Source organism: Palleronia pelagia (assembly GCF_900110115.1).
Taxonomy (GTDB): Bacteria; Pseudomonadota; Alphaproteobacteria; order Rhodobacterales; family Rhodobacteraceae; genus Palleronia; species Palleronia pelagia.
On record NZ_FOCM01000007.1, the window covers coordinates 1 to 111,047 of the forward strand.

Sequence of the window (111,047 nt, forward strand, 5' to 3'; positions counted from 1 at the left end):
GCGTGGTTGGTCTGGTAGAGCGGCGCGTCGAGGAAGCGATCCGCCAGCGCAGCGGGCGCGATGTCGCCCGAGATCAGCAGCTCGACGTGATCGCGACGCTCGATGGTCCGCGTAAAGGCCGGGCGATCCGCCGGATCGGTCCCGTGCTGGTGGTTGGTGGCGATAGCGGGCCCCATCTCGCGCAGACCGCCGCCGGGGTAAAGCTCCACCGACGATACCCGCCCCGAGGCGTCCGCCAGAACGAGGTTGTAGGCCATGTGCGAGGGCAGCCTCTCCAATCGCCGCAGGGCCTCGCCCACCGTATCGCAGGTTTCGAGCAGGTACCGAACGATATGCGTGATCCCGAAGCCGCGCCCGGTGGTGCCGCGGCCGCCATAGGCTAGCGCGATGCACAGCCCCGCATCGTTGATTCCGTCCGACAGGCCCCACAGGAATTCGACCATGCCGACCACGGGCCGGCACCAGTCGCTGCGCAGCATCAACCCTTCGTTCAGGTCGGGCGACAGATCGTAGTTGCGCACCAGGCGCACCTCGCCCGCCCGCGACTGCGCCGCCAGCGTGCACCCGCCCAGATAGGCAGGCGGGCACCAGCCCGACAGGAACCGCGCCGCCCGGTCGCCGCCGCCGGCCAAGTCGGCAAGCCGCGCGTGGGTCTCGACCAACTCGGGCATGTACCGCCCGAGCGCCGCCTCGCAGGCCGCGCGGTCGGGGCCGTCATCGCCACCCCGGCCGGTGAACCAGGCCTCGTAGGCCGGCCACGACCAGTCCCAGCGTTCTTTCCACTTCGCGCCCGGCGTGGCCTCGGCCACTGCTTCGAAGGTCAGTGAACCGCTCATGCCCGCTCCTCCGGGTCCAGCGACAGGAAAAAGCGCACCATTTCCGCCGAGGCATCTGGTCCGGACGGCGCGGTGTGGCTGCCCTCGGCAGATCCGCCCGACCAGGCGTGGCCGAGCCCGGGGATGGTCCACTGCTCGGCCAGCAGCCGTCCCGAAGGATCGCGATGGACCGTCACTTCGGCGCCGTCATGGGGCGCATCGCTCTGGATGCTGGCCGCGCGACCGAGGGCCGAGGCCATCACCGCGTCGCCGTTCGCGGGCGCGACGGTCGTGTCGGACAGCCCGTGGAACACGATGGTCCGCGCCGGGATCTCGGCCAGGGGGACGGCGGGCGTCGGCTGGCCCTGCATCGCGGCGAAGGCACCGGCGACATCGGACGCCGATCCCGGCGCCAGGCCGGAATGCACACCGACGGCTGCGAAGACCTCGGGGAAGGCACGGCCCAGGATCGCCGCCATCGCGCCCCCCGCCGACAGACCGGTGGCGAAGATCCGACCCGCCGGCACGTTCAGCTCGGCCGCGATCTGGCCGGCCATCTCGGCCAGCAGGGCCGGCTCGCCCCCGGCGCGGGTCTGGTCCTCGGACCGGAACCAGTTCCAGCAGGCCATCTGGTTCGCGGCCCGCGTCTGCTCGGGATAGACGACGACCAGGTTGTGCCGCTCGGCCAGCAGGTTCATGCGCGTGCCGGACGCGAAATCCTCGGCGGTCTGGGTGCAGCCATGCAGCATCATCACCAGGCCTTGCACCGGCTCGTCGCGCGGCGACGGCACAAACAGGCGATAGTCGCGGGCCCCGTGGGCCCCGGCGTGGTGCCGCGTCTCCCACGAAGCGCCGGTGGGCACCTCCGGCGCGCGGACGGGGGCCTGCCCGAAGGACCGCGCGACCCGCTTGCCGTTGAAGAGCGAGTCGATGGTCTGTCCCAGCGGGCGACGCACCCTGGGCGAAGGTTGAGGGGCCGCACCGCCCAGGGCCGCCTGGATCGTGGCGGTGGCCCCGGCGGGGTTTCCGGCGCGCGTCTGCTCGAGCGCCCGGCCCATGGCCGTCGCGAATTGATCGTTCATGTTGTTGGTCCTTGGTCGTCTGTCAGGTGATGCGGTCCGCGAGGGCCGCCTTGATATCACGGGACGCTTGCAGCGCGCCCAGCACGTGGATCGAGCCGATGGTGGCCCGGGCAAGCTCGACCGGCACGTCGTCGGCAATCCGCGCCAGCCCCACCACCCGGATATCGAGCATCTCACCCCGGTCCCGCGCCGCCTCCAGGTCGGCCCGCGTCAGATCCAGCAGGCCCAGCTCCAGCGTATTGCGCCGGATGGACTGGCTGACCTGCTCCTGCTCGGTGGACAGCTGGTTGCGGATCGCGGTGCGAATGAAATCGGTCCGGTTCGAGTAGAACCCGTCGCGCACGAGCAGATCGATGCGCCCCAGGTCCACGTGGCTGAGGTTGATCGTGATTTTTTCGCTGTCGGCCGGCTTGAGCTGGTGAACCTTGGGCATTTGAATCTCCATCCACTTGGATGGTATTTAGATGGCTACGGGCTGGTTAACAAGGGGTGCCTCGCCGACACCCGCGGATTGGCACCACGAAAGAAACGCGAACGGCATCGCGCCGCCGGCTCCAAGATGAAATCGGGGAGCCGAAGCTAAGCGTTTGCAGAAGATCGTTGACGCACCCTCGGCATCCACGGCTTCTCAAAGGTGTCTCGCGCCGGGATGCGGGAGTATGGGTGCTAAAGGCCGTGCCTCTGGGATCACATCAAAGCAAGAAATCCGCCGGGCTGAACGCGTATTGGCCCGCCTCGATGACCAGATCAGCTGTACCGTCACCGTCAACATCGCCGTAGATCGTCCCGGCCGCGACCCACAAGCGCCCGGCTCCGGCTCCCTGCCATGTGAAAGCCTGGTTCCCGTCGCGCGTGATGTCCGCATCGATCCGGGACAGATCGAACAGGTCGCCGGTCTCGAAATCCGTGACCGAATCGACGCCCCAGGCGCCGCTTTCTTCGACGCGGTTGTATTGGAACACGTCGTCCCCGCCCTGCCCGCTCAGTCGGTCCGATCCGCCGCCGCCGTGGATCCTGTCCGCGCCCGGTCCCCCGTCGATTCCATCGTCTCCGGAGCCGCCGAAGATCGCGTCACTCCCACCGCGCCCGAATATGCGATCGTCCCCACCGTTTCCGTAGATTGAATTCGCGGCATCGTTGCTCAGGATCAGGTCCGCATCGTTCGAACCTATCGCATCGATGGACGCATCGCCGATCAGCTCCAACTTCTCGAGCTCGGCCGTCATCGTGAACGACACCGTCGATGTCGCGCTGTCCCAGTCGGCGCCAGCATAGACCGTCGTATTCGACTCGGTGATCGTGAATTGGTCCTTGCCGGCGGTGCCCAACAGCACCGGGCCGTCGGAGCCGGAGTCGCCGGATGCGCCGCCCTCCGTCGACACGTGGAAACCGATGCCATCAACCATGACCGTGGCATTGCTGAAGATCAGCGTCTCGACGCCCTCGACGATGTCATTGCCCAAGGTGCCAGTGATGTCGCGAATGGAAATTCGGCCGTCGAGACGCGCTTCGAGACGAAAGTTCTCGTACACTGCGTCGTAGCGCGCGACGTCGTCGCCGCCCGCACCGATCATCAGATCATCGCCCTCGCCACCCCGCAGCGTATCGTTGCCGGCGCCGCCCCGAAGGATGTCGTCGCCGCCTCTGCCGTCGAGATCCCCGCCGGTCTCGAATGCCGTGACATCGTCCGCCAGACGCGTTCCGACGAGGGTCCCGAAACGGATCGAATTGACCCCTTCTGCGGTTGGTGCCCCATAGCTGGCCCCCTCGAGATTCACGAAACTGCTGGACTCGATCACGTCCGAGTCCGCATCGCGCAATGACCGCTCCACCAGAACGCTGTTGTTGTGGTCGCGCCCGCCGTGAAAGTTGATATCGCGGTCGGTCTGAAGGACATGAACCTCGTTTCCAGCCGCTGAACGCCAGGACGCGAAAGTGATCGAATGGCGCATATCCTGGTCGCCGTGGTTTAGGAAGCGGCTGTCATAGACGTCACGGATCTGAAGGGCATATCCATTCCCGCCCTTCCCCTTGTTATGCGCGGCCGAAACGAAGGTGCCATCGGTGACCAGCTCGCGCGACAGCCCGGTATTAAAGCCGAGCGAGGGAACGTTCCTGGCGACCACATCGTGCAATCGAGCGCCGGAAGTGCCGTGTAGTTCGACAGCCGCGACACGCTCGTGCTGTGGCATCGTGTTGCTGAAATCTGACGGATCCGGGACATCGAGGCCGTAATCGATGGTGAAGCCGCCCAGACTGACATCCTCCAGCAGATCGATTTCCTGAACGGTTGTCTCGACGGTGTCGAACTCGAAGTGCACTCCCGAGGTCAGGACGAGGGTCTGGCCTCGAACCTCGGCCACCTCGACGATCGAGGTGCGCAGCGGCACGCTTTCGCGCCACGCGGTGTCACCGATCTCGGCGAAGAAGTCATCCGTGTTCGCGCGCTCGAGATACACGAAGTCCCCGGCCTCGAAGCTGTGTTCGCCGCTGATTGCAAGCTCGGTCGCCCCTTGGGCTACCGCTTGCGACAGCTTGAATGCGTCGGTCCTATCGCCCCCGTCGACGCGAAATGCCTCTTGCGAGCACCCGTCAGCCATGCGGATCGTGACTGCCTCGGACCCCACGCCCTCCAATGCGATGTTCTCGCGCGACAAGATGATCGTTCGGTCGAAGTGGTAGGTTCCCGCCTGCAGCTCGATGCGCGTTCCCGTGGCGACCGTGTCGATCATGCCCTGCAATTCGGACGCGGTTATCTGCGGGCCGACCTGCAGGTCGAAATCGGTCTGTGGCGCGGGAACGCTCTGATCGGCGATGGCAATGGCTGCGTCTTGGGATGTCGCGATGAAGCCCCCCGCGACGCTTTCGCCCGGCGCTACATCGGCGGCCGCGATGCGATAAGTGTCCTGGGAAAGTCGTTCGAGAGTCCCTGCGCCCCAGAACTTCTCGACCTCGCCAATGAACCGGACGTCTATGGAAACCGCACCGGGAACATTTGAGCTGTTCGTGAGTTCGTAGTCGGACCTGAAGCCCCCAATCCACTGGCTGGTGAGGTTGAGTGTGCTCATCGAATGGTAGCTCGCCGTTGACTGTGATTGACCTCGCCGCGTAAGGCGGAGCTCCACAGCTCTCGCGCGAATGTGTCATTTTCGGGTCCCGTTTGCGTAGAATTTCCAAACCACGCATAACACTTGCTAACCGTGACTTTCGCGACGGCGGCGGGATCGCTTCGACCACCTCGTCGCGCGGGCGTCGACCGCACTCAGGCCCGGTTCCCCACGTGGGTTTCGAAGCAATTCCCGCCCTGACGGCGCAGGCCGGTTTGGCTGCCGCCCCCCATCCGCGCTGTTAAATTTAGACCTATGGTTTCAGTCGGAACGCGCGTGAATGCTGTCGTGAATTGACGGCGTGGAAGGCCGGTTCCCGCAGTGGTCCGTCGCCGGTGCATATCCATGACGGGTTACGCTGGTCTGGACCGAGATGGCTGTCTGATCCTTCCTCGACGCCCGAAGCAGGGAACCGACCGGGGCTCGATGTTGACCTGGCACTGTGGTCTGAATGGTGCCCCCAGCAGGAGTCGAACCCGCGACCTACTGATTACAAATCAGTTGCTCTACCAACTGAGCTATAGAGGCACGCGGCCCGTATAAGACCACGGGCCGGTCTTTGTCCATGGCCGGTGCGCGCGTCAGCGGTTGGTTCGCGCCAAGATCGCCACGGCGCCGAGCCCCACCAGCATGACCAGAAGGGCGGCCGGTGCGGCTTCGCCGATGCGCTCGAGCGACGCCTGTTCGTAGACCCGCGTGGCCAGCGTGTTGTAGTTGAAGGGCCGCAGCAGCAGGGTTGCGGGAAGCTCCTTCACGCAGTCGACGAAGACCAGCAGCAGCGCCGTGCCCACCGACCCGCGGATCAGTGGCAGGTAGATCGCCCGCAATGTGGCGCCCGGGCTGCGGCCCAGCGCGCGCGCGGCCATGGGCAGGCTGGGGGCCACGCGCCCCATGGCCGCGTCGGCGGCCCCCTGGGCGATGGCGAAGAAGCGCACCATGTAGGCCAGCACGATGGCTGCAGCGGAGCCTGTGAGGATCAGGCCTGGATCAGTTCCGGTGATGGCCAGCCAGGTATCGGCCAGCGCGTGGTCGAAGGCCGCCAGCGGCAACAGGATCCCCACGCCCAGAACCGCGCCCGGCGCCGCGTAGCCGATGGTGGTCACGGGCAGCAGCAACCGCGGCAGGGTCGCGCGGGCCAGCCGAACGCCGTAGACCAGCACCAGCGCCCCCAGCACTGTCAGCACCGCCGCGGCCCCGCCGGTGGCCAAGGTGTGCCACAGCGCGCGGCCGAGGTCCGGGTCGATCCAGGCATGGGCATTGACCCAGGCATGGTGCGACAGCACCCCCACCGGCAGCACGAAGCCGAAAGCGAAGGGCAGCAGGCAGGCGAGGCTTGCAAGGGCCGCCTGTCCGCCCGAAAGCCGCGTGCGCGTCAATGGCACGTCGCTGCGCGACAGCCTGAAGAAGCGCGAGCGGCGGCGCGACAGCTTTTCCAGCGTCATCAGCGCCAGGACCAGCGCCAGGATCACGCAGGCGATCTGCGCCGCGCCGCCGGCGTTACGCATCTCCAGCCAGACAGTGAAGATCCCGGTGGTCAGGGTCTGCACTCCGAAATATTCTACGACGCCAAAATCGTTGATCGTCTCCATCATCACGATGGCGGTGCCGGCCGCTATGGCGGGACGCGCCATGGGCAAGCCCACGCGCCAGAACCGGGCAACCGGCCCCGCGCCCAGCGCCCGCGCCACCTCGAGCGTGCGGCCCGATTGTTCGCGGAAGGCCGCGCGGGCCATGAGGTAAACGTAGGGGAACAGCGATGCGGACAGCACCAGAAGTGCCGCGCCCCGCGACCGGACCTCGGGGAAGGCGTAGTCGCGCGCACTCTCCCACCCCATCACCGCGCGCAGACCGGTCTGCACGGGCCCCGCGTATTCCAGGAAATCCGTCAGCGCATATGCACCCACATAGGCCGGCACGGCCAGCGGCAGCAAAAGCCCCCATTCCAGCCAGCGCCGGCCGGGGAAGTCGTACATCACCACCAGCCACGCGGTGACGGTGCCCACCGTCGCGGCCAGCGCGCCGACGCCGGCCATGAGCACCAATGAGTTACTCATGTAGCGCGGCAGCGTGGTCGAGAGCAGGTGGCCCCAGATCGGCTCGGTCGGGAACAAGGCCATCCACACCACGGCGGCAATGGGCAGCAACACCAGGCCGGCGATCAGGGCGGCCCCGATCGACCAGCCGTCGATGGCCGATGAAACGCGGCGCGCGGGCGGTGAAATCTGACTCATTTTATCGGCCATGGCCGTGTCTTAGCCCAGCCCGCGGCGGTGGAAAACCGTCAATGCGGCGTCCATGCCGCGTCCGGCGGGCTTGCGCGATTATGCCTCAATTCGTGGACAGCACCATGCTAGGACCGGGGACGATGACCGATCAGCCCATGCGAATCAGCTTCCATATCGGCGCCCACATGACCGAGGGTGAGCGACTGATCAAATCGCTCCTGCGCAACCGCGATGCGCTGGATCACGCGGGCGTCTGCGTGCCCGGCCCGTCGCGCTATCGTCCGGTGCTGCGCGACGTGCTGAACACTTTGGGAGGCATGCCAGCCGATCCCGACACCCAGGACGCGGTGCTGGAAACCATTCTGGAGGGCGCCGACCCCGACCACCTGGTGCTGAGCAATTCCAGCTTCATATCGGTCCCCGCCATGGCCGTGGGCGAGGACCAGCTTTACCCGCGGATGTACAAGGCCGGGTGGCTGCGCAACATCTTCCCCGACCACCCCGTGGATTTCCACCTGTGCGTTCGGGACATGACGACGTTCCTGCCAGCGGTCGTGTCCGCCGCCGGCGACGACGTGGGCTACGACAGGCTGATGGGCGGGACCGATCCGCGCCAACTGCGCTGGTCGGTGCCGGTGCGCCAGCTGCTCGAGGCCTGCCCGGACGCAACGCTGACGCTGTGGTGCTACGAGGACATGCCGCTTCTGTGGGAAGAGCTCATGCGCACGATGGCGGGCGTGGGTCCCGATCTGCATTTGACGGGCCGTTTCGACCTGACACGCCACCTCATGTGCGACGAGGGCATGCCGCGCCTCCGGGCCTATCTGGCCGCCCACCCGCCCAAGTCACGGACCATCGAGCGGCAGATCACCGCGGCCTTTCTCGACAAGTTCGCGGATCCCGATGCGATCCTGGCCCAGCCGGATCTGCCCGGCTGGGACCAGGACCTGCTGGACGACCTGACGACCATCTACGAGGCCGATCTCGGCGATATCGCGCGGATGGACCGGGTGCGCATCCTGTCGCGATAAAACCCGCGCGAACCGCGACCCATCGGCGCAGATCGCGTTCCGCAGGGTGAAATTTCCGGCGGCGATATCACTTCTGGCTCAGTCGCGCGCCCCGGTGCGCCATCTGGACAGGAGGACATCATGCTGCGCGCCGTTGCCTTCGTTTCGGCCGTTTTCATCGGATTGATCGGGACGCCTGCGGCGCCCCACGTGCGATGGTTCGTGGATGGCGAGACGACGCCGCCCGAAAGTTACGCTCTGACGGACCCCATGTTCCTGCTAGCGGGCGCCCTGGCCCTGACGCTTGTCGCCGCGTCGGTCTGGCTGGACCCACGCCTGCCCGCGCCGCCGATACCCCGGTCGAAATGGCGCCACGACGTGATGGAGTTGCTGCGGGTCTTCACCGGTATGAGTTTCCTGCTGACGGCCTATGAGGGGGCCCTGGTCGCCCCGCATCACGCGGTCGGCGGGCCGATGGGCATTGTCCTGCTGATCCTGCAGACGGGCATCGGCATCCTGCTGATCGCCAATCGCTGGATCTTCGCCGCCGCCGCGCTGATGCTGGTGCTGCTGGCCGGCGTCGGACTGAAATTCGGCATCCTGGCGGCGCTGGAATACGCGATGATCGCCGGTATCGCCATGTTCCTGATGCTCAACTTCAACAGGATCGAGGACCGGCGCATCTCGGAGGAACTCAAGGCCTATTCCGTCGACGCGCTGCGGATCTGGACCGGCGTCTCGCTGGTCTCCCTGGCGGTGGGCGAAAAGCTGGCGCCTTCAGCGTTGGGCCAGGCCTTCGTTCAGCAGTACGAGTGGAACTTCATGACGCTGATGGGGATCGGCTTTTTCGATGACAAGCTGTTCGTCCTGTCCGCGGGCATGGTCGAGGCCGCGATCGGGATCGTGCTGATCCTCGGAACCACCACGCGGCTCGCCGTCCTGGCACTGTCCGTGATGATGGCGCTGTCGAACGTGGTGTTCATCCTGCAGGACAATAACGAGGCCGCGATGGTCGAATTCATCGGTCACATGCCGATCATCGGCACGGCGATGGTCCTGCTGGTGCTGGGCTACGGCCGGCGACTGACGATCAGCAGGCTGTTCGAGCGCACGCCTCCGAAAGAAATGCCCCAACCCGCCGAATGAGACCTTCCCGGCCCGCCGCCAGGGCGGGCCAATCGGCTCAGCTCATCCCCAGCGCTTCCTTGTACATCTCCAGCACTGCCTCTTCCTCGGCGATGTCGTCCTTGTCGCGCTTGCGAAGTGCGATGACCTTGCGCATCACCTTCGTGTCGTAGCCGCGCGCCTTGGCCTCGGCCATGACCTCTTTCTGCGCCTCGGCGATGTCCTTCTTTTCCTGTTCCAGCCGCTCGAACCGCTCGATGAACTGGCGCAGCTCGTCTGCGGTGACGCGGTAGTTGGAGTCGAGAACGCTGTCGGCGGTGTCGGTCATGGCGGGGCTCCTTCGGGATGCGCGCGTTGGAAGGCTCGGGATAGCCTCCCGGACGGGCATGGGCAAGACCGCCCGGGGCTTGCGATGCGGCAGACGATGGCCTAGCCCTCCCACGCCCGCGTGGCGGGACGTCAATAGGGGAAACGCCGGATGCAATCACTGATTATAGGCGGTGCGATCGTCGCGCTTCTGGGGCTTCTGGGCCTGGTCTATTGCATTGTCGCCGCGCTCAAGGCCCGCCGCGCGGGCCTGTCAGACGATGCCCTGCGCGCAAGGCTGCAACGGCTGGTGGCGTGGAACTTGGGGTCGCTGATGCTGTCGATGATCGGGCTGGGCATGGTGGTCGCCGGGATTTTCCTGGGCTGATCCGTCCGCTCAGATCGACGCGAAGCCCTTGCCGTTGCGGATCAGGACGTCGATCAGCTTGTGCGGCGTTTCACCCATGTCACGCAGCGCGTTGGCGATCCTGAGCAAGCCCATCCGATCGGCCAGGTGCAGGATGCCGCCGGTGTTGCGCGGCAGACCGAGGGCATGCAGACTTGCCACGTCCAAATCGCCCGTGCGCCGCACGCCGCCGGCGGCGAGGATCTCGACCGCTTCGGCCACCACGAGGGCGGTCCAGGCGGTTCGGATTGCCTCGGCTCCCATGGCCGCGCTTCCGTTGCCGGCCGCGCTACGGATTTCGGCCGCGACGCTGTCGAGATCCTCGAGCCCGTCGCCGCCCGCCCGAAGCAGGATGTCGATCGGCCCGCCTGCGCCCCGGTTCCACGCCCGCCGCTCTGCCTGAACCTCGGAAAAGCCCCGGCGCGCGGCGCGGGCGAGTGGCGTCTTGGCCAGCCCCAGCCCGGCGAGTGCCTGTTCCAGCGCCGGGACGTCGGCCCCCCGGACCAGAAGGCTTTCGCAAGCGGAGAGCCCCGCCTCCTCAAGCCGCGCAAGGACCCGGCCCGGCGTCGGACGCACGACCAGCGGGCGCCGCGCCATGGCCCGCACCAAGGCCGCTGCCGCGTCCCGCGCCTTCTCCGATCCATCTTTCGCCACGGCGATCTCGGCCAGCGCGGCAGACTGGCGCGGCAGGTGAAATCCCACGGCATCCGCCGCCCGTGCCGTCCCTACCAGCGACACGGGATCACTGTCGCTGCCACCCAGCAGGACCGGCACGCCAGGCCGCGTCAGGACGGCTATCGCCTGTGCAAGCTCAGAGCGCAATTCGCGGGCCGAGGTGGCGGCCTCGACCACCATGTCGGCCTCGCTCAGCACCTCGATCTCGGTGCGGGGCGCAAATCGCGCGAGCATGGCATCGCGGCCCGCCTCCGACAGACGCCCGTCAGAGGTCAACGTATCGATCCGGCCCAGTACGGTTTCCGCCGCCCGCGCCAGCCCCTCGTCGTCCAATCCCACGAGGTCGACGCGCACGCCGCGCCGCAACGCGGCCACCGCGATTGCGCCCGCCACCTGCGTGCCGCCGACGATGGCAATACGGCCCGGCAAACCTGCAGCCGGGGGGGTGAGATCCATCTCCTGCTCGACCTGCGCCAGATGGATCAGCGCCCGCGCCCGATCATTATCCAACGCCTCGGTCCGGGCGGTTTCGGCCATTTCAGACGCAACGCCAGACGGAACGGTCAGTGTCGCCTCAACGCCATCGATGATCCGCAAGGCCAGATCGTCGCCACGGGCACGGACGCGCGCGGCGGCGGTGGCGTCGAACAGGGAACCCGGGTCGGAGAGGCCATCGCGCTCGGGCGCGGGCGTGCCCTCATGCGCCAACGCGACGGCGGCGCCTACGGGGTCCGGGTCGACCAGATCGACCAATCCGGCGGGCGCTTTGCCCAGCGCCACGGCGCGACCGCCCAGGAGCATGGCCAGGCTCGGACCACCGCCGACCAGCGATGGCAGGGTCGCCGTGGCCAGTGCGGCTGGCGGCAGACCCAATGATATGTCGTTCAGGCGCAGGACCGCGCCCGGATGCGCCACACGCATGCCCGCCGCGAGCGCCAATTCGGCGCCCTGCGCCGCGGCGAGGCCCGCCAGCGCAGCGATCACCGGCTTTTCGGCCGCACGCAATCGTTCGGCCAGGCGGCGCGGCGCGGGATCGTCAAGGCGGTCCAGCGGCAGACCCCGGCAGAACACGCCCGGCCGCGCGGCTTCGAGCACGACACCACGCACGTTCGCGTCGCCCAGCGCCTGGTCCAATTCCAGGCCCAGCGCAGACAAACCTTGCTCGTCCAGCCAAGCCGGCAGGGTGATGACGGCCACGTCCCGGTCCATGCGGATGCTCATGCCGCGTCCTCGTCCTTGGTAAGATCCACCGCCATGCGGGCCAGCAACGGAATTGCGCGCCCATAGGCACGCGCCTTTTCGGGGTTCGACGCATTGCCCGCCTCGGCCCGCGCGACGACCCCCTGCAGGATCGCGGCCAGACGGAAGAAGGAAAACGCCAGGTAGAAGGGCCAGTTGTCGATGGGCCCGATGCCCCGGCGGTCGCAATAGGCGGCGACATACTCGGCCTCGGACGGAAGTCCCAGGGCCGCACGATCCAGCCCGCCGAGCCCCCGCATCCCCGCGTCATGGGGCAGCCGCCACTGCATGCACTGGTAGGCCAGGTCGGCCAGCGGATGGCCAAGGGTCGACAGCTCCCAATCAAGAAGTGCAATCACATCAGCGGATTGCGGCGCAAACATCATGTTGTCCATGCGGTAATCGCCGTGGACCAGCGCCACCGTCCCGTCATCGGCGGGCCTGTTTCGCTCGAGCCACGCCATGAGATGCGCCATATCGTCTGTGGGTTGGTCGACGCTGTCACGATACTGCCGCGACCAGCGATCGACCTGCCGCGCGAAATAGTCGCCTGGTTTGCCGAAATCGGAAAGCCCCGCCGCCGCGACATCCACATCGTGCAGCGCGGCCAGGGTTTTGTTCATGCCGTCATAGATCGCGGCCCGCGCGTCGCGGTCCAATTCGGGCAGGCTCGGATCCCAGAAGATGCGCCCGTCCAGGTATTCCATCACGAAGAAGGCCCGCCCGATGGGCGACGTGTCGTCGGGCGCAAGCGCCAGCATCGCGGGCACCGGCACGTCCGTGCCTCCCAGAGCAGCCATGACACGGTATTCGCGATCCACGGCGTGGGCCGATTTCAGCAGCTTTCCCGGAGGCTTGGCACGCAGAACGTATGTGCCGCTTTCGGCGTCCAGCCGAAAGGTCGGGTTCGACTGGCCATCGCCGAATTTCTCGACCCTCCGCAGCCCTGCGAAGCCCGGCACGTGATCCGAAAGCCAGGCGTCCAGATCCGCCTGCGTGATGTCCAACCCCTTGATCATGGGGGCACCTTATTGGCCACGCCGGGGGGCGCAACGGTTTTGCAACCGGCGCGATTGACTTTGCCAAGGGCGATGCCATCCTGCGCCACCAAACGCATCGGGGGGACGATATGGCGGCCATGGATCTTGGAATAACCGACAGGCTTGCGCCGCTGCTGAAGGACGTGCGCGCCATGGTCCGGGACGAGATCGCGCCGCTCGACGCCGAGTACCTGGCCGAAGTGCCCAAAGGCGACCGCTGGGAATTCACGCCGCGCCAGACCGAGATCCTCGAAGGTTTAAAGTCGAAGGCCAAGTCACGGGGATTGTGGAATTTCTGGCTGACAGACAGTGATCGCGGCCGCGGCCTGACCACGGTGGAGTACGCCTACCTGGCCGAGGAAATGGGCCGGTCGCACCTGGCCGCCGAGGTCTTCAACTGCAACGCGCCCGACACCGGCAACATGGAGGTGTTCGAGCGCTACGGCACCGATGCTATGAAGGCGCGCTGGCTCGAGCCGATGCTGAACGGCGAAATCCGCTCGGCCTACCTGATGACCGAGCCGGACGTGGCCAGCTCGGACGCCACCAACATCTCGCTGTCCTGCGTGCGCGACGGCGACGACTACGTGCTGAACGGCGAGAAATGGTGGGCCACGGGCTCGGGCGACCCGCGCTGCGCCGTCTACATCGTGATGGTGAAGACCGGCGGCGACGACCAGCCCAAGCACAAGCGCCACTCGATGATCGTGGTCCCCGCCGACGCGCCCGGCATCGAGAAGCTGCGCCCGATGACCGTCTACGGCCACGACGACGCGCCCCACGGGCATTATCACATCCGCTTCACCGACGTGCGCGTCCCGGCCGAGAACATGCTTCTGGGCGAGGGCCGCGGCTTCGAGATCGCCCAGGGCCGCCTGGGCCCCGGCCGCATCCACCACTGCATGCGCGCGCTCGGCCAGGCCGAGCTGGCGCTGGAACTGCTGGTGGACCGCGCCGAGGCGCGCGAGGCCTTCGGCAAGCCGCTGAGCCAGCTGGGCGACATGTACGACCAGATCGCCAACAGCCGGATGGAGATCGAGCAGGCCCGCCTGCTGTGCCTGAAGGCCGCGTGGATGATGGACCAGGGCGATGCCCGCGCCGCCGCGCCGTGGATCAGCCAGGTGAAGGTCGTGGCGCCGCTGGTCGCACTCGAGGTCACCGACCGCGCGGTGCAGGTGCATGGCGCCGCGGGCATCAGCCAGGACACGCCCCTGGCGCGGCAGTGGACGAACCTGCGCACCCTGCGGCTGGCCGACGGCCCCGACGCGGTGCACCGCCGGCAGGTGGCCCGGGCCGAGCTGAAGAAGCGTGGGCGCAACACCGCGTGATCGGCACGCCCCTTGGCCCGGCCGTGGCGGGGCGCTAGGGTCGCGCGCGAACCAGATCTGAGAACCTGAAAGGCCCGCCATGGACATTCGCCGCCTCACCGACCGCTATGCCGTAGCGCCGCAGCTCGACCCGCAGGACATGGCGGCGCTGGCCGAGCAAGGCTTCACCACCGTGATCTGCAACCGCCCCGATGACGAGATCGGGCCGGAGCACGCAAGCGACGCCATGGCCGAAGCCGCGCGTGCGGCGGGCCTCGACTTCGTGCTGAACCCGGTGTCGAACGGCGGCATGGGCCCCGCGCAGATCACCGCGCAGGCCGAGGCGCTGGCCAAGGCCGACGGCCCGACGCTGGCCTATTGCCGGTCGGGCACGCGGTCGACCTTCGTCTGGGCCTTCGGAGCCGCGCCCGTGATGCCGGTCGAGGATATCGTCGCCCGGGCGGGCGAGGCCGGCTATGACCTGTCGCCCGTCGTGCCGCAGCTGCGCGCGCTGGCGGGCCAGGGCGGGGCACAGGGCTGACGCCCCTGCCCTGACCCGGCCCGACGGGCCGGGCGGGCTTAGCCAATCAGCGTTGCAGCACCGTTGGTTGCACGCCTTGGCGGAACGCGTCCCGCACCGCCGCGCGGAACACCAGCACGGCGGCAAAGGCGCAGACCAGCGCCACCAGATCCGCCGCGACCGAGATCGTCGACGCCGCCGAGATCACGCCGGTGACGATCTCCCAAACGCCGATGAGCGGCGTGATCAGCGCCATGGGGAACAGCCCCACCAGCATCGCGAGCAGGATCGAGAACAGGATCTCGCCCCGCAGCCAGCCGGAATGGCGAAGCGGATGGGTCCTGGCATAGATGGCAAAGGCCAGCACGAGCGCCGCGACGCTCGAAAACAACGCGGCCATGTGGATCACGGACGTGTCCTCGCAAGGGGACGCACGGCGCCGAGGCCGTGCGTCGGGATCAGGATGGGGGGATATCGGGGCGCGATACGCGCGCAATCTTGCCGGCGCGACGGACCACGGGGATCGCATCGCGCTGGATCTGTGTCACGCTTTTCGCTGAAAGGTATCCGGCCCGGCCGAATTGGCGGGAACCGAAGGTAGGCTGCGAAACACCGCGAAGGCTGTTTCACTTGTCGGGACTCCAGGCCCGGAATCGCCGGGCGCGTCCGACCCGGCCCGGCGATGCGACTCGCGCATCGGGATCCGGGTGGTCGCGCCGATATTGTCCCGAAACCGGCGCCGCGCAAGATCCCGCGTGGGGAACTTTATCCCTATTTCGAGGGCGCGCGCGACGGGGTCAGGTCGGTCCGGTGGCGCGCTCAGCCGTTGCGCGACGCTTCGCGCGCGATGCGGCCGATCTCGCTGCGGTGATATCCTAGTTCGGCCAGGTCCCGGTCGCTGTAGGCGTGCAGTTCGTCGACCATCTTGCGATAGGCCGTGCGGGTCCGGGCGTGGCGTTCGTAGGCCGCGCGCAGGCTGTCGAACTGGGCGCGCAGACCGGTGCGGCCGCGCTGGATGAAATCGGTGGATGCGTGTGCCATGTCAGGCCTCTTTCCTTGGTGTCTCTTCGCCGCTTGGCGTTGACCACCAACCTATGGCGATGCTGCACATGCACAATCGCCGCATCGGAATTGCCGCTATGCAGCATAATCATGGCGAACGCTGGGGCAGGCGACCGAAAACACCTTCGCCTTCTCTGACTCAAGAGTATCGCGCAGGATGCTGATTTCGCTTTATTTCCAAAATCGATTTTGCGCTTGGATCAATGGTCTTCGGTTTCCGGCAGCGCGAAGGTCAGGCCGGGCTGCGCCTGCGGCGCCGCGACCTCGGCGAAATCGCGCGACGCTGCGCCGAGGCGAATGGCCTTCTGCCCCCCGCTCTGACCCAGCCTCCCGGTGCCCAGAACATGGCCGCCTGGTCCGACCAGCGCGACGGCGCCCAGCGCGCCCTGCGGCAGGGCAACAGTGTCTCCGGGCGCGAGCGCCTGGAGCTCGGCGGCCGTCATCCGCGTCTGGGCGAGCGTGGCGCGTAACGCAACTTCGGCCCCCAGAAGGCGCTGTTCCAGTCCATGCGACCATGCACTGGATACCGGGCTGTCCGATGATGCGGCAGCCATGTCCCGACGCGGCAGGACGATGTCCAGCCGCGCCTGCCGCGGCCCGCCCGGCCCCGCGGCAAAGTTGATCGCCACCCGGTCATGCGGCGCGTCGTCCAGGCTCAACGCGATTTCGCGCAGGTTCTCGATCCGCATCGCGAAGCGATAGCCCGACACCATCCGGCCCGCGCCCAGTTCGGCCGCCAGCGTTTCCTGCACGGCCAGGACCCGGTCCAGCGCATCGGCCACCATGGACGCATCCAGCGCGGTGACCGGCCGCTCGCCCAGGCCACGCGACTGCACCCGGCCCATGGTCTGCACCTCGATCATGGCGGCCAGCCCGCCGGGATCGAGGATGGCGAGGCCATAGCCCGCCGGCCCGTCCAGCAGTGCGACCAATGAGCCGGACGCTATCGTCTCGCGCAGGTCTTCGGGCGTGACGGTGGACTGCGCGATGTCGCCGACTGTCGCCTCGAGCGCGATGGACCGCACCAATCCATGGCTGACCGACCGCCGCCACATCCGTTCGGGCGTCAGCAGGTGCGGCGCCACGTCAGGGGGCGAATCCCTGATCTTGCGGCGCAGGGGGGACGGGTTGGACATGGGCAAACGCCATCCTGGCTGTTTGGGTCACCGCCAAAATGGCCGATGGACCTTACCAAAGCTTGAAGACCGTCCCTATTGCGCCGCCAATCCGGCCGACAGGTTCTGGCGCAGCGGCACGTGGACCCGGAACGCGGCGCCGTCCTGGCCCGGCAGGTACGAGATCGTGCCGCCCAGCCGGTGCACGATCTCGCGGCAGATGGCCAGGCCCAGCCCGGCACCCCCCGCCGCGTCCGGATCGCCCACGCGGGCGAATTTCTCGAAGATCACGTCCTGGCTTTCACGCGGGATGCCGGCGCCGTTGTCGACGAAGTCGATATCCAGCCCGGCGCCCGCGTGGCGCACGCGGATATCGAGCCGGGGATCGGGCGCCTGGCAGTATTTCACCGCGTTGCCGATGAGGTTGATGAAAACCTGGCTCAGCCGGTCGGGATCGGTCTCGATGAAGACCTGCTCGCGCGCGGGATCGCGCGCCACCGCCATGCGCGTCACCGCGCCCGAGGCCGACAGCGACCGGTCGATGATGCCCGACAGCGGCACGGTCTCCAGTCGCAGCGACACCTGACCGTTCTCCAGAACGCCCAGGTCCAGCAGGTCGTCCAGCAGCCGCGTCAGGCGCTGCGCCTCGTCGTGGATCACGCCCGAGAACCGGCTGCGCTGCTCGGGCGTCATATCGCCGCCGTCGCGCAGGATTTCCGAGAACGACCGGATCGAGGTCATGGGCGTGCGCAGCTCGTGGCTGATCTGGCTGAGAAAGGCGTCCTTCTGGATCGACAGAGCCGTCAGTTTCTCGTTCGCCTCGCGCAGCTGCGCGGCGGTGCGGCTCAGCTCCTCGGACTGCGCCTCGAGCCTGGCGGAATACTCCATGATCTGCGCCGTCTCGTCGGCCACGCGCATGAGCTCCTCGACCGACACGACCAGGCCGCCGGTGATCTGGCCCACCATGGCATGCGCCGTGGCCGCGCCCACTGATCCGGCCAACTGGCGCTCCAGGTGGGTCAGGAAATCGGGCGTGACATCGGGCAGGAAGCCACGCTTGCCCTGCGCCACCGCCTCGGCGCGGAACAGCCTTTGCGCCTCGCGGCCGCCCAGGATGCGTTGTGCCATCATCAGAAGGTCCTCGGCCTCGACCGTGGCGGGCGTCCAGCCCCGCGCGCCCGAGCCGAAGCGGAACACGTTGACCATGGCCGCGCCCTGCACCCGCTCGATCGCCGTAGCCTTCGACAGAAGCGACCCGGCGATGAAGGCCAGGGTGTTCAGGCTCATGGACCAGAAGAAGGCGTGCAGAAGCGGATCCAGCCCGCTGATCCCGAAAAGCGCGTGGGGCCGCAGCCAGTCGAAGCCCATGGGTCCCTCGGCCATGGTCGCCGCCGATACGGCGACACCGCCGCCGAAACTGGGCAGGAACAGCGTCCAGGTCCAGACGGCGAAGCCCAGGATCAGCCCGGCCCCTGCCCCCGCCCGCGTGGCGCCGCGCCAGAAGATGCCCCCCAGGAGCGCCGGCAGGATCTGCGCCACCCCGCAGAACGAGATCAGCCCGATCGAGGCCAGGAACGCGCCGCCGCCGGTAAACCGGTAGTAGACGTAGCCCAGCGCGAGCAGGCCCACGATACTGGCTCGCCGCGCGCCGATCACCACGTGGCGCACGTCGCCCGACACCGTCGCCCCCTGTTCGCGCATGGCCAGCCACAAAGGCACGATCACGTGGTTCGACATCATCGTGGCCAGCGCGATGCAGGCGACGATCACCATCGACGTGGCCGAGGAGAAGCCGCCGAGGAAGGCCAGCATGGCGAGGGCGTCCTGCTCCTGCGCGAGCGGTATGGTCAGCACGAACAGATCGGGGTTCGAACCGGCCGGCATGACCTGCAAGCCCACTGCCGCGATGGGCACGACGAAAAGGCTCAGCGCGAACAGGTAGCTCGGGAAGGCCCAGGACGCGGTGGCGAGGTGCCGCTCGTCGCTGTTCTCGACCACCATGACCTGAAACATCCGCGGCAGGCACAGGAAGGCCGCGGCCGACAGCATCGTCAGGCCCAGCCAGCGGCCCGGCTGCAGCTCCCACGTGGCGATGGGCGCGGCCTCGATCAGTTCAAAAGTCTGCGACGGGCCGCCCGCGATGCCCCAGACGACGAACGCCCCCACCGCCATCAGCGCCACCAGCTTCACCACCGCCTCGAGCGCGATGGCCGTGACGATGCCGTTGTGCCGTTCGTTCACATCGAGGTTGCGGGTGCCGAAGAGGATCGTGAAGACGGCCAACCCGATGGCGACGATCAGCGCGGTGTCGTTCAGGCTGGCCTGCGCGGGTCCGGCCAGCGCAGCGAAGCTCAGCGTCACCGACTGCAGTTGCAGCGCGATATAGGGCGCGGTGCCGACCACGGCCATCGCGGTCACCAACCCGCCCAGCGCCGTGGACTTCCCGTAGCGCGACGAGATCATGTCGGCGATCGAGGTGATCCGCTGCACCTGCCCGATGCGGACGATCTTGCGCAGAAGCGCCCACCACCCCACCATCACCAGCGTGGGGCCGAGATAGATCGTCACGAATTCCAGCCCCGTGCGCGCCGCCGTGCCCACGGCGCCGTAGAAGGTCCAGGCGGTGCAGTAGATCGACAGCGACAGGGTATAGATCAGCGGGCCGCGCAGCCACCGCGCCCGGCCACGCCGCGCCGCGCCCTCGGCCCAGAAGGCCACGGCGAACAGAAGCGCGACATAGGCGATGGCCGACACGACCACCAGGTTCAGCGGCACGGGCTCAGTCCCCCTGGACGGGCGCGCTCACGCACCCGGCCCGTCCGCCGAGCGCGCCAGCGCCATGGACAGGAGCCGCGCCGCCCCGATCAGCAGCGCCCAGACCCCGAACAGGTAGAGCCCGCCGCGCGCCGTCGAAGCGGCGGCGCCACCGTCGCCCTGTCCGGCCCATAGGATGGGCAGAAAGAACAGCACGGCCGCCAGAACCGGCAGCAGACGCGCCGCGTCGGTCAGGCGGCGCCGCTCGTAGCCGTCGCGCCCGCTGAAGGGCGCGGGATCGGGGACCGGCACGGCGCTCGCAGGGTCGACCGGCGGCCGCTCGGCCGGGATAGTCTCCGGGTCCGACGGGCCTGGGCCGGCATCCCGGGTGCTCATTGCGGAGCCTCGGTCGAGGGCGCCGCGATCAGGCGAACGGCTTCCAGAAGGGCCTGGTTCGAGAAGGGCTTCACCATGAACTCGGTCGCGCCCAGCCGCAGGGCAAGATCGCGATCCTTCTGCTGGCCGCGCGCAGTCAGAACCAGCACCGGCAGCTCTCTCATGGACTCGTCGGCGCGAAGGTCGGCAAGGATGTCGTATCCCGACCGGTCGGGCAGCATGACGTCGAGGATCACGAGATCGGGCGCGCGGGCGCGAACGGCGTCCACCGCGTCGGCCCCGTCGGCATGGGTCGACACGCGCCATCCGTCCCGCGACAGGATGAAACGCACCGCTTCGATGATATTGGGCTCGTCCTCGATCAGCAGGACGCGCTTGCCGTCGCTCAACACACAGCCTCCCCTCTGTGGTCCGGCGATGGTGTCCCACCGGCTCGGCACAGTATGGCGGGGTGCCGGGGCCGAGTCAAAATCAACTCCTCCCTTTCATTCCTCGGCGCCGGGCAGGATCGACGGCTCGCGCCGCGCGGGGCATCCTTCGCGCGGGCACAGGCGACAGGACTGGCCCACCGGACGCGGACGATCGGGGGGGTGCGCGCTGGCCTCGGCGGGCAAGACCAGCATGGTGGCCCGCAGCACGACCGGCTCGGACGGGTCGCGCGGCTGAGTCCTTTCGGCGGCGGCGAAGGCCTGCACGGGGCGCGTGGCGCGGCCGGGCTGGATCAGCGCGCAGGCAACGGGCCGCGGCGACCACAGCGCCTCGAACAGTGGCCAGAGCGGGCAGCCCGCCCCGAAGCGCGGGATCTCGAACCCGGTCAAAGGCCGCCGCAGCGTCAAGGCGCCCGCCCCGTCGCAAACCGCAAGGCCCAGCGGTGTGCCGACCACATCCTCGGGCGCCGAGGCAAGCCGCCGCATGGCCAGCGGCACTGTCACGTCGGCCGCCACGGCGACGCGGAAGGGATCAAGCGCACCCGTGCGCTGCAACACGTCGCGCAGCGTGTCGAGCGGCAACTGCGCCGCATCGCGGGCATAGTCGCGCAAATGCTGAAGCAGCACGGCGCGATCCGGCCCGTCGGGCAGGGTCCCGGCCAGGTCCTCGGGCGCGGATGCACCGGTCTCGAGTTCGGCCACGTGGAACGCCCGGTCGGTCAGCCACGCCTCCATCTCGTCCTGGGGCGTCTGCACGTCGTGCTCGGGGCCCGTCCCGGCATCGAGATAGCTGGCCAGGCGCCTCGCGCTGTTGGCCAGGCGCAGGCTGTCCTCGTGCAGGTTGCGGTGGAACCGCGCCCGCCAGTCCGCAGGCAGCGCCGCATCCTCGGCCAGGATGGCCGAGGTCGACTGGATCGCGGTCACCGTGGACAGGACGTCGTGCACCGAGGCCGACAGCAACGGGTCGTGGCTCAGCCGGTCGCCCAGCGTGGCGATGCCCCGCTCGAGCGTGGCGATGCGGTCGGCCTGCGCGGCGATCAGGGCCGACCACCCGGGATACGCGGCCGCCATCGCCTCGACCCGGCCGATCTCGGGCGCGACCGCGTCCCCGTCGCCCGCCCGGCCGGCGGCCCGGCGCATGTCCTCGATCAGCGCGACCTCGGCGCCCCGGGACAGCGCCGCCGCGTCGGCGCCCAGCGCCTCGGCCAGCCGGGCCAGCACCCGCCCCCCGATGGGCCGCCGGCCGTGTTCGATGAGGTTGAGATAGGACGGAGAGATCCCGGCCTGCCGCGCCAGGTCGGCCTGCGCGATCCCGGTCTCGAGCCGAAGGGCCCGGATGCGCGCCCCTTCCCCCGTGGTGTCGGCCATCGGCAAATTCCCCTGTGAATCCAACGGTCTTCTGCGGCACAGCGTAAAATTGTTTACAAAATGCCAATGTATATTGTTCATTAATTTACAGAAAAACCGATACTCATCAATGCCTTGTTGAGACGTTTGCGGATCTCCGTATTAATCGTGCCATCCTTGTAAAAGGGTGGGTCCGCGCGGAGGAATCACGGTCGCGGACGAAAAAACCAAACGGGAGGACTTCCATGACGTCATCTAACTTCACACGTCGCGGCCTGCTGAAGACCGGCGCCGCCTCGGGCACCGTTCTGGCGACGCCGACGATCTTCACCGGGGCCGCCTGGGCCGAAGCGCATACCGGCTTCACCAACGCACCGCAGGGCGACACCGTCACGCTGGGCTTCAACGTGCCGCAGTCGGGCCCCTATGCCGACGAGGGCGCGGACGAGCTGCGCGCGTTCGAGCTGGCCGTCGAGCACCTGAACGGCGAAGGCGACGGCGGCATGCTGAACACCTTCTCGTCCAAGACGCTGGAAGGGAACGGCATCAACGGCAAGCGCGTCGAGTACGTGACCGGTGACACCCAGACCAAGTCGGACGCCGCACGCGCCTCGGCCCGCTCGATGATCGAGAAGGACGGCGCCGTGATGGTTTCGGGCGGCTCGTCCTCGGGCGTGGCCGTGGCCGTCCAGGCGCTGTGCCAGGAAGCCGGCATCATCTTCATGGCCGGTCTGACCCACTCGAACGACACGACGGGCAAGGACCGCAAGGCCAACGGCTTCCGCCACTTCTTCAACTCGTACATGTCGGGCGCCGCGCTCGCGCCGATCCTGGCCGCGCAGTACGGCACGGACCGCAAGGCGTATCACCTGACGGCCGACTACAACTGGGGCTACACCACCGAGCAGGCGGTCCGCGAATCGACCGAGGCGCAGGGCTGGGAAACCGTGAACGCGGTGAAGACCCCGCTGACCCAGACCGACTTCTCGTCCTACATCACGCCGGTCCTGAACTCGGGCGCCGACGTGCTGGTGCTGAACCACTACGGCGGCAACATGGTCAACTCGCTGACCAACGCCGTGCAGTTCGGACTGCGTGAAGCCACCGCCAACGGCAAGCAGTTCGAGATCGTCGTGCCGCTCTACTCCGAGCTGATGGCGCAGGGCGCGGGCGAGAACATCGCCGGCATCCTCGGCAGCCAGAACTGGGACTGGAAGCTCGAGAACCAGCTGGGCGAGCGTTACATCGGCACCAACGCCTTCGTGCAATCCTTCGGCAACAAGTATGGCCGCCCGCCGAGCCAGGCCGCCCATACCTGCTACGTGCAGACGCTGCTGTATGCCGACGCGGTCAACCGCGCGGGCAGCTTCAACCCCTGCGCGGTGGTCGAGGCCCTGGAAGGCTTCGAGTTCGACGGCCTGGGCAACGGCCCGACGCTGTATCGCGCCGAAGACCACCAGTGCTTCAAGGACGTCGTCGTGGTGCGCGGCAAGGAGAACCCCGAGAACGAGTTCGACCTGGTCGAAATCGTCGAGGTCACGCCGACGGACCAGGTCACCTACCCGCCTGATCACCCCCAGTTCGGTGGCGGCGACGCCACGCTGGGCGAGTGCAACCCCGGCGCCTGAGCCGAGACCCGCGGGCGGCCCCTGGGCCGCCCGCCCTTCCCCACCCAAATTAACGGAATGGAGCCATGGACGGACTCATCCTTCAGATCCTCAATGGCCTGGACAAGGGCAGCGCCTACGCGCTGATCGCACTGGGCCTGACGCTGATCTTCGGCACCCTGGGTGTCGTCAATTTCGCCCATGGCGCATTGTTCATGATCGGCGCCTTCTGCGCCGTGACCCTGCAGCGCATCCTGAACCTCGGCTTCGTGGACGAGGGCGCGACATCGTCCAGTGTCGGCGGCTTCTCGTTCGGCGGCGCGCAGGAAACCCCGTATGTCGAGCACTGGTTCGGCGAGGCCGTGGGCGGCACGATCATCGACTGGTCCGTGCCCCTGGCCATTCTCTTCGCCATCCCCGTCATGATGCTGGTGGGCATCGCCATGGAGCGGGGTCTCATCAAGCATTTCTACAAGCGCCCGCACGCGGACCAGATCCTGGTGACCTTCGGCCTGGCCATCGTGCTGCAGGAAGTGGTGAAGTTCTACTTCGGCGCCAACCCGATCCCGACGCCCGCGCCCGACGCCTTCACCGGCTCGTTCGATTTCGGAGTGCTGATCGGCTATGACCCGTTCACCATCGTCTATCCCTACTGGCGCCTGGTCTACTTCGTCTTCGCGATGGTCATCATCGCCGCCGTCTTCGGCTTCCTGCAGTTCACCACCTTCGGGATGGTGGTCCGCGCCGGCATGGCCGACCGCGAAACCGTGGGCCTGCTGGGCATCGACATCGACAAGCGCTTCACCATCATGTTCGCCATCGCTGCCTGCGTCGCGGGTTTGGCGGGCGTCATGTACACGCCGATCAACTCGCCCAACTACCACATGGGCATGGACTTCCTCGTCCTCAGCTTCGTGGTGGTGGTCGTGGGCGGCATGGGGTCGCTTCCGGGCGCCGTGCTGGCGGGCTTCCTGCTGGGCATCCTCGAAAGCTTCGCCTCGATGGCCGAGGTCATCGATATCGTGCCCGGCATCAACCAGATCATCATCTACCTAGTCGCCATCGTCATTCTGCTCACCCGGCCGCGTGGCCTGATGGGCCGCAAGGGCGTGATGGAGGAATAAGCCATGACCGATCAAACCACCGACACCCGCATGGACGCGACCCGACCGCGCGCGTCCGCGGCTCACAAGAGCAGCGGCCTGCTGGGTCTGACCGGCAAGGACCTGGGGCTGTTCATCATCGTGGCACTGCTGACGATCCTGGCGCCGTTCATCCTGAACCCCTTCCCCGAAGGCAGCGCCCTGGCGCAGTTCAACGGCGGCTATCCCGACCTGATGCAGCGTTTCGTGATCTTCGGGATCTTCGCCATCGGCTTCAACATCCTGTTCGGCCTGACCGGCTATCTCAGCTTCGGCCACGCCGCCTTTCTGGGCGTGGGCTCCTACGCCGCGATCTGGATGATGAAGCTGCTGACGCTGAACGTCATCCCCGCGATCATCATGTCGATCGTCTTCGCCGGGATCTTCGCCCTGGTGGTCGGCTACATCTCGCTGCGGCGGTCGGGGATCTACTTCTCGATCCTGACGCTGGCCTTCGCGCAGATGAGCTACGCGCTGGCCTACTCGGTGCTGACCCCCATCACGGGCGGCGAGACCGGCTTGCAGCTGAAGGCCACCGACACCCCGCTGCTGTCGAACCTCGGCCCCACCGAGATCGGGCGCGCCAACTTCTTCGGCGTCGACATGCGCGCGAGCTACGAGATGGCGATTGGCGACTGGCTGTTCACCTTCAACGCCGGCTACTACATCGCGGCCGTCTTCATGCTGCTCAGCTTCTACCTGGCGATCCGGCTGTTCCGTTCGCCCTTCGGGATGATGCTGCGCGCCGTGAAATCGAACCAGCAGCGCATGAACTACACCGGGCTGAACTCGCGCCCCTATACCCTGGCGGCCTTCGTCATCTCGGGCATGTATGCCGGTCTCGCCGGCGGCCTGATGGTCGCGATGGACACCCAGGTGGGCCCCGAGCGGATGTTCTGGACCGCCAGCGGCGAGGTGGTGCTGATGACCATCCTCGGCGGCGCGGGCACACTGATCGGCCCGGTGCTGGGCGCGGGCATGATCAAATACATGGAAAACATCGTGTCCAAGATCAACGACGGCATCCTGCACCAGTGGTTCGCCTTCATGCCCGACGGGATCGAGGACTTCCTGGTCTTCGTCATCCATCCCTTCATCGGCAAGGGCTGGCACCTGACCCTGGGCCTTCTGTTCATGCTGGTCGTGATCTTCCTGCCCGGCGGGCTGGTCGAGGGCGGACAGCGCATCGCATCGGTGTTCCGCCGCAAGGAGACCAAGACGTCCACCGTCGAGAAATCCGCGGCCGAACAACAGCAGCACTCGGAATAAGGAGCCGGACCCATGGGAATCCTTGAAGTCAAGAACGTGGGCAAGCGCTTCGGCGGGTTGCAGGCCCTGGGGGACGTGAACCTCAGCGTGAAGGAAAACACCTGCCACGCGATCATCGGGCCCAACGGGGCGGGCAAGTCCACCCTGCTGAACTGCCTGATCGGCAAGCTGATCCCCGACACGGGCAGCGTCATGTTCGACGGCCAGTCGGTGCTGGGGCGCAAGCCGCACGAGATCAACCAGATGGGCATTTCCCGGGTGTTCCAGACACCCGAGATCTTCGGCGACCTGTCGGTGTTCGAGAACGTGATGATCCCCTGCTTCGCCAAGCGGGACGGATCGTTCCGGATGCACGCCTACGAGTCCTGCGACGCCGAGACCGACATCATCGCCAAGGCCGAGGCGATGCTGGACGAGGTCAACATGCTGGAAAAGCGCAACGTCGTGGCCTCGTCCCTGTCGCGCGGCGACAAGCGGCGGCTCGAGATGGCCATGTGCCTCAGCCAGAAGCCCAAGCTGCTGCTGCTGGACGAACCCACCGCCGGCATGGCGCGGGCCGATACCAACAACACCATCGACCTGCTGAAGACCATCAAGGCCAAGGGCGAACTGACCATGTGCATCATCGAGCACGACATGCACGTGGTCTTCTCGCTCGCCGACCGGATCACGGTGCTCGCCCAGGGCACGCCGCTGGTCGAGGACACACCCGAGAACATCAAGGGCCATCCGAAGGTCCGCGAAGCCTACCTGGGCGAGGCCGAGGTTTAGGGGCCGCCGCGGCGCGGGCCCGCCCCGCGCCGTGTTTCTTGAGCAATACGGGACGGTCTTCTTGCAAAGATCGCCGGGAGGAGACGAAAGACCATGAACGCGCCCTTCAACAAGCACGCCAACAACGCGGCCACCGCGCCGGCCTTCTTGAGCATCTCCAATATCGAGGCCTATTACGGCGAGAGCTACATCGTCCAGGACGTGAGCTTCAACGTCCACGAGGGCGAGATCCTGGCCCTGCTCGGCCGCAACGGCGCGGGCAAGACCTCGACCCTGCGCGCCATCGCGCGGCTCGACAACCCGGCGCTGCGCCACGGCGAAATCTGGCTCGACCACCAGCCCCTGCACGAAATGCGGTCCCACCAGGCCGCCGCCGCAGGCATCCAGCTGGTGCCCGAGGACCGGCGCATCATCCCTGGCCTCACGGTCGAGGAGAACCTGCAATTGGCCCAGATCGCGCCGCCCAAGGGCTGGGGGATCGAGCGGGTGTACGAGCTGTTTCCCCGCCTCAAGGAACGCCGCCGCCAGGAGGGCGTGACGCTCTCGGGCGGCGAGCAGCAGATGCTGGCCATTGCCCGGGCACTCTGCCGCGACATCAAGGTGCTGCTCCTGGACGAGCCGTACGAGGGGCTCGCCCCCGTGATCGTGCAGGAGATCGCCAAGACGCTGAACATCATCCGCGACCAGGGCATCACGACCATCCTTGTCGAGCAGAACGCGGTGGCCGCGCTCAAGCTCGCCGACCGGGCCGTGATCCTCGACACCGGGTCGGTGGTCTATGACGGCTCGGCCCAGGAGGTGCTGGACGACGAGGCGCTGCGCGCCGAGTACCTGGCCATCTAGGACGAATTTACGAGGGCCCGCCCCGCTCCGCCCGGATAGACCCGGGGGGCGACTGGCCTATGTGCCCGCACAAGTGAAGGAGGAGGAACCGATGCCAGAGACCGACGTGGAAAAACACGCGCCCAGCCCCGATTTCGTCAAGACGGCGCACGTGGATGCCGCCAAGTACGAAGAAATGTATGCCGCCTCGATCGCCGACCCGGACGCTTTCTGGGGCGAGCACGGTAAGCGCATCGACTGGATCAAGCCCTTCACCAAGGTGAAGAACACCGATTTCACCTATGGCAAGGTCGACATCCGCTGGTTCGAGGACGGCACGCTGAACGTGGCCGCCAACTGCATCGACCGCCACCTGAAGGACCGCGGCGACCAGACCGCCATCATCTGGGTCCCGGACGAGGATGACGGCAGCGACCAGCACATCACCTACCAGCAGCTGCACGCCCACGTGGGCAAGTTCGCCAACGTGCTGAAGGAAATGGGCGTCGGCAAGGGCGACCGGGTGGTGATCTACCTGCCGATGATCCCCCAGGCGGCCTATGCCATGCTGGCCTGCGCGCGCATCGGCGCCATCCACTCGGTGGTCTTCGCGGGCTTCTCGCCCGACGCGCTGGCCAGCCGCGTGAACGGCTCCGAGGCCAAGGTGGTCATCACCGCCGACGGCGGCCCCCGCGGCGGCCGCGTCACCGCGCTGAAGGACAACGCCGACAAGGCCTTCGCCAAGGTCAATCACGACGCCAAGATGCTGGTGGTCAAGCGCGCGGGCAACGACATCTCGTGGACCGAGGGCCGCGACCACTGGCTGCACGAGATGGAGGACAAGGTCTCCGACGACTGCCCGGCCGAGGAGATGAATGCAGAGGATCCGCTGTTCATCCTCTACACCTCGGGCTCGACCGGCCAGCCCAAGGGCGTGGTCCATAGCCAGGGCGGCTACATCGTCTATACCGCGATGACCCACCAGTACACGTTCGACTACCACGATGGCGACATCTACTGGTGCACCGCGGACGTGGGCTGGGTGACCGGCCACAGCTATATCGTCTACGGGCCGCTCGCCAACGGCGCGACCACCGTGATGTTCGAGGGCGTGCCCACCTATCCCGATGCGGGCCGCTGCTGGAAGGTCTGCCAGGACCACGGCGTGAACCAGTTCTACACCGCCCCCACCGCCATTCGCGCGCTCATGGGCAAGGGGACCGAGTTCGTCGAGAAATACGACCTGTCGTCGCTGAAGGTCCTGGGCACGGTGGGCGAGCCCATCAACCCCGAGGCCTGGAACTGGTACAACGACGTGGTCGGCAAGGGGAAATGCCCCATCGTCGACACCTGGTGGCAGACCGAGACGGGCGGCCACATGCTGACCCCCCTGCCCGGCGCCACGCCCACCAAGCCCGGCTCGGCCACGCGCCCGTTCTTCGGCGTGCAGCCCGTGGTGCTGGATCCCGAAAGCGGGAAGGTCAAGGAAGGCAACGGCGTCGAGGGCGTGCTGGCCATCGCCGACAGCTGGCCGTCGCAGATGCGCACGGTCTACGGCGACCACGACCGGTTCATGAACACCTACTTCCAGCAGTACAAGGGCTACTACTTCACCGAAGACGGCTGCATGCGAGACGAGGACGGGTATTACTGGATCACCGGCCGCGTAGACGACGTGCTGAACGTGTCGGGCCACCGTATGGGCACCGCCGAGATCGAGAGCGCGCTGGTCGCCCACAAGGCGGTGAACGAGGCCGCGGTGGTCGGTGTGCCCCACGACGTGAAGGGCCAGGCGATCTACTGCTACGTGTCGCTCATGGACGGCAACCAGCCCTCGGACGAGCTGAAGAAAGAGCTTCAGGACTGGGTCCGCGGCGAGATCGGGCCCATCGCCAAGCCCGACTACATCCAGTGGGCGCCCGGGCTGCCCAAGACCCGCTCGGGCAAGATCATGCGCCGCATCCTGCGCAAGGTCGCCGTGAACGAGCACGACCAGCTGGGCGATACCTCGACCCTGGCCGAGCCCGAGGTGGTCGACGACCTGATCGAGAACCGGCTGAACAAGTAGACGGGGTTTTGAACGAGTACCGGGCGCGGGGCGCAAGCTCCGCGCTTTTTTTGTGTGAAAGTGCTTGCTCAGGGAGGATCTCTGACAGCGCCAGTAGCAAGGCTGTAGAGCGGATTTTTGAACTGTGAGGGAGAACGCAGGTCGAAGATGTGGAGGCGAAAGCCCTTCCCGAACAGGCCACAGGGTTGATAGAGTCGGGTTAGCTCAGCATTGAATCCAACGGTGAATTTTGTTTCCTATCCTTATCTCAGCGCCATCTACTCTGTATTTCTTTACACGAGACGATGATGATGACTTCGACATAGACATCGAGAAGGTCAATTCGGGCACCTATAGTCCGCTGAAACTCCATCGTGTATCTTTCTTCTTAGACGCTGGATTGGAAGGTGGGAGCCCTATGGGTTTCGGCTTTGATGGATCAATGCTGCTACCCAGAACTCCCTCAGTATCTACGCCCGACGCAGCAATGGATTGTTTCAATTGCGTGAAGGCTGCGATGATGCTGGGAGGACTAGCGCTGGATGCGTCAACCCACGGGACGATGGGATTCGGTGAGTTAAAATCAACCGGCTACTTTAGATACACTCGCGCTCTGGGCTCCGAGGCCCAAATCAGTCAAGCCCTCCAAGAAGGCGGCGCTGGTGGCCAGCTAAATATTTCGTTGTTGTCTCCAAGGCGAATTACCCAGAATGAAGTTGAGGATGCTTACGTCGAGGGCCAAAAGGTCTTTAGCCATTTGACCAACCTTAACGCCGCATACCTCTCTTTAGCATATTCAAGTCTGCGCCGCTCGGAAACGCGTAATGCTCTAGTTTTTGGCTGGGTTGCCTGCGAGCAAGTCATCCAGCAAATATGGGACGAGTTTTTGATTGGGGAAATAAAATTTTACGGCACGGAAAATCGAAGAAAGCGCCTCAAAGAGACGAGAAATGTCGCGCCAAAGTTAGAGCTTTTAGCGTTGGCCAAGATAATCTCAGAAGATACCTATGAGACGCTAGCCGTCGCCCGGAAAGCTAGGAATAATTTTGCCCACAAGGGCGGGGCTGTAACCTTCAATAGTGCTCTGGAATGCGTAAAGGGTCTGATCCTACTGATACAAGAATTCGCTGACCTTAAGGGCGTGTCGACAGGCACCTCGCACCTCTTCGAGATCTACAATGCAAGCGAAAAAGAAGACGCGGAACGCTCCGGGCTAGGGGCAACCAATGCAGAAAACATCGATTGGGAGAACGTCAAGTATTGGCGAGAGATGTATAAGATTCCGGGCGATGAACGCTGGGAGGGCGACAAAAGTCTTCTGGATGGCATCGAACTCATGGATGCAACTGAGGATGAAGACGGGAAAGCTGACTGAGGGCGAAATGACTGTCCGAGCGTCAGATTGGGCGAACAGGAGCAATGATTAGCCTTTGCTTCGCCAGCGCTGTTTGAATGAGTCGTGGAACCATGCCCCCCAAAGACTACCCCGAAACCCCCGATGGCCGCTACTTCGTCTCCAAGGGGCGGCTGTGGCGGAAGACCGACCCGCGCCTCGACGACAGCGAACGGCGGGCAGCGGTGAAGGCGCTCATGCAGGCGCGGCGCGACGTGGGGCGGGCCGAGACGGAGGCACAGGAACGCGACGCCCGCGACCGGGTGGACGCCGCCAAGAAGCGGTTGGGCGAACGCGGGCCGGTCTGGTGGGACGACGGTGCGCCAGACGAGACGCGTAAGGCGCCCTGGAACTCCAGCTACGCGGAGTGGTGGGACGGGCTCGACGACGACGCAAGGGCGCGCGGCAACCCCGACTAGCGGCCGTGGCTGCCGTCGTAGCCGCTGACCCGGGTCGCCTGCCAGTTGCGAAGCACGTCGTCGGCGGGTCGCAGCACCTCCATGCGCAAGGCGTGGCAGACCGCCGTGTCCGACGAATGCTCGGCCCCGCAATCGCCGCCGGGGCATGCGCTCAGCACCGCCAGCAGGTCGATCTCGGCCAGAAGGTCCAGGTGATCGCCCGCCCGCGCCGGGCTGGCCTTCATGAAGTATCGCCCCTCATCGGCGGTGAAGCCCGTGCACATGAACACGTTCAGAACGTCGTGCACGTAGGGCTCGGCCTCGTGCAGGCTCAAGCCGGTGGCGTCGGCCAGCGCGCGGGTCAGGTTGGAATGGCAGCAGTGGTGATAGTCGCCGCCGCCCAGCAGGTGCGCGGTGTAGGGATCGCAGCGCGTGCCGATGACGTCATGCACCCGCCCGCCGAACGCGTCCGTGCCGTACCAGTCCAGGCTGTCGGCGATCACAGTCGCCATGGGCCGCAGGTAGGGAAACCCCGACCACAGCCGGTCGCCGACGTCGACATGAGTGCCGTGCAGCGCCCGCGTCTTGCCGCTGTAGAACCGTTCGGACAGGTTGCCGTCGGCGAACAGGTTCAGGTCCCCCACCTGCGCGCCGTCCGGGCAGGCGATGCGCAACACGTGGCCCGCGGGCACACGGATGGCCGCCGCGTCGCGCGGCGGGACGCGCACCTGGTCGACCGCGCGCAGATCGGACCTGACACGGGCGATACGGTCGGCATCGACCGGCGGCAGGGCATCGGTGGGATAGCAGATGACCGGCGCGACCGCGCGCCGGCGGTCGGCGTCGTCAGGTGACGGCATCGCCATCGCAGACCTGCTGGCCGGTGGCATCGCGCAGCGGGATCCCCGTGGGGGTGGCCGACGCCTCGAGCGCGAGGCCCCAGCACCCGTTCGAATCCCGGATCAGGAAGCCGGGGTTCATGCCCTGCGGCAGCGCCGCCAGCGCGGCGGCCGAGGGCTGCGCGCTCCGCCCGCCCGTTGCTTCGACACATCCCGTGAGGGCGACCAGCGCCGCGACCAGAATTAGCTGACGTCTCACCCGGCGCCCCCCTTTCAAATCCATATCGCGGCGACGCTACCATGGCCCCCCGGGGGGTCAAGCAGGCCGCTTTTGGGAAATTTGTCGGCGGTTTCGATTGTGGCATTAAGGTTCTGTTCACCTCCCGGACCCAGATTAAGAGGAAGTTAACCTCAACGCCCCGAGGCCCCGCCCCATGCTGTCCGTCGACACACCGCCCGACATCGCGATGTTCCGCCTCGCCGGGCTGCGCCAGGCCGCACGGCGCGAGGCGCGCAGGCTCGAGGCTGCGGCGGGATCGCGGTCGGAATACTACGCGGCCCCCGCCCCCGCTCCGGTGGCCGCGGGACCCGTCCGCAGGCTTGCCCTGACACGGGTGCCGTCCCTGCCGCTGCCCCCGCCGGCCCAAGGCGCGCGGACGGCGAACCATGCCCCGGTGACGGGGGCGCCGCGCGAAAGGCAACTCGACGCACTTTTCTAGGCTCCCCCCGTCCCGTGGCGCGCCGCTGGCCCCTGCTCTAGGCGCGTCCGGCCGCCCGTATTGGCCCCGAAGACCCAACCCGCTTTCCACCTGCGGCCGGCTGCCCTATATGTGGCGATTGACAGGCTCCGGAACACACGGGGCGGCAGAGGGAACGAGGAATGCATGGCCGACAACCCGCACAAGAATGACGTGAGCTTCATCAAGGCACTGGCCGAGCTGCTGCGCGAGAACGATCTGACCGAATTGCGGGTCAAGCGGGAATATGGCGAGGACGACAGCCTGGACGTGCGCGTGAGCCGCGAAAAGCACGTGGTCGCCCAGGCCACCGCCGCGCCCGCCCCGGCCCCCGCGCCCGCCGCGCAGGCCCCCGCGGCGCAACCCGCGCCCGAGCCGGTGAACGACGACCCGGCCAGCCAGCCCGGCGCCGTGACGTCGCCCATGGTGGGCACCGTCTACATGGCGCCTGAACCTGGCGCGGCCAATTTCGTGTCGACCGGCGACACCGTGAGCGAAGGCCAGACGCTGCTGATCGTCGAGGCCATGAAGACCATGAACCACATCCCGGCGCCGCGCGCGGGCAAGGTCAAGCGCATCCTGATCGAGGATGGCGCCCCGGTGGAATTCGGCGCCCCCCTGATGATCATCGAATAAGGCGCAGGCATGTTCGACAAGATCCTGATTGCCAACCGCGGCGAAATCGCCCTTCGCGTCATCCGGGCCGCCCGCGAGATGGGCGTGGCCACGGTGGCGGTGCACTCCACCGCCGACTCGGACGCGATGCACGTGCGCATGGCCGACGAATCCGTGTGCATCGGCCCGCCCTCGGCCGCGCAAAGCTACCTGAGTTTTCCGGCCATCATCTCGGCCTGCGAGATCACGGGCGCGCAGGCGATCCATCCCGGCTATGGCTTCCTGTCCGAGAACGCCAATTTCGTGCAGATCGTCGAGGATCACGAGCTGACCTTCATCGGCCCCCGGGCCGAGCATATCCGCATGATGGGCGACAAGATCACCGCCAAGGACACGATGAAGAAACTGGGCGTGCCCTGCGTGCCCGGCAGCGATGGCGGCGTCGCCGACCTGGACGAGGCCGGGAAAGTCGCCGGCCACATGGGCTACCCGGTCATCATCAAGGCCACCGCCGGCGGCGGCGGGCGCGGCATGAAGCTGGCCCGGTCCGAGGGCGAACTGGAGCAGGCCTGGTATTCCGCGCGGTCCGAGGCCAAGGCCGCGTTCGGCAACGACGAGGTCTATATCGAGAAATACCTGGGCACCCCGCGCCATATCGAGGTGCAGGTCTTCGGCGACGGCAAGGGCAACGCCGTGCACCTGGGCGAGCGGGATTGCTCGCTGCAACGTCGCCACCAGAAGGTCTTCGAAGAGGCGCCCGGCCCCGCCATCACCCCCGAACAACGCGCCGAGATCGGCCGCACCTGCGCCGAGGCCGTGGCGAACATCAATTACGCCGGCGCCGGCACCATCGAGTTCCTGTTCGAGGACGGCCAGTTCTATTTCATCGAAATGAACACCCGCCTCCAGGTCGAGCACCCGGTGACCGAGGCAGTGTTCGGCGTGGACCTCGTGCGCGAGCAGATCCGGGTCGCGGCGGGGCTGCCCATGTCCTTCGGCCAGGACGACCTGAGCATCAACGGACACGCCATCGAGGTGCGGCTGAACGCAGAAAAGCTGCCCAGCTTCAGCCCCTCGCCCGGCCGGATCTCGCAGTATCATGCGCCCGGCGGCCTGGGCGTGCGGATGGACAGCGCGCTTTACGACGGCTACCGGATCCCGCCCTACTACGACAGCCTGATCGGCAAGCTGATCGTTCACGGCCGCGACCGGCCCGAGGCGCTGTCGCGCCTCAGCCGCGCCCTGGGCGAGTTGATCATCGACGGCGTGGACACCACCGTGCCGCTGTTCCATGCCCTGCTGCGCGAGCCCGCCGTTCAAAGCGGCGACTATACCATCCACTGGCTCGAGCACTGGCTCGAAACCAACCTGCAGTAACGGCGGCGGGATGCAGCGCATCTCGCCGGATCTCCTGGTTCAGGCCTACGCCCAGGGCGTGTTCCCCATGGCCGACAGCCGCGAGTCCGCGGACGTGTTCTGGGTCGATCCGCAATTGCGCGGCGTCCTGCCCCTGGACGGCTTCCACCTGTCGCGGTCGTTGCGCAGGACCATCCGCCGGGCGCCTTTCGACATCAGCTTCGACCGCGATTTCGACGGCGTGATCGCGGGCTGCGCCGACCGGGACGAAACCTGGATCAACGACGAGATCGCGGCCTCCTACGGCCTCCTGCACCGCTCGGGGCTCGCCCATTCCATCGAGCTTTGGGACGAAGATGGCGCACTGGCCGGAGGAGTCTATGGCGTGAGCCTTGGCGCGGCGTTCTTCGGCGAATCGATGTTTTCGCGCCGCCGCGACGCGTCGAAGATCGCACTGGCCTACCTGGTGGACCGGTTGCAAAGCTGCGGCTATCGGCTGTTCGATACCCAGTTCATCACGCCGCACCTGGCCTCACTCGGCGGTGTCGAGATCTCGCGCGCCGAGTACCGCAAGCGCCTGGCCGCCGCGCTGTCCGAGCGGGCGCAGTTCCGGGCCGATCTGCCGATCCCGACGCCCGATCAGCTGGTGCAGCGCATGACCCAGACGTCGTAGCGGCGATCCTCCAGCGCGTTCAGCGCCGGGGACGAGGCGACCATCCACCCGGCGAACCGCGGCTCGGCCACGCCCGCGTCACGGATCACGAGATAGGCATAGGCGTTGCCCGACGGGTTCTCGACCGGGTAGCGACACTCGCCCAGCGTCACCTGTAGTCGCCCCACCTCCTCGGTGTCGCCCTGCGTCAGCGAAATGTCCCGCACCTGCCCCGTGGTCTTGTCGAGGCTGCGCAGCACGACGCCCGCCGCCCGGTCGGTGCGGTCCTGCGCGACGATCGTGTCGCGGAACTGCGCCGTGGCGGGCACCGCCGTCACGGCCAGCGCCAGCGCCGCCATAAGCCGGATCATTCCGGGCTCCACGCCTCGTAATCGGCGCGCGGCTTCGGTTCGGGATTGCGGATCGACCCGGCGGGCGCATAGGCCGCGGGCGTGCCGGTCAGGTTGGGAACGTGCGGTTTTTCCCACTCGCGATGGGTCAGCGGACGTTCGGTCGGCGGCTCGTTCCAAGTGTGGTGCAGCCAGCCGTGCCAGTCGGGGTCGATGCGGCTGCCCTCGACCTCGCCATTGTAGATCACCCAGCGGCGCGACCCGTCGGCGTTCTGGTAGAACACGTTGCCCTGCCCGTCTTCGCCAACCTTGGTGCCGTGGCGCCAGGACCAGATACGGGTGTTCAGCGTGGCGCCGTCCCACCATGTGATCGCGCTGAGGATCTTTTTCAGAATGCCCATGGAGCCTCCTTCGGGTTGTGCCAGATATGGCCCAGAGCGACCTCAACGTCCAGAGGGTTGGCGGGCCGTCACCTCGATCTCGATCCGCATCTCGGGGGCTTGCAGGCGCGCCGACATCATCGTCGCCGCCGGCGGCGCGTCGCCAAAGGCCGCACGCGTGACCGGCCAGCAGGCGGGCCAGTCGTCAGGGTCGGGCAGGATATAGCTCACCCGGACAACGTCGCGCAGGCTCGCGCCCAACTCGGCCAAGGCGCCATCGATGGTGGCCAGAGCGTTGCGGCATTGCTGCACCACGTCCTGCGGCATCTCCATGGTGGCGTAGTCATAGCCGGTGGTTCCGGCCACGAAAATCCAGCCATCGCAGGCCACCGCGCGAGAATATCCAATCCGCGTCTCGAACGGGGAATTTGTCGTCACGCGCCGCACAATGTCCTCGGGATGCCCAAATTTTGCCTGATCCTTCCACAACCTTGGGGGCAAGAGCCAGCAAAGAAGTCATCCCATGCGCCTGATCAAGCTTACCCTCTTCGGATGCGGTCTCATCGCCGTCGCGACCCTGTTCAGCGCGGGTGGCGCGACCGGCGTGATCCCGGTCTCGACCGCATCGCCCACCGCCGGCGCGGCCCTGAGCGCGGCCGGTGCCACCGCGCCCTCGACGGCGCCGAGCCTGCTGGAGCGGACGGTGCGACTGACCCTGCGCATGGCTCGCGAAATGGAGGAAAAGCGCGCTGGGCACGGCGCTCGGTTCCAGAACAGCTTTGCCGAACAGGACAACGCACCGCGAAGTCTGACGCTGGAGCCGATCCAAAGCGTGCCGACCGCGGACCGCAGCCTCGCACGCCTCGGCGCGGATCAGCCTGTCAGAGTACCAACGCCACGCCCCCGCCCCTGAGAGCCGGGGCGCAATGCCGCAAAGGAAAACGCCGCGCCCCGGGGGCGCGGCGTTTTGGGTCAACCGGCGCTGGCCGGCGTGCCAGTTTTCTTGCTTTCGGAATATATCATCAGCGGGGCCGCCTCCGAGGTCACGGCCTCCTCGTTGACGACGACTTCGTCCACGCTGTCCATGCCCGGCAGGTCGAACATCGTGTCGAGCAGGATGTCCTCCATGATCGACCGCAGGCCGCGTGCGCCGGTCTTGCGCTCGATCGCGCGCTTGGCGATGGCGGTCAGCGCGTCGTCGGTGAAGGTCAGCGCGGCGTCTTCCAGCTCGAACAGGCGCTGGTACTGCTTGACCAGGGCATTCTTCGGCTTGGTCAGGATGGTGACCAGCGCTTCCTCGTCCAGATCCTCGAGCGTGGCAATCACCGGAAGGCGACCGACGAATTCGGGGATCAGGCCGAATTTCAGCAGGTCTTCGGGCTCGAGCTCGGTAAACATCTCGCCCACGCCCCGCGCCTCGGCGTCCTTGACGTCGGCGCCGAACCCGATGGCGCTGCCCTTGCCGCGCTGGCTGATGATCTTCTCGAGCCCCGCGAAGGCGCCGCCGCAGATGAACAGGATATTCGTGGTGTCCACCTGCAGGAATTCCTGCTGCGGATGCTTGCGCCCGCCCTGGGGCGGCACGCTGGCCACGGTGCCTTCCATGATCTTCAGCAGCGCCTGCTGCACGCCCTCGCCCGACACGTCGCGCGTTATGGACGGGTTGTCGGACTTGCGGGTGATCTTGTCGACCTCGTCGATATAGACGATGCCGCGCTGCGCGCGCTCGACATTGTATTCGCTGGCCTGGAGAAGCTTCAGGATGATGTTCTCGACATCCTCGCCCACGTAGCCCGCCTCGGTCAGCGTCGTGGCGTCGGCCATGGTGAACGGCACATCAAGGATCCGCGCCAGCGTTTGCGCCAGCAGCGTCTTGCCGCAGCCCGTGGGGCCGATCAGCAGGATGTTCGACTTGTTGAGTTCGATGTCGGATTTACCGGCGTGGTTCAGCCGCTTGTAGTGGTTGTGCACGGCCACCGACAGCACCCGCTTGGCGTGCATCTGGCCGATCACGTAGTCGTCGAGGACTTCGCAGATTTCCTTGGGCGTGGGCACCCCGTCCGAGGCCTTCAGCCCGGCAGACTTGGTCTCCTCGCGGATGATGTCCATGCACAGCTCGACGCATTCGTCGCAGATGAACACGGTGGGACCGGCGATGAGCTTGCGCACCTCGTGCTGGGATTTCCCGCAGAAGCTGCAGTAAAGCGTGTTCTTGCTGTCGCCTGAATTCGTAGCCATCGTCTATCCTTCCGGGCCGCCGGACCCGTTGCGTCGTCTTTGGTCGGGGACAATATTCCCCGTGGCTTCTCCACCCTTTCGGGCAGACTAGGGCACCGCCCAGAGGCCCGCAATCGCAAAAACCTGCGCCGCGGGCCGCCGGAAAACGGGCCCCGTCAGTCGTCGCCCTTGGCGCGGTTTTCGACGATCTCGTCGATCAGGCCCCACTCCTTGGCCTCCTCGGGGGACATGAAATTGTCCCGCTCCAGCGCGTCGACGACCTTCTTCATGGGCTGGCCTGTATGCTTGACGTAGATCTCGTTCAGCCGGTCCTTCAGCTTCTGCGTCTCCTGCGCGTGGATCATGATGTCGGTGGCCTGGCCCTGGTAGCCGCCCGAGGGCTGGTGCACCATCACGCGGCTGTTGGGCAGCGAGAACCGCATCCCCGGCTCGCCCGCGGTCAGCAGCAGCGACCCCATCGAGGCCGCCTGCCCCACCACCAGCGTGCTGACCGGCGGCTTGATGTACTGCATGGTGTCGTAGATCGACAGGCCGCTGGTGACGACGCCACCGGGGCTGTTGATATACATGCTGATCTCTTTCTTGGGGTTCTCGGCCTCGAGATGCAGCAGCTGCGCCACGATCAGCGACGACATGCCGTCGTGGACCGGCCCCGACAGGAAGATGATCCGTTCCTTCAGAAGCCGCGAGAAGATGTCGTAAGCACGCTCGCCCCGGCTGGTCTGCTCGACGACCATGGGGACGAGATTCATCATGTGCTCGATGGGGTTTTGCATGTGCCTGCCTTCAGCTTGGGTGTGATCGCGAATAAGGTGCGTCGGGTTGAAAGAGTCTTAGTAGCGCGCCCTGCCAGCCGCAAGGGACGCCCCGTTCACCACGCCGCGCGCATGAGCTCGATCAGCGTCCCGGTCGAAAGCGTCACCGGGTTGCCCTTCATCGACGACGACCCCTGCGCCGCCGCGGCCACGTCCGACAGGTCGTCCTCCGATAGACCCATGTCGCCCAGCCCCGGCAGGCCCGCGTCGCGCGACCAGCGGGCCAGGTCCGCGCCGCCCAGCGCCGCGTCGATCCAGCCCCGCACGTCCTCGATCCGCTCCGCCAGGGCGCCATCGGCGGCCGCGGCGTTGGCCTCCAGCACATGCGGCAAAAGCGCGCCGCAGACTGCCCCGTGCGGCGCTTGCGCCACGCCGCCGATCGGCCCGGCCAGCCCGTGCACCGCGCCCAGCCCCGCGTTGGCCAGTGCCAGGCCGCCCGAGAGAGAGCAGTAGGCCAGCGCATCGCGCGCATCCGGATCGTCGCCCTCCATCAGCCGCGCCAACGCCGCCAAACCGCCCGGGATGGCGGCGCGGCAGAGCGCGTCGGTCAGCGGGTTTGCCTTGGCACTCAGGTAGGGCTCGATCACCTGCGTCACCGCGTCCAGCCCCGAGGCCAGCGTCACGCCGCGCGGCGCGCCGTCGGTCAGTTCCGGGTCCACCACGGCCAGGTCCGCCAGCATCCGGTCGTCGCGCAGGCTGACCTTGCGCCGCGCCTCGGGCACCCCGATGACCGCGTTCTTCGTGACCTCGGCCCCGGTGCCGGCGGTGGTGGGCAGCGCGACGAACGGCAGCGGCGCGGCCTCCAGCGGCAGCCCCTTCCCCACGACCTCCAGGTGATCCATCAGCGGACTGGGGCTGGGGCGCAGCCCGGCGATGGCCTTGCCGGTATCGATCACCGCGCCGCCCCCCAGGGACACGATCACCTCGGCCCCCTCGGCCGCCGCCACGCCCGCCTGGATCGTCGCGACATCTGGCTCCCCGCACACGGCGAAACGGTCCACGGTGCAGCCCTCGGCCACCAGCGCCTCGGCCAGCCAGTCCGAGCGCGCCGCCGTGCCGCCGCCCACCAGCAGGACCCGGCGGCCCAGCGCGGCGACATCGGGCGCGACCGCGCGCGCCGTGCCCCTCCCGAACCGGATTTCGGTCGCGGTGCAAAACGTGAATGGTGTCATGGTGTCCCTCCTTGCCGTGAAGATCTGGCGCGCCGCCTCCGGAACGCCACCACCCTTGGCTTCATCTTTCCATAAATACCCGGACGCGCCACCCGACCCCGGCGCGACATCCGGCCCTCTCGCCCCGCCGGGTACGCCTCCTATCTCTGCCGCCATGGAGCATGATTTCGTCCCCACCCGCCAGGCCGGCCTCGACCGGCTGCACGCCTTCGCCCCGGATGCCGGCGCGCGCTATGCCGCGCAGCGCAACTTCGACAGCCCCGAGGGGGTTAGCCAGCTCTCGCCCTACCTGCGCCACCGCCTGCTGACCGAGCCCGAGGTCATCGCCGCCGTGCGCGACATCCACGGCGAAGGCGACGCCGAGAAGTTCATCCAGGAGGTCGTCTGGCGCAGCTACTTCAAGGGCTGGCTGGAACTCAGGCCATCGGTCTGGGCCGACTACCGCCAGGGCCTGAAAGCCGCGCGCGACCGCATCGCGACCGAGGGCGGGCTGCGCAAGGGATGGGAACAGGCCTGCGCGGGCGCCACCGGTATCGACTGCTTCGACCACTGGGCGCAGCAGCTCACCGGCAGCGGCTGGCTGCACAACCACGCGCGCATGTGGTTCGCCTCGATCTGGATCTTCACCCTGCGCCTGCCGTGGGAGCTCGGCGCCGATTTCTTCCTGCGCCACCTGCTCGACGGCGACCCGGCGTCGAATACCTGTTCGTGGCGCTGGGCTGGCGGGCTGCACACGCGCGGCAAGCACTACGTGGCCCGCGCCGAGAACATCCGGCGCTATACCGGCGGCCGCTTCGACCCGAAGGGCCAGTTGAACGAGACACCCGATCCGCTGGACGGCCCGCCCCTGCCCGAGACGCGCACCCTGCCGGACACGCCCGCGCCTGATCCCGGCCTGCGCACGGGCCTTTTGCTGGTCGAGGACGACCTTTCCCCGGACCTGCCCGCGCGCGATTTCGCCGCCACCGCGACGCTCAGCGGTGCGTCCCATCGTTCGCCGCTCAAGGTCGCGCCGGGCGTGCTGGACTTCACCGACGCCGCACTGGCCGATGCGCGCGACCGGGTGGCCCCGGACGCCACGCCGCTTTTGGATGCCGACGCGCTCGCCACCTGGGCGCGGGAGAACGCGCTGGAACAGATCGTCATGCCCTATACGCCCACCGGCCCGGCGCGCGATCTGCTCGAGGGCAGCGGCCTGCCCATCGTCCCGGTGTTGCGCGACTGGGATCGCGCGGCCTGGCCCCACGCCACGGCCGGGTTTTTCAAGGTGAAAAAGCAGATCCCGAAGCTCCTCTCGGCGGTCTGACAGCGCGTGCAACTGCCGCGAAATTCAGCGGATGCCGCCGCGTTGGGCCGCAATTCCGCGCACCCCCCTGCATCTTCGCGCCAGACGCGCTATGCTAACGCCAAACAGCAATGCGCAGAACTGACCGGGGGGACCGACCATGGCCGAGACCCAAGACAGCAAGATCCACGACCTTTTCGTCATCGGTGGCGGCATCAACGGCACCGGCATCGCCCGTGACGCCCAGGGCCGCGGCCTGAGCGTGGCATTGGCGGAAATGGGCGACCTGGCCGGGGCCACGTCGTCGAAATCCACGAAGCTTTTCCACGGCGGCTTGCGGTATCTCGAATTCTTCGAAATCGGCCTGGTGAAGAAGGCGCTGGTCGAACGCGAGGTCCTGCTGGAAGCCATGCCGCATATCAGCTGGCCCATGCGTTTCGTCCTGCCCTATTCGCCCGACATGCGGTTCGAGGGCGACACTCCCACCTCGCGCCTGCTGGGCTGGACCATGCCGTGGCTGAAGGGGCGCCGGCCCTCGTGGCTGATCCGGCTGGGGCTGTTCATGTACGACAACCTGGGCGGGCGGAAATACCTGCCCGGCACCAAGACGCTGGACCTGACGACCGCGCCCGAAGGCGGCCCGATCAAGGACCGCTTCAAAAAGGCTTACGAGTACAGCGATTGCTGGGTCGAGGACTCGCGTCTCGTCACGCTGAACGCGCGCGATGCCGAGATCCGCGGCGCCCGCATCATGACACGCACCAAGGTCACCAGCGCCGAGCGGCGCGAGGGGCTGTGGCATATCACCGTCGAGGACACCGAGAGCGGCACCTCCGAGACCATTCGCGCCCGCGGGCTGGTCAACGCGGGCGGCCCCTGGGTCGAGAACGTGGTGAAGAACACCGTGCGCATGAACTCGTCCGAGGGCGTGCGCCTGGTCCGCGGCAGCCATATCGTGACGAAGAAGCTCTACGATCACGGCAAGTGCTACTTCTTCCAGGGCGAGGACGGGCGCATCATCTTCGCCATCCCCTACGAGACCGATTTCACGCTGATCGGCACCACCGACAAGGACCACGGCCACGACCCGACCGTGAAGCCCGAATGCACCCCCGAAGAGGCGCAGTATCTTTGCGACTTCGCCTCGAACTATTTCGAGCAGGACATCACCCGCGACGACGTGGTCTGGACCTATTCCGGCGTGCGCCCGCTCTACGATGACGGCGCGAAATCGGCGACGGCGGCCACGCGCGACTATGTCCTGTCGCTGGATGCCGGGCCCGCGACCGATGGCGGCCTGGGGTCCGAGCCGCCGCTGCTGAACGTCTTCGGCGGCAAGATCACGACCTACCGCAAGCTGGCCGAACAGGCGATGGCCAAGCTGCGCCCGTTCTTCCGCGACATGCCCGAGAACTGGACCGCCGGCATCCCCCTGCCCGGCGGCGATTTCCCGGTGGACGGCGTGAAGAAGCTGACCGACGACCTGAAAAAGGCCTATCCGTTCCTGGGCGACTACCAGGCCGGGCGGCTGATCCGCGCCTACGGCACCGAGGCGAAGGATATCTGCGGCGACGCCAAGTCGGCCGAGGATATGGGCCGCGATTTTGGGGGCACCCTGACCGAGGCCGAGGTGCGCTGGCAGATGGATCACGAATACGCCCGCACCGCCGAGGACGTGGTCTGGCGCCGCACGAAGCTGGGCCTTCGGATGAGCGCCGACGAGATCGCCGCGCTGGATCAATGGATGGCCGAGGCCCGCCGCCCCGCCCAGGCCGCCGAGTGACGACGGGGCTGGCCGGCTGACCGGGCTTTCAAAGAACAGTTTGTAATAGTCGGCCCGTCGGTGACGTCTCCAATCCAAGCTCTCATGCGGGTTTTTCCGTGTGAGGGCCGTCTGAGATCCGGGAGCACTCCGATTCCTCATTTCGATTTGCGCCATCTGTGGTAACATCACCGTTGACCTACGGGGCGCAGAGATGGCGGGGGATTACCGATGGCATTGCTGACCGATGACCGGATCTGGCTCTCCTGGACCGGGATGGAGACGGACCTTATCTTCAATCAGGGCGTCGACCTTCCGCATTTCGCCGCTTTTCCCATGATCGACGACGAACAAGGACGGGACAGGCTGCACGCCTACTACGTCGCGCTGATCCAGATCGGGCGCGATACGGGCGCGGGTGTCATCCTCGATACGCCCACCTGGATGGCCAATCCCGATCGGGCGGCTCTTGTCGGGTATGACCCCGATGATCTTGCGCGTGTGACGGGCGACTCTGTCGCATTCGCGCAAAACGCGGCCCGTACCGCGCCCGACGTCGCCACGCGGGTCAGCGTTCAGATCGGACCGCGCGGCGATGGCTACGCAGCGGGTATCGCGACCATAGACGGCGCGCGCGACTACCACGCGCCACAGGTTTCGGCCGCGCGGGCGGCCCAGGCGGACATGGTCAGCGCTTACACGATGGGATCGGTCGCCGAGGCCGCCGGCATCGCTTTGGCCGCCGAGGCATCGGGCATCGCGGCGCTCATCTCGTTCACGGTCGAGACCGATGGACGCCTGCCCGACGGCACGCCGCTTGCCGATGCCGTGGGCGAACTGCGGGACATCGCCGATCCCGCTGCCGTCATGGTCAATTGCGCTCATCCCGACCACATCGACAATGCGCGGGACGGTCGCCCCTGGCAGGCCGGTCTCGCCGGAATCGTCGCGAATGCCTCGCGTCAGAGCCACGAGGAACTGGACAACGCCACGGTGCTCGATGACGGAGACCCCGAAGAGCTGGGCTCGCAGGTGATCGGGATGAAGCGGGCGTTTCCCAACCTGAGGATCGTGGGCGGCTGCTGCGGCACGGACCTGCGCCATCTTCGTGAAATCGCCAGGCACGCGTCCGCGCCCTGAACCAAGGCGACACGGTACGGTTGCCGTCATGGTCCCGGACGCCCCCGGTTTTCGACCTTTCCGGATTGCCCCCTTGCCACCCTACCCGCACCGGGCCAGTTTCCTTCCTAATCAAGCGGAGGAGACGACATGACCCACATCCTGGCGATCGACCAAGGCACCACCTCGAGCCGCGCGATCCTGTTCGACAGCGATCTCAAGATCACCTCCTCGGCGCAGGAGGAATTCGAGCAGCACTATCCCGCCTCGGGCTGGGTGGAACACGACGCCTCGGACCTGTGGTCGTCCACCGCCGCCGTCTGCCGCGCCGCCATCGAGAAATCCAGCATCGGCCCCGACGCGATCAAGGGCATCGGCATCACCAACCAGCGCGAGACCGTTGTCGTCTGGGACAAGCAGACCGGCCAACCCATCCACCGCGCCATCGTCTGGCAGGACCGGCGCACGTCCGAGATCTGCCAGCAGCTGAAATCGGACGGCTACGAAGAGCAGGTGACGGCCAAGACCGGGCTGCTGCTCGACCCCTATTTTTCCGGCACCAAGCTCAAGTGGATCCTCGACCACGTGGACGGCAGCCGCGAGCGCGCGCGCAAGGGCGAGATCCTGTTCGGCACCGTCGATACCTTCCTGATCTGGAAGCTCACGGGCGGCGCCAGCCACGTCACCGATGCCACCAACGCGTCGCGCACGCTGCTTTACGACATCCACAAGGGCAAATGGTCCTCGACCATCGCCGACATGCTGGACATCCCCATGGAGATGCTGCCCGAGGTCAAGGATTGCGCCGCCGATTTCGGCATGACGCGGCCCGACCTGTTCGGGCGCGAGATCCCCATCCTGGGCGTGGCGGGCGACCAGCAGGCAGCGGCCATCGGCCAGGCCTGTTTCCAGCCCGGCATGCTCAAATCGACCTACGGCACCGGCTGCTTCGCGCTGCTGAACACCGGTGACACGCCCGTGCGGTCCGAGAACCGGCTGCTGACCACGGTGGCCTACCAGTTCGACGGCAAGCCGACCTACTGCCTCGAGGGCTCGATCTTCATCGCGGGCGCCGTGGTGCAGTGGCTGCGCGACGGGCTGAAGATCATCCGCGAGGCGAAAGAAACGCAGCCCCTGGCCGAACGCGCCGATGACGGGCAGGACGTCATCCTGGTGCCCGCCTTCACCGGGCTGGGCGCGCCCTACTGGAACGCCGATTGCCGCGGCGCAATCTTCGGCCTCACCCGCAATTCCGGCCCCGAGGAATTCGCCAAGGCGGCGCTGGAGTCGGTCGGCTACCAGACCCGCGACCTGCTGGATGCCATGCAGGCCGACTGGTCCGATGGCGAGGCGCAGACCCTGCGCGTGGACGGCGGCATGTCGGCCTCGGACTGGGCGATGCAGTTCCTCAGCGACATCATCGGCGCCTCCGTGGACAGGCCACAGGTGCTGGAGACCACGGCGCAGGGCGTCGCCTGGCTGGCGGGATGGCGCGCGGGGCTTTACCCCGACCAGGCGGGCTTTGCCGAGCGTTGGCGCGTCGACCGGACCTTCAAGCCCGACATGGACGACACCACGCGCGAGCGGAAATTCGACCGCTGGCAGCGCGCCGTCCAGGCGACGATGGGAGTGTGAGGTCTCCGGCGTGAAGGCGTGGCTGCGCCGGCTTTACGAGGGCGACGGCACCGGACCGCGCTGGTTTCGCCGGGCGCTGCTTCTTTTCGACGTGGTGACCATCGGGTATTTCCTGCTGACCGCCACGTCCGAGATCGACCTGCGCATCATCCTGATCGACCTGTGTATCGGCGTCGTACTCGTCGCGGATATCACCGCCCGGCTCTGGATCGCCGAACGGCGGCTTAAGGAGCTTTTGTCCCTGCCCACGCTGGCCGACCTGGTCGTCATCCTGTCGCTGGCGGCGCCGCTGGTGGCTGGCACCAACCTGGGCTTCTTGCGGGTTCTGCGCGTGCTCAGGTTGCTTCGGACCTTCCGGCTGGCCGAGCGTCTGGACCGGGCGACCGCGGGGCTGGACGTGAACACCCGCATCGTGCGCGCGGCCGCCAACCTCGCCGCCTTTATCTTCGTGGTCACCAGCCTCGTCTGGGTGTGGGAGCATGATCGCAACGACGCTCTGAACACCTACGTGGACGCGCTCTATTTCACGATCACCACGCTGACGACCACGGGATACGGCGACATCACCCTGACCGACCGCGTCGGTCGTCTGATGACCATCGTCATCATGCTGTTCGGGGTCGGCCTGTTCCTGCGGCTGCTGCAGGCGCTGTGGCAACCCAACAAGGTCGAACAGCCCTGCGCCACCTGCGGGCTGAAGCTGCACGACCGCGACGCGAGCCACTGCAAGCATTGCGGCGACACGATTTATATCGAGACCGAGGGCGATACCTGACCGGCGCCGCGGTGCCGCCCGCTTTGTTCACCCCGAAATGATCTGGGGTCGTCCGGCCCGGCGCCATAACCGCGCGTCGTGCACCGGGGTCTATCACCGCAAAACGAGAAAGGGCCGCGCACCGCGCGGCCCTTTCGGATTTCGGACGAATAGTCCTTACAGCTTCTGAAGGAGCGAGTTCACCGATTCCTTGGCGTCGCCATAGAACATGCGCGTGTTCTCCTTGAAGAACAGCGGGTTCTCGATGCCGGAATAGCCGGTGCCCGAGCCGCGCTTGGACACGAAGACCTGGTTGGCCTCCCAGACGTGAAGCACCGGCATCCCCGCGATGGGCGAGTTCGGGTCGTCGTTGGCCGCCGGGTTCACGATGTCGTTCGAGCCGATGACGATCACCACGTCGGTGTCTTTGAAGTCCTCGTTGATCTCGTCCATTTCCAGCACGATGTCGTAGGGCACCTTGGCCTCGGCCAGCAGCACGTTCATGTGCCCCGGCAGGCGGCCCGCCACCGGGTGGATGGCGAAGCGAACGTTCTTGCCCTGGTCGCGCAGCTTGGTGGTCAGCTCGCTCACCGCCTGCTGGGCCTGGGCCACCGCCATGCCGTAACCCGGCACGATGATGACGCTGTCGGCTTCCTTCAGGGCGTCGGCCACGCCGTCGGCCTGGATGGCCACCATCTCGCCTTCGACCTCCTGCTGGGGGCCGCCCGCGCCGCCGAAGCCGCCCAGGATGACGCTGACGAAGTTGCGGTTCATGGCCTTGCACATGATGTAGCTGAGGATCGCACCGGACGAACCCACAAGCGCGCCCACGACGATCAGCAGGTCATTGCCCAGGCTGAAGCCGATGGCTGCCGCCGCCCAGCCGGAATAGCTGTTCAGCATCGACACCACGACCGGCATGTCGGCCCCGCCGATGCCCATGATCAGGTGGTAGCCGATGAACAGCGCGGCCACGGTCAGGATCAAAAGCGGGAAGAACCCGCCGCCGCCCAGGTACCAGAACAGGCACAGCAGCGAGAGCGCGGCGGCGCCGGCGTTCAGCATGTGACCGCCGGGCAGCTTGGTCGCGGCGGTGTTCACCCGGCCCGCCAGCTTGCCGTAGGCGATGACCGAGCCGGTGAAGGTCACCGCACCGATCCAGATGCCCAGCGCCAGCTCGACCCGCAGGATGTTGACCTCGACCGCCGTTTTCTTGGCAACGATCTCGGCGAAGCCGCGGAAGCCGTCTGCCACCGCCTGCGCCGCATCGCCCAGCGGCCCGTAGGTCGGCTGCGGGAAAGCCACGCCGGCCTCGGCGAAGGCGGCCGCCACGCGGCCGATCTCGATATGGGCGTTCAGGCCCACGAAGACCGCCGCAAGACCCACCAGCGAGTGCATGGCCGCCACGAGTTCGGGCATCTGGGTCATCTGCACGCGCTTGGCCAGCACCATGCCGATGGCCGCGCCGCCCGCGATCAGGATCAGGGACAGAAGCCACAGGCCGGAGCCGGGGCCGAAGAACGTCGCCAGCACGGCGATGGCCATGCCGATGACGCCGTACCAGATGGCGCGCTTGGCGCTTTCCTGGTCCTTCAGGCCGCCCAGCGACAGGATGAACAGGACGGCTGCGACGACATAGGCCGCGGTCGTGAATCCGTATTCCATTGCGCGCGCCCCCTTAAGACTTCTGGAACATGGCAAGCATCCGGCGTGTCACCAGGAAGCCGCCGAAGATGTTGATACCGGCCATGAACACCGCCAGCGCGGCGAGGATCGTGACCAGGATCGAGCTCGACCCGATCTGGGCCAGCGCGCCCAGGATGATGATGGACGAGATCGCGTTGGTCACCGCCATGAGCGGCGTGTGCAGGCTGTGCGCGACGCCCCAGATCACCTGGAAGCCGACGAAGCACGACAGAGCGAAGACGATGAAGTGCTGCATGAAGGACGCGGGCGCGATGGTGCCCAGCAAAAGCACCAGCACGGTTCCGACGGCCAGCAGGCCGACCTGTTGCTGGGTCTGCTTGCGGAAGGCGGCAGTCTCGGCGGCGGCCTTCTCTTCCTTCGTGGGCTCTTTCTTCTTTTCCTGCTTGGGCTTGGCAGGGGACGGGTTCTCGCGCTTGGGGGGCGGCCAGGTCACCTCGCCCTTGTGGGTGATGGTGCTGTCGCGGATCACCTGGTCGTCCATGTCGTGGACGATCTGGCCGTCCTTCTCGGGCGTCAGGTCCGCCATCATGTGGCGCACGTTCGTCGCGTAAAGCGTCGAGGACTGCTTGGCCATCCGGCTGGGGAAGTCGGTGTAGCCGATGATGGTGACGCCGTTGTCGGTGACGATCTTCTCGTCCTTGACGGTCATCTTGCAGTTGCCGCCCTTCTCGGCGGCCAGGTCGACGATGACGGATCCCGGCTTCATGGCCTTGACCATGTCCTCGGTCCAAAGCTCGGGCGCCTCGCGGTTGGGGATCAGCGCCGTGGTGATGACGATGTCGATCTCGGGCGCCTGCTCGCGGAACAGGGCCAGCTGCTTCTCGCGGAACTCGGGGCTGGAGGGGGCCGCGTAGCCGCCCTCGCCCACGCCCTCGGTGTCCTCGAAATCGAGGAACAGGAACTCGGCGCCCATGGATTCGATCTGCTCGGCCGTCTCGGGCCGCACGTCGAAGGCGCGCACGATGGCGCCCAGCGACGTGGCGGTGCCCAGCGCGGCCAGGCCGGCCACACCGGCGCCGACCACCAGGATCTTCGCCGGCGGCACCTTGCCCGCCGCCGTGACCTGGCCGGTCAGGAAGCGGCCGAAGTTGTTCGCGGCCTCGATCACGGCGCGGTAGCCGGCGATATTGGCCATGGAGGACAGCGCGTCCATCTTCTGGGCGCGACTGATGCGCGGCACCATGTCCATGGCGATGAGAGTGGCGCCCTTCGCGGCGGCCTTCTTCATCAGCTCTTCGTTCTCGGCGGGGTAGAAGAAGCTGATGAGCGTCTGCCCCTCGCGCAGCATCTCGACCTCTTCTTCCGAGGGCGGGCGCACCTTGGCGACGACATCGGCGGCGTCGAACACGGCCTTGGCGCTGTCCAGCACCTCGACCCCCGCGTCGCGATAGACCTCGTCGGCGAAATCGGCCTTGGCGCCGGCGCCCGACTGGATGACGCACTCATGCCCAAGCTTTTGAAGTTGTTCGGCCGAGGCCGGCGACAGGGCGACACGCGCCTCGCTTGGCTGGTGTTCCGTAATGACACCGAATTTCATCGCGGCCCTCTCCTTCTTGTGATCGAAAAACGAACTCCGAACCTGACTATAGCGTGCGCCGGGTCAAGGCAACGCCCCGGCGGCGACGCTTTCAGATCCAGCGACGGGTGCGGGCCGCCCAGGCGTGGAAGGCATCACCGAAAGCAACGGCGAGGCGGTCTTCCTCGGCGCGGATGAACCGCCGGGTGACGATCGCCACGAAGAGGGGCACCAGGATCACCCCCCAGACCGCGCCGGTCCATGCCACCGCCCCCGTCAGAACCAGCGCATCGCCCAGGTAGATCGGGTTGCGCGACAGGCGGAACGGCCCGCCCGTCACCAGCGCGGCGGGCGCTTGGTGCGGGATGGGGGTGGTCCGGGCCGCCACCATGACCGCGACCGCCCCGGCCATCAGCAGAAGGCCCCCGGCGATCAGGGCGGTGCCCAGCACGTCCCAGACGCGGCCCGTGACCTGCGGCCCCGTATCGCGTCCCAGCCAGAGCGCGGCCAAATGTCCCGCCAGCCAGACCGGGGGAATGTCGATCCATTTCAATCCCATCTTGCGCCCTTTCCCGGCCTTCGCCACTTTGTCGGCGATTTCACGGGAGGGATCCATGACTGATCTGAACGGGCGGCACGCGGTCGTCACCGGCGGCGGCAGCGGCATCGGGCTGGCCATCGCGCGCGCGCTGGCCGAGGCGGGCGCCGCCGTCACCATCACCGGCCGCCGCGAGGCCGCGCTGCGCGACGCGGCCGCGGCGACACCGGGTCTGCACCCCCAGGTCATGGACGTCACCGACGAGGCATCGGTCGTCGACGGGTTCGCCGCCGCCGTGGCCGCCCGCGGCCCCGTCACGATCTGCGTGGCCAACGCGGGCATCGCCGAGGGACGCAACCTGGCCAAGATGGACCTGGCCTTCTGGCGCAAGATCCTGTCCACGAACCTCGACGGCGCGTTCCTGACCCTGCGCGAGGCGATGAAGTCGATGCACGACCAGGACTGGGGCCGGGTCATCGCGGTCAGCTCGATCGCGGGGGTGCGGGGCCTCAAGGGCGCGCCGGCCTACACCGCGTCCAAGCACGGCGTGATCGGCCTGATCCGGGGCCTGAGCGAGGATTACATGCGCAGCCCCATCACGTTCAACGCCATCTGTCCCGGCTATGTCGATACCGATATCGTCACCCGCAACACCGCCGAGATCTCGGCCCGCGCCGGGCTGAGCGAGGAGGAGGCGCGGCAGACCATGATCCGCGCCAACCGCCACAAGCGCCTGATCGACGCGGACGAGATCGCGGCGGCCGCCCTTTGGCTGTGCGATCCACGCTCGGGCAGCGTCAACGGCCAGTGCATCGAGATCAGCGGGGGCCAGACGTGACCACCGATTTCGCCCGGACCCGCAGTTATTTCGAGTTGCCGGAAGGTGTCGCCTATCTCGACGGCAATTCGCTGGGGCCCTTGCCCAAGGCGGTGACCGGCACGCTGGACACCACGCTGCGCAAGGAATGGGGGCGCATGGCCATCGGCGGGTGGAACCGCGCCGGGTGGATGGAGATGCCCGCGCGCCTGGGCGACCGGATCGGCGCGCTGATCGGGGCGGCACCGGGCACCGTGACACTGGGCGACACCTTGTCGATCAAGGTCTATCAGGCGCTGTCGGCCGCGATCCAGATGCGGCCCGGCCGGCGCAAGATCCTGAGCGATTCCGGCAACTTCCCCAGCGATCTTTACATGGCGCAGGGCCTGATCGACGCGCTTGACCGCGATCTGGAACTGGTGGTCGTCGATCCTGAGGACGTGCGCGATCACCTGTCCGAGGATGTCGCCACGCTGATGCTGACCGAGGTGGACTATCGCACCGGGCGGCGCCACGACATGGCGGCGCTGACCGAGGCCGCCCATGCCGACGGGATCGTCACGATCTGGGATCTCGCCCATTCGGCGGGCGCGCTGCCGGTGGACGTGGCCGGCTGCAAGACCGAGTTCGCGGTCGGTTGCACCTACAAGTACCTGAACTCGGGCCCCGGCGGCCCGGCCTTCATCTACGCCCGGCCCGACATCGCCGACGGGATCCGCCCGGCGCTGGCGGGATGGCTGGGCCACGACGCGCCCTTCGCCTTCGAGCCCGACTATCGCCCCGCGCCCGGCATCGCGCGCATGCGCGTGGGCACGCCGCCGATCCTGCAGATGGCCGCGCTGGACGCCGCGCTGGACGTGTGGGACGAGGTCGACATGGACGACCTGCGGGCCCGCGCGCTGGAACTGGGCGACCGGCTGATCGACGGGGTCGCCGCCGCCTGCCCCGAGCTGGTGCTGGCCACGCCGCGCGAGCCCGCCCGTCGCGGCAGCCAGGTCAGCTTTCGCCACCCCGAGGGCTACGCGATCATGCAGGCGCTGATCGCGCGGGGCGTCGTCGGCGATTTCCGCGCGCCCGACATTTTGCGTTTCGGGATCACGCCCCTTTACATCGGCGAGGGCGAGATCGACCGCGCGGTGGAGATCCTGTCCGACATAATGGCGCGGAAATCCTATGACCGCCCCGAGTTCCGGACCCGCAACGCGGTGACCTGACCGCGCTCAGCGCCGCAGCGTCGTGCCGCGCCGTGGGCAGGTGACCGTCCCGGCGGCCGTGTCCCACGCCATGGGCCAGGTGCGCCGGCCACCATCCGGCAAGGGCGAATAGACCTCGACATGCAGGTGCGGGGCGGCGGAATAGCCGGTGTCGCCGGACAGCGCGAGCGCGTCTCCAGCCGCCACAGGCTGCCCCACGCGCACCCGTGCGCTGTCCTGCGCAAGGTGGCCGTAAAGCGCGACGGTGCCGTCGTCGTGCAGTACCAGCACGCGGTTGTCCTGTCCCACCTGCGCACGCTCCAGACCGCCCGCGCTGCGATCCATCCGCAGGCCCACCACCCTGCCCGCGCGCGCGGCCAGCACCGGTGTGCCCTCGGGCAGCGCGAAATCCACCGCCTGCCCGGCGGCCCCGCGATGGGACACCCAACCGTCGCAGCCCTGGGCCACCTGGGAGCCGGGCAGATCGAACGGCAGGACATACAGCGCGTCGGGATCGGGCCGGGCCGACGGCGCGCCGTGAAGCCATTTGTAGTCGTAGCGCCATTCGCCAGCGCCCCCGCCGGGCCAGCTGATCCGCGCGAGATCGGCCCGCCCCCCGGGCGGCAGAACCCCGCGGCCCGGCCCGGCGACTTCCGCGTCCGGGGCCGTCACCGTCACCGCCACGGTCACGGTCACCGGCGCGTAGGCCCCCCGGTTGACGGCGGCAATGGTGATCGCGCCCGCGTTTGGCTCGACCAAAAGGCAGAGCGGGCCGTCGCACCGCTCGGCCGCGTGAACGCCCGTCGACACCGCGGCAATCGCCGCAACCTTCGCCACGGCGCGAAAAAACCCGTGAACCGAACCGGCGCGTGGTAGGTTCAAATCATGACGCCCCCGTCGAAAGGACCCCTCGGCATGAGATACGCCACGATCGCCGCGCTGTGGCTCGGCGGCGCCGCCATGGCGCAGTCCACGTCCGAGGATATCGTCGCGCTGGCCGAAGAGGCGGGCATCGGCGGGCTGGGCCTTGCCCCCTGCCGCGACGTGACCGGGCCCGAGAACGCGCCTCTTCTGGCGCAGGCGGGCGACTGGATGCTGGGCTACATGGCGGGCCGCATCGACGCGGGCGAGACGCTGGTCGAGGGCGAGCCTCTGTCGGCGGCCTCCAGCATCGACATCGTCACCTCCATCGCCACCTTCTGCGTGCAGAACCCGGACGCCACCGTGCTTGGCGCGGCACGGCGCTATGGGCAGCGCGTGTTCGGGACCGAGCCGGTGGATCGCCAGTTCGAGGACGCCCCGTCCGAGGTGCCGCGGCCCGCGGCGCGCCCCGAAAGCATCGAGGAAGAGGCGGCCGAGGAAGAGACCGCGTCGGACGCAGACGACACCGAGACGACCGAGCCGGCCGACGAGCCCGCCGCGGACTGACGCCACGGGCCGGCGGATCAGGCGATCCGGCGCAGCGGGTGCGGCCTGCGCCCTTCCGCCCAAGCGCGCACGGCGTCGCCGAACGCCTCGAACAGCGGGCGCGACACCGGGTCGGCGGCGGCGTTGTACTCGGGGTGCCACTGCACCGACAGCGTGAAACCCGGCGCGCCGTCGATATAGGCCGCCTCGCAGGTCCCGTCGGGCGCGAAGCCGTCGATGACGAAGCGCGGACCCGCGTCGATCACACCCTGTCCGTGCAGGGTATTGGTCATCACCTCGCGCGAACCCAGCAGCCGGTGGAACGGCCCGCCCTCGCTGAAGCGAACGGTGTGGCGCAAGGCGAATTTCTCTTCGATGGTGCCATCGGGCGGCATGCGGTGGTTGTCGCGGCCCGGAAGATCCCGGATCTCGGGGTGCAGGGTGCTGCCCATGGCGACCGCCACCTCCTGGAAGCCGCGGCAAATGGCGAAGAAGGGCTGGCCGGTCTCGACGCAGGCGCGCACCAGCGGCAGGGCGATGGCGTCGCGGGCCCGGTCGAAGGTGCCATGCGCCTCGGTCTCGGGATGACCGTATTCCTCGGGGTGCACGTTGGGCCGCCCGCCGGTGAACAGGAAGCCGTCGCAGGTGGCCATGAGCTCTTCGACCGACGTCAGGCGCGGATCGGCCGGCACGATCAGCGGAACGGCCCCGGTCACGTTGGCGATGGCGTCGCTGTTCATCAGCCCGCCGCCGTGGATCTCGTAGGTGTCGTTGATCAGGTGGTGATTGCCGATGATGCCGACCAGCGGACGCTTCATGGTTGGGCTCCTTTCGCGATGGCATGTTCTACCAGAGCCGCCGGAGCGATCCAAGCCGCCAGCCTATCGCGCCGCCGCGGAAACCGGCAAACGCCCGCAAATTGAGCCTAGCTGGAGAAGTTTCGGCTGTCCTTGATCTGATCCCAGGCCCAGACAACCTCGCTCAGCTGCTCCTCGTGCCCGCGGTCGCCGCCGTTCATGTCCGGGTGCAGCACCTTGATGAGCGATTTGTAGGCCTTGCGGATCTCGGTCTTGGTCCAGTGATCCTTCGCCTCGAGAATCTCGATCGCGCGACGCTCGGTGGGCGGCAAGCGGCGGGTCGTGCCGCCAGTGGTGGACTTGCCGGGATTGCGGGTGGCGTTGTCGCCCAGCACCTGGTGGGGGTCGTCCACGCCCAGCCGCGCCCAGGCGCGCTGTTCGTCGGACTTGCGGCCGAAGGGCTTGGTCTTGCGGCCCCAGACGCGATCCTGGTCGACCTGGTCCGCGAATTCGTCCTCGGTCGTGCCGTTGAAGAAGTTCCACTTCAGATTGTACTCGCGCACGTGCTCCTTGCAGAACCACAGGTACTCGTCGAGGTGATCCGGCGATTTGGGAGCGCGGTACTGGGCCGACTCTTCGCAGCCAGGGTGCTCGCAGACCCGGTTCGACGTCTCGAAGGCGCCCGACATCCCGCGCTTGCCGCGCGGGTTCTTTTTCTTCGCGGACGAAACCCTGATGTCGAAGCCGAAGGGATCGTTTTTCGCCATGACCGCTCCTTTCCAGTTCGGAGCAGAGATATTAGAGAAAGATCCGTCGAGGTGAAGAGGGGAGTGTCCCGGAAAATGGCCGTAGAAGATGAAATCCGCCTAAAACTTGAAGACGCCTTCGCGCCGCGCGCGCTGACGGTCGAGGACGACTCGGCGGCCCATGCGGGCCACTCGGGCGCGCCGGACGGGGGTCAAAGCCATTTCAACGTGGTAATCCGTGCGGACGCTTTCGCCGACATGTCGCGCATCGCGCGTCACCGGGCAATCCATGCGGCGCTTGGCCGCGACCTGGTCGGCCGTATCCATGCCCTCGCGCTGGACGTGGACGGATGACTTAGCTGCGGTCCGGCCCCGGGACGGGGTGCAGGTCACCCTCGGTCTTGCGACTGGCACTCAACCCGCGTCCGCCCTGCGGCGCGCGGCTGTAGGGGGCCTGCGAGATCTCGGTCGCCAGCTCCTCGGGCGTGTCCGGCTCGTTCCGGGCGACGGGATCGGGCCGGCGGGGCGCGGCCGTCTCGACTTCGGCTGCCGGGGCCTGTTCGGTTTCTACCCAGCGGCGGAAGACTAGCACGGTCACGGCCGAGACCGTGGGCTTGCGCAGCAGGCCGCGGCGCGCCTCGACGTTGAGGGTCTCGCTGCGCTGGAATTCCCAGCCCGCCAGCCCCTCGGCATTCAGCGACTCCTCCATCGCCAGTGCAAAGCGTGCGTCGACGCCTTTCACGCCCTTCACGCGGGGGGCATCGGTCCGCGCGGGCACGACACGGTATTCGTAGTAGGACATCGGGCGGCACCTTTCGCGATCTGCTTGGCGCGTCTCTATCCAAGAACTGGGCCGCGCTGTCCAGACCCGGGACGTATGGGCGCAGGAACCTGCCGGTCGGACGGGACTTGTCCCGGCAACAGCCGAATTGGAGAGACCCATGGCCTACAAGATCCTCGGGCTCGGGGCGCTGACCGCGCTTCTCGCCTGCCAGCCCGCACCGCCCGGATACGGCGTCGACCCGCAGAAATTGCCCTCGGAACGCGTCGCGTCGCCGTCGGACGGGTTCTACCACTCGGACGACTGAGCAGGTTTGAGGAACAATGGCCAATCGCGTTGCATTGGTAGGGTAACGACAGACGACCGAAAGGACCGATTGATGACACGACTGATCCTCGCCCCTGCCGCCCTCGTGACCCTCCTGGCCGGCTGCATGAACGACCAGGTCCCGTTGAACGACGGCGACACAGTCCCTGTCGGCGAAGAACTGGCATCGCCAAGTGACGGCATTGAGACCGAGAATAACTGATCGCCGGACTGTTCCCCTCGATCCGGAGGGAACCATTTGGAGGCTCGTTCGCTTAGGGCGAACAGGAAAGGACAGTCACATGACCCGTAGTTTGACGATTTTTGGTTTTCTCACGGCCACACTCGCCGGTTGCATGAACGATCCGGTGCCCGCGAGCAGCGTGGCCGAGCCCGCGCCTGAGGAGCTTTCTGAGCCGACCGACGGCCTGATGAACGAGAACCAGGTCGAGTGACCTGACCACGTTTTTTCACCGAGTAATTTAGAGTAACCAGTGGAGCGCGCCCGTCTCGGGCGCGCTTTTTTCACGTCAACCGTTCAGCTTTGTCGCGACGATCTGATTGACCACCTTCGGGTTCGCCGTCCCGCCCGTGGCCTTCATCACCTGCCCGACGAACCAGCCCGCCAGCTTTGGGTTCGCCTGCGCCTTTTCGACCTGCGCGGGGTTATCGGCCATGATTTTCTCGACCGCTGCCTCGATGGCGCCGGTGTCCGTGACCTGCTTGAGGCCACGTTCGTCCACGATCTTCTCGGGGTCGCCGCCGTCAGTATAGACGATCTCGAACACGTCCTTGGCAGTCTTGCCCGAAATCTCGTCTGCCTTGATCATCCGGATGATGGCGGCCAGCTGCGCGGGTGCGACCGGGCTGTCGGTAATGGCGCGATCGTCTTTCTTCAGCCGACCGAACAGCTCGTTGATGACCCAGTTCGCGGCCAGCTTGCCGTCGCCCGCATCCTTGGCCACGGCCTCGAAATAGGCGGCATCGTCGACTTCGGCGGTCAGGACCGACGCGTCGTACTCGGTCATGCCGTAATCCAGCACGAAGCGCGCGCGCTTTTCGTCCGGCAGTTCGGGCAGCGACGCGGCGATGTCATCGACCCAGGCCTGCTCGATCTCCAGAGGCAGCAGGTCGGGGCACGGGAAATAGCGGTAGTCATGCGCCTCTTCCTTCGACCGCATGGACCGCGTCTCGCCCTTGTCGGGATCGTAAAGGCGTGTCTCCTGCACGACCGCGCCGCCATCCTCGATGATGGCGATCTGCCGGCGGGCCTCGTAGTCGATGGCCTGCTGGATGAAGCGCATGGAGTTCATGTTCTTGATCTCGCACCGCGTCCCCAGATGCGAGAAATCCTGCGTTTCCTGATACTTCTCGTAATCGCCCGGCCGGCAGACCGATACGTTGACGTCGGCGCGCAGGTTGCCGTTCTGCATGTTGCCGTCACAGGTCCCGAGATAGCGCAGGATCTGGCGCAGCTTGCCGACATAGGCGGCGGCCTCTTCGGGGCCACGGATGTCGGGGCGGCTGACGATCTCCATCAGCGCGACGCCGGTCCGGTTCAGGTCCACGAATGACATGGTCGGATCCATGTCGTGGATCGACTTGCCGGCGTCCTGTTCCAGGTGAATGCGCTCGATCCGCACCAGCCGCGCCACGCCGGGCGCCATGTCGACCAGCACTTCGCCCTCGCCCACGATGGGATGGTAAAGCTGGCTGATCTGGTAGCCCTGCGGCAGGTCAGGATAAAAGTAATTCTTGCGGTCGAAGGCCGAGCGCAGGTTGATCTCGGCCTTCAGACCCAGCCCCGTTTTCACGGCAAGCGCGACGCAGCCCTCGTTGATGACCGGCAGCATGCCCGGCATGCCGGCGTCCACGAAGGCGACGTTGCTGTTGGGCTCGGCCCCGAAGGCCGTCGATGCGCCCGAGAACAGCTTCGCCTTTGATGCGACCTGGGCGTGAACCTCGAGCCCGATCACCAGTTCCCAGTCCTCCTTGGCGCCCTGGATCACCTTCGGCTTGGGGTTTTCGTATGTCAGGTCGAGCATGGGGGCCTCGTGGCATGGGTCGCGAAGTTGCGCCTGAATAGGCCCGCCGGCCCGGCGCGACAAGGGCCCGATGGGCGGGAAAGCGCCACTTGCTGCAGTGCAGCGTAGCCAGGTAATGCCGAATCGGGCTAAGGGCAGCGCGATCAACAACCCAAGGGTTCCCGAGAATGTTGCGACACCTCGCCATTGTGATGTTTTTGCTACTACCGGCCTGTGCGCAGATCAGCGGCCAGCGCAAGGCCGAGCCGACCGCCGAGTTGCCGGTCACCCGGTGGGATTTCCGCCCCGAATCCGAGATCTGGACCCAGGCGACGCTGCAGGCCCTGACCGAACACGGCGCCGCCCTGCCCGCGATGGTTCCCGCCGACTACGCCGAGTGGTGCCCGGAATACGCCGCGCAGACCCCCGAGAATCGCGCCGCTTTCTGGACCGGCCTGCTGTCGGCGCTGGCCAAGCACGAAAGCACCTGGCGGCCCGATGCCGTAGGTGGTGGCGGGCTGTGGTACGGCCTGACGCAGATCGATCCGCGCACGGCGCGGGCGTATAACTGCGACGTCACCTCGGGACAGGCGCTGAAGGACGGCGCGGCCAACCTGCGCTGCGCGGTGCGGATCGCCGCTGTTCAGGTGGCAAAGCGTGGGACCATCAACCGCGGAATGCGCGACTGGGGTCCGTTCCATTCGGCCGCGAAACGCGCCGAGATGGCCGCGTGGACCCGGTCGCAGCCATATTGCCAGGCGCCCGAGCCCAAAGACCCCTTCACCAATCTTCTCGACCGGCTCTGAGCCCGGTCGGCAACCCCTTGCCGCGCCGCCCTTTTGTGCGGCGGCGCGGCGTGGACGGCGGCACCGAATAGGTTAGCTTGCCGGTCATGCGCCTTATATTCCTCCTTCTCGTTGCCGCCCTCGCCCTGCCCGCCCGGGCCGAGACCGTCCGGCCGCTGGCCCGGCCGACATTCGACCCCATTCCCGTCACGCGCTGGGATCATCGGGACGAGGCCGGCCGCTGGAGCCGTGCCGCGTTGCAGGCGCTGCGCAACCACGGCGAGCCGCTGGTCGAGATGGAGCCCGAGGACATGGCGCGTTGGTGCCCTGGCTATGCCGGCGCCCCGCCCGACGCGCGCCGCGCCTTCTGGGTGGGCTTCCTGTCGGCGCTGGCGCACTACGAATCCACCCACAAGCCGCGTGCCGTGGGCGGCGGCGGCAAGTGGTTCGGCCTGTTGCAGATCGCGCCTGCCACCGCACGCGGCTACGAGTGCCGCGCGGGCAGCGGCGAGGCGCTGAAGGACGGGCCGGCCAACCTGAGCTGCGCGATCCGCATCATGGCCGAAACCGTGCCGCGCGACGGCGTCATCCACGCCCGCGAGCCGCGCTGGAGCGGCGTTTCGGCGGACTGGGGCCCCATGCGGTCCAGCACCAAGCGGGCCGCGATGCGCAACTGGCTGCGCGGCCAGGACTATTGCCAATTGCATGTCAGCATGCGCCCCAGACTGCGCCCGAAGCCGGATAGCCACATCATGGGGCCGATCCGTCCTGCGCTGCGCCCGGCCCCGCGACTGGCGACGGCGGTGGGGCCGACCGCCCCGCTCTGACCCTCAGGCCGAGCCGGGGCCGCTTCCGGCGCGGCTGAGTGCCAGCGGGCGGCGCGAGGCATCCAGCAGGCTGACCGACGGCGCATGCCGCCCGCCCAGCGCCAGGGTGGCGCGGCGCAGCATCTCGATCGCGGCCTCGGACTGCGCCGGCAGGGCATTGGGCGAGATCGGTTCGCCCACGGTGACGCGGAAGGGCTGGCGCGACTTGTTCAGCGTCTCGTGGAACAGGGTGATGTCCCGCAGCGACGGGTGGATCAGGTCGAACAGGTAGAACAGGGCCGAGTTGCGCGCACGGATGTTGATCGGAATGATCGGCACCTCGAACTTGCGCGCAATCATCGCCGCCGATGCCATCCAGGGCCGCTCGAACAGACGCAATCCCCGTCGCTTGGCCAGGCGGCCCGAGGGGAAGATGATGCCCAGCCGGTCTTCCTTCATGGCCCGCATCGTCCAGGCCATCGTCTCGCGCGCCTTGCCGTGGGTCCGCTTGTCGTGGCGCCATTCGACGGGCGCGATCATCGACTCGAGCTGGGGGACGACCTTCAGGATGTCCACGTTCGCGTAGAAGAAAAGGTCCGGGCGCAGGGGGCTGAGCAGATGGTGGAGAACGATGCCGTCCGCGATCCCGGTGGGGTGGTTGCACACCACCATGGCGGCACCGGCGCGGGGGATGTTGTGCTGACCGCTGATGCTGACATCGCGTGCCAGCAACCCGCCCATGCGATCCATGAGCGCGGGGCCCGACCAGGTCTCCATCTCCTCGGCAAGCGCGACGGTCTGGTCATAGCTCAGCATCCGGTTCAACGCGACGCGCGCCAGATCGACTCCGGGGCCGTCCCGGCCAAGCCAGGCCGCGCGTTCGAGGATTTGCTGGTCTATGCGCTCTTTCACGCCCATGAGATGCCACCCGACCTTAACGGTACCATGACAAATGGCCCGGCGACTTCACAAAGACAACCGCCGGGCCGATTCCGGGTGGAATTCACAGGTTTTCCGCCGATCGCGGCGAACCGGCGTCAGGCGGCGTGATCGCGGGCATCGCCAGCCTCGACCGCCTCGATGATGGCGCGGCAGAACGCGTCCAGGTCACCGGGGTTGCGCGACGTGATCAGGTTGCCGTCCTGCGCCACGGTTTCGTCAACCACCTCGGCGCCCGCGTTGCGCAGGTCGGTGCGGATGGACGGATACGCGGTCAGGCGCTTGCCCTTCACCAGGCCCGCTTCGATCAGCAGCCAGGGCGCGTGACAGATGGCCGCCAGCGGCTTGCCGGACATGCCGAAGTCGCGGATGCGCGCGACGGCATCTTCGTTGAGGCGCAGCACGTCGGGGTTGATCTGGCCACCCGGCAGGACCACGGCGTCGTAATCCGAGATGTCGGTCTCGGAGATCTTAACGTCGGCGGCGACCTTCTCGCCCCAGTCGGTCTCGTCCCAACCGGTGATGGCGTCGCCGTCGGGGGTGGCCACGTGTACCGTGGCGCCCGCCTCGGACAGTTGCTTCTTCGGCTCCATCAGCTCGGACTGCTCGAAGCCGTCCGAGGCGATGATGAGGATTTTCGCGGTGTCGATCTTGGGCATGTTTGCCTCCGTTCGCGTTCGTTTGAAACTTGTAAACAGAACGGATCGGACGGGCTGTGGTTCCAGCCGCCAAACGCCTCAATTCGAGCCCGCGCCCAGAATCCTTTCGACCATCTCGGTGCTGTCGCGCGACAGGTTCGGTACCGCGCGGATCCGCTCCAGCGCCTCACGGATCATGTCCTGCCGGTCGGCGTCGTATCGGCGCCACGTCTCGAACAGCGTTGTCATGCGCGCCGTGGTCTGCGGGTTCACCGGGTCGAGCTTGCACAACCACTGCGACACCAGCGCGTAGCCGCGACCGCTGGCGTCGTGGAAGGCGGCGTGGTTCATGCCCAGCGCGCCGATCACCGCGCGGAATCGGTTCGGGTTCTTCCAGTCGAAGGCGGGGTGATCGACCAGCGCCTCGGCCGCGTCCAGCGCCAGGTCCGCCGGTGCCGCGCTCACCTGCACGGAAAACCACTTGTCCAGCACCAGCCTGTCGCCCTGCCAGCGGTCATGGAACGCGGCAAGCGCGTCGTCCGCCGCGCCGATCTGGACCAGCGGCAGCAGCGCGCCCAGGCTGTCGGTCATGTTGTCCGCCGCGTCGAACTGCGCGCGCGCCAGCGTGCCGCCGTCCAGCCGGCTGAGCAGGCCCAAAGCGGTGTTGCGCAGTGCGCGCCGCCCGGCCTGCGCGGCATCGGGGGCATAAGGCGACAGGTTCGCCAGCCCGCCATAAAGATCGCTCAGCGGGTCTTTCAGCTCGGCTGCCCTGGCCTTCTGCATCCGGTCCCGCGCAGCGGCGATGGCGGCGGGGTCCGGCACCTGCCCGGCATCGGCCAGCCCCTGTGCCATGTCGTCATCGCTGGGCAGGCCCAGCACCATGGCGCGGAACGAATGATCCAGCGTGTCGTCGGTCAGCACCGGGGCCAGCCCGGACAGGTAGGCCGGATCGGGCGCCGCGCCGTCCGTGATCATCCGCATCAGCGCGTCCTTGGCCAGGGCGCGCCCCGCCTCCCACTTGTTGAAGGGATCGGTGTCATGGGCCAGCAGCAAGGCGCGGTCCGCGTTGTCCAGGTCGTGGCGCAGGATCACCGGCGCGGAGAATCCACGCAGGACCGACGCCACCGCGTCATCGGTGCCGATATCGAAGCTGGCGGTCTGATGCGCTTCCGTCAGCTCGACCAGGGTGGAGGGCAGCACCTCCCGCCCGTCGCGGGCGATGGCGCCCACGACCACCGGGATGACCTGCGGCGCCTTGTCTGGCTGGCCGGGCGTCGCGGGCACCTCCTGCCGAAGGTGCAGCGTCAGCGTCCCGTCGGCCACGCGGCTGTCCACGGTGACACGCGGCGTGCCTGCCTGCGAATACCACAGCTTGAACTGGGACAGGTCGCGGCCGGTCGCATCTTCGAAGACGGTCAGCCAGTCCTCGATGGTGCAGGCCTGCCCGTCGTGGCGGTCGAAGTAGAGCGTCAGCGCACGGTCATAGGCGTCCTCGCCCACCAGCCGCTTGAGAATCCCGATGACCTCGGCGCCCTTCTCGTAGATGGTGGCGGTGTAGAAGTTGTTGATCTCGATATAGCTTTCGGGCCGCACCGGGTGCGCCAGCGGGCCGGCGTCCTCGCGGAACTGGCGGGCGCGCAGCATCTGGACGTCCTCGATCCGCTTGACCGCGTGCGAGCGTTCGTCCCCCGAGAACTGCTGATCGCGGAAAACGGTCAGGCCTTCCTTCAGGCACAGCTGGAACCAGTCACGGCAGGTGATGCGGTTGCCGGTCCAGTTGTGGAAATACTCGTGTGCGATGATGGCTTCGATCCGGGCATAGTCGCCGTCGGTTGCCGTCTCGGGGCTGGCCAGGACGTAGCGGGCGTTGAAGATGTTCAGGCCCTTGTTCTCCATCGCGCCCATGTTGAAATCGTCCACGGCGACCACGTTGAACACGTCGAGGTCGTAGGCGCGGCCGTATTTCTCCTCGTCCCAGCGCATCGACCGCTTCAGCGCGTCCATGGCATAGGCGCAGCGATCCTCGTCGCCCGGACGCACCCATATGTTCAGCGCAACGTCCCGCCCCTCCATCGTTCTGAAGCAATCGGAATGGGCGACAAGATCGCCCGCGACCAGCGCGAACAGGTAGCTGGGCTTGGGGTGCGGGTCGTGCCATTCGGCCCAGTCGGCGTCGCTGTCGCCCGGGTTGCCGTTCGACAGCCGCACCGGCAGGTCCGAGTTCACCCGCACGGAAAACGGCGCCATCACGTCGGGCCGGTCGGGGTAATAGGTGATCTTGCGAAAGCCCTCGGCCTCGCACTGGGTGCAGAACATCCCGTTCGAGATGTAGAGCCCATCCAGTTCGGTATTGGCCGACGGGTCGATCTCGACCTCGCATTCCCACACGAAGGGCGCGTCGGGCGTATCGACCTCAAGCCCCGTGGGATCCATGCGCGGCGCGACCGGCGTGCCGTCGATGGCCGCCGAGATCAGCGTCAGCTTCTCGCCGTCCAGCCGCAGCGGGCCGGAGGGCCCTTCGGGGTTCGGCCGGAACGCGATGCGCGACCGGACCCGCGTGGCCGAGGGGTGCAGGTCGAACGCCAGCGTGACCGTCTCCACCACGTGGCTGAAGGGGGCGTACTCGGCCAGGCGCACGGGGCGCGGCGCAGCGTCTTTCATTGTGGGCTCCTTGGATCCGGAAACATGGGAACGACTGGGCGCGCGGGACGTTGGGCATTTTTGCCTGCATCCCATGCGGGCCGGTTACTTATGGAAGAAGTCAAAGACATGTCTGCCCCCGATACTGACGTCAAGAAACAGCAACGTCGCCACAAGTTCCCCCTGGTCGGAATGGCGTGGATGGTCGTTTGGGCCGCGGTCCTGCTGATCGGGCTGATCGTCTATCTCAGCCTGAGCGGCAACGAGCCCGGCAACGAAACCCCCATCGACGAAGAATCCGCGACCGAGTAAGACCGCGTGGCCAAGGCCCGGTCGAAAGCGGATCTTCCGCAGAAAATCTGCGCGACCTGCGGCAGGCCATTTGCCTGGCGCAAGAAGTGGCGGCGCGACTGGGAGCAGGTTAAGTACTGCTCGGACCGCTGCCGGGGAGAAGCGAAACGCGCCCGCGCGACAGATGACAACGAATAGACGGAGGATACATGACGAACCGCATCCAGCGTGCCGAGCTTTCGGTGGCCGAAGACCTGGCGACTTTCGCCGAAAAGCATGCCCTGCCCGGGACGGGCGTCTCGCCCGATGATTTCTGGAAGGGCCTGTCGGACCTCGTTCACGACCTCGGCCCCAAGAACGCCGCGCTTCTCGAAACGCGTGAGAAGATGCAGGCGACGCTGGACGAGTGGCACCGCAACAACCGCGGCAAGGTGACGGACCAGGCCGCCTACAAGGACACGCTGCACGAGATCGGCTACCTGGTCGAGGAAGGGCCCGATTTCACCATCGGCACCGACAAGACCGACCCCGAAATCGCGGATGTCCCCGGCCCGCAGCTGGTCGTGCCGATCATGAACGCGCGCTACGCCCTGAACGCCGCGAACGCGCGGTGGGGGTCACTCTACGATGCGCTTTACGGCACCGATGCCCTGGGCGACCTGCCGCAGGGCGGCGACTACGACCCCGAGCGGGGCAAGCGCGTCATCGCACGCGCCAAGCAGATCCTCGACGACGCCGCGCCGCTGGCCAGCGGCAGCCACGCGCAGCTCGAGGGCTACAAGATCGCCGAGCAGGGGCTCGAGGGCCTGTACCTGAACGACCAGGACTGGCGCGCCGCGGATGCCACGCGCAAGGATCCGAACAGCCGCCCGGCGGGCACCACCCCCGAGGTCGAGCACACGATCCCGCTGGCCGACCCGACGCAGTTCGTCGGCTACCGCGGCGACGCCGATGCGCCGACCTCGATCCTGCTGCGCAGGAATGGCCTGCATATCGAGATCGTGCTGGACCGCGACCACCAGATCGGCGCCAGCGACCCGGCCGGCGTGGCCGACATCCAGCTGGAATCGGCCATGTCCGCGATCATGGATTGCGAAGACAGCGTTGCCGCCGTGGACGCGCCCGACAAGGTGCTGGCCTACGGCAACTGGCTGGGCCTGATGAAGGGCGATCTGTCCGAGAAAGTCACCAAGGGCGGCAAGACCTTCACCCGCGTTCTCAACGACGACCGCGTCTTCACGGCGCCCCATGGCGGCGAGGTGCGGCTGAAGGGCCGCGCGCTGATGCTGGTGCGCAACGTGGGCCACCTGATGCGCAACCCCGCCATCCTCGACCGTAACGGCGACGAGGTGTTCGAGGGGCTGATGGACGCGGCCTTCACCACGCTGATCGCCATGCACGACCTGCAACGCGCGGGCGGCAATTCCGAGCACGGGTCCGTCTACGTGGTGAAACCCAAGATGCACGGTCCCGCCGAGGTCGCCTTCGCCGACGAGATCTTCACCCGGGTCGAGACGATGCTGGGCCTGCCCGCCAACACGGTGAAGCTGGGCATCATGGACGAGGAACGTCGCACCTCGACCAATCTCAAGGAATGCATCCGCGCCGCCAGCGACCGGGTGGCCTTCATCAACACCGGGTTCCTCGACCGCACCGGCGACGAGATCCACACCTCGATGGAAGCCGGCCCCATGGTGCGCAAGGGCGAGATGAAGAACTCGGCCTGGATCAAGGCCTACGAGGATCGCAATGTCGATATCGGGCTGGCCTGCGGGCTGAAGGGTCGCGCGCAGATCGGCAAGGGGATGTGGGCCATGCCCGACCTCATGGCCGACATGCTGGAACAGAAGATCGGCCACCCCAAGGCGGGCGCCACCTGCGCCTGGGTGCCCTCGCCCACCGCCGCCACCCTGCACGCGCTGCATTACCACCAGGTCGATGTCCACGCGGTGCAGGACGACCTGGCCAAGGGCGGCCCGCGCGGCAGCCTGGACGATCTGCTGACCATCCCGCTGTCGGACGCCAACTGGTCCGAGGACGACATCACTTCCGAGATCGAGAACAACGCCCAGGGGATCCTCGGCTACGTCGTGCGCTGGGTCGACCAGGGCGTCGGCTGCTCGAAGGTGCCCGACATCCACGACGTGGGCCTGATGGAAGACCGCGCCACCTGCCGGATCTCGTCGCAGGCGCTGGCCAACTGGCTGCACCACGGCGTGGTCACCGAGGAGCGCGTCATGGACACGATGAAGAAGATGGCAAAGGTCGTGGATCGCCAGAACGAAGGCGACCCGAGCTACATTCCCATGGCGCCGTCCTACGACACCATCGCGTTCAAGGCCGCGTGCGACCTTGTGTTCAAGGGACGCGAACAGCCCGCGGGCTATACCGAGCCGGTGCTGCACGCCCGGCGGCTGGAACTGAAGGAGAGCCAGGCATGAGCATCACATCCGAACAGGCCCTGAAGGCCGTGACCGAAACCCTGGCCGAGGGCGTGAGCCGCGGGCTGAAGCCGCTTTCGGCCATCGTGCTGGACGCGGGCGGGCATCCACTGGCCTTCCAGCGGGCCGATGGCGCATCGCCGGGCCGCTACGCCATCGCCCATGGCAAGGCCTACGGCGCGGTGATGCTGGGGATGACCGGGTCGGCCCAGATGAAGCGGGCCGAGGACCAGCACTATTTCATGACCGCCGCCAACGGCGTGTTCGGCGGCGCGGTGGTGCCGGTGCCGGGCGGGATCCTGATCCGCGACGATGCAGGTGCCGTGATCGGGGCGCTTGGCGTGACCGGCGACACATCGGACAACGATGCCGAGGCCGGTCTGGCCGCGCTGAAGGCCGCCGGCCTGTCGGGCGAGGCCTGAGACGATACGGTCGGGGCGGCACACAGCCGCCCCGCGCCGGGCTGTGTCAGCCCACCACCGGCGCGCCGTCACCCGCGGGCCGGAACACCATGGAAATGCCGTTGATGCAGTGCCGCTTGCCGGTCGGCGGGGGACCATCGTCGAAGATGTGGCCCAGATGCGATCCGCAGCGATCGCAATGCACCTCGGTCCGGGTGCCGAACCAGCCGGGGTCGGGTTTGGTGGCCACGGCATTGTCCATCGCCTGGTAGAATGACGGCCAGCCGGTGCCCGAGTCGAACTTCGTCTCGGACCGGTAGAGCGCCTGGTCGCAGCCCTTGCAGTGATAGACGCCCTCGGCCGTGATCTCGTTCAGGGGCGAGGTATAGGCCCGCTCGGTCCCTTCCTCCCGCATGACCTCGTACTCGCGTGCGGTGAGCAGGTCGCGCCATTCATCCGCCGAGCGGGTCACCTCGAAGGTGCCGTCGGATTGCGCGCATCCCGCGACCGGAACCAGGGCCATGGCCGCCGCCCCGCTGAGGAAATGTCGCCTGTGCATGTGTTCTCTCTCCCGCAAAACTCCTGCGGGCATAACGTATAAGGTCCGGCGGCGGTTGCCTCGGGCCCTCGCGCAGGCGTGATCGGGCGTCAGCGCGGCGTCACCTCGGCCACGGCCAGGATCTCGCCGGTGGGTCCGACCTCGTCCGTCGACCCGCCGGGCGGCTCGATGCTGACGGCGAAGCGGCCCTGCGGGATCCGCTGCCCCCAGAACGGGATCACCGGCACCGAAAGCGAGCCGTCATCGGGCAGCACGCCCACGGCGTGGGGCGGCTGGTCCTCGGTCAGAAGCCAGAGTTGCAGCACCTGCCCCTCGGGCGCCTGCCCCGCGGCACGGGTCACCGTCAGCTCGGCCGCGTCCGGGTCGTAGCTTGCCGTCACCAGCAGGTCCTCGCTTTCCGAGGTCACGTCGGCGGCGAAGCGCGGCCCCGGTTCGGGCCCCAGCAGCGGCGTCGCGACCATGAAGGCCAGCGCGACGGCGGCCGCAAGGCCCGCGCCGCCCAGCAGGCCCACGAGGAAACTGCGCCGCCGCCCGGCCGCGAACCGCGGCTCGCGCTTCGGCGCGCGGGGCGCCGTTTCGGCCGCCAGCCGCTGCCGCAGGCCGGCGGGCGGTGTCTCGGACGGGATCTCCTCGGCCATGGGCACCAGCCGCTCGGACCATTCGGCCACCAGCGCCCGGAAGGCGCCGTCGGTCCCGAGCCGCGTCTCGGCCGCGCTGCGCTCGGCCGGATCCAGCAGGTGCAGCACGTACTCGGCCGCTAGCACCTCGTCGGGGCGGTCGTTTTCCGGGCTGTCGCTGTCGTCGCGGCTCATCGGCTCAGGCACTCTCTCAGGCTTTGCAGGCTGCGGCGCAGCCAGGTTCTCATCGTGTTCAGCGGCACGTCGAAGCGCCGGGCCAGGTCGTTGTAGGACTGGCCGTCCAGGTAGGCCCCGCGCACCGCGTCGGCGCGCCGGGGATCGAGTTCACCGAGGCACTCGGCGATCCGCCGCGCCTCGCCCGCCGCGATGGCCGACGCCTCGGGGCCGGGCCCCGACGCCGCCATCCGCTCCAGCGCGCTGTCGTCGTCGGTCGACGGCTTTCGGGCGCGCAGTCGGTCGATGGCGGCGTTGCGCGCCACCGTGATCAGCCACGTCATCGGGCTGAGCCCGTTGGCCGTGTAGCGGTCTGCGTTGCGCCAGACCTTCAGAAAAACCTCCTGCAAAACGTCCTCGGCCTCGGCGCGGTCATTCAACACACGCAGGCACACACCGAAGAGTTTCGCACTGGTCGCGTCATAAAGAGACAAAAATGCCGTCCGGTCGCCCCCGGCCACCGAGAGGATCATGTCCTCGACATCTGAAATGCTGCGCGCCACGATCCGCCCTTGTTCCTCATCCGGTCATCCACCGCGGGTCCGAGTTGAACAAATGCGCGGGGCGGTGACCAGAGCCAATCCCCGCGATCCCCTTTTCCTTGCGTGGGCGCAGGATATGTTGCACCACGCGCGCAACGCCGACCGCGGCCCCCGCACGCCCCCGACGAGAAGGATTTCCCATGCCCGACGGCAGCATTGACATCGACGCCAAGCCCACGCGCGAGATCTCGGTCCGCGAGGTTTTCGGCATCGACAGCGACATGAAGGTCCAAGGGTTCGACGACGCATCGGACCGGGTGCCCGAGATCGACAGCACCTACCGCTTCGACCCCGACACGACCTTGGCCATCCTGGCCGGGTTCCAGTACAACCGCCGCGTCATGATCCAGGGCTATCACGGCACCGGCAAGTCCACCCATATCGAGCAGGTGGCGTCGCGGCTGAACTGGCCCTGCGTGCGCGTGAACCTGGACAGCCACATCAGCCGGATCGACCTGATCGGCAAGGACGCCATCAAGCTGCGCGACGGCAAGCAGGTCACCGAGTTCCAGGAAGGCATCCTGCCCTGGGCCCTGCGCAACCCCACCGCCATCGTGTTCGACGAGTACGACGCCGGCCGCGCCGACGTGATGTTCGTGATCCAGCGCGTCCTGGAAGTGGACGGCAAGCTGACGCTGCTGGACCAGAACAAGGTCCTGACGCCGCATCCCTATTTCCGCCTGTTCGCCACCGCCAACACGGTGGGCCTGGGCGACACGACCGGGCTGTACCACGGCACCCAGCAGATCAACCAGGGCCAGATGGACCGCTGGTCGCTTGTGGCGACGCTGAACTACTTGGACCACGATGCCGAGGTCGAGATCGTCCTGTCGAAGTTGCCGGGCTACGACTCCGACGACGGCCGCAGGACGGTCGGGCAAATGGTGACCGTGGCCGACCTGACCCGCACCGCGTTCATGAACGGCGACCTGTCCACGGTCATGTCGCCCCGGACGGTCATCGCCTGGGCGCAGAACGCCAACATCTTCAACGACGTGGGCTATGCCTTCCGGCTGTCCTTCCTCAACAAGTGCGACGAGCTGGAGCGCGAGACCGTGGCCGAGTTCTACCAGCGCTGCTTCGACGAGGAGTTGCCGGAAAGCGCCGCGTCGCTGAGCCTGGGCTGAGAACCGGCCCCGGGGCCAGTGCGAGAGGCGCCGCCTCTCGCGCTCTCCGAGGTATTTTTGGAAAGATGAAGGGGCGGACGCTTGGTGCCCTGCCCCGCACCTTCTAGATAAGGCGTATGAGCAAGCCACCCGACAATCCCTCCGACCCGTTCAAGAAGGCGCTGGCCGAGGCCACGCGCGTCCTGGCCGACGATCCCGAGATGGGCGTGACCTACTCGGTCGATCCGCCGGGCATGAACAATGACGGGCTGCGCCTGCCGCAGATCAGCCGCCGCATGACCCGCGACGAGGTTCTGCTGGCGCGGGGCACCGCGGACGGCTACGCGCTGCGCCGCCGGCACCACGACGCGGGGACCTTCAACCGCTACGCGCCGCAGGGCCAGATGGCGCGCGATCTCTATGAGGCGATGGAGCATGCCCGCTGCGAGGCGGTGGGCGCGCGCACCATGCCGGGCACCGCGGGCAATATCGACGCGCGCATCGCGGTCGAGGCCTCGCGCAAGGGCTATGACAACGTGGGCGAGCGCGAACAGGTGCCCCTGTCGGTCGCGGCCGGCTACCTGATACGCCAGATGGCCACCGGGCGCGACCTGCCCGAGGGCGCCGAGCAGGCCGCCGGACTGTGGCGCGAGTTCTTCCAGGGACAGGCCGGCCCCACGCTGGAGGGGTTGCAGGGCAACCTGGCCGACCAGGCCGCTTTCGCCCGCATGGCGCGCCAGATCATCGACGACCTGGGCTACGGCGACCAACTGGGCGATGACCCGGACGCCGAGGATACCGACGACGAGGCCACCCCCGAAGACGAGCCCCAGGACGGCGACGAGCCCGACAGCACCGGCGACGAGGACGAGGCCGACAGCCAGGAGGCGGACGCCGCCCAGAGCCAGGAGCAGACGCAGGACGCCGCCCAAGCCGAGATCTCGATGGACGACGAGGCCGACATGGAGTCGGGCGAGGAGCAGGAGGTGCCCGAGGGCGACGCCCCGACCGAGCCGCCGCCCCCGCCGCCCGTTTCCGAGGCCGATCCCGGCTACGAGGTATTCGACCAAGCCCACGACGAGATCATCCGCGCGGAAGAGCTAGCGGAGCCTGCCGAATTGGAGCGCCTGCGCGCTTATCTCGACAAGCAACTCGAGCCCATCAAGGGCGCAGTGGGGCGGCTGGCCAACAAGCTGCAGCGACGGCTGCAGGCCAAGCAGAACCGCAGCTGGGAGTTCGACCTCGAGGAAGGCACGCTCGACGCGGGACGCCTGGCGCGGGTCGTGGCCAACCCAACCACTCCGCTGAGCTTCAAGGTCGAGAAGGACACCGAGTTCCGCGACACGGTGGTGACCATACTGCTGGACAACTCGGGCTCCATGCGCGGGCGGCCCATCAGCATCGCCGCGATCTGCGCCGACGTGCTGTCGCAGACGCTGGAACGCTGCGACGTCAAGACCGAGGTGCTGGGCTTCACGACCCGCGCCTGGAAAGGCGGTCAGGCGCGCGAGGCATGGCTGAACGCCGGGCGGCCGCAGCGGCCCGGCCGCCTGAACGACCTGCGCCACATCATCTACAAGGGCGCGGATGCGCCGTGGCGGCGGGCGCGCACAAACCTTGGCCTGATGATGAAGGAAGGCCTGCTGAAGGAAAACATCGACGGCGAGGCGCTGGAATGGGCGCACAAGCGGCTGGTGCAGCGGCCCGAGGCGCGCAAGGTCCTGATGGTGATCTCGGACGGGGCACCTGTGGATGACAGCACGCTGTCAGTGAACCCCGCGAACTACCTCGAAAAACACCTGCGCGACGTGATCGCCATGGTCGAGCGGCGCAAGCAGGTCGAGCTGATCGCCATCGGCATCGGCCACGACGTGACCCGCTACTACAGCCGCGCGGTCACGATCACCGATGCCGAGCAGCTGGCCGGCGCCATGACCGAGCAGCTGGCCGGCCTGTTCGACAGCGACCCGCGCAAGCGGGCGCGCGTGCTGGGCATGAAGCACGCGGGGTGACGCGCCGGACGCGCGGAAAGGACTGGGATGTTTCAGGATTTCACCGTCACGGCGCGGCCCGAGCAGGGGCCGCCGAGATTGGCCGCGCTGCGGAAAACCCTTTCGGAACAGGGGCTTGACGCATTTCTCGTGCCCCGGGCGGACGCGTACCAGGGCGAATATGTCTCGGACCGTGACGTGCGGCTGCAATGGCTGACGGGCTTTACCGGCTCGGCAGGGATCTGCGTCGTGACCGCGGAACGCGCCGCGGTCTTCGCCGATGGTCGCTACACCCTTCAGGCCCGCGCGCAATGCGCCGACGACTTTGAAATCGTGGACTTTCCGGCCGAGCGGCCCGGCCCGTGGCTGGCAGATATCCTGCCCGAGTCGTCGGTCGTTGGTCTCGACCCGTGGCTGCACACCCGCGCCGAGGTCGAGGCGCTGGAAAGAGCGCTCGCCCCGCGCAACATCGCGCTGCGCCCTGTGGATAACCCTGTGGACGCGATCTGGGACGACCAGCCCGGCCCGCCTCTGGGGGCGGTTTCCGCCTATCCCGACGACCTGGCCGGGGCCACCCGCGCCGAGAAATGCGCGCGCATCGCCAAGGACCTACGCGATGCCGGGCAGGACTGGGCGGTGCTGAGCCTGCCCGACTCGATCGCGTGGCTGCTGAACATCCGCGGCAGCGACATCCCCCGCATCCCGGTCGCCCATGGCTTCGCCCTGGTCGAGGCGGCGGGCGGCGCCGTCCGGCTGTTCATGGCACACGAAAAGCTGCGCGACGTGGAGATGGACGGTGTCGACGTGCTTCCGCCCGACGGCTTGGTCGCCGCGCTGGCCGCGCTCGACGGCGTGGTGCGAGTTGACCGGGATAGCGCGCCGCATGCCGTGGGCCTGGCGCTGGAAAACGCGGGCAGCCGCGTGGACTGGGCGCCCGATCCCTGCATGCTGCCCAAGGCCTGCAAGAGCGCGGCCGAGATCGCCGCCACGACCGAGGCGCACCTGCGCGATGGCGCGGCCATGTGCGCGTTCCTCGCCTGGCTGGACGGGCGGCTCGACGGGGTTACGCAGGGCGAGATCCTCACCGAGATCGACGTGGCCGCCGAGCTGGAAGGGTTCCGACGCGCCACCAACGCGCTGCGCGATATCAGCTTCGACACCATCGCCGGCACCGGCCCGAACGGGGCGATCACGCATTATCGCGTGAATACCGAGAGCAATCGCGCGGTCGCGACGGGCGACCTGCTGCTGGTGGATTCGGGCGGGCAATACGTGGACGGCACCACCGACATCACCCGCACGGTGGCCGTGGGACCGCCCGACGCCGAGCAGGTGGCGGCGTTCACCAGGGTGCTGAAGGGCATGATCGCCGTGAGCCGGGCACGCTGGCCGCAGGGCCTTGCCGGTCGCGACCTCGACGCGCTGGCGCGTGCGCCCCTATGGATGGCGGGGCAGGATTACGGCCACGGCACGGGACATGGCGTCGGCGTCTACCTGAGCGTTCACGAGGGGCCGCAGCGCCTGAGCCGGATGAGCGAGGAGCCGCTTCGGCCCGGCATGATCCTGTCGAACGAGCCGGGCTATTACCGTGCGGGCGCCTGGGGCATCCGGATCGAAAACCTGGTCGTGGTCCGCCCTGCCCCGCCCATCGACGGCGGTGACCCGGGGCGCGACATGCTGGACTTCGACACGCTGACCTGGGTGCCCATCGACCGCCGCCTGATCGACGCCGGTGCCCTGTCGCCGGGCGAACGGGCCTGGATCGATGACTACCACGCCGGCGTCTACGAGCGGCTGGCCCAGCGGGTCGAGCCCGGTGTCGCCGATTGGCTCCGGACGGCGACCGCCCCCCTCTGATCCGCACGACGGGGCGGCGTTGTCAGACGCGACGGATCTGCTAGGGTCCGCCCCAAGGAACACGAGGCAGGGAGGCGCGGCATGGCCGGCAACATGACCATCGAGACGGCAGAAGGCACCTGGGTCGTACGTGCGGGCGGCGCCGTGCTGGGCGAATCCGCCGACGCGCTGATCTTGCGCGAGGACGGCTACGAGGATGTCGTGTATTTCCCGCGCGGTGACCTGGCCATGGCGTTTCTGGACCCCTCGGACAAGAAAACCACCTGCCCACTGAAGGGCGAGGCCACGTATTTCCACATCCAGACCAAGAGCATGACGCTGAAGGACGCGGCGTGGAGCTATGAGACGCCGACCGAGGGCGCCGAGGCGATCGCCGGGCACCTCGCCTTCAAGGACGAGGGCGTGACGGTCGAGCAGCTGTAAGGTTTCGACAGGTCAGGAATGTTCCTCGGCCGCCGTGGCGGCCAGCGCGCGGTTGTAGGCGCGCAGGGCATCCACGTGGAACAGCGCGCCCAGCACCTCGGGCGGCTCGCCCTTGGCGCCGATCCGTACCACCGGCAGGAACAGGCGGCTGGTCTCCTCGAACAGCGGCATCGCCTCTTCCAGCGTGGCATCGCCCTCGACGTGGACGCCGGCCTCGATCGCGTCCCAGATATCCTTGCGCGGGGCCGCGTGGGGGTGATCGGGCCCGCGCATGACGTTCTGCACCCGGAACATGGACAGAAGGTAGGCCTGCGGCCCCTTGCTGAGATGGATGTTCCGGTTCTCCAGCTGGGTCAGGAAGAAACTGCGATCCACCAGCCGTGACGCCAGCGCGGTCGAGGTGCTGACCGCCACCATCACCGCCAGCCCGGTCTGCCAGTCGCCCGTCAGCTCGAACACGATCAACGTGGTCGAGATCGGCGCGCCCAGCACCGCAGCCGCCAAAGCCCCCATGCCCGCGAGCGCATAAAGCGTTTCGGCCCCCGAGACGTCCGGAAAGATGTTGGTGGCCACCAGTCCGAAGCCAAGGCCCGTCAGCGCGCCCAGCATGAGCGAGGGCGAGAAGACGCCGCCCCCCATGCGTCCCCCCATGGTGATGGCGACGGCGGCGGTCTTCACCACGGCCAGCACCATGACCTCGTGCAGCAGCAACTGCCCGGTCAGCGCCAGCGACGTGGTCTCGTAGCCCACGCCGATGATGGCGGGAAACTCGATGGCCAGCAGGCCCAACAGCAGACCGGCCAGCATCGGACGGCTCCAGCGTGGCAGGCCCAGCTTCTCGCGGCCCGCGCTGGCGACCCGGTCCGTCCAGAAGATCGCGTGCATCAGGATGACGGCGACCAGTCCGCAGACCAGCCCCAGCAGTAGGAAGGCGGGAAGCTCCTGGTAGAAGGTCAGCACCCCGTCCTCGATCAGCCGGAACTCGGTAACGTCGCCGAACTCCAGCCGGTTGATGACCGTTCCGGCCGCGCTGGCGATGACGATGGGCGCGAAGGCGTGCACCGCGAAGTGCCGCAACACGACCTCGAGCGCGAAAAGCGCCCCCGCGATGGGCGCGTTGAAACTGGCCGACACGGCGGCGGCCACGGCACAGCCAAGAAGGTCGCGCGCGGTGATCCCGTTGGCCCGGATCAGGTTGTTGACCCAGGTGGCGATGACGGCAGCCAGGTGCACCACCGGCCCTTCCCGGCCCGACGACCCGCCCGACCCCAGCGTGATGAGCGAGGACGCGGCGCTGGCCAGCCCCGCCTTTACCTCGACCCGTCCGTCGTAAAGCGCGGCCCCCTCGATCACGTCGGCAACCGAGCGCACGCGCCCGTCCTTGGTGAAGCGATTGAGGATCAGCCCCACCACCAGGCCGCCGCAGACCGGGTAGGCCACGATCAGGTACCAGGGCAATTCCTGCGCGAAGCTGGTCAGCGCCGAGATGTCGTCGGTGCCGTAAAGCGTTGCCTGCAGCCAGTTGATGCCCTTGCGGAAGAACAGCGCGGCGAAGCCCGAGGCGACGCCGACGGCCAGCGCGATGAACCAGAACTGGATCTGGCCGGGACCGCGGTTGCGCAAGACCCGCCAGCCGTCACGGCAGGCGCTGAGCGTGGTCTGTGTCAACGACCAGTTCTGAGGCCCGCGGCCCGTCTCCATCTTCCCCACATCCCGGTTTGCCCCGCGGGGCCGGTGATGCATCTTTCCTAGGCGATACGCCCCCAAGGGAAAAGGCGATTTGCCCATGCAGGACCCGTCCGAGATGCCCCGTGCCTTTGCCGCCGCGTGGAACGCGCGCGACGCGGGCGCGCTGGCGGCCCTCTTCGCCGCGGATGCGGATTTCGTGAACGTGGTCGGGCTCTGGTGGCACGACCGCGAGGCGATCCGGGCGGCCCACGATTACGGGCTGCGGGGGATGTTCCGGAACTCGACTTTGAAGATTGGCCGGGTGAAGCACCGAGACCTGGGCGACGTGGCCGTGGTCCACGCGCGCTTGCACCTGGCCGGGCAGGTCGCGCCGGATGGCAGCGCGGCGGGCCGTCGGTCCACGGTCATCACCTTCGTGATGCACCGCCGGGATGGCGGGTGGCTTTGCGTCGCGGCCCAGAACACCGATATCGTCCCCGGCGCCGAAAGCCACGTGGCCGGCGACGGCGGCCTCAGCCCCGCCGAATACCGCTAGCTGGCCGCCAGAAGGGCGCGCGCGGCCTCGCGCGCCGCGTCGGTGATGCTGTCACCGGCCAGCATCCGCGCGATTTCGTCGACCCGGTCGCCGGTATCCAGTGGCACGACGCGCGAGGTCGTGATCCCATCCGAAACGTCCTTGGCCACGCGCCAGTGGTGGCGCCCAAGGGCGGCCACCTGCGGCGAGTGTGTGACGACCAGCACCTGTCCGCCACTCGCCAAGGCCGCCAGCCGGCGCCCCACCGCGTCGGCGGTCGCCCCGCCCACGCCACGGTCGATCTCGTCGAAGATCAGGGTCAGGCCGCTGTCGGTGCCGGTCAGGCAAACCTTCAGTGCCAGCAGAAAGCGCGACAGCTCGCCCCCGGACGCGATCTTGCCCAGGGGACCTGCGGGCGCGCCGGGGTTGGTGGCGACGGTGAATTCCACGGCGTCCCGCCCCAGCGGGCCCGGCGTCGCATCGGAGAACCGCGTCTCGAACTGGGCGCGCTCCATCTTGAGCGGCGCAAGCTCGGCCGCCATGGCGCCGTCCAGCGCCGCGGCCGCCGCCTGCCGCGCCTGAGAAAGCGCGGTCGCGGCGGCGTCGTAGGCCGCGTCGGCTTCGGCAAGTTCTTTCTCGAGATCGGTGATGTCGTCGGCGCCGCCGTCCAGGGCGGACAGACGCTCGCGCAGGGTGTCACCAAGCTCGGGCAGCGCGTCGGGCAGGACGTTGTGCTTGCGGGCCAGGCCGCGGATCGCGAACAGCCGCTCTTCCACGGCCTCCAGCTCGCGCGGGTCGAATTCCAGCGTGTCCAGCGCTTCGGAGACGCCCTGCTCGGCCTCGGCCAGGGCATCCAGCGCGCGTGCCAGGGACTCGAGCGGGGCATCCAGCGCGCCGTCGGCCTGGGGCGCCGCGGCTTCCAGCCAGCGTTGCGCGTCGATCATCGGCCCCTCGGCGCCATCACCGCCAAGGGCCTGCAACGCGCGCGTGATGTCGTCGCCGATGCGCTGGCCCGCTTGCATCTGGCGACGGCGCGCATCCAGCGTCGCATCCTCGCCCGCCTCGGGCGACAGCTTATCGAATTCTTCGACCGCGTGGCGCAGGAAGTCCTCTTCCGCCCTGAGCGCATCCAGCCGTTCGCGCGCGGCCGCCAGCTTGCGCGCGATATCCGCGCGGGCGCGCCACGCCGCGCGGGTGGCCTCCAGCAGATCGGGCCGGTCGGCATAGGCGTCCAGAAGCGCGCGGTGCCCCTTGGGATCCAGCAGACCCCGGTCGTCGTGCTGGCCGTGCAGCTCGACCAGCGTATCGCTCAGCCGCCGCAGCACCTCGCCCGACACGCGGCGGTCGTTGATCCAGGCGGTCTTGCGGCCGTCCTGTGCGTTCACGCGGCGCAGGACCAACTCGTCCTCGATCTCGATCCCGGCCTCGTCCAGCACGGCCCGGCCCGGGTGCCCGCTCGCCAGGTCGAACACCGCCGTGACCTCGCCCCGCTCGGCGCCCTGGCGCACCAGGTCGGCCCGGCCGCGCCAGCCCAGAACGAAGCCGAGCGAATCCAGCAGGATCGACTTGCCCGCCCCGGTTTCGCCGGTCAGCACGTTGAGACCCGGCTGGAAATCGAGTTCCAACCGGTCGATCAGAAGCATGTCGCGGATATCCAGGGCGCGCAGCATCGTCACTGTCCAGAAAGGTGAGGCGTGCGGTGGACTACAGCCACTCGCCGCGCACGACCTGGCGATAGACCGTCCGCAGCCACGAGTCGCCGCGCGGCTCGGGCGACAGGCCCTGCCCGGTCAGAAGGGAATAGGCATCGTCGTACCAGGGCGTCGACTGGTAGTTGTAGCCCAGGATCGCGCCCGCCGTCTGCGCCTCGTCTGTCAGGCCCAGCGACAGGTAGGATTCGACCAGCCGCAACAACGCCTCGGGCGTGTGGGTTGTGGTCTGGAAATCCTCGACCACGACGCGGAACCGGTTCACGGCGGCGGCGAAGTGATCGCGCTTGAGGTAGTAGCGCCCGATCTCCATTTCCTTGCCGGCCAGGTGGTCGAAGGCCAGGTCGAATTTCAGGATGGCCGAACGGGCGTATTCGCTGTCGGGATACTGTTCGATCACAACGCGCATGGCCTGGAGCGCCTGGAAGGTCAGCCCCTGGTCCCGGCCCACGTCGTCGATCTGGTCGTAGTAGCTCAGCGCCAGCAGGTATTGGGCGTAAGCCGCATCCTCACCGCCCGGGTAGAAATCCAGGTAGCGCTGCGCGGAATTGCGCGCTTCTTCGTAATCGCGGTCGCGGTGATAGGCGAAGGCCTGCATCACCAGCGCGCGCTTGGCCCATTCGGAATAGGGATAAAGCCGCTCGACCTCGCCGAAGAAGCGGGCCGCGTCCTCGGGGTCGTTATCCTCGAGCTCGAATTCGCCCCGCTTGTAGATCTCTTCGGCCGAGAAGCTTTCCAGCGGTTGATCGCGCGAGGTGAAGGCGTCGCCGCCGCAGCCCGCAAGAACCGCGCCAAGCCCCACCAAGCCAAGATATCGAGTGATCGCCATCATGCGTCGTGCAGCCCCTGCCCCCGGATGCGCGGTCGGAACGCGCCCTTTGGGCGATGGTCTAGCACAGAAAAATCCGGTGCAAAACGGGTAAGCACGGCCCCCGCCCCGGGCTGTGGCTTACGCGGCCAGCCGAACCAGGTCGCGCGGTCCCGCACCCGCCCCCGGAAGGCGCGCGGCAAGGGTGGCATCGGCCTCGACCAGCCGCGCGGCGCCGGGCCGAGCGAACAACGTGCGCAGCAGGGCATTGGTCATCGCGTGGCCCGAGCGCACGCCGGTATAGCGGCCCAGGATCGGCGCACCGGCCAGCGCCAGGTCACCCAGCGCATCCAGCATCTTGTGGCGCACCGCCTCGTCCTTGTGGCGCAGGCCGCCGGGGCTGAGCACGTCGGCGCCGTCGACGACCACCGCGTTTTCCAGCGTCCCGCCAAGGGCGAGACCGCGCGCGCGCATGGCGTCCACGTCCGCCTGGCGGCAGAAGGTGCGGCTGTCGGCCAGTTCGCGCACGAAAGCGCCGTTGGCGATGCGCAGGCACTTGTCCTGGCGGCCGATGGCGGCGTCGGTGAAATCGATGTGGAAGTCGATCTCGAAATCGTCGCTGGGCTCCAGCCGGGCCCAGGCGGGACCGTTGCGCACCTCGACCGTCTCGAGGATCCGCAGCGCCATGACGGGCGAGTCGAACCGCTCCAGCCCCGTCTCGAGGATGGCGGCGACGAAAGGCGCGGACGAGCCGTCGAGGATCGGCAGCTCGGGCCCGTCGACGTCGATCGTCAGGTTGTGGATGCCGCAACCGGCAACGGCGGCCATCACGTGCTCGACCGTCGAGACGTCGACGCGGTCGGCATTGACCAGGCGGGTGCAAAGCTCGCCCTGCTCGACCTGCGCCCAATGGGCGGGGATCAGGGCGTTGCGGCCCGACACGTCGGTGCGGCGGAACCAGATGCCGAAATTCGCGGCGGCCGGGCGCAGGGTCATGCGCACGTTGCGGCCCGAATGCAGGCCCACGCCGTCGAAGCTGATCGCTTTTTTCAAAGTTGTCTGCATCTTGCCCCACTTTCGCCGGTATACCGGTCTCCGGTCAGTCTGACTTAGGGGCGGGGGCGGCGCCGCTCAATTCAAGCTTTGCAACGTTGGTGTAACAGCGGCATCCCAGGGTCGGCAGGATTTCGCCGAGAGGCGCTTGGGGCCACCCAAATACCTGTTTTCGAACGAAAAAGGGCCGGTCTGCACCGGCCCTTCGTTCACGAAATATTAGGCTTTTCAGTTCGCCTGGCGCCGCAGGAAGGCCGGGATTTCGATCCGGTCCTGGTCGTTCGGCGTCTCGTCCTGGCGCGGCACGGCCTGCGTGCGCGGCTCGGCACGGCGGGCCGGCATGGCACCGGAGGGAGCCGAGCGCTCGGCCGTTTCGGGCTGGCCGGTCATCCGACCGATCAACGAGTTGATCCCGAAACGCGGGCGCGCCTCGCCGCTCGCCGGCTGGGGGGCGTGGCCACGCGGCGCGGCCTGGGGCTGACCACCGTGCTGCGGCGCGGGCGGCGCCTTGCGCACGGCCTGCTCCAGCCGCGCCAGCGCCTCGGAGGACGGCTGGCCGGGCACCGCGGTGCGAACGGGCGCGGCGGGCGCCTCGGCCACGGGCTCGGGGCGGTATGCCGGTGCGGGAAGATCGCCTTCGTCCTGATCGTCGAAAAGCTCGGGCGCGGGGGCCTTTTCAGCCCGGCGCTGTTCCCAGTCGGCGAAGAAGTCGGGCTCGTCCGACGACGCACGCTCGACCGGCTCGGCCACCGGACGGGGCGCGGGTGCCTCCGCGCGAACGGGCTCAGGGCGGTTCTGAGGTGCGGTGGCCGGCTCGTCGGCGCGAGGACCGGCCAGCGGCTCGGACAGGCGGCGGCGCGGCACCGGAGTGTCGGCCACCTGGGCCACGGCGTCGATGCCGGTCGCCACGACGCTGACGCGCATGCGGCCTTCCATGTGCTCGTCCAGGGTCGAACCGACGATGATATGCGCGTCCTGGTCGACCTTCTCACGGATGACGTTGGCGGCTTCGTCCAGTTCGAACAGGGTCATGTCGTAGCCACCGATCACGTTGATCAGCACGCCCTTGGCGCCATTAAGGCTGATCTCGTCCAGCAGCGGGTTTGCGATGGCCAGTTCGGCGGCCTTCAGCGCGCGATCCTCGCCCTCGGCCTCGCCGGTGCCCATCATGGCCTTGCCCATCTCGTCCATGACCGAGCGGACATCGGCGAAGTCGAGGTTGATCAGGCCCGGGCGGACCATCAGGTCGGTCACGCCCTTCACACCCTGGTAGAGCACGTCGTCGGCCAACCCGAAGGCGTCGGTGCAGGTGGTGTTCTCGTTGGCGAGACGGAACAGGTTCTGGTTGGGGATGATGATCAGTGTGTCGACCATCTTCTGCAGCGCCTCGATGCCCTCTTCGGCCTGGCGCATCCGCTTCGAGCCCTCGAACTGGAAGGGCTTCGTGACGACGCCGACGGTCAGAACGCCAAGCTCGCGCGCGGCCTGGGCGATGATCGGCGTGGCGCCGGTGCCGGTGCCGCCGCCCATGCCGGCGGTGATGAAGCACATGTGGCTGCCAGCCAGGTGATCGACGATTTCCTCGATGCTTTCTTCCGCGGCGGCGGCCCCCACGGCCGAGCGCGCGCCCGCGCCCAGGCCTTCGGTGACCTTGACGCCCATTTGCACCTTGGTGGTGGCCATGGATTGCTGCAACGCCTGGGCGTCGGTGTTCGCGACGACGAACTCGACACCGTCAAGCTGCTTTTCGATCATGTTATTGACCGCGTTGCCGCCAGCGCCACCGACACCAAATACGGTGATGCGAGGCTTCAGCTCGTCACGCTGAGGAACCGAGAGATTCAGAGTCATGTTTTTGTCCGCCTGTAGTTTCTGCCCCGGACTGCCGACCGGGATTTCGCCGTTTTGATTGATCCCGATTCTATCGCCACATTTCTGTCACGTCACCCGCTATTGTTCGAATTCTCCAACATTTTTCATGGCTTACGGGCGCCGAAACCAGTTAATCCAGTTTATGAAGAACGCGGTGTTACCAATTGTCTTTGAACCATTTTACCGCCCGGCGAAGCGATCTGGCGGGATAGCCGTCCGTAGGAATCTCGAAATCCCACCACTCGTCCTGCGGGTGAGCCGCGAAAAGGCACAACCCAACGGCGCTGGCGAACGCGGCGCCGGTGGCCTTTTCGGGCAATCCGGCGACCCGCAGCGGACGCCCGATGCGGACCTGTTGTCCGAGAATCCGGGGCGCCAGGTGGTCGAGACCGGGAATCTGGCTCGACCCGCCGGTCAGGACGATCTGCTGACTCGGCAGATGCTCGAATCCGGCGGCGTCCAGACGGGTTCGGACCTCCTCCAATATCTCCTCGACCCGGGGGCGCATGATGCCGATCAGCTCGGCCCGGCTGGCGGTGCGCTGATCGCGGTCCCAGTCGCCCGTCTCTTCCCCGCCGAGCGCGATCATCTCGCGATCGTCCATGGAGGTCGCGACCACCCCGCCATGCAGGGTCTTCAGCCGCTCGGCCGTGGAAAGCGACACCTGCAAGCCCTTGGCGATGTCGCTGGTGATGTTGTCGCCGCCCATGCGGACGCTGTCGGCGAAGATCATGTGCTTCTTCATGAAGATCGACAGGCCGGTGGCCCCGCCGCCAAGGTCGACGCAGGCGGCGCCCAGTTCCTGCTCGTCCTCGACGAGGCTGGCGATCGCGCTGACGTAGGACGACGATGCAACGCCGGCCAATTCCAGGTCGCAGCGCTTGAGGCAGTGGATCAGGCTCGCCACGACCTTGCTGTCCACCGTCAGCAGGTGCATGTCGCAGGCCAGCGTGTTGCCCATGTGTCCGCGCGGATCGCCCATGCCGCTGCGGTGATCCAGTGCGAAGTTCACGGGCTGGGCGTGAAGCACCTCGCGATCCTCGCCGAAGGGCGGCACGTCGCAGGCGGCCATGCAGCGCGCCACGTCCTGCTCGGTCACCGGCCCGCCGCCCACGTCGATCTGGCCCGCCAGCCCATAGCTGCGCGGGTCGCCCCCCGACAGCGTCGCGATGACGTGGTCGACCCGGATCTGCGCCATCTTCTGCGCGCCCTGCACGGCGGTGCGGATCGCGCGCTCGGTCTCGGGCATGGTGTCGACCTCGCCGAAGCGGACACCGCGCGAGCGGGTAGTCGCCGCGCCGACGATGCGGAAGGTGCCCTGCCCGGCCATGGGACCGACGCCGTCCGACGCGCGGAACTGGTCCGGACCGTCGATCCGCAGCACCAGGCACGCCACCTTCGAGGTGCCCACGTCCAGCACCGCGATCACGCCCCGCTGCATCGCCGCCTTGCGCATGGCGCGCATGGCGCGCTGCGACTGGTAGAGATCCGTCATGCCTAATCGTCCCCTAGTTCTATCATTTTTATCTGCCGCATCGATTGCGCGGCTTCGGGCGCCAGCCGTACGGTCGGCCGCCGCGGGTTGCGCATGTCGACCAGCCGCACCTCGCGCGCCAGAAGGTCCTGCGCCTCGTCCACGGCGATGACCTGCTCCAGCGCGCCCACGGGCGCGCGTTCGGGCAACAAAATGCGCTGACCACGGTCCAGCACGACCGTCCAGCGCCGTTCGCCCACGCGCAAAAGTCCCCGCAGCCGGGCGTTGAGCGGTTCGGCCGCGGCCACCAACTCCAAGGCCTCTGCCGCCGCACGGTCGGCACCGCGGCCGATGATCAGCGGAAGGTCCGGCCGCGCGCCCCGCTGCAGGATGGTCGACACGCGATTGCCGCCGCCATCCACAAGGTCCAGCCCGCGCGGGTTGCGCCACACCAGCGCCGGAACCCGTTGCTGGACCTGTATATGCAGCACGCCGCCCGGACGGATGCGCAGGTCGGCGCGTTCGACCGCGTCCAGCCCCGCGACCGTCGCCTGCATCTGGGCGAGGTCGAGGTCGAAAGACGACATGGGGAAGTCCAGCGGCAGGATCTCGCGAATATCTTCCGAAATATCCGGGGTCGCTCCGTCGATGGCCATCAGCTTGACCATGAACTCCTCGCGGCTCTGGATCTCGGTCTTCACCTGCTGCCACCACAGGCCCATGGCGTCGCGCCGGTCCTGGTCCGACAGGGCCAGCACGCCGATCAGAACCATGATGGAGGCCGGGAGGCCGAAGACGAAGCCGCGCCGCACGCTCGGCGTGAGCATCAGCCGCTGGAGCCGGTAGGCCAAGCGCGAGGGCGCGGGGTCGCGGGGGCCTTGGCCTACCTGAGACATGAGGCGTCCTTCACCATCCAGTCGCAAAGCGCGCCGAACGCCATGCCCGCATGCGCCGCCTGTTCGGGGGTCAGCGACGTGGGCGTCATTCCGGGCTGCGTATTCGTTTCGAGCAGGATCAGCCCGTCACGGCCGCGCGCCTCGTCCCAGCGGAAATCGGTGCGGCTGACGCCACGACACCCCAGCGCCGCGTGCGCGCGGAGCGCGTACTCGAGGCAGGCTTCGGTGATCTCGGGGGGCACCTGGGCGGGGATCACGTGGCGCGATCCACCCGCGACGTATTTCGCGTCGTAGTCGTACCAGCCGTCGGTCAGGATGTCGGTCACGCCCAGCGCCCGCGCCGGCCCCTGGGGCCCAGCCCCCAGCACGGTGGTCGTCAGCTCGCGCCCCGGGGCAAAGCGTTCGACCATCACCAGCTCGGGCATGTCGTCCGACAGGGCGGGCGGGCCGTTGGTGTCTGCCGGCACCAGGTAGACGCCCACGCTGGAGCCTTCGTTGAACGGCTTCACCACGTAGGGCGGGTCCATCACGTGGGCGCGGCGGACATCTTCGCTCCGGGCCAGCAGCGATGGCACGACCGGCAGGCCCGCGCGGCGATAGGCGTCCTTCGAGCGTTCCTTGTCCATGGCAAGCGCCGAGGCCAGCACACCGGAATGGGTATAGGGCAGGCCCATCCATTCCAGCAGGCCCTGCACGCAGCCATCCTCGCCCCAGCGACCGTGAAGCGCGTTGAAAACCACTTCTGGTGAAATTTCGGACAGGCGCAGGGCCAGGTCGGCGCCAGCGTCGACCTCGATCACCTCGTACCCCTGCCCCGACAGCGCAATCGCACATTCACGCCCCGACGACAGCGAGACTTCACGCTCGGCCGACGGACCGCCCATAAGGACTGCCACCTTGGGGTTTGCCCTGCTCGACATACCCGCTCTCTGTGCCTCTGGCCCGGCTTTGCGGGCCTTATTATTCTGCGTCGCGGCTTGTGTTTTGTCCGCGTTCACCGGCAGCCGCGGGTTCACCCACGCGCCATACTTCCCACTCTAGACGAATCGCGCTGGTTTGAAAGACCTTTTGGCGAACATGCTCGCCGAGATTTTCCAGATCTGCGGCAGTTGCGCCACCCGTGTTGATCAGGAAGTTCGGGTGCTTCTCGGACATTTGCGCCCCGCCGATCCGCGCGCCGCGCAGCCCCGCGTCGTCGATGACCTTCCAGGCCTTGAGCTCGTGGGTGTCGTCGTCGCGCCCGGTGCTGCTGTGTCCCGCCGGGTTGCGGAAGGTTGACCCGGCAGTGCGGTCCTTGGTGGGCTGGGTGGCGTCGCGCTTGGCCAGCTGGTCTTCCATCCGCGCGGTCAGCGTGTCGGGGTCGCCCGCGTCGGCCCGCAGGCGCGCATGGGTGATGACCCAGCCGTCGGGAAGCTCGGAATGGCGATAGGCCAACTGCAGCTCGGCCGCCGGGATCGTCACGACCTTGCCCGCGCGGGTGACTGCGTCGACCTCGATCAGGTGGTCGGCAATATATGTGCCGTAGCAGCCCGCATTCATCCGCACAGCGCCGCCGATGGCCCCGGGGATCGTGCGCAGGAAGGTCAGATCGCGTCCCGCCGCCGCGGCCTTGCGGGCCACGTGGGCGTCGAGTGCGGCCGCCCCCGCCGTGACCACGTCGCCCTCGATCGAGACGTCCATGAACGGCCGGCCCAGCCGGATCACCACGCCCCGCACGCCGCCGTCGCGCACGATCAGGTTGCTGCCCACACCCATGGGAAAGACCGGGATCTCGGGCGGCAGATCGCGCAGGAAATCGGCCAGGTCCGCGACATCGGCGGGCTGGAACAAGACATCGGCCGGGCCGCCCACGCGCAGCCATGTCAGCTCGCTCAGGTCGCGGTCCGGGGTCAGGCGCCCGCGCACGGCGGGAAGGGATCGGGTCAGGTCCATGCGCCCGTGCCTATGCCATGCGCGCAGCCGATTCCAGTGGTGCCGTGGCGTGGCGGGGCTGGTCCCGCGGCCCGCGTCGTGGCAATGAAGCGCCATGCTGGTTTACAAGATCTTCCGCCCCGCCGAATGGGACAAGCTGCAGCGCGACGGCGCGACCGACGGCGCGCCCATCGATGTCTCCGACGGCTATATCCACCTGTCCACGGCCGAGCAGACGCCCGAGACCCTGTCCAAGCATTTCGCGGGCGCCGAGGGGCTGATCCTCTGCGCGGTCGAGACCGATACGCTGGGCGACGCCTTGAAGTGGGAGCCGTCGCGCGGCGGCGCGCTGTTCCCGCATCTCTACCGCCGGATGAAACTGGACGACATCAGGTGGCACGCGCCCATCGGCCATGACGGCAGCCGTCATGTCCTGCCGGACCGGATGGCATGAGCCCGCTCGAGCGGCTGGGCCTGCGCGCGCTTCGGGCGTTCGACCCCGAGCGCGCCCATGGCCTTGCGCTCGCCGCCCTGCGCGCCGGGCTGGCGCCCTCCCCCGGCCCCGTGACATCGCACCGGCTGCGCGTGTCGCTGGGCGGGCTTGACCTGTCAAACCCCGTGGGGCTGGCTGCCGGGTTCGACAAGAACGCCGTTGCGCTGGCCCCGCTGGCCCGGGCCGGCTTCGGCTGGCTGGAGGTCGGGGCCGCCACCCCCCGGGCGCAGGAGGGCAACCCGCCCCCGCGCCTGTGGCGGCTGGCCGGGGACCGGGCCGTCATCAACCGCTTCGGCTTCAACAACGAAGGGGTCGACGCCATCGCCGCCCGCCTGGCGGCCGCGGCGACCGGCGTCCCGCGCGGGCTGAACCTGGGCGCCAACAAGGACAGCGCCGACCGCGCCGCCGATTTCGCCGCCGTGCTGACCCGCGCCGGGCAACATATCGATTTCGCGACCGTCAATGTCTCGTCGCCCAACACCGAGAAGCTGCGCGACCTGCAAGGGGCCGAGGCTCTGGCGGCATTGCTGGCCAAGGTGATGGAGGCGAACGCGGCCCTTGCACGGCCCCTGCCCGTCTTCGTCAAGATCGCACCGGACCTGTCGGATGCCGATCTGGCCGATATCGCCCGCGTGGCCGGGGATGCGGGTCTGTCGGGGATCGTCGCCACCAACACCACCCTGTCGCGCGACGGGATCGATCCGCGCCATGCCGACACGCCCGGCGGCTTGTCGGGCGCGCCGCTGTTCGAGCGGTCGACCAGGGTGCTGGCGAAACTGTCCACGCTCACCGACCTGCCGCTGGTGGGCGTGGGGGGCATCGGTTCGGCCGAGCAGGCCTACGCCAAGATCCGGGCCGGGGCGACGGCGGTGCAGCTATATTCCGCGATGGTGTTCCAGGGGATGTCGCTGGTGGCCGAGATCGCGCGGGGGCTGGACGACCTGCTGGTGCGCGACGGGTTCGACAGCGTCGCGCAGGCGGTGGGGACCGACCGCGACCGCTGGCGCTAGCGCGCTAGCCGACCGACCGCTCCAGGCCTGGGTATTTCCAACCCAGCGTCGCGCCCCGGAACACGAAGCTCAGCAGGAACGCCATCCACAGCCCGTGATTGCCGAAGGCCGGGACCAGCGCCACTGCCGCCACGGCATAGAGCGCCGCCGAGATCACCATCATGTTGCGCATGTCGCCCGTGCGCGTCGCGCCGATGAAGATGCCGTCCAGCATCCACGCCGCGCAACCCAGCACCGGTGCGGCGACCATATAGGGCAGATAGATGCGCGCTTCGGCCCGCACGGGGTCGGCCGTCGTCATGATGTCGATGATCAACCCGCCCGCGACCGCGAAAAGCACCGCGAGCACGATGCCGGAAACCCCGCCCCAAAGGCTTGCCACCATCGCCCCGCGCCGAAACAAGTCGCGCCGCCCGGCGCCCAGCGCGGCGCCGACGATGGCCTCGGCCGCGAAGGCGAAACCGTCCATGGCGTAGGCGGTGATCTGAAGGAATTGCAGCAGGATCTGGTTGGCCGCCAGCGGCACGTCCCCGAAGCGCGACCCGGTGAACAGGAAGCTCACGAAGATCGCCTGCAACAACAGCGACCGCAGGAGGATATCGCCGTTCACCTGCGCGAAGCGTTTCAGGCGCGCCGGGTCCGCCACCCGTGTCCAGTCACGCCAGGCGGCCGTCGCGAAGGCGTCGCGGCACAGCCACAGCCCCAGCGCGAGGCCCGACCATTCGGCGATGAAGGTGGCCCAGGCCACGCCGGTGACGCCCCAGCCGAGGCCCAGCACGAACCACAGATCCAGCCCGATGTTCAGCCCGTTTATGGCAACCTGTACCGCCAGCACGCCGCGCGTGCGTTCCGCCGCGATGAGCCATCCGGTAATCGCGTAGATCGAGATCAGCGCGGGGGCGGAGAACACGCGCACCGCCATGTAGTCGCGGGCCAGTGCCTCGACCTCGGTGCTGGCGGGCGACACTATGAAGGCCAGCCAGAAAAGCGGGATCTGCAACGCGATGATCGATACGCCCGCCATCAGGCCGATGCCCAGCGCGCGGCTGAGGATCACCGCCGCCTCGGGCCCGTCGTTCCGGCCCAGCGCCTGGCTGGCGAAGCCGGTCGTTCCCATGCGCAGGAAGCCAAAGATCCAGTAGATCGCGGTCAGGATCACGGCGCCGATGCCCACGGCTCCGATGGGCGCGGCCTCGCCCAGCTGCCCGACGACTCCGGTGTCCACGATGCCCAGGATCGGTACCGTCGCGTTCGAAAGTACGATGGGCAGCGCCACGCCCAGAACGCGCGCATGGGTGACCGGTCGGGCCGTTGCCTCGGTCATGCGCGGGAGGCGCGAAATCGGCTGCCGGTCATGGGCAGCCCGATCTCACCCATCCTCGCGCGCCTGGGGCATCAGGAAATGGCCAGTGGCCTGCGCGAACAACCGGTCGCGATTGTCCTGCCAGGCCTCGACCTGCACGCTGGCATAGCGCCGGCCCGACCGGTTGATCTTCGCCCGGGCATAGGCGTCGCGCGGCAGGCCCGAGCGCAGGTAGTCGATGGTCAGGTCGATGGTCTTGGGCATGCGCGGCAGGTTCCCCTGCTCCAGCGCCTCGGCCTCGATGCGGCCCGACTCGATCTCGTCCCACAGCCGCGACCAGGCCAGCGCGATGGTCGCCGTCGTCTCAAGGAAAGCAGCGGTCGCGCCACCGTGCAGCGCGGGAAGCATCGGGTTGCCGATCAGTTTCTCATCGTAGGGCAGGATCGCGGTCAGTTCGTCCCCGCGCCGGTCGAAGCGGATGCCGAGGTAGCGCAGGTACGGAATGCCGCCGACCAGGGCGTCCAGCGCGGCATCGCGGCGGTGCTTGACGACCTGCACCGGTTCGGGCTGCGGACGGCGGCTCATCGTTGCTTCCCCCGCTCCAGCGTGAAGGCGCCGGTGGCGGTGGCCACCGGGTTCACGTCGTCATCGTCCAGCGCCCGCGCCCGCACGAAGGCAACCGACCGGGTCACGTGATAGCATTCGGCCACCGCGCGGATCGTCTGGCCGGGCGTCGCCGCGCGCATGTAGTCGATGCGCAGGTCCAGCGTGGCGGTTCCGGCGGGCTGGCTGCCGTGCAGCATCACCGCCGCCCCGCCACAGGTATCCATCAGCGCCGAGACAGCACCGCCGTGGATGACGCCCGAGGCCGGGTCGCCGATGAGCTTTTCGTCATAGGGCATGCGGATCTCGGCCCGGCCGTCGCCCGTGGCGACGAGTTCCATTCCAAGGTCGCGGGAATGGGGAATGGCGGCGATGAACTGGCGGGCGATCCGCTCGGCGTTCTCGGACATGGTTTGAACGGGGCCTCCGTCGCTCGGGTTCGGCCCTTCATTGGCCTTTGCCCGTCCGCCCGCAAGGCAAAATCGCGGGCGGCCCACCCGGCATCGTTCCTGCCGCGCGCCGCGGCGATTGAACCGCCCGGCCACCCGCCCTAGGTTGTCCCTTGCGAAAGGGAGGTCGCGTCCGTGTCCGAAGAACGCCTGAATTTCAAGGAAATGTGCGCCAAGTTCGACGTCACCCCGCGGACCCTGCGGTACTACGAGTATATCGAACTGTTGCAGCCCATCCGCGAGGGTCGCGCGCGCTTCTACGACCAGCGCGACGTTGCCCGGATGAAGCTAATCCTGCGTGGCCGCCGCTGGGGGTTCTCGCTGGAGGAAATTCGGCAGTGGCTCCTGATCTACGACAATCAGGGGACCGAGGCGCAGATGCGCGAATGGGTGAAGCTCGCCGACCGGCAGCTCGACAGCCTGCGCACCGAGCTCGAACAGATGCAAAAGGCCATCGACGAGTTGCAGGAGAACCGCGACCAGGTGGCCGACAGCCTGAGCTGAACTCTCTGTCGCCCGGCTGAACCGTGCGGCATGTGTCACCCGCCGCCGCCGATTCTCACGACCGTCGGCGCTGCCTGTTTTCTGAAAAAGAAGCATGCCAGATCCGGTGAACTCGGCCCCGGTCTGCAGCGCTGTTGCACCTCCCGGACCAGCGCCGTCTTCGCTTCCCAAGCCGCATGGCGAAATGACGTGACGTTTGCCTTACGTGAACGTCAATGTGACTTGCGCCCGCGCGCCGAGCTTCGCAAATACTGCGCCAGTTACACGCCGACGCTGCCCGAGAGACCGATGACCAACGACGACCTGATGACCATCCGCCAGATGTGCGACACCTTCGAGGTGACCCCCCGCACGTTGCGATTCTACGAATCCAAGGAACTGCTCGCCCCCAAGCGCGAGGGGCAGAAGCGGCTCTTCACCCGCCGCGACCGCGCGCGCCTGAAGCTGATCCTGCGCGGCAAGCGCTTCGGCTTCAGCCTGGAAGAGATCCGCCAGCTTCTCGACCTTTACGAGATCGGCGACGACCAGGAGACCCAGCTGACCCAGGCCCGCGCCATCGCGCAGAACCGCCTGGAAGACCTCAAGGCCCGCCGGGTCGATCTGGAAGAGGCCATTGCAGACCTCGAGGAACAGATCGCCTGGGGCGAGGAAACCCTGCAAAAACTGCGCCGCAACCCGGCCGCCTGAGACATACGCCCGAGGAGGAACCCCCATGCCCACCTACACCGCCCCCGTCAAAGACCTGCAATTCGTCATCCACGACACTCTGAAGGCCTCCGAGGCCGCGACCCCCGGCTACGACGAGCTGGACCGCGACCTCACCAACGCCGTGCTGGAAGAGGCCGGCAAGCTTTCCGAGAACGTCCTGGCCCCGCTGAACATCGTCGGTGACGAGGAAGGCTGCAAGCTGGAGAACGGCGTCGTGCGCACGCCCAAGGGCTTCAAGGACGCCTACGACCAGCTGTGCGAGGGTGGCTGGATCGGGCTTGACTGCGACCCCGAATACGGCGGCCAGGGCATGCCCTACCTGCTGAACTCGGCCGTGGGCGAGATGTTCGTGTCCGCCAACATGGCGCTCAACATGTACCAGGGCCTGAGCCATGGCGCCTACAACGCGATCCACACCCACGGCTCGGACGCGCAGAAGCAGACCTACCTGCCCAAGATGGTCGAGGGCACCTGGTCGGGCACCATGAACCTGACCGAACCGCATTGCGGCACGGACCTGGGCCTGATCCGCACCAAGGCCGAGCCGCAGGACGACGGCACCTACAAGATCACCGGCTCGAAGATCTGGATCTCGGCCGGCGAGCACGACATGACCGACAACATCATCCACCTGGTGCTGGCCAAGATCCCCGGCGGCCCCGAGGGGGTGAAGGGCATCTCCCTCTTCATCGTGCCGAAGTTCCTGGTGAACGAAGACGGCTCGCTGGGCGAGCGCAACAGCTTGTCCTGCGGCGGGCTGGAAAAGAAGATGGGCATCCACGGCAACGCCACCTGCGTGATGAACTACGACGGCGCGACCGGCTACCTGATCGGCGAGATGCACAAGGGCATGCGCGCCATGTTCACCATGATGAACGAGGCCCGGCTGGGCGTCGGCATCCAGGGCTACGCTCAGGGTGCGGTGGCCTACCAGAACGCGCTGGGCTTCGCCCGTGATCGCCTGCAGGGCCGCGACGTGACCGGCGTGAAGAACCCCGACGGCCCCGCCGACCCGATCATCGTGCACCCCGACGTGCGCCGGAACCTGATGGACCAGAAATCCTTCGTCGAGGGCGCCCGCGCCTTCGCGCTGTGGGGCGCGTCGCTGATCGACAAGGCCCACCGCGAGAAGGACGCCGAGGCCGAGGCGCTGATCTCGCTGCTGACGCCGGTGATCAAGGGCTTCCTCACCGACAAGGGCTTCGAGACCACCGTGCTGGCGCAGCAGACCCTGGGCGGATCGGGCTTCACCCGCGAATGGGGGCTCGAGCAGTTCGTCCGCGATGCGCGCATCACCATGATCTACGAGGGCACCAACGGCATCCAGTCACTGGACCTGGTGGGCCGCAAGCTGGGCCTCAACGGCGGCAAGACGCTCATGGGCTTCTTCGAGATGATCAAGACCTTCATCAAGGAGAACGAGGGCAACGAGACGCTGAAGGCCGACTTCCTCGACCCGCTGAAGGCCGCGTCGAAGGACCTGCAGGCGGCGGGCATGTACTTCATGCAGAACGGCATGAAGAACCCCAACAACGCGCTGTCGGGCAGCTACGACTTCATGACGCTCTTCGGCCACGTGTGCCTGGGCTTCATGTGGGCCCGCATGGCCAAGGCCGCGCAGGAGGCGCTTGACGGCGGCGCGACCGACACCGAGTTTTACGAGACGAAACTCGCCACCGGCCGCTACTACATGGCCCGCCAGCTGCCCGCCACGGCGACGTACCTGGCGCGGATCAACTCGGGTGCCGCGCCGGTCATGGCGCTGGATGCCGCCAACTTCTGAGGCGCGGCCGAAAAGGAACAGGAGGCCAGATGCCCAAACGCTTTCGCCTGACCCGCCGCATACCCGTCGCCATGACCGAGGACGGGTACAGGCGGCTGCGGAAATTCGCCGCCGAGGCGGGGCTGGACGAGGGCGAGGCGCTGAGCTTCCTGTTCGAGCATTTCGACAGCGTGACCAACAAGGAAAACCTGACGGCGCGGCTGCGGCTGTTCAACTCGGAACTCGATGCGCGCAAACGTTAGGCGTCGCGCGGGCCGAGACCCGGGGCCGCCTCCGGCGGAGGTATTTGGGGAAAGATGAAGCGACTGACGGTCCACCCCGATCCCGCGGCACGACCCGGTGTCGCACGGCAGGACCGGAGCTTCACCTTTCACGGCCATCGGCTCCTCAGCCTGTACCGCGCTCCAAGGGTCGCGCGTCAACCTTAACGAAAGATGAACCCGGCCACTTCATCTTTCCGAAAATACCTTGCGGGGGGTCCGGGGGGCGTAAAGCCCCCCGGTGCCTCGCCAACCGGGAGAGAGCATGACCATAGACCTCCATTGCTTCGGCGAGTCCGGCAACGCCTACAAGGTCGCGCTGGCGCTGAACCTCGCGGGCCTCGACTGGCGGCCCGTCTTCGTCGACTTCTTCAAGGGCGAGACCCGCAGCGACGCCTGGCGCGCCGAGGTGAACCCCATGGGCGAGGTGCCGGTGCTGCGCGACGGCGAGCTGACCCTGACCCAGTCGGGCGTCATGCTCGATTACATCGCCGAGACCAGCGGAAAGCTGTCCGGCGAGCGGCACGAGATCCTGCGCTGGCTGTTCTGGGACAACCACAAGTATTCCACCGCGATCGGGATGACGCGGTTCCTGATGAACTTCCTGCCCGAGGACAAGCGCCCGCAGCCCGTGATCGATTTCCAGCTGGGCCGCCTCAGGGCCGCCCACGCCGTGCTGAACGCCCATCTGCAGGGGCGCGACTGGGTGGTCGGACGGGACGTCACCATCGCGGACCTGAGCCTCGGTGGCTATCTCTTTTATCCGGAACCCTTCGGTTTCGACCGGGCCGACTGGCCCGAGATCGACCGCTGGCTGAGCAACATCCAGTCCCTGCCGGGCTGGAAACACCCTTATGACTTGATGCCGCGTGCCTACGCGGCCTGAGGAGGACCCCATGACCGACGCCTTTATCTACGACGCCGTGCGCACCCCGCGCGGCAAGGGCCGCAAGGACGGCGCCCTGCACGAGGTGACCTCGGCGCGCCTCAGCGCGGGCGTGCTGAACGCGCTGAAGGATCGCAACGGCCTGGACGGCCACGCGGTCGAGGACGTCATCTGGGGCAACGTCACCCAGGTGGGCGAACAGGGCGGCTGCCTGGCGCGGACGGCCGTGCTGGCCTCGGAGCTGGACGAGCGCATCCCCGGCGTCGCCATCAACCGCTTCTGCGCGTCCGGCATGGAAGCCGTGAACATGGCCGCCAACCAGGTCCGCGGCGCCACCGGCCAGCGCGGCGGCGTCGGCTACATCGCCGGCGGGGTCGAGATGATGGGCCGCGTCCCCATGGGCAGCGACGGGGCGGCCATCGCCGTCGATCCGTCCATCGCCATGAACACCTACTTCGTCCCCCAGGGCATCAGCGCCGACATCATCGCGACCGAGTACGGCTTCAGCCGCGACGACGCCGATGCGCTGGCGGTGGAATCCCAGAACCGCGCCGCGGCCGCCTGGGCCGACAACCGCTTCGCCAAGTCGATCCTCGAGGTGAAGGACCGGAACGGCCTCACCATCCTCGACCGTGACGAGTACATGCGTCCCGGCACCGACATGCAGGCGCTGGGCAGCCTCAACCCGTCCTTCAAGGAAATGGGCGAGACCATGCCGGGCTTCGACAAGATCGCGCTGATGAAGTACCCGCACCTGGAGCGGATCAACCACATCCACCACGCCGGCAACAGCTCGGGCATCGTGGACGGCGCCGCGGGCGTGCTGATCGGCGACGCCGAGTTCGGCAAGGCCAACGGTCTGAAGCCCCGTGCGCGCATCCGCGCCACCGCCAAGATCGGCACCGATCCGACGATCATGCTGACCGGCCCGGTCCCGGTGACCGAGAAGATCCTGACCGATCACGGCATGAACATCGGCGACATCGACCTCTTCGAGGTGAACGAGGCCTTCGCGTCCGTGGTGCTGCGCTTCATGCAGGCGTTCGACATCGACCACGGCAAGCTGAACGTGAACGGCGGCGCCATCGCCATGGGCCACCCGCTGGGCGCCACCGGGGCGATCATCATCGGCACCCTGCTGGACGAGCTCGAGCGGTCCGACAAGGAAGTCGGGCTCGCCACCCTCTGCATCGCGTCCGGCATGGGCGCAGCCACCATCATCGAGCGCGTGTAAGGAGCCGGAACCATGACCGATTTCACCATGAAGACCGGCGACGACGGCGTCGCCATCATCACCTGGGATGTGCCCGGCAAATCCATGAACGTGCTCAGCCTCGAAGGCTGGGACGAGCTGGACGCGCTGATCGACCAGGCGCTGGCCGACGATGCCGTGAAGGGCGTGGTCATCACCTCCGGCAAGAAGGATTTCGCCGGCGGGATGGACCTGAACGTCATCGCCAAGATGAAGAAGTCGGCGGGCGACGACCCCGCCAAGGGCCTGTTCGAGGGCCTGATGCGCAGCCACGGCATCCTGCGCAAGATCGAGCGTGCGGGCATGGACCCCAAGACCAACAAGGGCGGCAAACCCATCGCCGCCGCCCTGCCCGGCACCGCTCTGGGCATCGGTCTTGAAATCCCGCTGGCCTGCCACCGGATCTTCGCCGCCGACAACCCCAAGGCCAAGATCGGCCTGCCCGAGATCATGGTCGGCATCTTCCCCGGCATGGGCGGCACCACCCGCGTCAGCCGGATGATGGGCGCCATGCAGGCGAGCCCCATCCTGCTGGAAGGCAAGCTGAACGACCCGAAGAAGGCCAAGTCGCTGGGCCTGATCCACGAGGTCGTGGACGACCCCGTCGCCGCGGCGCGCGAATGGGTGCTGAACGCCAAGGACGCCGACATCGTGAAGCCGTGGGACCAGAAGGGCTTCAAGTTCCCCGGCGGCGCCCCCTATCACCCGGCGGGCTTCATGACCTTCGTCGGCGCCAGCGCCATGGTCAACGGCAAGACGCAGGGCGTCTACCCCGCCGCAAAGGCGCTGCTGTCTGCGGTCTACGAAGGCGCGCTGGTGCCCTTCGACACCGCCATCAAGATCGAGGCGCGGTGGTTCACCTCCGTCCTGATGAACCCCAGCAGCGAGGCGATGATCCGCTCGCTCTTCATCAACAAGGAAGCGCTTGAAAAGGGTGCGAACCGCCCCGAGGCGCCCGACCAGACTGTCAAGAAGGTCGGCATCATGGGCGCCGGCATGATGGGTGCGGGCATCGCCTACGTCTCGGCCAATGCCGGGATCGAGGTCGTGCTGATCGACCAGGAACAGGCCGCCGCCGATCGCGGCAAGTCCTATTTCGAGGACATCCTGGACAAGGGCATCAAGCGCAAGAAGGTCACCGAGGAGAAGAAGACCGAGGTCCTGGGCCGCATCACGGCGACCACCGACTACGACGCGCTGATGGGCTGCGACCTGGTGGTCGAGGCGGTGTTCGAGGATCCGGGCATCAAGGCCGACGTGACGAAAAAGGTCGAAGCCGTGGTCGGCCCCGACTGCATCTTCGCCACCAACACCTCGACCCTGCCAATCGGCGAGCTCGCCAAGGCGTCCGAACGCCCCGAACAGTTCATCGGCATCCACTTCTTCAGCCCCGTGGACAAGATGATGCTGGTCGAGATCATCAAGGGTGCCCAGACCGGCGACCGCGCGGTGGCCAAGGCGCTGGATTACGTGCGCCAGATCCGCAAGACGCCGATCGTCGTCAACGACGCGCGGTTCTTCTACGCCAACCGCTGCATCATCCCCTACATCAACGAAGGGGTGCGCATGGTGAAGGAAGGCGTCGAGCCCGCGTTGATCGAGAACGCGGCCAAGATGCTGGGCTTCCCGCTGGGTCCGCTTCAGCTGGTCGACGAGACCTCGATCGACCTGGGCGTGAAGATCGCCAAGGCCACCAAAGCCGCCATGGGCGACGATTATCCGGACGAGGCCGTGGACGAGGTTCTTTTCTGGATGGCCGACCAGGGCCGCATGGGCCGCAAGTCCAAGTCGGGCTTCTACGCCTACGCCGAGGACGGCAAGCGCGTGGGCCTGTGGGAGGGGCTGGGCGACAAATATGCCGTGGCCGATGACCAGCCCGAGCTGACCCGCGTGCAGCATCGACTGATGATGGCGCAAGTTCTGGAAGCCGTCCGGGCGTTCGAACAGGGCGTGCTGGAAGACATCCGCGAGGGCGACGTGGGCGCCATCCTGGGCTGGGGCTTCGCGCCGTGGTCGGGCGGGCCGTTCAGCTGGCTGGACATCATCGGCGCCGCGAAGGCGGTCGAGATCTGCGACGCGCTGACCGCCGAGTGCGGGGCGCGGTTCACCACGCCCGAGCTGCTGCGCGACCTAGCCAAGGGGGGCGACAGCTTCTACGGCCGGTTCGGCGACGGCGTGGCGATGGAAGCCGCCTGACGCCCCGAGGCATCACCGCACCACCAAACGGAAAAGGCCGCGTCCTCGGACGCGGCCTTTTTCATCGGGACCTTGGGGGGACAATCCCGATGGGGAAAGCTCTCAGTTCTCGTCGGCGTAGGCCATGTCGCGACGGCGCGCCTCGTCCTCGGCGATGATCCGCGTCAGGTCCGTGGCCCGCTCGATCGGCAGAAGCGAGTAGGTTTCGGACGTGCCCTCGTCACCACCGGCCGCGAGCGACGTGTCGGCGGGGCACAGGAACAGCGCGCCGATATTGGCGAAGACCACCTGCTCGGTCTCGAAATACAGCGTCACGATCTCGGTGCTGGCGTCCGGCAGTTCGCGCCGGATGCCGCGGAACCCTTCCAGCGCCTCGGCGGCCATGAGGGTGAAGGGATCACCAAAGATATCCTCGGCCGCGTCCGATTCCAGCATCACGGGCTGCTCGGGCAGCAGCTGCATGGGGGTCTGGTTGCCCAGCGCCTCGACCGGGACCGACAGCGGCCACTGCTTGCGCGGGCAGGCCTTGGCCTTGGACCACAGCTTGGAATGCTCGACGCGCGCCACTTCCTGCAGGCCGCCGTCGAACGTCAGCACGCGATCGCCCGGCTTGACCTCTTCGATGGGGCGCCAGCCGATGGTCGTGGCCACGCGCGTGCCCGCGATGATCCCGATCCGGGGGCTGTCACCAGCGGTTTCGGACCCGTCGGTCGTGTCGGCCTGGGGGCGGGAAAAAGAGGACAGCTTCATTTTGAGGCTCCAATTGCAATCGCAAGACTCCGCCGGATGGGACGGATCGATTCACTTTTGACGCGTAATTCGCGCGGCATTTGGCCCCGAACCGGGCGAGAATGCGGCATCCGCCAATTTTCGAAAAGGTCGCGGTAAATTCGACCGGATTGTCCCGGCTGACGTGTCGCTCAGAAACGGTAGCCGAACCTCTGGATGTCCTCGGCCGAGATTTCCCCGACGATTTCGCGCGTCCACTCGTCGTAATAGCCGCGATAATCCCGCGCCCTCTGGGACGCATTGGCGCGCGTGATGGGCGCCAGGCGCATGTCCAGCCGCGATTCGACGGCCGCAAGGTCATCCTCCAGAGTCTCGAGCCGCAGGAAAAGCGTGTCGACTTCGCGCCCGTCCGAAAGCGTCACGTAGCTGCGCGCCGCATCGCCGCGCATGCTGTCGCGCGTGTGGGGGTGGGCGACGAAACCGGGAAACTCCAGCTGGCCCGCCAGCGCCACGGCCGGGTGGTCGAACCGCTGGACCCTCAACCAGTGGTAGTAGCTGACCATCCGGTCCCACGGGTTGCGCACGATCGCGAAGACGAACATGCCGGTGATTTCGTCGGGCGTCAGGATCCCCTCGATATCGGCCAGGCGGGAATGCTTCCACAGCCGGCCCCGGGGGGCGAGATCCTTCAGCCGCCCGCGCCGCCGGACGGCCTTGGGCGTGTCGCCGATCAGGATGTCGTCCCTCATCGCCCGGTTCTCGAGCGCGAGGCTGAGCGCCGTGCCACCGGTCTTCGGGATGTGGACGAAGATATAGCCGCGGCCGGGCGAGATGATCATGGTATTCCGGGGCTTTCGGGGCTTTGCTATCGGTCTAGGTGACGCGATAGTTTCACGACGGTCGTCAAAGACAAGGGGGATGCCATGGGCTGGATGCAGGACGAGACGGGGCTGGACAAGACACGCGCCAACCACGTGCCGCTGACCCCCCTGTCGCATCTCGCCCGCGCGGCGCGTGTCTTTCCTGGCAGGGAGGCGCTGATCGACGGGCCCCTGCGCTGGAGCTATGCCGAATACCACGCCGACACGTCGCGGCTGGCCTCGGGGCTGAAGGCGGCGGGCATCGCCCCGGGCGACGTGGTGTCGACCATCCTGCCGAACGTGAGCGCGCAGGCCATCGCCCATTTCGGCGTGCCCGCCTGCGGCGCGGTCCTGAACACGATCAACACCCGGCTGGACGTGGATACCGTGTCCTACATCCTGTCCCACGGCGGGTCGCGCATGGTGCTGGTCGACAGCGACCAGGTGGCCCTGGCCGAGGCCGCCATCGACCAGATGGACGGCCCCCCGCCCCGCATCGTCGAGGTGCCGGACCGCGCGCGCGGCCACCGCGCCACCGGCCGCCACATGACGTGGGACGATCTGCTGGCCAGCGGCAGCGCCGACGCGCCATGGGACATGCCGCAGGACGAATGGGAAAGCCTGGCGCTGAACTATACCTCGGGCACCACGGGGCGGCCAAAGGGCGTCGTCTATCACCATCGCGGCGCCTACCTCATGACCATGGGCACGGTCGTCAGCTGGCAGATGCCGCTGTTCTCGCGCTTCCTGACCATCGTGCCGCTGTTCCATTGCAACGGCTGGAACCATACTTGGATGATGCCGATGCTGGGCGGCACCGTGATCTGCTGCCGCGACATCACGGCCCGCGCGATCTACGACGCCATCGCGGACGAGGGTGTCACGCATTTCGGCGGCGCGCCCATCGTGCTGAACACCATCGTCAACGCCGACCCCGAGGATCGCCGCGAATTCGACCACACGGTCGAGGTCTTCACCGCCGGCGCGCCCCCCGCGCCCGCGACGCTGGGCGCCATCGGCAAGCTGGGTTTCCACGTCATGCAGGTCTATGGCCTGACCGAAACCTACGGTCACGTGACCGAATGCCTGTGGGATCCCATGTGGGACGGCATGGAGGATGAGGCCGAGGCCGCGAAGAAGGCCCGGCAGGGCGTCGCCATGCCCATGATGGAAGAGATCGAGGTGCTGGACGAAGCCCACCGCCCCGTGCCCCATGATGGCGCCACCCAGGGCGAGATCGGCATTCGCGGGAACTGCGTGATGAAAGGCTATTTCCGCAACCCAGACGCCACGGCCGAGGCCTTTGCCGGCGGCTGGTTCCACTCCGGCGACATCGCGGTGCAGCATCCCGACGGCTATATCCAGATCGCCGATCGCGCCAAAGACATCATCATCTCGGGCGGCGAGAACATCAGCTCGGTCGAGGTCGAGGGCTGTCTCATGGGCCACCCCGCCGTGTCGCTCTGCGCCGTGGTGGCCAAGCCCGACGACAAGTGGGGCGAAGTGCCCTGCGCCTTCGTCGAGCTGAAGAAGGGCGCGCAGACCGACGAGGCCACGCTGATCGCCTTCGCGCGCGAGAAACTCGCCGGGTTCAAAACGCCCAAGCGCGTGGTGTTCACCGAGCTGCCCAAGACGTCGACCGGCAAGATCCAGAAGTTCGAGCTGCGCCAGGCCGCGAAGACATTGTGAGGCCCGCAATTCCCCCAGCCCCGCATATTGGCGCGCCTGTATCATGACCGTTCTCAGTGAATACGCCCGGCTCGAGGCGAGCGGCCTCTGGCGTGAAAGCCCCGAATCGCAACGGCGCGACGTGGTCGTGTCCATCGGTGACGCGACGCTCAAGATCACCGATATGAGCGACCGGCCCCTGGCGCACTGGTCCCTGCCCGCCGTCGAGCGGCGCAACCCCGGCGCCGTGCCCGCGCTGTTCGCGCCCGGCCCGGACGCGGGCGAGACGCTGGAGCTGGACGACAGCGACATGATCTCGGCCATCGAACGGGTGCAACGGGCCGTCGAGCGCCGGCGGCCCCGGCGCGGCTGGCTGCGGACCGGTGTGCTGGCCGTGGTGCTGGCCGGCCTGCTTGCGGGCGGTCTCCTGTGGCTGCCCGACGCGCTGGTGCGCCACGCCACGGCGGTGGTGCCCGAGGCCGTGCGCGCCGATACCGGGCGCAGGCTGCTGGCGCAGATCACCCGCGTCGCGGGCGAACCCTGCGCCAACCCCGCCGCGCGGTCCGCGCTGGCGCAGCTGTCGTCGCGGGTGCTTGGCCCCGGCAGCGGGCGGCTGGTGGTCCTGCCCGGCGGCCCCGAGACGGCCGCGCACCTTCCCGGCCGCCTGATCCTGCTGAACCGCGCCCTGATCGAGGATTACGAGGCCGCCGAGCCCGTCGCCGGATACATCCTGGCCGAACTCGCGCGGGCCGAGATCCGGGACCCCATGGCGCGGCTCCTGGAATTCGCGGGTCCCATGGCCGCCGTGCAGCTTCTGACCCGGGGCGAGGTCCCCGACGACACGTTGCGTCGCTATGCCGAGCACCTGTCGACCAGCCCGCGCGCACCCTTGCCGGTGGCGACCTTCCTCAGCCGCATGTCGCAGGCGCAAATCCCCGTCGCGCCCTATGCCTATGCCGAGGACATCACCGGCGAAACCACCGTTGCGCTGATCGAGGCGGACCCGGTCACGCCCGAGACCGCGCGCCCGGTTCTGACCGACGGGCAATGGGTCGCGCTACAGAATATCTGCGCCCGCTGAGCCACCGGGTCGACCGCCCGGTGGCCCGAGCCCGCTTTCGGACGGCTGCCGTGCGAGAAGACGGCCCGCGGCGCGACTCGCCAGACACATTCACGGCGGCCCCGCCCGTCCGCGCCGGGACGGGCACATGCCGCGCCCCGGGCGAAGGCAAGCTCATCGCATTGCCGCGCGCCGCGCCAATGCGCCGGGCGCGCGACGCGGCCTAGCGGACGAAAGCGTCCGAGAAGCCCTGCGCGCGGGCGACGCCCAGCGCTCGTGACAGCGCCGCACGGTCGTTGAACGGACCGGCCAGCACGCTGCGGTAGGCCGTGCCGCCGCGCCGGACGTCCTGCATCCGCACCGGCAGGCCCGCCGCCTGCAAGCGCCGCGCGGTCGCCTGCGCGTTGGCGGGGTTGCCGAAGCTCGCCACCTGCACGTAGCGCCCGCCGGCCGCCTTGGGCTGGGACGGCGCCGGGGCGGCGCTGCGGGTGGCCGGCGCGGACTTGCTGGACATGACGACCTTGCCATCGGCACGGGTGCGCAGCGCGCTGCGCGGCACGATCTGGCGCTGGCCGTCGGTGATGATCGTCACGAACTTGCCGCCGCGCAGGTCGGCGCGCTGCTTGTCGTAATCGGTGTAGGGATAGACCAGGTAATGATAGCGGTCGGTGACGTCGCGCCCGCCGGCCGTCTTCAGCCTCCGCGGCACGGTCTGGGTCCAGACCAGCGCGGTCTGCAACGCCCCGCTGAAGGTCTGCTTGCCGCGGTCGGGATTCAGGCGGCCGTCATCCCAGGCATTGCGATAGCCCGGGGGCGTTCGAACCGCCGGGGCACTGGGCACGCGGATACGGTCGCCCGGCTGAAGCTCGAGCACTTCGGATGGCGCGGCAATGCGGGGCTGCACGACAGCACGCGGCTTGGTCGCAACGCGGCGCGGGGTGGTCGCTACACTGCGGCGGGCGTTGGGTGTCACCGGCTCGGCCGCGAGTTCCGTCGCCGGGACATTTCGGGCCGCACGGTAGGGCTTGGGACGCAGACCCTCGGTCGATCCGGCACGGGACGGGGTCGTTGCAACGCTGCGCGGGGTTTGCGTCGCGGTGGTTCGCGGGGCCGACGCTGTGCTGCGCGGCGTGGGCGTCGCCAGGACGCGCGGGGTCGCACTGGCGGTGCTGGTCGGCGCCGGTGCGGGATCGGGGATCACCGGAGGTTCCGCCCGGGCCGTGCGCTGGAACTCGGTCGGCATGAAGCCGCACAGCACGCGGCGGTTGCCGGTGACGCGGGGCACCCAGCTGGTCTCGCCGATGGCGCCTGCGCGGACATAAACGCAGCCCCGGCTATCGACGAACTGGCGGCCGTTGAAGCCCGCGGGCGGAAACTCGGCCGGCGGGCCGGCATCGGCCAGGTCGGTGCGCAGGTCCTGGGCCAGGCTCGTGGTGGCAACGCCCGACAGCGCCAGTGCCAGCGACAGGCAAACGGTTCTCAGCATGGTGTCCCCCCGGACTCAAGGTGAATGGCGATACGATGCACGGGGGGCGTCGGGGGGTAAAGGGCGCGGCGCGCTATTTCGTACCGAACATGCGGTCCCCGGCGTCGCCAAGGCCCGGCACGATATAGCCTTTTTCGTTCAGCCGCTCGTCCAGCGCGGCGGTGACGATGGGCACGTCAGGATGCGCCTGCTTCATCCGCTCGACGCCCTCGGGCGCGGCCAGCAGGCACAGGAAGCGGATATCCCTGGCACCGGCATCCTTCAGTTTCTGGATCGCCGCGGCCGAGCTGTTGCCAGTGGCCAGCATCGGGTCCACCGCGATGACGACACGCTCGGACATGAGATCGGGAACCTTGAAGTAATATTCCACCGGCTCGAGCGTTTCCTCGTCCCGATAAAGCCCGACGAACCCCACCCGCGCCGAAGGGATCAGTTCCAGCATCCCGTCCAGAAGGCCGTTGCCCGCGCGCAGGATCGAGATCAGCGCCAGCTTGCGGCCCGCCAGTTTCGGCGCGTCCATCGGCTGGATCGGGGTGTCGATCCGGGTGGTCGTCAGCGGCAGGTCGCGCGTGATCTCGTAGGCCAGCAGCTGGCTGATCTCGCGCAGAAGCTGGCGGAACACGGCGGTCGAGGTCGCCTGATCGCGCATGATGGTCAGCTTGTGCTGGATCAGCGGGTGTTCGACGACGGTCAGGTGCTGGGTCATGTGCGGTCCTTCGGCGGGCGTGTTCGGGTTGCGGGGCCGGGCTTAGCCCGCATCGATCCGCTTGAGAAGGGCCGCGCGGGTGTCTTCGTCGCAGAAGGCGGCTCGCGCGGCGGTGCGGTTGATCTCGGCGAACATCGTGTCGTCCCAGCCGAACAGGTCCGACAGGTGGGCGTATTCGTCCCGCATCGTGGTGTGGAAGAACGGCGGATCGTCGGTCGACACGGTGACAGGCACCCCGGCCGCACGCAGCGCGTCGATCGGATGGTCGCGCCACTGGCCGTAGACGCCCAGCGCGATGTTGCTGCCCGGGCAGACCTCGAGCGTGATGCCGTCGCGCGCCAGCCGTTCGACCAACCCCGCGTCGCGGATGGCGTGGACGCCGTGGCCGATGCGGCTGACCCGCAGATGATCCAGCGCATCGCGTACCGAGGTGGGGCCGCCCCACTCGCCGGCATGGGCGGTCAGGCCCAGCCCCGCCTCGCGCGCCATGTCGAAACTGTAGGTGAAATCGCGCGGGTGGCCCGCCATCTCGTCGCCCGCGATACCGAAGCCGGTGATGAAATCGCCGGCGGTCTCGGCGGCGCAGCGCGCGGCCTCTTTCGCGGCGTCGGGGCCGAAATGGCGGATGCAGGTGACGACGCCCCGCATCTCGACCTCGGGCACCTCGCTGGCCGCTTCCTGCATGGCGGCGAGGTAGTCGCGCCATGCGCCCAAGTCACGGCCGCCGCAGAAATCGGGCGACAGGAACGCCTCGGTGTAGATGACGCCTTCTTCGGCCGATTGCGCCAGCACCGCGCGGGTCAGCCGCGCGAAGTCTTCGGGCGTTTGCAGCACGGTGCAGGCCGCCTCGTAGACGCGCAGGAAGTCGTTGAAATCGCGGTAGGCATAGCGGCCCTGGCCATCGAAGATCGACGACAGGTCGACGCCCTTCTCGGACGCGAGACCGCGGATGAAGGCGGGCGGCGCCGCGCCTTCCAGGTGCAGGTGAAGTTCGATCTTCGGGATCACAGGAAGCTCCTTCCCGGGCCGGTGTCCGAGAGGCCCAGATGGGTTGCGATGCTGGCGGCCACGTCGACGAAGGCGCAGTGGCCGATCTCGCCAGTGCCCGCCCCCGCCACCAGCACCGGCACCCGTTCGCGGGTGTGGTCGGTTCCGCGCCAGGTGGGATCGTTGCCGTGGTCGGCGGTGATGACCAGGATGTCGTCGGGACCGAGCCGCGCGACCAGGTCGGGCAGCGCCGCGTCGAACCATTCCAGGTGGCGGGCATAGCCGTCGGGATCGCGGCGGTGACCGTAGGCGCTGTCGAACTCGACGAAATTGGCGAAGGTCAGGCTGCCCGGCGCGGCATCGTCCATCCGCGCGCGCAGGTGGTCGAGCAGTTCCGCGTCCGATCCCTTGGCCCGCGTGTCGATCCCCTGCATCGAGAAGATGTCGGCGATCTTGCCCACAGAATGCACGGCGCGGCCCGCATCCTTGGCCCAGTTGCACAGCGTCGGCGCGGGCGGCGCGATGGCGAAGTCGCGGCGGTTGGCCGTACGGGTGAAGCCGCTATCGGCATCGCCCAGGAAGGGCCGCGCGATGACCCGACCCACCCGCATGGCGTGCAGATCGGGCGCCAGCGTGGCGCAGAGGTCGATCAACCGGTCGAGGCCGAAGACCTCTTCGTGGGCGGCGATCTGGAACACGCTGTCGGTGGAGGTATAGCAGATCGGGCGGCCCGTCCGCATGTGCTCGGCGCCCTCTTCCTCGATGATGTTGGTGCCCGAGGCATGGCGGTTGCCGAGAATGGCGTCGCAGCCGGCGAGCGCGCAGACCTTCTCGACCAGATCGGGCGGAAAGCAGGGATCTTCCTTCGGGAAGAAAGTCCATTCCCACGGCACCGGCAGACCGGCAAGCTCCCAATGTCCCGAGGGCGTGTCTTTGCCCGGCGAGACCTCGGTCGCGGCGCCCCAACGCCCCTGCGGCCCGGCGCCGAGACCCGGCGCGTCGAGACCCGAGGCGAGCGTCACCGCCCGGCCCAGCCCCAGCGCGTCGAGAATCGGCAGACGCAAGGGCCGGTCGCCGTCCGCCAGCGCCTGGGCGATGTGACCCACGGTATTGGCGCCTTCATCGCCGAACGCGTCCGCATCGGGCGCGCCGCCGATGCCGACCGAATCGAGCACCACCAGGAAGGCCCGCGCGCTCATCCGAGATCTCCCACCTGGTGGCCCGTGCCGGGCAGAAGTATTTGGGGACCAGTGATGCAAGGGGGCTGTGCGATGTTCACGCGATCCGCTCCGCGATCAGGGTTGTGGCGTCCGGGGCCTTGTCCGACAGGGTGAGGGCCGCCACCACAGCCGCCGCGGCCCGGTCGGCGGCGGCCTCATCCGCGGCGTGGACGCGCGCCAGCGGATCGCCCTTGGCAAGCCGCGCGCCCAGCGGCGCGATGGCGTCCAGACCCACGGACGGGTCGATCGCATCGCCGTCACGCGCGCGCCCACCACCCAGCGCCACCACCGCCTGGCCCAGCGCAGTCCCGTCGGCCTTGGCGAGGTAGCCGTCCGTGGGGGCGGGAATGTCGCGGATCACCGGCGCGCGCGGCAGCACCTCGTCCCACGTCGCGGCGAAATCCGAGGGGCCACCCTGCCCCGCCACCATGGCGGCGAAGCGCTCCATCGCGCGTCCGTCCGTGATCGCCTCGGAGATGCGCGCGGCGCCGTCCTCGCGGCTATCCGCCAGGCCCGCCATGTGCAGAAGCTCGCCCCCCAGCGCGGCGGTCACGTGGGCGAGTCGGCTGTCGGTTGCCCGGCCGTCGAGCACGGCCATCACCGCCCGGATCTCGGTCGCGTTGCCCATGGCGGGGGCCAGAGGCTGGTCCATCGCGGTGATGAGCGCGCGCGTGGGCAGGCCTGCGCCGGTCGCCGTTTCGACCAGCACCCGGGCCAGGTCCCGCGCCGCTGCCGGGTCGCGCATGAACGCGCCGGAGCCGCATTTCACGTCCAGCACCAGCGCGCCCAGCCCCGCGGCCAGTTTCTTCGACAGGATCGAGGCGCAGATCAGGTCTACCTGGTCGACCGTTGCGGTCACGTCGCGGATCGCGTAGAGCCGTTTGTCCGCCGGCGCGATCGCCCGGCTGGCCGCCACGATGGCCGAGCCGGTGTCGCGGACAACCCGCTCGAACGCGTCATGGTCCAGCGCGACCGACAGGCCGGGGATCGCTTCGAGCTTGTCCAGCGTGCCGCCGGTGTGCCCCAGCCCGCGTCCCGAGATCATCGGGACGAAGCCGCCCAGCGCAGCCAGCGCGGGCGCGAGGATCAGCGAGACCGGATCGCCGACACCGCCGGTGGAATGCTTGTCGACCACCGGCCCCGGCAGATCCCAGGTCAGCCGGTCCCCGCTATCGGCCATCCCGGCGGTCAGCGCCACGCGCCCCGCCTCGCCCAGCCCCGGCCCCCGGCAGACGCCCATGGCGAAGGCGCCCGCCTGGGCATCGGTCACCCGCCCATCGGCCAGCCCGGCGGCGAACGCGGCCAGGTCGGCAGCCGCGGGCACGTCGCCCCGGCGCAGGATGGCGAGGGTGTCGCGAACGCTCACGCGCGGTCCATGTGGCCCGCGTCGAAGGCACCCGGCAACAGGTCCGCCACGGTCGTTTCGAGAACCTGCCCGTCGGTCGTCGCCAGCGTTACGGGCACCGTGCCATCGGCGAACTCGGCCAGCTTCTGACGGCAGCCGCCGCAGGGCGGCACCGGCGCCGGGCAATCGGCGATGACGGCAATGGCGGCGATGCGCGTGTCGCCCGCCGCGACCATGGCGGCGATCGCACCCGCCTCGGCACAGGTGCCTTCGGGGTAGGCCACGTTCTCCACGTTGCAGCCACGGTGCAGGTTTCCCTCGGTCGAACGCAGCGCGGCGCCAACCTTGAACCTGGAATAGGGCGCATGGGCGTTTTCACGCACGGCGCGGGCGGCGGACAGCAGATCTTCGGTCATGACGGACAATCTGATCCGGCCAGTGGGGCTTGGCAAGCGGAACCCGGGTCGCGCGCCGCGCATTTCCCCCATGACGCAAGGTGAGGAGACCGCTATGAGCGACGACCAGAAGAAACACAGCCCCATGGACGTGGCGTCCTTCCCCGTCGGCGGCGCCGTGGAGTCCGGCGAGAACCCCCATGGCAACGAGCCCATGAGCGAAGTTCAGGCGGCCCAACTGCGCGAGTTGTGCGAAAAGAAGGGCGAGGCATTCGACGCCACCCTGACCCAGGACCAGGCCGACGCCCGGATCGCGGCACTGAAGGACAACTAATCCGACAGCCGCGCCGCATGCGGAACCCGTTGGCGCTCGAACCGTTGGAACAAATAAGGAACACTTTCCGACGGAGAGACACCATGACTGACACGACCGACACCCCCAAGGCGGACGCCCCCGGAAATGCCGACAAGCCCGTGGATGCCTGGGTGACCGGGGACGAGATGATGACCGGCGCACAGGCGTCGTACCTGAAGACGCTGTGCGAGGAAGCGGGCGAGCCGTTCGACCCCGACCTGTCCAAGGCCGATGCGTCCAAGGCCATCGACCGGCTGCAAGCGCGCACCGGGCGCGGAACGGGCTGAACGCTTGCCGCGCGGGCGCTTCGGGGCGTAGCCTTCAGCGGTATCGCACCGCGCGGAGGCTGCCGTGGATCTCGTGCCCCTCATTTTCTACGGCGTGATCTGCGCGCTGCTCGGCGCGTTGCTGCCGCAAGGCATGCGGACCGGAGCCCGGCTGGGCCTTGGCGCTGCGATCGGCGTGGCGGCGGCCGCGCTTCTTCCGATCCTTCGCTCGGCGCTGGGAGTGTAACGCGCGCCCTTCCCACGGGGAACGCGACACCGTATCCCAAGGTAAACACCACCGCGGAGGGCAGAGATGGACGAGGACAAGAAACAGGCGCTGCGCGCGGCCGCGCTGGAATATCACCGCCATCCGCAGCCCGGCAAGCTCGAGATCCGCGCGACCAAGCCGCTGGCCAACGGGCGCGACCTGTCGCGCGCCTATTCGCCGGGGGTGGCCGAGGCCTGTCTCGAGATCAAGGCCGACCCGACGACGGCCCGGGACTACACCGCGCGGGGCAACCTCGTGGCCGTGGTCAGCAACGGCTCGGCCGTTCTGGGTCTTGGCAACATCGGCGGGCTGGCGTCCAAGCCGGTGATGGAAGGCAAGGCCGTCCTTTTCAAGAAATTCGCCAATATCGACTGTTTCGATATCGAGCTGAACGAATCCGACCCCGAGCGGCTGGCCGACATCGTCTGCGCGCTGGAGCCGACCTTCGGCGCCATCAATCTCGAGGACATCAAGGCGCCCGACTGCTTCATCGTCGAGGAGCTTTGCCGCCAGCGGATGAACATTCCCGTGTTCCACGACGACCAGCACGGCACTGCCATCGTCGTCTCGGCCGCCGCGACCAATGCCCTGCTGCTCGCCAAGAAAAGCTTCGACGAGATCAAAGTGGTATCGACGGGCGGCGGCGCGGCGGGGATCGCCTGCCTGAACATGCTGCTGAAACTCGGGGTCAAGCGCGAGAACGTGTGGCTGTGCGACATCGAGGGGCTGGTCCACGAGGGCCGCGAGGCCGAGATGACGCCGCAGAAAGCCGAGTATGCCCAACCCGGCGGGCCGCGAAAGCTGGACGACGTGATCGACGGCGCCGACCTGTTCCTGGGGCTGTCGGGCCCCAACATCCTCACGCCCGAGATGGTCGGGCGCATGGCCGAGCGGCCGATCATCTTCGCGCTGGCCAACCCCACCCCCGAGATCGATCCCGAGGCCGCGCGCGAGGTCGCGCCGGACGCGCTGATCGCCACGGGCCGGTCGGATTTTCCGAACCAGGTCAACAACGTGCTGTGTTTCCCGTTCATCTTCCGGGGCGCGCTGGACGTGGGAGCGACCACCATCAACGACGCCATGAAGATTGCCTGCGTCGAGGGTATCGCC

The 111,047-nt window shown here is 67.8% G+C and carries 113 protein-coding genes and 1 tRNA gene (1 of these 114 running past the window's edge); 56 read left to right on the forward strand and 58 right to left on the reverse strand.

The genetic code is table 11. The annotated features are described in order from the left end of the window. From BMX96_RS14440 to BMX96_RS14465, 6 genes are all read right to left on the reverse strand, one after another. Window positions 1–836 (reverse strand): C45 family autoproteolytic acyltransferase/hydrolase (locus BMX96_RS14440; RefSeq protein ID WP_091846888.1); only part of this gene is annotated, 836 nt, incomplete at its 3' end. Next, on the reverse strand, window positions 833–1,897 hold the full coding sequence (locus BMX96_RS14445) for an extracellular catalytic domain type 1 short-chain-length polyhydroxyalkanoate depolymerase (RefSeq protein WP_091846141.1): 1,065 nt from the start codon (window positions 1,895–1,897) through the stop codon (window positions 833–835). The genes BMX96_RS14445 and BMX96_RS14440, both read right to left, overlap by 4 nt. 22 nt (window positions 1,898–1,919) lie before the next feature. Continuing rightward, a complete protein-coding gene (locus tag BMX96_RS14450; RefSeq protein WP_091846142.1) occupies window positions 1,920–2,330 on the reverse strand; it encodes a CopG family transcriptional regulator in 411 nt (136 codons plus the stop codon). Between the two features lie 259 nt (window positions 2,331–2,589). Continuing rightward, window positions 2,590–4,965, reverse strand: coding sequence for a M10 family metallopeptidase C-terminal domain-containing protein (locus tag BMX96_RS14455; protein ID WP_091846143.1), 2,376 nt, complete (start codon window positions 4,963–4,965; stop codon window positions 2,590–2,592). A 491-nt stretch (window positions 4,966–5,456) separates the two neighbouring features. Beyond that, window positions 5,457–5,532 (reverse strand) — tRNA-Thr (locus tag BMX96_RS14460). 53 nt (window positions 5,533–5,585) lie between these two features. After that, on the reverse strand, window positions 5,586–7,235 hold the full coding sequence (locus tag BMX96_RS14465) for an ABC transporter permease (protein ID WP_236737083.1): 1,650 nt from the start codon (window positions 7,233–7,235) through the stop codon (window positions 5,586–5,588). A 134-nt stretch (window positions 7,236–7,369) separates the two neighbouring features. Between BMX96_RS14465 and BMX96_RS14470 the strand changes: the two genes are divergently transcribed. Together BMX96_RS14470 and BMX96_RS14475 are read left to right on the forward strand one after the other, a co-directional pair. Further along, window positions 7,370–8,260, forward strand: coding sequence for a hypothetical protein (locus BMX96_RS14470; protein WP_091846145.1), 891 nt, complete (start codon window positions 7,370–7,372; stop codon window positions 8,258–8,260). Window positions 8,261–8,380: 120 nt separating this feature from the next. Further along, window positions 8,381–9,385 (forward strand): DoxX family membrane protein, encoded by a 1,005-nt coding sequence (locus tag BMX96_RS14475; RefSeq protein WP_091846146.1) that lies wholly within the window; start codon window positions 8,381–8,383, stop codon window positions 9,383–9,385. A 37-nt stretch (window positions 9,386–9,422) separates the two neighbouring features. On the opposite strand, the gene BMX96_RS14480 is transcribed toward BMX96_RS14475, so the two are convergent. Beyond that, complete coding sequence (locus tag BMX96_RS14480) at window positions 9,423–9,692, reverse strand: DUF2312 domain-containing protein (protein WP_073129109.1); 270 nt, start codon at window positions 9,690–9,692, stop codon at window positions 9,423–9,425. A gap of 150 nt (window positions 9,693–9,842) precedes the next feature. Here BMX96_RS14480 and BMX96_RS14485 point away from each other — a divergent pair, with 150 nt between their 5' ends. Next, on the forward strand, window positions 9,843–10,058 hold the full coding sequence (locus tag BMX96_RS14485) for a hypothetical protein (RefSeq protein WP_091846147.1): 216 nt from the start codon (window positions 9,843–9,845) through the stop codon (window positions 10,056–10,058). Window positions 10,059–10,067: 9 nt separating this feature from the next. On the opposite strand, the gene BMX96_RS14490 is transcribed toward BMX96_RS14485, so the two are convergent. Together BMX96_RS14490 and BMX96_RS14495 are read right to left on the reverse strand one after the other, a co-directional pair. Continuing rightward, the gene (locus BMX96_RS14490; RefSeq protein WP_091846148.1) at window positions 10,068–11,972 is read right to left on the reverse strand and encodes a 3-hydroxyacyl-CoA dehydrogenase NAD-binding domain-containing protein; all 1,905 of its coding nucleotides are present in this window, start codon (window positions 11,970–11,972) and stop codon (window positions 10,068–10,070) included. Continuing rightward, complete coding sequence (locus BMX96_RS14495; protein ID WP_091846149.1) at window positions 11,969–13,009, reverse strand: phosphotransferase; 1,041 nt, start codon at window positions 13,007–13,009, stop codon at window positions 11,969–11,971. The genes BMX96_RS14490 and BMX96_RS14495 overlap by 4 nt, the downstream gene beginning before the upstream one ends. Before the next feature lie 119 nt (window positions 13,010–13,128). Here BMX96_RS14495 and BMX96_RS14500 point away from each other — a divergent pair, with 119 nt between their 5' ends. Together BMX96_RS14500 and BMX96_RS14505 are read left to right on the forward strand one after the other, a co-directional pair. Then, complete coding sequence (locus BMX96_RS14500; RefSeq protein ID WP_091846278.1) at window positions 13,129–14,358, forward strand: acyl-CoA dehydrogenase family protein; 1,230 nt, start codon at window positions 13,129–13,131, stop codon at window positions 14,356–14,358. 79 nt (window positions 14,359–14,437) lie between these two features. Further along, complete coding sequence (locus BMX96_RS14505) at window positions 14,438–14,878, forward strand: protein tyrosine phosphatase family protein (protein ID WP_091846150.1); 441 nt, start codon at window positions 14,438–14,440, stop codon at window positions 14,876–14,878. A gap of 46 nt (window positions 14,879–14,924) precedes the next feature. Here the strand turns inward: BMX96_RS14505 and BMX96_RS14510 are convergent, their stop codons facing one another. From BMX96_RS14510 to BMX96_RS14540, 7 genes are all read right to left on the reverse strand, one after another. Next, window positions 14,925–15,266, reverse strand: a complete 342-nt coding sequence (locus tag BMX96_RS14510) for a hypothetical protein (protein ID WP_091846151.1) — start codon at window positions 15,264–15,266, stop codon at window positions 14,925–14,927. A 410-nt stretch (window positions 15,267–15,676) separates the two neighbouring features. Further along, window positions 15,677–15,898, reverse strand: a complete 222-nt coding sequence (locus tag BMX96_RS14515) for a DUF1127 domain-containing protein (RefSeq protein WP_091846152.1) — start codon at window positions 15,896–15,898, stop codon at window positions 15,677–15,679. Window positions 15,899–16,119: 221 nt separating this feature from the next. After that, complete coding sequence (locus tag BMX96_RS14520) at window positions 16,120–17,055, reverse strand: FliM/FliN family flagellar motor switch protein (protein WP_091846153.1); 936 nt, start codon at window positions 17,053–17,055, stop codon at window positions 16,120–16,122. Window positions 17,056–17,130: 75 nt separating this feature from the next. Next, complete coding sequence (locus BMX96_RS14525) at window positions 17,131–19,809, reverse strand: ATP-binding protein (protein ID WP_091846154.1); 2,679 nt, start codon at window positions 19,807–19,809, stop codon at window positions 17,131–17,133. Between the two features lie 27 nt (window positions 19,810–19,836). After that, window positions 19,837–20,184 (reverse strand): hypothetical protein, encoded by a 348-nt coding sequence (locus tag BMX96_RS14530; RefSeq protein WP_236737084.1) that lies wholly within the window; start codon window positions 20,182–20,184, stop codon window positions 19,837–19,839. After that, window positions 20,181–20,573 (reverse strand): response regulator transcription factor, encoded by a 393-nt coding sequence (locus BMX96_RS14535; protein ID WP_236737085.1) that lies wholly within the window; start codon window positions 20,571–20,573, stop codon window positions 20,181–20,183. Before BMX96_RS14535 ends, BMX96_RS14530 begins: the two co-directional genes overlap by 4 nt. A gap of 96 nt (window positions 20,574–20,669) precedes the next feature. After that, the gene (locus tag BMX96_RS14540; RefSeq protein ID WP_091846155.1) at window positions 20,670–21,980 is read right to left on the reverse strand and encodes a short-chain fatty acyl-CoA regulator family protein; all 1,311 of its coding nucleotides are present in this window, start codon (window positions 21,978–21,980) and stop codon (window positions 20,670–20,672) included. 224 nt (window positions 21,981–22,204) lie between these two features. Between BMX96_RS14540 and BMX96_RS14545 the strand changes: the two genes are divergently transcribed. The 8 genes from BMX96_RS14545 (at window position 22,205) to BMX96_RS14580 (ending at window position 31,429) form a co-directional block, all read left to right on the forward strand. Then, window positions 22,205–23,587 carry a substrate-binding protein gene (locus BMX96_RS14545; RefSeq protein WP_091846156.1) on the forward strand — a complete coding sequence of 461 codons (1,383 nt, stop codon included), beginning with the start codon at window positions 22,205–22,207 and terminating at the stop codon, window positions 23,585–23,587. Between the two features lie 65 nt (window positions 23,588–23,652). Then, complete coding sequence (locus BMX96_RS14550) at window positions 23,653–24,690, forward strand: branched-chain amino acid ABC transporter permease (protein WP_091846157.1); 1,038 nt, start codon at window positions 23,653–23,655, stop codon at window positions 24,688–24,690. A 78-nt stretch (window positions 24,691–24,768) separates the two neighbouring features. After that, complete coding sequence (locus BMX96_RS14555; protein WP_091846281.1) at window positions 24,769–25,977, forward strand: branched-chain amino acid ABC transporter permease; 1,209 nt, start codon at window positions 24,769–24,771, stop codon at window positions 25,975–25,977. A gap of 12 nt (window positions 25,978–25,989) precedes the next feature. After that, window positions 25,990–26,748 (forward strand): ABC transporter ATP-binding protein, encoded by a 759-nt coding sequence (locus BMX96_RS14560; protein ID WP_073129093.1) that lies wholly within the window; start codon window positions 25,990–25,992, stop codon window positions 26,746–26,748. Window positions 26,749–26,841: 93 nt separating this feature from the next. Continuing rightward, window positions 26,842–27,591, forward strand: a complete 750-nt coding sequence (locus BMX96_RS14565; RefSeq protein WP_091846158.1) for an ABC transporter ATP-binding protein — start codon at window positions 26,842–26,844, stop codon at window positions 27,589–27,591. A gap of 91 nt (window positions 27,592–27,682) precedes the next feature. Then, complete coding sequence (gene acs / locus BMX96_RS14570) at window positions 27,683–29,638, forward strand: acetate--CoA ligase (protein ID WP_091846159.1); 1,956 nt, start codon at window positions 27,683–27,685, stop codon at window positions 29,636–29,638. Between the two features lie 397 nt (window positions 29,639–30,035). Next, window positions 30,036–30,992, forward strand: a complete 957-nt coding sequence (locus tag BMX96_RS14575) for a hypothetical protein (RefSeq protein ID WP_139210111.1) — start codon at window positions 30,036–30,038, stop codon at window positions 30,990–30,992. 92 nt (window positions 30,993–31,084) lie between these two features. Beyond that, a complete protein-coding gene (locus BMX96_RS14580) occupies window positions 31,085–31,429 on the forward strand; it encodes a hypothetical protein (protein ID WP_091846161.1) in 345 nt (114 codons plus the stop codon). Here the strand turns inward: BMX96_RS14580 and BMX96_RS14585 are convergent. Together BMX96_RS14585 and BMX96_RS14590 are read right to left on the reverse strand one after the other, a co-directional pair. Then, window positions 31,426–32,268 (reverse strand): urea carboxylase-associated family protein, encoded by an 843-nt coding sequence (locus BMX96_RS14585; RefSeq protein WP_091846282.1) that lies wholly within the window; start codon window positions 32,266–32,268, stop codon window positions 31,426–31,428. The genes BMX96_RS14580 and BMX96_RS14585 overlap by 4 nt on opposite strands. Continuing rightward, window positions 32,255–32,506 (reverse strand): hypothetical protein, encoded by a 252-nt coding sequence (locus BMX96_RS14590; RefSeq protein ID WP_091846162.1) that lies wholly within the window; start codon window positions 32,504–32,506, stop codon window positions 32,255–32,257. Before BMX96_RS14590 ends, BMX96_RS14585 begins: the two co-directional genes overlap by 14 nt. Window positions 32,507–32,681: 175 nt before the next feature. On the opposite strand from BMX96_RS14590, the gene BMX96_RS14595 reads away from it, so the two are divergent. The 4 genes from BMX96_RS14595 to aat all read left to right on the forward strand — a co-directional run bounded on the left by BMX96_RS14595 (window position 32,682) and on the right by aat (window position 35,628). After that, the gene (locus BMX96_RS14595) at window positions 32,682–32,966 is read left to right on the forward strand and encodes a hypothetical protein (protein ID WP_091846163.1); all 285 of its coding nucleotides are present in this window, start codon (window positions 32,682–32,684) and stop codon (window positions 32,964–32,966) included. Between the two features lie 165 nt (window positions 32,967–33,131). Beyond that, complete coding sequence (accB, locus tag BMX96_RS14600) at window positions 33,132–33,620, forward strand: acetyl-CoA carboxylase biotin carboxyl carrier protein (protein ID WP_091846164.1); 489 nt, start codon at window positions 33,132–33,134, stop codon at window positions 33,618–33,620. 9 nt (window positions 33,621–33,629) lie between these two features. Further along, window positions 33,630–34,976 (forward strand): acetyl-CoA carboxylase biotin carboxylase subunit, encoded by a 1,347-nt coding sequence (gene accC / locus BMX96_RS14605; protein ID WP_091846165.1) that lies wholly within the window; start codon window positions 33,630–33,632, stop codon window positions 34,974–34,976. 10 nt (window positions 34,977–34,986) lie between these two features. Beyond that, window positions 34,987–35,628 carry a leucyl/phenylalanyl-tRNA--protein transferase gene (gene aat, locus BMX96_RS14610; RefSeq protein ID WP_073129085.1) on the forward strand — a complete coding sequence of 214 codons (642 nt, stop codon included), beginning with the start codon at window positions 34,987–34,989 and terminating at the stop codon, window positions 35,626–35,628. Here the strand turns inward: aat and BMX96_RS14615 are convergent. From BMX96_RS14615 to BMX96_RS14625, 3 genes are read right to left on the reverse strand one after another with little or no spacing between them, the layout of a single operon-like run. Further along, entirely contained in the window at window positions 35,595–35,978 is a 384-nt protein-coding gene (locus BMX96_RS14615) for a DUF2155 domain-containing protein (RefSeq protein ID WP_091846166.1), read from the reverse strand. The genes aat and BMX96_RS14615 overlap by 34 nt on opposite strands. Then, window positions 35,975–36,358 carry an NADH:ubiquinone oxidoreductase subunit NDUFA12 gene (locus BMX96_RS14620; RefSeq protein ID WP_091846167.1) on the reverse strand — a complete coding sequence of 128 codons (384 nt, stop codon included), beginning with the start codon at window positions 36,356–36,358 and terminating at the stop codon, window positions 35,975–35,977. The genes BMX96_RS14615 and BMX96_RS14620 overlap by 4 nt, the downstream gene beginning before the upstream one ends. A gap of 42 nt (window positions 36,359–36,400) precedes the next feature. Next, entirely contained in the window at window positions 36,401–36,775 is a 375-nt protein-coding gene (locus tag BMX96_RS14625; protein WP_407944671.1) for a RidA family protein, read from the reverse strand. 85 nt (window positions 36,776–36,860) lie between these two features. Here BMX96_RS14625 and BMX96_RS14630 point away from each other — a divergent pair, with 85 nt between their 5' ends. Next, window positions 36,861–37,250: a hypothetical protein gene (locus BMX96_RS14630; protein WP_091846168.1), complete on the forward strand. Its 390-nt coding sequence runs from the start codon at window positions 36,861–36,863 to the stop codon at window positions 37,248–37,250. A gap of 59 nt (window positions 37,251–37,309) precedes the next feature. On the opposite strand, the gene clpX is transcribed toward BMX96_RS14630, so the two are convergent. The 3 genes from clpX to BMX96_RS14645 all read right to left on the reverse strand — a co-directional run bounded on the left by clpX (window position 37,310) and on the right by BMX96_RS14645 (window position 40,562). Then, entirely contained in the window at window positions 37,310–38,575 is a 1,266-nt protein-coding gene (gene clpX / locus BMX96_RS14635) for an ATP-dependent Clp protease ATP-binding subunit ClpX (RefSeq protein WP_091846169.1), read from the reverse strand. A 155-nt stretch (window positions 38,576–38,730) separates the two neighbouring features. Beyond that, window positions 38,731–39,351, reverse strand: coding sequence for an ATP-dependent Clp protease proteolytic subunit (locus BMX96_RS14640; RefSeq protein WP_073129080.1), 621 nt, complete (start codon window positions 39,349–39,351; stop codon window positions 38,731–38,733). Between the two features lie 95 nt (window positions 39,352–39,446). Further along, window positions 39,447–40,562 carry an iron-containing alcohol dehydrogenase gene (locus BMX96_RS14645; protein WP_091846170.1) on the reverse strand — a complete coding sequence of 372 codons (1,116 nt, stop codon included), beginning with the start codon at window positions 40,560–40,562 and terminating at the stop codon, window positions 39,447–39,449. 154 nt (window positions 40,563–40,716) lie between these two features. On the opposite strand from BMX96_RS14645, the gene BMX96_RS14650 reads away from it, so the two are divergent. The 5 genes from BMX96_RS14650 (at window position 40,717) to BMX96_RS14670 (ending at window position 47,138) form a co-directional block, all read left to right on the forward strand. Beyond that, a complete protein-coding gene (locus tag BMX96_RS14650; RefSeq protein ID WP_091846171.1) occupies window positions 40,717–41,868 on the forward strand; it encodes an FAD-binding domain-containing protein in 1,152 nt (383 codons plus the stop codon). Between the two features lie 139 nt (window positions 41,869–42,007). Beyond that, window positions 42,008–43,630 carry a glycerol-3-phosphate dehydrogenase gene (gene glpD, locus BMX96_RS14655; RefSeq protein WP_073129077.1) on the forward strand — a complete coding sequence of 541 codons (1,623 nt, stop codon included), beginning with the start codon at window positions 42,008–42,010 and terminating at the stop codon, window positions 43,628–43,630. A 210-nt stretch (window positions 43,631–43,840) separates the two neighbouring features. After that, window positions 43,841–44,749 carry a homocysteine S-methyltransferase family protein gene (locus BMX96_RS14660; protein WP_091846172.1) on the forward strand — a complete coding sequence of 303 codons (909 nt, stop codon included), beginning with the start codon at window positions 43,841–43,843 and terminating at the stop codon, window positions 44,747–44,749. A gap of 129 nt (window positions 44,750–44,878) precedes the next feature. Continuing rightward, window positions 44,879–46,363 carry a glycerol kinase GlpK gene (gene glpK / locus BMX96_RS14665; RefSeq protein WP_091846173.1) on the forward strand — a complete coding sequence of 495 codons (1,485 nt, stop codon included), beginning with the start codon at window positions 44,879–44,881 and terminating at the stop codon, window positions 46,361–46,363. Window positions 46,364–46,373: 10 nt separating this feature from the next. Beyond that, a complete protein-coding gene (locus BMX96_RS14670) occupies window positions 46,374–47,138 on the forward strand; it encodes a potassium channel family protein (RefSeq protein WP_091846174.1) in 765 nt (254 codons plus the stop codon). A 156-nt stretch (window positions 47,139–47,294) separates the two neighbouring features. Here BMX96_RS14670 and BMX96_RS14675 read toward each other — a convergent pair whose 3' ends face one another. The 3 genes from BMX96_RS14675 to BMX96_RS14685 form a co-directional block, all read right to left on the reverse strand. Beyond that, on the reverse strand, window positions 47,295–48,782 hold the full coding sequence (locus BMX96_RS14675; RefSeq protein ID WP_091846175.1) for an NAD(P)(+) transhydrogenase (Re/Si-specific) subunit beta: 1,488 nt from the start codon (window positions 48,780–48,782) through the stop codon (window positions 47,295–47,297). A gap of 13 nt (window positions 48,783–48,795) precedes the next feature. After that, complete coding sequence (locus tag BMX96_RS14680) at window positions 48,796–50,361, reverse strand: Re/Si-specific NAD(P)(+) transhydrogenase subunit alpha (protein ID WP_091846176.1); 1,566 nt, start codon at window positions 50,359–50,361, stop codon at window positions 48,796–48,798. 91 nt (window positions 50,362–50,452) lie between these two features. Continuing rightward, entirely contained in the window at window positions 50,453–50,899 is a 447-nt protein-coding gene (locus tag BMX96_RS14685) for a methyltransferase family protein (RefSeq protein ID WP_236737086.1), read from the reverse strand. Between the two features lie 55 nt (window positions 50,900–50,954). On the opposite strand from BMX96_RS14685, the gene BMX96_RS14690 reads away from it, so the two are divergent. Together BMX96_RS14690 and kynU are read left to right on the forward strand one after the other, a co-directional pair. Then, window positions 50,955–51,716, forward strand: coding sequence for an SDR family NAD(P)-dependent oxidoreductase (locus tag BMX96_RS14690; RefSeq protein WP_091846177.1), 762 nt, complete (start codon window positions 50,955–50,957; stop codon window positions 51,714–51,716). After that, window positions 51,713–52,909, forward strand: coding sequence for a kynureninase (kynU, locus tag BMX96_RS14695; RefSeq protein WP_091846178.1), 1,197 nt, complete (start codon window positions 51,713–51,715; stop codon window positions 52,907–52,909). Before BMX96_RS14690 ends, kynU begins: the two co-directional genes overlap by 4 nt. Before the next feature lie 6 nt (window positions 52,910–52,915). Here the strand turns inward: kynU and BMX96_RS14700 are convergent, their stop codons facing one another. Next, the gene (locus tag BMX96_RS14700; protein WP_091846179.1) at window positions 52,916–53,725 is read right to left on the reverse strand and encodes a M23 family metallopeptidase; all 810 of its coding nucleotides are present in this window, start codon (window positions 53,723–53,725) and stop codon (window positions 52,916–52,918) included. Between the two features lie 78 nt (window positions 53,726–53,803). Between BMX96_RS14700 and BMX96_RS14705 the strand changes: the two genes are divergently transcribed. Next, window positions 53,804–54,316: a hypothetical protein gene (locus tag BMX96_RS14705; protein WP_091846180.1), complete on the forward strand. Its 513-nt coding sequence runs from the start codon at window positions 53,804–53,806 to the stop codon at window positions 54,314–54,316. 17 nt (window positions 54,317–54,333) lie between these two features. Here the strand turns inward: BMX96_RS14705 and BMX96_RS14710 are convergent, their stop codons facing one another. Both BMX96_RS14710 and BMX96_RS14715 read right to left on the reverse strand, forming a co-directional pair. After that, complete coding sequence (locus tag BMX96_RS14710; protein WP_091846181.1) at window positions 54,334–55,113, reverse strand: gamma-glutamyl-gamma-aminobutyrate hydrolase family protein; 780 nt, start codon at window positions 55,111–55,113, stop codon at window positions 54,334–54,336. 107 nt (window positions 55,114–55,220) lie between these two features. Then, complete coding sequence (locus tag BMX96_RS14715) at window positions 55,221–55,859, reverse strand: DnaJ domain-containing protein (RefSeq protein ID WP_073129066.1); 639 nt, start codon at window positions 55,857–55,859, stop codon at window positions 55,221–55,223. Between the two features lie 75 nt (window positions 55,860–55,934). Here BMX96_RS14715 and BMX96_RS14720 point away from each other — a divergent pair, with 75 nt between their 5' ends. After that, window positions 55,935–56,192, forward strand: a complete 258-nt coding sequence (locus tag BMX96_RS14720) for a BolA family protein (protein WP_091846182.1) — start codon at window positions 55,935–55,937, stop codon at window positions 56,190–56,192. Window position 56,193: 1 nt separating this feature from the next. On the opposite strand, the gene BMX96_RS14725 is transcribed toward BMX96_RS14720, so the two are convergent. Further along, a complete protein-coding gene (locus BMX96_RS14725; protein ID WP_091846183.1) occupies window positions 56,194–56,640 on the reverse strand; it encodes a hypothetical protein in 447 nt (148 codons plus the stop codon). Between the two features lie 139 nt (window positions 56,641–56,779). On the opposite strand from BMX96_RS14725, the gene BMX96_RS19675 reads away from it, so the two are divergent. The 3 genes from BMX96_RS19675 to BMX96_RS19685 all read left to right on the forward strand — a co-directional run bounded on the left by BMX96_RS19675 (window position 56,780) and on the right by BMX96_RS19685 (window position 57,380). Next, complete coding sequence (locus tag BMX96_RS19675) at window positions 56,780–56,926, forward strand: hypothetical protein (RefSeq protein WP_175481754.1); 147 nt, start codon at window positions 56,780–56,782, stop codon at window positions 56,924–56,926. 72 nt (window positions 56,927–56,998) lie between these two features. Beyond that, a complete protein-coding gene (locus BMX96_RS19680; protein WP_175481755.1) occupies window positions 56,999–57,148 on the forward strand; it encodes a hypothetical protein in 150 nt (49 codons plus the stop codon). A gap of 79 nt (window positions 57,149–57,227) precedes the next feature. Then, window positions 57,228–57,380, forward strand: coding sequence for a hypothetical protein (locus tag BMX96_RS19685; RefSeq protein ID WP_175481756.1), 153 nt, complete (start codon window positions 57,228–57,230; stop codon window positions 57,378–57,380). A gap of 75 nt (window positions 57,381–57,455) precedes the next feature. On the opposite strand, the gene gatB is transcribed toward BMX96_RS19685, so the two are convergent. Beyond that, window positions 57,456–58,970, reverse strand: a complete 1,515-nt coding sequence (gene gatB / locus BMX96_RS14730; RefSeq protein ID WP_091846184.1) for an Asp-tRNA(Asn)/Glu-tRNA(Gln) amidotransferase subunit GatB — start codon at window positions 58,968–58,970, stop codon at window positions 57,456–57,458. 167 nt (window positions 58,971–59,137) lie between these two features. Between gatB and BMX96_RS14735 the strand changes: the two genes are divergently transcribed. Beyond that, window positions 59,138–59,755, forward strand: a complete 618-nt coding sequence (locus BMX96_RS14735; RefSeq protein WP_091846185.1) for a lytic transglycosylase domain-containing protein — start codon at window positions 59,138–59,140, stop codon at window positions 59,753–59,755. An 86-nt stretch (window positions 59,756–59,841) separates the two neighbouring features. Next, window positions 59,842–60,561, forward strand: coding sequence for a transglycosylase SLT domain-containing protein (locus BMX96_RS14740; protein ID WP_091846186.1), 720 nt, complete (start codon window positions 59,842–59,844; stop codon window positions 60,559–60,561). A 3-nt stretch (window positions 60,562–60,564) separates the two neighbouring features. Here BMX96_RS14740 and BMX96_RS14745 read toward each other — a convergent pair whose 3' ends face one another. From BMX96_RS14745 to pepN, 3 genes are all read right to left on the reverse strand, one after another. Then, the gene (locus BMX96_RS14745; RefSeq protein ID WP_091846187.1) at window positions 60,565–61,458 is read right to left on the reverse strand and encodes a lysophospholipid acyltransferase family protein; all 894 of its coding nucleotides are present in this window, start codon (window positions 61,456–61,458) and stop codon (window positions 60,565–60,567) included. Window positions 61,459–61,577: 119 nt separating this feature from the next. Next, on the reverse strand, window positions 61,578–62,138 hold the full coding sequence (locus BMX96_RS14750; protein ID WP_091846188.1) for a type 1 glutamine amidotransferase domain-containing protein: 561 nt from the start codon (window positions 62,136–62,138) through the stop codon (window positions 61,578–61,580). Window positions 62,139–62,216: 78 nt separating this feature from the next. Continuing rightward, a complete protein-coding gene (gene pepN, locus BMX96_RS14755) occupies window positions 62,217–64,778 on the reverse strand; it encodes an aminopeptidase N (protein WP_091846189.1) in 2,562 nt (853 codons plus the stop codon). Window positions 64,779–64,886: 108 nt separating this feature from the next. Between pepN and BMX96_RS14760 the strand changes: the two genes are divergently transcribed. The 4 genes from BMX96_RS14760 to BMX96_RS14775 are packed head-to-tail and all read left to right on the forward strand — an operon-like array spanning window position 64,887 to window position 67,911. Further along, the gene (locus BMX96_RS14760) at window positions 64,887–65,069 is read left to right on the forward strand and encodes a hypothetical protein (RefSeq protein WP_091846190.1); all 183 of its coding nucleotides are present in this window, start codon (window positions 64,887–64,889) and stop codon (window positions 65,067–65,069) included. 6 nt (window positions 65,070–65,075) lie between these two features. Continuing rightward, on the forward strand, window positions 65,076–65,246 hold the full coding sequence (locus BMX96_RS14765) for a DUF2256 domain-containing protein (RefSeq protein ID WP_073129057.1): 171 nt from the start codon (window positions 65,076–65,078) through the stop codon (window positions 65,244–65,246). An 11-nt stretch (window positions 65,247–65,257) separates the two neighbouring features. Then, window positions 65,258–67,489, forward strand: coding sequence for a malate synthase G (locus tag BMX96_RS14770; protein WP_091846191.1), 2,232 nt, complete (start codon window positions 65,258–65,260; stop codon window positions 67,487–67,489). After that, window positions 67,486–67,911 carry a GlcG/HbpS family heme-binding protein gene (locus BMX96_RS14775; protein WP_091846192.1) on the forward strand — a complete coding sequence of 142 codons (426 nt, stop codon included), beginning with the start codon at window positions 67,486–67,488 and terminating at the stop codon, window positions 67,909–67,911. The genes BMX96_RS14770 and BMX96_RS14775 overlap by 4 nt, the downstream gene beginning before the upstream one ends. Before the next feature lie 46 nt (window positions 67,912–67,957). On the opposite strand, the gene msrB is transcribed toward BMX96_RS14775, so the two are convergent. The 3 genes from msrB to BMX96_RS14790 all read right to left on the reverse strand — a co-directional run bounded on the left by msrB (window position 67,958) and on the right by BMX96_RS14790 (window position 69,773). Next, on the reverse strand, window positions 67,958–68,449 hold the full coding sequence (msrB, locus tag BMX96_RS14780) for a peptide-methionine (R)-S-oxide reductase MsrB (protein WP_091846193.1): 492 nt from the start codon (window positions 68,447–68,449) through the stop codon (window positions 67,958–67,960). An 89-nt stretch (window positions 68,450–68,538) separates the two neighbouring features. Further along, window positions 68,539–69,261, reverse strand: a complete 723-nt coding sequence (locus BMX96_RS14785) for an anti-sigma factor (protein ID WP_091846194.1) — start codon at window positions 69,259–69,261, stop codon at window positions 68,539–68,541. Beyond that, window positions 69,258–69,773, reverse strand: coding sequence for a sigma-70 family RNA polymerase sigma factor (locus BMX96_RS14790; RefSeq protein WP_073129052.1), 516 nt, complete (start codon window positions 69,771–69,773; stop codon window positions 69,258–69,260). Before BMX96_RS14790 ends, BMX96_RS14785 begins: the two co-directional genes overlap by 4 nt. Before the next feature lie 209 nt (window positions 69,774–69,982). On the opposite strand from BMX96_RS14790, the gene cobS reads away from it, so the two are divergent. The 4 genes from cobS (at window position 69,983) to BMX96_RS14810 (ending at window position 75,219) form a co-directional block, all read left to right on the forward strand. Next, window positions 69,983–70,969 (forward strand): cobaltochelatase subunit CobS, encoded by a 987-nt coding sequence (cobS, locus tag BMX96_RS14795; protein WP_091846195.1) that lies wholly within the window; start codon window positions 69,983–69,985, stop codon window positions 70,967–70,969. Window positions 70,970–71,085: 116 nt separating this feature from the next. Further along, the gene (cobT, locus tag BMX96_RS14800) at window positions 71,086–72,960 is read left to right on the forward strand and encodes a cobaltochelatase subunit CobT (protein WP_091846196.1); all 1,875 of its coding nucleotides are present in this window, start codon (window positions 71,086–71,088) and stop codon (window positions 72,958–72,960) included. A gap of 27 nt (window positions 72,961–72,987) precedes the next feature. Beyond that, window positions 72,988–74,796: an aminopeptidase P family protein gene (locus BMX96_RS14805; protein WP_091846197.1), complete on the forward strand. Its 1,809-nt coding sequence runs from the start codon at window positions 72,988–72,990 to the stop codon at window positions 74,794–74,796. Between the two features lie 81 nt (window positions 74,797–74,877). Then, complete coding sequence (locus BMX96_RS14810) at window positions 74,878–75,219, forward strand: DUF427 domain-containing protein (protein WP_073129048.1); 342 nt, start codon at window positions 74,878–74,880, stop codon at window positions 75,217–75,219. A gap of 12 nt (window positions 75,220–75,231) precedes the next feature. On the opposite strand, the gene BMX96_RS14815 is transcribed toward BMX96_RS14810, so the two are convergent. Next, window positions 75,232–76,920 (reverse strand): chloride channel protein, encoded by a 1,689-nt coding sequence (locus BMX96_RS14815; protein ID WP_091846285.1) that lies wholly within the window; start codon window positions 76,918–76,920, stop codon window positions 75,232–75,234. Window positions 76,921–77,005: 85 nt separating this feature from the next. Here BMX96_RS14815 and BMX96_RS14820 point away from each other — a divergent pair, with 85 nt between their 5' ends. Beyond that, entirely contained in the window at window positions 77,006–77,443 is a 438-nt protein-coding gene (locus BMX96_RS14820) for an SgcJ/EcaC family oxidoreductase (protein WP_091846198.1), read from the forward strand. Here the strand turns inward: BMX96_RS14820 and recN are convergent. From recN to murB, 8 genes are all read right to left on the reverse strand, one after another. Continuing rightward, complete coding sequence (gene recN / locus BMX96_RS14825; protein WP_091846199.1) at window positions 77,440–79,092, reverse strand: DNA repair protein RecN; 1,653 nt, start codon at window positions 79,090–79,092, stop codon at window positions 77,440–77,442. The genes BMX96_RS14820 and recN overlap by 4 nt on opposite strands. Before the next feature lie 34 nt (window positions 79,093–79,126). Next, window positions 79,127–79,963 carry an outer membrane protein assembly factor BamD gene (locus tag BMX96_RS14830; RefSeq protein WP_091846200.1) on the reverse strand — a complete coding sequence of 279 codons (837 nt, stop codon included), beginning with the start codon at window positions 79,961–79,963 and terminating at the stop codon, window positions 79,127–79,129. Between the two features lie 117 nt (window positions 79,964–80,080). After that, on the reverse strand, window positions 80,081–81,004 hold the full coding sequence (lpxC, locus tag BMX96_RS14835; RefSeq protein WP_091846201.1) for a UDP-3-O-acyl-N-acetylglucosamine deacetylase: 924 nt from the start codon (window positions 81,002–81,004) through the stop codon (window positions 80,081–80,083). 216 nt (window positions 81,005–81,220) lie between these two features. Next, entirely contained in the window at window positions 81,221–82,843 is a 1,623-nt protein-coding gene (ftsZ, locus tag BMX96_RS14840) for a cell division protein FtsZ (RefSeq protein WP_091846202.1), read from the reverse strand. Between the two features lie 178 nt (window positions 82,844–83,021). Then, the gene (gene ftsA / locus BMX96_RS14845; RefSeq protein ID WP_091846203.1) at window positions 83,022–84,359 is read right to left on the reverse strand and encodes a cell division protein FtsA; all 1,338 of its coding nucleotides are present in this window, start codon (window positions 84,357–84,359) and stop codon (window positions 83,022–83,024) included. Between the two features lie 2 nt (window positions 84,360–84,361). Then, window positions 84,362–85,234 (reverse strand): cell division protein FtsQ/DivIB, encoded by an 873-nt coding sequence (locus tag BMX96_RS14850; protein WP_091846204.1) that lies wholly within the window; start codon window positions 85,232–85,234, stop codon window positions 84,362–84,364. Next, complete coding sequence (locus tag BMX96_RS14855) at window positions 85,222–86,118, reverse strand: D-alanine--D-alanine ligase (RefSeq protein WP_236737089.1); 897 nt, start codon at window positions 86,116–86,118, stop codon at window positions 85,222–85,224. Before BMX96_RS14855 ends, BMX96_RS14850 begins: the two co-directional genes overlap by 13 nt. A 76-nt stretch (window positions 86,119–86,194) precedes the next feature. Next, on the reverse strand, window positions 86,195–87,166 hold the full coding sequence (murB, locus tag BMX96_RS14860; RefSeq protein WP_091846205.1) for a UDP-N-acetylmuramate dehydrogenase: 972 nt from the start codon (window positions 87,164–87,166) through the stop codon (window positions 86,195–86,197). Between the two features lie 94 nt (window positions 87,167–87,260). On the opposite strand from murB, the gene BMX96_RS14865 reads away from it, so the two are divergent. Both BMX96_RS14865 and BMX96_RS14870 read left to right on the forward strand, forming a co-directional pair. Beyond that, window positions 87,261–87,599 (forward strand): DUF952 domain-containing protein, encoded by a 339-nt coding sequence (locus BMX96_RS14865; protein ID WP_091846206.1) that lies wholly within the window; start codon window positions 87,261–87,263, stop codon window positions 87,597–87,599. Next, window positions 87,596–88,648, forward strand: coding sequence for a quinone-dependent dihydroorotate dehydrogenase (locus BMX96_RS14870; protein ID WP_091846207.1), 1,053 nt, complete (start codon window positions 87,596–87,598; stop codon window positions 88,646–88,648). Before BMX96_RS14865 ends, BMX96_RS14870 begins: the two co-directional genes overlap by 4 nt. A gap of 4 nt (window positions 88,649–88,652) precedes the next feature. On the opposite strand, the gene BMX96_RS14875 is transcribed toward BMX96_RS14870, so the two are convergent. From BMX96_RS14875 to BMX96_RS14885, 3 genes are read right to left on the reverse strand one after another with little or no spacing between them, the layout of a single operon-like run. Next, a complete protein-coding gene (locus tag BMX96_RS14875) occupies window positions 88,653–89,972 on the reverse strand; it encodes an MATE family efflux transporter (RefSeq protein WP_091846208.1) in 1,320 nt (439 codons plus the stop codon). A 45-nt stretch (window positions 89,973–90,017) separates the two neighbouring features. Then, window positions 90,018–90,536, reverse strand: coding sequence for a PaaI family thioesterase (locus BMX96_RS14880; protein WP_091846209.1), 519 nt, complete (start codon window positions 90,534–90,536; stop codon window positions 90,018–90,020). Continuing rightward, entirely contained in the window at window positions 90,533–90,964 is a 432-nt protein-coding gene (locus BMX96_RS14885; RefSeq protein ID WP_091846210.1) for a PaaI family thioesterase, read from the reverse strand. The genes BMX96_RS14880 and BMX96_RS14885 overlap by 4 nt, the downstream gene beginning before the upstream one ends. 174 nt (window positions 90,965–91,138) lie before the next feature. On the opposite strand from BMX96_RS14885, the gene BMX96_RS14890 reads away from it, so the two are divergent. The 7 genes from BMX96_RS14890 to BMX96_RS14920 all read left to right on the forward strand — a co-directional run bounded on the left by BMX96_RS14890 (window position 91,139) and on the right by BMX96_RS14920 (window position 98,592). Further along, window positions 91,139–91,507 carry a MerR family transcriptional regulator gene (locus tag BMX96_RS14890; protein ID WP_091846211.1) on the forward strand — a complete coding sequence of 123 codons (369 nt, stop codon included), beginning with the start codon at window positions 91,139–91,141 and terminating at the stop codon, window positions 91,505–91,507. 288 nt (window positions 91,508–91,795) lie between these two features. Beyond that, window positions 91,796–92,194, forward strand: a complete 399-nt coding sequence (locus tag BMX96_RS14895) for a MerR family transcriptional regulator (RefSeq protein WP_091846287.1) — start codon at window positions 91,796–91,798, stop codon at window positions 92,192–92,194. A gap of 25 nt (window positions 92,195–92,219) precedes the next feature. Next, the gene (locus BMX96_RS14900; protein ID WP_091846212.1) at window positions 92,220–93,998 is read left to right on the forward strand and encodes an acyl-CoA dehydrogenase C-terminal domain-containing protein; all 1,779 of its coding nucleotides are present in this window, start codon (window positions 92,220–92,222) and stop codon (window positions 93,996–93,998) included. 29 nt (window positions 93,999–94,027) lie between these two features. Continuing rightward, window positions 94,028–94,240 carry a hypothetical protein gene (locus BMX96_RS14905; RefSeq protein WP_073129032.1) on the forward strand — a complete coding sequence of 71 codons (213 nt, stop codon included), beginning with the start codon at window positions 94,028–94,030 and terminating at the stop codon, window positions 94,238–94,240. Between the two features lie 283 nt (window positions 94,241–94,523). After that, window positions 94,524–95,144, forward strand: a complete 621-nt coding sequence (locus BMX96_RS14910) for a glutathione S-transferase family protein (protein WP_091846213.1) — start codon at window positions 94,524–94,526, stop codon at window positions 95,142–95,144. Window positions 95,145–95,154: 10 nt separating this feature from the next. Then, window positions 95,155–96,378: an acetyl-CoA C-acetyltransferase gene (locus tag BMX96_RS14915; RefSeq protein ID WP_091846214.1), complete on the forward strand. Its 1,224-nt coding sequence runs from the start codon at window positions 95,155–95,157 to the stop codon at window positions 96,376–96,378. A gap of 12 nt (window positions 96,379–96,390) precedes the next feature. After that, window positions 96,391–98,592: a 3-hydroxyacyl-CoA dehydrogenase NAD-binding domain-containing protein gene (locus tag BMX96_RS14920; protein ID WP_091846215.1), complete on the forward strand. Its 2,202-nt coding sequence runs from the start codon at window positions 96,391–96,393 to the stop codon at window positions 98,590–98,592. 102 nt (window positions 98,593–98,694) lie between these two features. On the opposite strand, the gene BMX96_RS14925 is transcribed toward BMX96_RS14920, so the two are convergent. Together BMX96_RS14925 and BMX96_RS14930 are read right to left on the reverse strand one after the other, a co-directional pair. Further along, window positions 98,695–99,342 carry a Hint domain-containing protein gene (locus tag BMX96_RS14925; protein WP_091846216.1) on the reverse strand — a complete coding sequence of 216 codons (648 nt, stop codon included), beginning with the start codon at window positions 99,340–99,342 and terminating at the stop codon, window positions 98,695–98,697. Between the two features lie 170 nt (window positions 99,343–99,512). Beyond that, window positions 99,513–100,160: a sulfotransferase family 2 domain-containing protein gene (locus BMX96_RS14930; RefSeq protein WP_091846217.1), complete on the reverse strand. Its 648-nt coding sequence runs from the start codon at window positions 100,158–100,160 to the stop codon at window positions 99,513–99,515. Window positions 100,161–100,244: 84 nt separating this feature from the next. Between BMX96_RS14930 and BMX96_RS14935 the strand changes: the two genes are divergently transcribed. Further along, entirely contained in the window at window positions 100,245–101,870 is a 1,626-nt protein-coding gene (locus tag BMX96_RS14935; RefSeq protein ID WP_091846218.1) for an AMP-binding protein, read from the forward strand. Between the two features lie 43 nt (window positions 101,871–101,913). Beyond that, window positions 101,914–102,930, forward strand: coding sequence for a hypothetical protein (locus tag BMX96_RS14940; RefSeq protein WP_091846219.1), 1,017 nt, complete (start codon window positions 101,914–101,916; stop codon window positions 102,928–102,930). Between the two features lie 202 nt (window positions 102,931–103,132). Here the strand turns inward: BMX96_RS14940 and BMX96_RS14945 are convergent, their stop codons facing one another. The 6 genes from BMX96_RS14945 to BMX96_RS14970 form a co-directional block, all read right to left on the reverse strand. Further along, window positions 103,133–104,395, reverse strand: a complete 1,263-nt coding sequence (locus BMX96_RS14945; RefSeq protein WP_091846220.1) for an SPOR domain-containing protein — start codon at window positions 104,393–104,395, stop codon at window positions 103,133–103,135. A gap of 73 nt (window positions 104,396–104,468) precedes the next feature. Further along, window positions 104,469–105,101, reverse strand: coding sequence for a uracil phosphoribosyltransferase (upp, locus tag BMX96_RS14950; RefSeq protein WP_091846221.1), 633 nt, complete (start codon window positions 105,099–105,101; stop codon window positions 104,469–104,471). Between the two features lie 42 nt (window positions 105,102–105,143). Then, window positions 105,144–106,109 carry an adenosine deaminase gene (locus tag BMX96_RS14955; RefSeq protein WP_091846222.1) on the reverse strand — a complete coding sequence of 322 codons (966 nt, stop codon included), beginning with the start codon at window positions 106,107–106,109 and terminating at the stop codon, window positions 105,144–105,146. Beyond that, window positions 106,106–107,287: a phosphopentomutase gene (locus BMX96_RS14960; RefSeq protein WP_091846223.1), complete on the reverse strand. Its 1,182-nt coding sequence runs from the start codon at window positions 107,285–107,287 to the stop codon at window positions 106,106–106,108. Before BMX96_RS14960 ends, BMX96_RS14955 begins: the two co-directional genes overlap by 4 nt. A gap of 76 nt (window positions 107,288–107,363) precedes the next feature. Then, window positions 107,364–108,674, reverse strand: a complete 1,311-nt coding sequence (locus tag BMX96_RS14965; protein ID WP_091846224.1) for a thymidine phosphorylase — start codon at window positions 108,672–108,674, stop codon at window positions 107,364–107,366. Next, window positions 108,671–109,069 (reverse strand): cytidine deaminase, encoded by a 399-nt coding sequence (locus BMX96_RS14970; protein ID WP_091846225.1) that lies wholly within the window; start codon window positions 109,067–109,069, stop codon window positions 108,671–108,673. The genes BMX96_RS14965 and BMX96_RS14970 overlap by 4 nt, the downstream gene beginning before the upstream one ends. Window positions 109,070–109,163: 94 nt before the next feature. Between BMX96_RS14970 and BMX96_RS14975 the strand changes: the two genes are divergently transcribed. The 4 genes from BMX96_RS14975 to BMX96_RS14985 all read left to right on the forward strand — a co-directional run. Then, window positions 109,164–109,382 (forward strand): DUF3072 domain-containing protein, encoded by a 219-nt coding sequence (locus BMX96_RS14975; RefSeq protein WP_091846226.1) that lies wholly within the window; start codon window positions 109,164–109,166, stop codon window positions 109,380–109,382. Between the two features lie 83 nt (window positions 109,383–109,465). Further along, window positions 109,466–109,690 (forward strand): DUF3072 domain-containing protein, encoded by a 225-nt coding sequence (locus tag BMX96_RS14980; protein ID WP_091846227.1) that lies wholly within the window; start codon window positions 109,466–109,468, stop codon window positions 109,688–109,690. Window positions 109,691–109,754: 64 nt separating this feature from the next. Then, entirely contained in the window at window positions 109,755–109,916 is a 162-nt protein-coding gene (locus BMX96_RS19690) for a hypothetical protein (protein WP_175481758.1), read from the forward strand. A 66-nt stretch (window positions 109,917–109,982) separates the two neighbouring features. Next, window positions 109,983–111,047: the 5' end (the start) of an NADP-dependent malic enzyme gene (locus BMX96_RS14985; protein ID WP_091846228.1), read on the forward strand. Its footprint extends 1,215 nt past the window's final position; 1,065 of the gene's 2,280 nt are visible here — the first part of the coding sequence; it begins with the start codon at window positions 109,983–109,985; the stop codon falls past the right edge of the window.

Excerpts from the sequence above, each read along its gene's own strand:
- pepN (WP_091846189.1), bottom strand. The coding sequence starts at position 64,778 with ATGAAAGACGCTGCGCCGCGCCCCGTGCGCCTGGCCGAGTACGCCCCC.
- BMX96_RS14465 (WP_236737083.1), bottom strand. The coding sequence starts at position 7,235 with ATGAGTCAGATTTCACCGCCCGCGCGCCGCGTTTCATCGGCCATCGAC.
- BMX96_RS14775 (WP_091846192.1), top strand. The coding sequence starts at position 67,486 with ATGAGCATCACATCCGAACAGGCCCTGAAGGCCGTGACCGAAACCCTG.
- BMX96_RS14515 (WP_091846152.1), bottom strand. The coding sequence starts at position 15,898 with ATGGCACACGCATCCACCGATTTCATCCAGCGCGGCCGCACCGGTCTG.
- BMX96_RS14960 (WP_091846223.1), bottom strand. The coding sequence starts at position 107,287 with ATGAGCGCGCGGGCCTTCCTGGTGGTGCTCGATTCGGTCGGCATCGGC.
- BMX96_RS14760 (WP_091846190.1), top strand. The coding sequence starts at position 64,887 with ATGTCTGCCCCCGATACTGACGTCAAGAAACAGCAACGTCGCCACAAG.
- BMX96_RS14930 (WP_091846217.1), bottom strand. The coding sequence starts at position 100,160 with ATGATCATCTCGCCCGGCCGCGGCTATATCTTCGTCCACATCCCGAAG.
- BMX96_RS14810 (WP_073129048.1), top strand. The coding sequence starts at position 74,878 with ATGGCCGGCAACATGACCATCGAGACGGCAGAAGGCACCTGGGTCGTA.
- BMX96_RS14915 (WP_091846214.1), top strand. The coding sequence starts at position 95,155 with ATGACCGACGCCTTTATCTACGACGCCGTGCGCACCCCGCGCGGCAAG.
- BMX96_RS14945 (WP_091846220.1), bottom strand. The coding sequence starts at position 104,395 with ATGCTGAGAACCGTTTGCCTGTCGCTGGCACTGGCGCTGTCGGGCGTT.
- BMX96_RS14850 (WP_091846204.1), bottom strand. The coding sequence starts at position 85,234 with ATGTCTCAGGTAGGCCAAGGCCCCCGCGACCCCGCGCCCTCGCGCTTG.
- BMX96_RS14750 (WP_091846188.1), bottom strand. The coding sequence starts at position 62,138 with ATGCCCAAGATCGACACCGCGAAAATCCTCATCATCGCCTCGGACGGC.
- BMX96_RS14505 (WP_091846150.1), top strand. The coding sequence starts at position 14,438 with ATGGACATTCGCCGCCTCACCGACCGCTATGCCGTAGCGCCGCAGCTC.
- BMX96_RS14900 (WP_091846212.1), top strand. The coding sequence starts at position 92,220 with ATGCCCACCTACACCGCCCCCGTCAAAGACCTGCAATTCGTCATCCAC.
- BMX96_RS14935 (WP_091846218.1), top strand. The coding sequence starts at position 100,245 with ATGGGCTGGATGCAGGACGAGACGGGGCTGGACAAGACACGCGCCAAC.
- ftsA (WP_091846203.1), bottom strand. The coding sequence starts at position 84,359 with ATGACGGATCTCTACCAGTCGCAGCGCGCCATGCGCGCCATGCGCAAG.
- BMX96_RS14705 (WP_091846180.1), top strand. The coding sequence starts at position 53,804 with ATGAGATACGCCACGATCGCCGCGCTGTGGCTCGGCGGCGCCGCCATG.
- aat (WP_073129085.1), top strand. The coding sequence starts at position 34,987 with ATGCAGCGCATCTCGCCGGATCTCCTGGTTCAGGCCTACGCCCAGGGC.
- BMX96_RS14720 (WP_091846182.1), top strand. The coding sequence starts at position 55,935 with ATGGCCGTAGAAGATGAAATCCGCCTAAAACTTGAAGACGCCTTCGCG.
- BMX96_RS14565 (WP_091846158.1), top strand. The coding sequence starts at position 26,842 with ATGAACGCGCCCTTCAACAAGCACGCCAACAACGCGGCCACCGCGCCG.
- gatB (WP_091846184.1), bottom strand. The coding sequence starts at position 58,970 with ATGCTCGACCTGACATACGAAAACCCCAAGCCGAAGGTGATCCAGGGC.
- BMX96_RS14545 (WP_091846156.1), top strand. The coding sequence starts at position 22,205 with ATGACGTCATCTAACTTCACACGTCGCGGCCTGCTGAAGACCGGCGCC.
- BMX96_RS14630 (WP_091846168.1), top strand. The coding sequence starts at position 36,861 with ATGCGCCTGATCAAGCTTACCCTCTTCGGATGCGGTCTCATCGCCGTC.
- glpD (WP_073129077.1), top strand. The coding sequence starts at position 42,008 with ATGGCCGAGACCCAAGACAGCAAGATCCACGACCTTTTCGTCATCGGT.
- BMX96_RS14650 (WP_091846171.1), top strand. The coding sequence starts at position 40,717 with ATGGAGCATGATTTCGTCCCCACCCGCCAGGCCGGCCTCGACCGGCTG.
- BMX96_RS14735 (WP_091846185.1), top strand. The coding sequence starts at position 59,138 with ATGTTGCGACACCTCGCCATTGTGATGTTTTTGCTACTACCGGCCTGT.
- BMX96_RS14480 (WP_073129109.1), bottom strand. The coding sequence starts at position 9,692 with ATGACCGACACCGCCGACAGCGTTCTCGACTCCAACTACCGCGTCACC.
- BMX96_RS14710 (WP_091846181.1), bottom strand. The coding sequence starts at position 55,113 with ATGAAGCGTCCGCTGGTCGGCATCATCGGCAATCACCACCTGATCAAC.
- BMX96_RS14740 (WP_091846186.1), top strand. The coding sequence starts at position 59,842 with ATGCGCCTTATATTCCTCCTTCTCGTTGCCGCCCTCGCCCTGCCCGCC.
- BMX96_RS14770 (WP_091846191.1), top strand. The coding sequence starts at position 65,258 with ATGACGAACCGCATCCAGCGTGCCGAGCTTTCGGTGGCCGAAGACCTG.
- clpX (WP_091846169.1), bottom strand. The coding sequence starts at position 38,575 with ATGGCTACGAATTCAGGCGACAGCAAGAACACGCTTTACTGCAGCTTC.
- lpxC (WP_091846201.1), bottom strand. The coding sequence starts at position 81,004 with ATGCAGACAACTTTGAAAAAAGCGATCAGCTTCGACGGCGTGGGCCTG.
- BMX96_RS14715 (WP_073129066.1), bottom strand. The coding sequence starts at position 55,859 with ATGGCGAAAAACGATCCCTTCGGCTTCGACATCAGGGTTTCGTCCGCG.
- BMX96_RS14815 (WP_091846285.1), bottom strand. The coding sequence starts at position 76,920 with ATGGAGACGGGCCGCGGGCCTCAGAACTGGTCGTTGACACAGACCACG.
- BMX96_RS19675 (WP_175481754.1), top strand. The coding sequence starts at position 56,780 with ATGGCCTACAAGATCCTCGGGCTCGGGGCGCTGACCGCGCTTCTCGCC.
- BMX96_RS14820 (WP_091846198.1), top strand. The coding sequence starts at position 77,006 with ATGCAGGACCCGTCCGAGATGCCCCGTGCCTTTGCCGCCGCGTGGAAC.
- BMX96_RS19680 (WP_175481755.1), top strand. The coding sequence starts at position 56,999 with ATGACACGACTGATCCTCGCCCCTGCCGCCCTCGTGACCCTCCTGGCC.
- BMX96_RS14830 (WP_091846200.1), bottom strand. The coding sequence starts at position 79,963 with ATGATGGCGATCACTCGATATCTTGGCTTGGTGGGGCTTGGCGCGGTT.
- BMX96_RS14475 (WP_091846146.1), top strand. The coding sequence starts at position 8,381 with ATGCTGCGCGCCGTTGCCTTCGTTTCGGCCGTTTTCATCGGATTGATC.
- ftsZ (WP_091846202.1), bottom strand. The coding sequence starts at position 82,843 with ATGACTCTGAATCTCTCGGTTCCTCAGCGTGACGAGCTGAAGCCTCGC.
- BMX96_RS14785 (WP_091846194.1), bottom strand. The coding sequence starts at position 69,261 with ATGAGCCGCGACGACAGCGACAGCCCGGAAAACGACCGCCCCGACGAG.
- BMX96_RS14660 (WP_091846172.1), top strand. The coding sequence starts at position 43,841 with ATGGCATTGCTGACCGATGACCGGATCTGGCTCTCCTGGACCGGGATG.
- BMX96_RS14470 (WP_091846145.1), top strand. The coding sequence starts at position 7,370 with ATGACCGATCAGCCCATGCGAATCAGCTTCCATATCGGCGCCCACATG.
- BMX96_RS14865 (WP_091846206.1), top strand. The coding sequence starts at position 87,261 with ATGCTGGTTTACAAGATCTTCCGCCCCGCCGAATGGGACAAGCTGCAG.
- BMX96_RS14980 (WP_091846227.1), top strand. The coding sequence starts at position 109,466 with ATGACTGACACGACCGACACCCCCAAGGCGGACGCCCCCGGAAATGCC.
- recN (WP_091846199.1), bottom strand. The coding sequence starts at position 79,092 with ATGCTGCGCGCCCTGGATATCCGCGACATGCTTCTGATCGACCGGTTG.
- BMX96_RS14500 (WP_091846278.1), top strand. The coding sequence starts at position 13,129 with ATGGATCTTGGAATAACCGACAGGCTTGCGCCGCTGCTGAAGGACGTG.
- BMX96_RS14905 (WP_073129032.1), top strand. The coding sequence starts at position 94,028 with ATGCCCAAACGCTTTCGCCTGACCCGCCGCATACCCGTCGCCATGACC.
- accB (WP_091846164.1), top strand. The coding sequence starts at position 33,132 with ATGGCCGACAACCCGCACAAGAATGACGTGAGCTTCATCAAGGCACTG.
- msrB (WP_091846193.1), bottom strand. The coding sequence starts at position 68,449 with ATGCACAGGCGACATTTCCTCAGCGGGGCGGCGGCCATGGCCCTGGTT.
- cobS (WP_091846195.1), top strand. The coding sequence starts at position 69,983 with ATGCCCGACGGCAGCATTGACATCGACGCCAAGCCCACGCGCGAGATC.
- BMX96_RS14560 (WP_073129093.1), top strand. The coding sequence starts at position 25,990 with ATGGGAATCCTTGAAGTCAAGAACGTGGGCAAGCGCTTCGGCGGGTTG.
- BMX96_RS14675 (WP_091846175.1), bottom strand. The coding sequence starts at position 48,782 with ATGGAATACGGATTCACGACCGCGGCCTATGTCGTCGCAGCCGTCCTG.
- BMX96_RS14870 (WP_091846207.1), top strand. The coding sequence starts at position 87,596 with ATGAGCCCGCTCGAGCGGCTGGGCCTGCGCGCGCTTCGGGCGTTCGAC.
- BMX96_RS19685 (WP_175481756.1), top strand. The coding sequence starts at position 57,228 with ATGACCCGTAGTTTGACGATTTTTGGTTTTCTCACGGCCACACTCGCC.
- BMX96_RS14550 (WP_091846157.1), top strand. The coding sequence starts at position 23,653 with ATGGACGGACTCATCCTTCAGATCCTCAATGGCCTGGACAAGGGCAGC.
- upp (WP_091846221.1), bottom strand. The coding sequence starts at position 105,101 with ATGACCCAGCACCTGACCGTCGTCGAACACCCGCTGATCCAGCACAAG.
- BMX96_RS14680 (WP_091846176.1), bottom strand. The coding sequence starts at position 50,361 with ATGAAATTCGGTGTCATTACGGAACACCAGCCAAGCGAGGCGCGTGTC.
- BMX96_RS14745 (WP_091846187.1), bottom strand. The coding sequence starts at position 61,458 with ATGGGCGTGAAAGAGCGCATAGACCAGCAAATCCTCGAACGCGCGGCC.
- BMX96_RS14485 (WP_091846147.1), top strand. The coding sequence starts at position 9,843 with ATGCAATCACTGATTATAGGCGGTGCGATCGTCGCGCTTCTGGGGCTT.
- BMX96_RS14645 (WP_091846170.1), bottom strand. The coding sequence starts at position 40,562 with ATGACACCATTCACGTTTTGCACCGCGACCGAAATCCGGTTCGGGAGG.
- glpK (WP_091846173.1), top strand. The coding sequence starts at position 44,879 with ATGACCCACATCCTGGCGATCGACCAAGGCACCACCTCGAGCCGCGCG.
- BMX96_RS14455 (WP_091846143.1), bottom strand. The coding sequence starts at position 4,965 with ATGAGCACACTCAACCTCACCAGCCAGTGGATTGGGGGCTTCAGGTCC.
- BMX96_RS14805 (WP_091846197.1), top strand. The coding sequence starts at position 72,988 with ATGTTTCAGGATTTCACCGTCACGGCGCGGCCCGAGCAGGGGCCGCCG.
- BMX96_RS14495 (WP_091846149.1), bottom strand. The coding sequence starts at position 13,009 with ATGATCAAGGGGTTGGACATCACGCAGGCGGATCTGGACGCCTGGCTT.
- BMX96_RS14910 (WP_091846213.1), top strand. The coding sequence starts at position 94,524 with ATGACCATAGACCTCCATTGCTTCGGCGAGTCCGGCAACGCCTACAAG.
- accC (WP_091846165.1), top strand. The coding sequence starts at position 33,630 with ATGTTCGACAAGATCCTGATTGCCAACCGCGGCGAAATCGCCCTTCGC.
- BMX96_RS14620 (WP_091846167.1), bottom strand. The coding sequence starts at position 36,358 with ATGGGCATTCTGAAAAAGATCCTCAGCGCGATCACATGGTGGGACGGC.
- BMX96_RS14855 (WP_236737089.1), bottom strand. The coding sequence starts at position 86,118 with ATGGGCGGTCCGTCGGCCGAGCGTGAAGTCTCGCTGTCGTCGGGGCGT.
- cobT (WP_091846196.1), top strand. The coding sequence starts at position 71,086 with ATGAGCAAGCCACCCGACAATCCCTCCGACCCGTTCAAGAAGGCGCTG.
- acs (WP_091846159.1), top strand. The coding sequence starts at position 27,683 with ATGCCAGAGACCGACGTGGAAAAACACGCGCCCAGCCCCGATTTCGTC.
- BMX96_RS14580 (WP_091846161.1), top strand. The coding sequence starts at position 31,085 with ATGCCCCCCAAAGACTACCCCGAAACCCCCGATGGCCGCTACTTCGTC.
- BMX96_RS14970 (WP_091846225.1), bottom strand. The coding sequence starts at position 109,069 with ATGACCGAAGATCTGCTGTCCGCCGCCCGCGCCGTGCGTGAAAACGCC.
- BMX96_RS14940 (WP_091846219.1), top strand. The coding sequence starts at position 101,914 with ATGACCGTTCTCAGTGAATACGCCCGGCTCGAGGCGAGCGGCCTCTGG.
- BMX96_RS14925 (WP_091846216.1), bottom strand. The coding sequence starts at position 99,342 with ATGAAGCTGTCCTCTTTTTCCCGCCCCCAGGCCGACACGACCGACGGG.
- murB (WP_091846205.1), bottom strand. The coding sequence starts at position 87,166 with ATGGACCTGACCCGATCCCTTCCCGCCGTGCGCGGGCGCCTGACCCCG.
- BMX96_RS14445 (WP_091846141.1), bottom strand. The coding sequence starts at position 1,897 with ATGAACGATCAATTCGCGACGGCCATGGGCCGGGCGCTCGAGCAGACG.
- BMX96_RS14530 (WP_236737084.1), bottom strand. The coding sequence starts at position 20,184 with ATGAGCACCCGGGATGCCGGCCCAGGCCCGTCGGACCCGGAGACTATC.
- BMX96_RS14615 (WP_091846166.1), bottom strand. The coding sequence starts at position 35,978 with ATGATCCGGCTTATGGCGGCGCTGGCGCTGGCCGTGACGGCGGTGCCC.
- BMX96_RS14450 (WP_091846142.1), bottom strand. The coding sequence starts at position 2,330 with ATGCCCAAGGTTCACCAGCTCAAGCCGGCCGACAGCGAAAAAATCACG.
- BMX96_RS14880 (WP_091846209.1), bottom strand. The coding sequence starts at position 90,536 with ATGAGCCGCCGTCCGCAGCCCGAACCGGTGCAGGTCGTCAAGCACCGC.
- BMX96_RS14885 (WP_091846210.1), bottom strand. The coding sequence starts at position 90,964 with ATGTCCGAGAACGCCGAGCGGATCGCCCGCCAGTTCATCGCCGCCATT.
- BMX96_RS14875 (WP_091846208.1), bottom strand. The coding sequence starts at position 89,972 with ATGACCGAGGCAACGGCCCGACCGGTCACCCATGCGCGCGTTCTGGGC.
- BMX96_RS14585 (WP_091846282.1), bottom strand. The coding sequence starts at position 32,268 with ATGCCGTCACCTGACGACGCCGACCGCCGGCGCGCGGTCGCGCCGGTC.
- BMX96_RS14575 (WP_139210111.1), top strand. The coding sequence starts at position 30,036 with ATGGGTTTCGGCTTTGATGGATCAATGCTGCTACCCAGAACTCCCTCA.
- BMX96_RS14895 (WP_091846287.1), top strand. The coding sequence starts at position 91,796 with ATGACCAACGACGACCTGATGACCATCCGCCAGATGTGCGACACCTTC.
- BMX96_RS14690 (WP_091846177.1), top strand. The coding sequence starts at position 50,955 with ATGACTGATCTGAACGGGCGGCACGCGGTCGTCACCGGCGGCGGCAGC.
- BMX96_RS14520 (WP_091846153.1), bottom strand. The coding sequence starts at position 17,055 with ATGTCCAACCCGTCCCCCCTGCGCCGCAAGATCAGGGATTCGCCCCCT.
- BMX96_RS14725 (WP_091846183.1), bottom strand. The coding sequence starts at position 56,640 with ATGTCCTACTACGAATACCGTGTCGTGCCCGCGCGGACCGATGCCCCC.
- BMX96_RS14640 (WP_073129080.1), bottom strand. The coding sequence starts at position 39,351 with ATGCAAAACCCCATCGAGCACATGATGAATCTCGTCCCCATGGTCGTC.
- BMX96_RS14490 (WP_091846148.1), bottom strand. The coding sequence starts at position 11,972 with ATGAGCATCCGCATGGACCGGGACGTGGCCGTCATCACCCTGCCGGCT.
- BMX96_RS14975 (WP_091846226.1), top strand. The coding sequence starts at position 109,164 with ATGAGCGACGACCAGAAGAAACACAGCCCCATGGACGTGGCGTCCTTC.
- BMX96_RS14790 (WP_073129052.1), bottom strand. The coding sequence starts at position 69,773 with ATGATCCTCTCGGTGGCCGGGGGCGACCGGACGGCATTTTTGTCTCTT.
- BMX96_RS14685 (WP_236737086.1), bottom strand. The coding sequence starts at position 50,899 with ATGGGATTGAAATGGATCGACATTCCCCCGGTCTGGCTGGCGGGACAT.
- BMX96_RS14540 (WP_091846155.1), bottom strand. The coding sequence starts at position 21,980 with ATGGCCGACACCACGGGGGAAGGGGCGCGCATCCGGGCCCTTCGGCTC.
- BMX96_RS14920 (WP_091846215.1), top strand. The coding sequence starts at position 96,391 with ATGACCGATTTCACCATGAAGACCGGCGACGACGGCGTCGCCATCATC.
- BMX96_RS14595 (WP_091846163.1), top strand. The coding sequence starts at position 32,682 with ATGCTGTCCGTCGACACACCGCCCGACATCGCGATGTTCCGCCTCGCC.